This is a genomic window from Pseudomonas sp. TH39(2020), assembly GCF_016650715.1.
GTDB classification, from domain to species: Bacteria; Pseudomonadota; Gammaproteobacteria; order Pseudomonadales; family Pseudomonadaceae; genus Aquipseudomonas; species Aquipseudomonas mandelii_C.
The window spans coordinates 119,052-231,866 of record NZ_JAEKFF010000007.1; the positions used below are offsets into that span (position 1 = coordinate 119,052).

General features: G+C 60.0%; 110 protein-coding genes (2 of these 110 running past the window's edge). 62 read left to right on the forward strand and 48 right to left on the reverse strand.

Annotated elements, in window-relative coordinates:
- On the reverse strand, positions 1-311 hold the start of the coding sequence (gene exaC / locus JFU47_RS20905) for an acetaldehyde dehydrogenase ExaC (protein ID WP_201185400.1). 1,210 nt of this gene lie to the left of the window's left edge; the window shows 311 of its 1,521 coding nt (coding positions 1-311); its start codon is at positions 309-311; its stop codon lies off the left edge, out of view.
- Between the two features lie 382 nt (positions 312-693).
- On the opposite strand from exaC, the gene JFU47_RS20910 reads away from it, so the two are divergent.
- From JFU47_RS20910 to JFU47_RS20925, 4 genes are all read left to right on the forward strand, one after another.
- Entirely contained in the window at positions 694-2,607 is a 1,914-nt protein-coding gene (locus tag JFU47_RS20910; RefSeq protein ID WP_201185402.1) for a sigma-54-dependent Fis family transcriptional regulator, read from the forward strand.
- A gap of 268 nt (positions 2,608-2,875) precedes the next feature.
- Complete coding sequence (gene mpl, locus JFU47_RS20915) at positions 2,876-4,225, forward strand: UDP-N-acetylmuramate:L-alanyl-gamma-D-glutamyl-meso-diaminopimelate ligase (RefSeq protein ID WP_201185404.1); 1,350 nt, start codon at positions 2,876-2,878, stop codon at positions 4,223-4,225.
- On the forward strand, positions 4,222-4,854 hold the full coding sequence (gene ubiX, locus JFU47_RS20920; RefSeq protein ID WP_046048695.1) for a flavin prenyltransferase UbiX: 633 nt from the start codon (positions 4,222-4,224) through the stop codon (positions 4,852-4,854). The genes mpl and ubiX overlap by 4 nt, the downstream gene beginning before the upstream one ends.
- Positions 4,847-5,131, forward strand: coding sequence for a YceK/YidQ family lipoprotein (locus JFU47_RS20925; protein ID WP_046055560.1), 285 nt, complete (start codon positions 4,847-4,849; stop codon positions 5,129-5,131). Before ubiX ends, JFU47_RS20925 begins: the two co-directional genes overlap by 8 nt.
- Before the next feature lie 62 nt (positions 5,132-5,193).
- Here JFU47_RS20925 and JFU47_RS20930 read toward each other — a convergent pair whose 3' ends face one another.
- The 3 genes from JFU47_RS20930 to JFU47_RS20940 form a co-directional block, all read right to left on the reverse strand.
- A complete protein-coding gene (locus tag JFU47_RS20930; protein WP_123367683.1) occupies positions 5,194-5,835 on the reverse strand; it encodes an oxidoreductase in 642 nt (213 codons plus the stop codon).
- Between the two features lie 27 nt (positions 5,836-5,862).
- On the reverse strand, positions 5,863-7,581 hold the full coding sequence (locus tag JFU47_RS20935; protein WP_201185406.1) for a C13 family peptidase: 1,719 nt from the start codon (positions 7,579-7,581) through the stop codon (positions 5,863-5,865).
- 112 nt (positions 7,582-7,693) lie between these two features.
- A complete protein-coding gene (locus JFU47_RS20940) occupies positions 7,694-8,149 on the reverse strand; it encodes a MaoC family dehydratase (RefSeq protein WP_123367685.1) in 456 nt (151 codons plus the stop codon).
- Between the two features lie 195 nt (positions 8,150-8,344).
- Here JFU47_RS20940 and JFU47_RS20945 point away from each other — a divergent pair, with 195 nt between their 5' ends.
- Genes JFU47_RS20945 through JFU47_RS20955 form a run of 3 tightly spaced genes read left to right on the forward strand, consistent with a single transcriptional unit; the run spans position 8,345 to position 10,021 of the window.
- The gene (locus JFU47_RS20945) at positions 8,345-8,707 is read left to right on the forward strand and encodes a CidA/LrgA family protein (protein ID WP_201185408.1); all 363 of its coding nucleotides are present in this window, start codon (positions 8,345-8,347) and stop codon (positions 8,705-8,707) included.
- Positions 8,704-9,420: an LrgB family protein gene (locus JFU47_RS20950; RefSeq protein ID WP_201185410.1), complete on the forward strand. Its 717-nt coding sequence runs from the start codon at positions 8,704-8,706 to the stop codon at positions 9,418-9,420. The genes JFU47_RS20945 and JFU47_RS20950 overlap by 4 nt, the downstream gene beginning before the upstream one ends.
- Before the next feature lie 10 nt (positions 9,421-9,430).
- The gene (locus tag JFU47_RS20955) at positions 9,431-10,021 is read left to right on the forward strand and encodes an LON peptidase substrate-binding domain-containing protein (RefSeq protein ID WP_008152802.1); all 591 of its coding nucleotides are present in this window, start codon (positions 9,431-9,433) and stop codon (positions 10,019-10,021) included.
- Here JFU47_RS20955 and JFU47_RS20960 read toward each other — a convergent pair whose 3' ends face one another.
- Complete coding sequence (locus JFU47_RS20960) at positions 10,022-11,338, reverse strand: bifunctional DedA family/phosphatase PAP2 family protein (RefSeq protein ID WP_123367689.1); 1,317 nt, start codon at positions 11,336-11,338, stop codon at positions 10,022-10,024.
- A gap of 176 nt (positions 11,339-11,514) precedes the next feature.
- Positions 11,515-12,213, reverse strand: coding sequence for a DNA-3-methyladenine glycosylase (locus tag JFU47_RS20965; RefSeq protein ID WP_201185412.1), 699 nt, complete (start codon positions 12,211-12,213; stop codon positions 11,515-11,517).
- A 189-nt stretch (positions 12,214-12,402) separates the two neighbouring features.
- Here JFU47_RS20965 and JFU47_RS20970 point away from each other — a divergent pair, with 189 nt between their 5' ends.
- From JFU47_RS20970 to JFU47_RS21030, 13 genes are all read left to right on the forward strand, one after another.
- Positions 12,403-13,674 (forward strand): glutamate-5-semialdehyde dehydrogenase, encoded by a 1,272-nt coding sequence (locus JFU47_RS20970; RefSeq protein ID WP_123367691.1) that lies wholly within the window; start codon positions 12,403-12,405, stop codon positions 13,672-13,674.
- Between the two features lies 1 nt (position 13,675).
- The gene (nadD, locus tag JFU47_RS20975; RefSeq protein WP_274610001.1) at positions 13,676-14,365 is read left to right on the forward strand and encodes a nicotinate-nucleotide adenylyltransferase; all 690 of its coding nucleotides are present in this window, start codon (positions 13,676-13,678) and stop codon (positions 14,363-14,365) included.
- A 72-nt stretch (positions 14,366-14,437) separates the two neighbouring features.
- Positions 14,438-14,932, forward strand: a complete 495-nt coding sequence (rsfS, locus tag JFU47_RS20980) for a ribosome silencing factor (RefSeq protein WP_008152812.1) — start codon at positions 14,438-14,440, stop codon at positions 14,930-14,932.
- 9 nt (positions 14,933-14,941) lie between these two features.
- On the forward strand, positions 14,942-15,409 hold the full coding sequence (gene rlmH / locus JFU47_RS20985; RefSeq protein WP_007937439.1) for a 23S rRNA (pseudouridine(1915)-N(3))-methyltransferase RlmH: 468 nt from the start codon (positions 14,942-14,944) through the stop codon (positions 15,407-15,409).
- A 10-nt stretch (positions 15,410-15,419) separates the two neighbouring features.
- On the forward strand, positions 15,420-17,315 hold the full coding sequence (mrdA, locus tag JFU47_RS20990) for a penicillin-binding protein 2 (RefSeq protein ID WP_140680877.1): 1,896 nt from the start codon (positions 15,420-15,422) through the stop codon (positions 17,313-17,315).
- A gap of 31 nt (positions 17,316-17,346) precedes the next feature.
- Positions 17,347-18,450: a rod shape-determining protein RodA gene (gene rodA, locus JFU47_RS20995; RefSeq protein WP_161990844.1), complete on the forward strand. Its 1,104-nt coding sequence runs from the start codon at positions 17,347-17,349 to the stop codon at positions 18,448-18,450.
- Positions 18,451-18,467: 17 nt separating this feature from the next.
- Entirely contained in the window at positions 18,468-19,478 is a 1,011-nt protein-coding gene (mltB, locus tag JFU47_RS21000) for a lytic murein transglycosylase B (protein ID WP_140680879.1), read from the forward strand.
- Positions 19,478-20,488, forward strand: coding sequence for a septal ring lytic transglycosylase RlpA family protein (locus tag JFU47_RS21005; protein ID WP_140893729.1), 1,011 nt, complete (start codon positions 19,478-19,480; stop codon positions 20,486-20,488). Before mltB ends, JFU47_RS21005 begins: the two co-directional genes overlap by 1 nt.
- A gap of 183 nt (positions 20,489-20,671) precedes the next feature.
- The gene (locus JFU47_RS21010; RefSeq protein WP_140680883.1) at positions 20,672-21,829 is read left to right on the forward strand and encodes a D-alanyl-D-alanine carboxypeptidase family protein; all 1,158 of its coding nucleotides are present in this window, start codon (positions 20,672-20,674) and stop codon (positions 21,827-21,829) included.
- Between the two features lie 80 nt (positions 21,830-21,909).
- Positions 21,910-22,185, forward strand: a complete 276-nt coding sequence (locus JFU47_RS21015; protein ID WP_123367698.1) for a DUF493 domain-containing protein — start codon at positions 21,910-21,912, stop codon at positions 22,183-22,185.
- A complete protein-coding gene (gene lipB, locus JFU47_RS21020; protein WP_140680885.1) occupies positions 22,185-22,832 on the forward strand; it encodes a lipoyl(octanoyl) transferase LipB in 648 nt (215 codons plus the stop codon). The genes JFU47_RS21015 and lipB overlap by 1 nt, the downstream gene beginning before the upstream one ends.
- Position 22,833: 1 nt before the next feature.
- The gene (lipA, locus tag JFU47_RS21025) at positions 22,834-23,859 is read left to right on the forward strand and encodes a lipoyl synthase (RefSeq protein WP_010467371.1); all 1,026 of its coding nucleotides are present in this window, start codon (positions 22,834-22,836) and stop codon (positions 23,857-23,859) included.
- Positions 23,860-24,021: 162 nt separating this feature from the next.
- Positions 24,022-24,972, forward strand: a complete 951-nt coding sequence (locus JFU47_RS21030; RefSeq protein WP_201185414.1) for a S66 peptidase family protein — start codon at positions 24,022-24,024, stop codon at positions 24,970-24,972.
- 106 nt (positions 24,973-25,078) lie between these two features.
- Here JFU47_RS21030 and JFU47_RS21035 read toward each other — a convergent pair whose 3' ends face one another.
- From JFU47_RS21035 to leuS, 5 genes are all read right to left on the reverse strand, one after another.
- Complete coding sequence (locus JFU47_RS21035; protein WP_201185416.1) at positions 25,079-26,401, reverse strand: lytic murein transglycosylase; 1,323 nt, start codon at positions 26,399-26,401, stop codon at positions 25,079-25,081.
- Between the two features lie 62 nt (positions 26,402-26,463).
- Complete coding sequence (gene arfA, locus JFU47_RS21040; RefSeq protein ID WP_056744572.1) at positions 26,464-26,628, reverse strand: alternative ribosome rescue factor ArfA; 165 nt, start codon at positions 26,626-26,628, stop codon at positions 26,464-26,466.
- 258 nt (positions 26,629-26,886) lie between these two features.
- Positions 26,887-27,924 (reverse strand): DNA polymerase III subunit delta, encoded by a 1,038-nt coding sequence (gene holA, locus JFU47_RS21045; protein ID WP_201185417.1) that lies wholly within the window; start codon positions 27,922-27,924, stop codon positions 26,887-26,889.
- Between the two features lie 39 nt (positions 27,925-27,963).
- A complete protein-coding gene (locus JFU47_RS21050; RefSeq protein WP_201185419.1) occupies positions 27,964-28,569 on the reverse strand; it encodes an LPS-assembly lipoprotein LptE in 606 nt (201 codons plus the stop codon).
- A gap of 88 nt (positions 28,570-28,657) precedes the next feature.
- Entirely contained in the window at positions 28,658-31,264 is a 2,607-nt protein-coding gene (gene leuS / locus JFU47_RS21055; protein WP_201185424.1) for a leucine--tRNA ligase, read from the reverse strand.
- A 279-nt stretch (positions 31,265-31,543) separates the two neighbouring features.
- On the opposite strand from leuS, the gene JFU47_RS21060 reads away from it, so the two are divergent.
- Together JFU47_RS21060 and JFU47_RS21065 are read left to right on the forward strand one after the other, a co-directional pair.
- Positions 31,544-31,864, forward strand: a complete 321-nt coding sequence (locus tag JFU47_RS21060; protein ID WP_123367704.1) for a hypothetical protein — start codon at positions 31,544-31,546, stop codon at positions 31,862-31,864.
- A gap of 108 nt (positions 31,865-31,972) precedes the next feature.
- Positions 31,973-32,734, forward strand: coding sequence for a YdcF family protein (locus JFU47_RS21065; RefSeq protein WP_201185427.1), 762 nt, complete (start codon positions 31,973-31,975; stop codon positions 32,732-32,734).
- A gap of 124 nt (positions 32,735-32,858) precedes the next feature.
- Here JFU47_RS21065 and lnt read toward each other — a convergent pair whose 3' ends face one another.
- The 5 genes from lnt to miaB all read right to left on the reverse strand — a co-directional run bounded on the left by lnt (position 32,859) and on the right by miaB (position 38,531).
- Positions 32,859-34,382, reverse strand: a complete 1,524-nt coding sequence (gene lnt / locus JFU47_RS21070) for an apolipoprotein N-acyltransferase (protein ID WP_201187302.1) — start codon at positions 34,380-34,382, stop codon at positions 32,859-32,861.
- A gap of 276 nt (positions 34,383-34,658) precedes the next feature.
- Complete coding sequence (locus JFU47_RS21075; RefSeq protein ID WP_008152854.1) at positions 34,659-35,498, reverse strand: HlyC/CorC family transporter; 840 nt, start codon at positions 35,496-35,498, stop codon at positions 34,659-34,661.
- Between the two features lie 5 nt (positions 35,499-35,503).
- Complete coding sequence (gene ybeY, locus JFU47_RS21080) at positions 35,504-35,998, reverse strand: rRNA maturation RNase YbeY (RefSeq protein WP_201185428.1); 495 nt, start codon at positions 35,996-35,998, stop codon at positions 35,504-35,506.
- Positions 35,991-36,995, reverse strand: coding sequence for a PhoH family protein (locus tag JFU47_RS21085; protein ID WP_123367708.1), 1,005 nt, complete (start codon positions 36,993-36,995; stop codon positions 35,991-35,993). The genes ybeY and JFU47_RS21085 overlap by 8 nt, the downstream gene beginning before the upstream one ends.
- A gap of 201 nt (positions 36,996-37,196) precedes the next feature.
- The gene (miaB, locus tag JFU47_RS21090) at positions 37,197-38,531 is read right to left on the reverse strand and encodes a tRNA (N6-isopentenyl adenosine(37)-C2)-methylthiotransferase MiaB (protein WP_161990840.1); all 1,335 of its coding nucleotides are present in this window, start codon (positions 38,529-38,531) and stop codon (positions 37,197-37,199) included.
- 134 nt (positions 38,532-38,665) lie between these two features.
- Here miaB and JFU47_RS21095 point away from each other — a divergent pair, with 134 nt between their 5' ends.
- Entirely contained in the window at positions 38,666-38,995 is a 330-nt protein-coding gene (locus tag JFU47_RS21095) for a DUF1820 family protein (RefSeq protein ID WP_007894425.1), read from the forward strand.
- 137 nt (positions 38,996-39,132) lie between these two features.
- Here the strand turns inward: JFU47_RS21095 and JFU47_RS21100 are convergent, their stop codons facing one another.
- The 4 genes from JFU47_RS21100 to JFU47_RS21115 all read right to left on the reverse strand — a co-directional run bounded on the left by JFU47_RS21100 (position 39,133) and on the right by JFU47_RS21115 (position 42,664).
- Positions 39,133-39,687 carry a tetratricopeptide repeat protein gene (locus JFU47_RS21100; RefSeq protein ID WP_046048719.1) on the reverse strand — a complete coding sequence of 185 codons (555 nt, stop codon included), beginning with the start codon at positions 39,685-39,687 and terminating at the stop codon, positions 39,133-39,135.
- Positions 39,688-39,911: 224 nt separating this feature from the next.
- Positions 39,912-41,195 (reverse strand): glutamate-1-semialdehyde 2,1-aminomutase, encoded by a 1,284-nt coding sequence (hemL, locus tag JFU47_RS21105; RefSeq protein ID WP_123367710.1) that lies wholly within the window; start codon positions 41,193-41,195, stop codon positions 39,912-39,914.
- Positions 41,196-41,210: 15 nt separating this feature from the next.
- Complete coding sequence (gene thiE, locus JFU47_RS21110) at positions 41,211-41,834, reverse strand: thiamine phosphate synthase (RefSeq protein WP_140680905.1); 624 nt, start codon at positions 41,832-41,834, stop codon at positions 41,211-41,213.
- A 32-nt stretch (positions 41,835-41,866) separates the two neighbouring features.
- Positions 41,867-42,664, reverse strand: a complete 798-nt coding sequence (locus JFU47_RS21115; protein ID WP_008152868.1) for a hydroxymethylpyrimidine/phosphomethylpyrimidine kinase — start codon at positions 42,662-42,664, stop codon at positions 41,867-41,869.
- Between the two features lie 428 nt (positions 42,665-43,092).
- Between JFU47_RS21115 and JFU47_RS21120 the strand changes: the two genes are divergently transcribed.
- The 4 genes from JFU47_RS21120 to JFU47_RS21135 all read left to right on the forward strand — a co-directional run bounded on the left by JFU47_RS21120 (position 43,093) and on the right by JFU47_RS21135 (position 49,580).
- Complete coding sequence (locus JFU47_RS21120) at positions 43,093-45,477, forward strand: hybrid sensor histidine kinase/response regulator (protein ID WP_201185430.1); 2,385 nt, start codon at positions 43,093-43,095, stop codon at positions 45,475-45,477.
- 74 nt (positions 45,478-45,551) lie between these two features.
- The gene (locus JFU47_RS21125; protein WP_201185433.1) at positions 45,552-47,198 is read left to right on the forward strand and encodes an acyl-CoA dehydrogenase family protein; all 1,647 of its coding nucleotides are present in this window, start codon (positions 45,552-45,554) and stop codon (positions 47,196-47,198) included.
- A 169-nt stretch (positions 47,199-47,367) separates the two neighbouring features.
- A complete protein-coding gene (gene amn, locus JFU47_RS21130; protein WP_178082705.1) occupies positions 47,368-48,867 on the forward strand; it encodes an AMP nucleosidase in 1,500 nt (499 codons plus the stop codon).
- Positions 48,868-48,938: 71 nt separating this feature from the next.
- Positions 48,939-49,580 carry a pseudouridine synthase gene (locus tag JFU47_RS21135; protein WP_242485151.1) on the forward strand — a complete coding sequence of 214 codons (642 nt, stop codon included), beginning with the start codon at positions 48,939-48,941 and terminating at the stop codon, positions 49,578-49,580.
- Here JFU47_RS21135 and JFU47_RS21140 read toward each other — a convergent pair.
- Both JFU47_RS21140 and JFU47_RS21145 read right to left on the reverse strand, forming a co-directional pair.
- Positions 49,575-49,784 carry a DUF2788 domain-containing protein gene (locus JFU47_RS21140; protein WP_123367715.1) on the reverse strand — a complete coding sequence of 70 codons (210 nt, stop codon included), beginning with the start codon at positions 49,782-49,784 and terminating at the stop codon, positions 49,575-49,577. The two genes, JFU47_RS21135 and JFU47_RS21140, sit on opposite strands and share 6 nt — an antisense overlap.
- 197 nt (positions 49,785-49,981) lie before the next feature.
- Positions 49,982-50,461 carry an Lrp/AsnC family transcriptional regulator gene (locus tag JFU47_RS21145; protein WP_007937367.1) on the reverse strand — a complete coding sequence of 160 codons (480 nt, stop codon included), beginning with the start codon at positions 50,459-50,461 and terminating at the stop codon, positions 49,982-49,984.
- A 447-nt stretch (positions 50,462-50,908) separates the two neighbouring features.
- Here JFU47_RS21145 and JFU47_RS21150 point away from each other — a divergent pair, with 447 nt between their 5' ends.
- Complete coding sequence (locus JFU47_RS21150; protein ID WP_201185435.1) at positions 50,909-51,958, forward strand: DUF6515 family protein; 1,050 nt, start codon at positions 50,909-50,911, stop codon at positions 51,956-51,958.
- On the opposite strand, the gene JFU47_RS21155 is transcribed toward JFU47_RS21150, so the two are convergent.
- Together JFU47_RS21155 and JFU47_RS21160 are read right to left on the reverse strand one after the other, a co-directional pair.
- Positions 51,952-52,848 carry a cation diffusion facilitator family transporter gene (locus tag JFU47_RS21155; protein WP_140680917.1) on the reverse strand — a complete coding sequence of 299 codons (897 nt, stop codon included), beginning with the start codon at positions 52,846-52,848 and terminating at the stop codon, positions 51,952-51,954. The genes JFU47_RS21150 and JFU47_RS21155 overlap by 7 nt on opposite strands.
- Before the next feature lie 29 nt (positions 52,849-52,877).
- The gene (locus tag JFU47_RS21160; RefSeq protein ID WP_008152885.1) at positions 52,878-53,297 is read right to left on the reverse strand and encodes a hypothetical protein; all 420 of its coding nucleotides are present in this window, start codon (positions 53,295-53,297) and stop codon (positions 52,878-52,880) included.
- A gap of 109 nt (positions 53,298-53,406) precedes the next feature.
- Here JFU47_RS21160 and hrpB point away from each other — a divergent pair, with 109 nt between their 5' ends.
- A complete protein-coding gene (gene hrpB / locus JFU47_RS21165) occupies positions 53,407-55,926 on the forward strand; it encodes an ATP-dependent helicase HrpB (protein WP_201185437.1) in 2,520 nt (839 codons plus the stop codon).
- A 44-nt stretch (positions 55,927-55,970) separates the two neighbouring features.
- Here the strand turns inward: hrpB and JFU47_RS21170 are convergent, their stop codons facing one another.
- Positions 55,971-56,891 (reverse strand): LysR substrate-binding domain-containing protein, encoded by a 921-nt coding sequence (locus tag JFU47_RS21170; RefSeq protein WP_123367840.1) that lies wholly within the window; start codon positions 56,889-56,891, stop codon positions 55,971-55,973.
- A gap of 225 nt (positions 56,892-57,116) precedes the next feature.
- Between JFU47_RS21170 and JFU47_RS21175 the strand changes: the two genes are divergently transcribed.
- The 5 genes from JFU47_RS21175 to JFU47_RS21195 all read left to right on the forward strand — a co-directional run bounded on the left by JFU47_RS21175 (position 57,117) and on the right by JFU47_RS21195 (position 63,029).
- Positions 57,117-58,610, forward strand: a complete 1,494-nt coding sequence (locus JFU47_RS21175) for an aldehyde dehydrogenase family protein (RefSeq protein ID WP_201185446.1) — start codon at positions 57,117-57,119, stop codon at positions 58,608-58,610.
- Between the two features lie 31 nt (positions 58,611-58,641).
- Positions 58,642-60,012, forward strand: coding sequence for an aspartate aminotransferase family protein (locus JFU47_RS21180; protein ID WP_201185448.1), 1,371 nt, complete (start codon positions 58,642-58,644; stop codon positions 60,010-60,012).
- A 393-nt stretch (positions 60,013-60,405) separates the two neighbouring features.
- Positions 60,406-61,392 (forward strand): ABC transporter substrate-binding protein, encoded by a 987-nt coding sequence (locus JFU47_RS21185; protein WP_201185450.1) that lies wholly within the window; start codon positions 60,406-60,408, stop codon positions 61,390-61,392.
- A gap of 9 nt (positions 61,393-61,401) precedes the next feature.
- On the forward strand, positions 61,402-62,205 hold the full coding sequence (locus JFU47_RS21190; RefSeq protein WP_046056581.1) for an ABC transporter permease: 804 nt from the start codon (positions 61,402-61,404) through the stop codon (positions 62,203-62,205).
- Positions 62,193-63,029, forward strand: a complete 837-nt coding sequence (locus JFU47_RS21195) for an ABC transporter ATP-binding protein (protein WP_201185452.1) — start codon at positions 62,193-62,195, stop codon at positions 63,027-63,029. Before JFU47_RS21190 ends, JFU47_RS21195 begins: the two co-directional genes overlap by 13 nt.
- Before the next feature lie 128 nt (positions 63,030-63,157).
- Here the strand turns inward: JFU47_RS21195 and JFU47_RS21200 are convergent, their stop codons facing one another.
- The gene (locus tag JFU47_RS21200; protein ID WP_201185461.1) at positions 63,158-64,237 is read right to left on the reverse strand and encodes an endonuclease/exonuclease/phosphatase family protein; all 1,080 of its coding nucleotides are present in this window, start codon (positions 64,235-64,237) and stop codon (positions 63,158-63,160) included.
- Positions 64,238-64,312: 75 nt separating this feature from the next.
- Complete coding sequence (locus JFU47_RS21205) at positions 64,313-64,987, reverse strand: YciC family protein (RefSeq protein WP_201187306.1); 675 nt, start codon at positions 64,985-64,987, stop codon at positions 64,313-64,315.
- Positions 64,988-65,162: 175 nt separating this feature from the next.
- On the opposite strand from JFU47_RS21205, the gene JFU47_RS21210 reads away from it, so the two are divergent.
- The 4 genes from JFU47_RS21210 (at position 65,163) to JFU47_RS21225 (ending at position 68,018) form a co-directional block, all read left to right on the forward strand.
- On the forward strand, positions 65,163-65,921 hold the full coding sequence (locus tag JFU47_RS21210) for a DUF2076 domain-containing protein (protein WP_201185463.1): 759 nt from the start codon (positions 65,163-65,165) through the stop codon (positions 65,919-65,921).
- 130 nt (positions 65,922-66,051) lie between these two features.
- Positions 66,052-66,537: a LabA-like NYN domain-containing protein gene (locus JFU47_RS21215; RefSeq protein ID WP_201185465.1), complete on the forward strand. Its 486-nt coding sequence runs from the start codon at positions 66,052-66,054 to the stop codon at positions 66,535-66,537.
- Between the two features lie 22 nt (positions 66,538-66,559).
- Positions 66,560-67,171 (forward strand): 3'-5' exonuclease, encoded by a 612-nt coding sequence (locus JFU47_RS21220; RefSeq protein ID WP_201185467.1) that lies wholly within the window; start codon positions 66,560-66,562, stop codon positions 67,169-67,171.
- Positions 67,172-67,469: 298 nt separating this feature from the next.
- The gene (locus JFU47_RS21225) at positions 67,470-68,018 is read left to right on the forward strand and encodes a BRO-N domain-containing protein (protein ID WP_201185468.1); all 549 of its coding nucleotides are present in this window, start codon (positions 67,470-67,472) and stop codon (positions 68,016-68,018) included.
- A gap of 121 nt (positions 68,019-68,139) precedes the next feature.
- Here JFU47_RS21225 and JFU47_RS21230 read toward each other — a convergent pair whose 3' ends face one another.
- A complete protein-coding gene (locus tag JFU47_RS21230; RefSeq protein ID WP_102615750.1) occupies positions 68,140-68,595 on the reverse strand; it encodes an Lrp/AsnC family transcriptional regulator in 456 nt (151 codons plus the stop codon).
- Between the two features lie 163 nt (positions 68,596-68,758).
- Here JFU47_RS21230 and yedA point away from each other — a divergent pair, with 163 nt between their 5' ends.
- Together yedA and JFU47_RS21240 are read left to right on the forward strand one after the other, a co-directional pair.
- Complete coding sequence (gene yedA / locus JFU47_RS21235; protein WP_201185470.1) at positions 68,759-69,685, forward strand: drug/metabolite exporter YedA; 927 nt, start codon at positions 68,759-68,761, stop codon at positions 69,683-69,685.
- 78 nt (positions 69,686-69,763) lie between these two features.
- On the forward strand, positions 69,764-71,098 hold the full coding sequence (locus JFU47_RS21240) for a DEAD/DEAH box helicase (protein WP_140680943.1): 1,335 nt from the start codon (positions 69,764-69,766) through the stop codon (positions 71,096-71,098).
- 116 nt (positions 71,099-71,214) lie between these two features.
- On the opposite strand, the gene JFU47_RS21245 is transcribed toward JFU47_RS21240, so the two are convergent.
- Positions 71,215-72,456 carry a TIGR03862 family flavoprotein gene (locus JFU47_RS21245; protein WP_201185472.1) on the reverse strand — a complete coding sequence of 414 codons (1,242 nt, stop codon included), beginning with the start codon at positions 72,454-72,456 and terminating at the stop codon, positions 71,215-71,217.
- 281 nt (positions 72,457-72,737) lie between these two features.
- Positions 72,738-73,658 carry a histone deacetylase family protein gene (locus JFU47_RS21250; protein ID WP_056744622.1) on the reverse strand — a complete coding sequence of 307 codons (921 nt, stop codon included), beginning with the start codon at positions 73,656-73,658 and terminating at the stop codon, positions 72,738-72,740.
- A gap of 86 nt (positions 73,659-73,744) precedes the next feature.
- On the opposite strand from JFU47_RS21250, the gene JFU47_RS21255 reads away from it, so the two are divergent.
- The 3 genes from JFU47_RS21255 (at position 73,745) to JFU47_RS21265 (ending at position 75,877) form a co-directional block, all read left to right on the forward strand.
- On the forward strand, positions 73,745-74,314 hold the full coding sequence (locus tag JFU47_RS21255; protein ID WP_140680949.1) for a GNAT family N-acetyltransferase: 570 nt from the start codon (positions 73,745-73,747) through the stop codon (positions 74,312-74,314).
- Positions 74,315-74,417: 103 nt separating this feature from the next.
- Positions 74,418-75,287 (forward strand): acyl-CoA thioesterase II, encoded by an 870-nt coding sequence (gene tesB, locus JFU47_RS21260; protein WP_140680951.1) that lies wholly within the window; start codon positions 74,418-74,420, stop codon positions 75,285-75,287.
- Complete coding sequence (locus tag JFU47_RS21265) at positions 75,284-75,877, forward strand: HAD family hydrolase (RefSeq protein ID WP_046056569.1); 594 nt, start codon at positions 75,284-75,286, stop codon at positions 75,875-75,877. The genes tesB and JFU47_RS21265 overlap by 4 nt, the downstream gene beginning before the upstream one ends.
- A gap of 97 nt (positions 75,878-75,974) precedes the next feature.
- Here the strand turns inward: JFU47_RS21265 and JFU47_RS21270 are convergent, their stop codons facing one another.
- Complete coding sequence (locus JFU47_RS21270; protein WP_140680953.1) at positions 75,975-76,934, reverse strand: alpha/beta fold hydrolase; 960 nt, start codon at positions 76,932-76,934, stop codon at positions 75,975-75,977.
- Positions 76,935-77,828 (reverse strand): KPN_02809 family neutral zinc metallopeptidase, encoded by an 894-nt coding sequence (gene ypfJ / locus JFU47_RS21275; protein ID WP_140680955.1) that lies wholly within the window; start codon positions 77,826-77,828, stop codon positions 76,935-76,937.
- A gap of 287 nt (positions 77,829-78,115) precedes the next feature.
- Between ypfJ and JFU47_RS21280 the strand changes: the two genes are divergently transcribed.
- Positions 78,116-78,892, forward strand: a complete 777-nt coding sequence (locus JFU47_RS21280) for an IclR family transcriptional regulator (protein WP_201185474.1) — start codon at positions 78,116-78,118, stop codon at positions 78,890-78,892.
- A 148-nt stretch (positions 78,893-79,040) separates the two neighbouring features.
- Positions 79,041-79,919, forward strand: coding sequence for a DMT family transporter (locus JFU47_RS21285; protein ID WP_123367736.1), 879 nt, complete (start codon positions 79,041-79,043; stop codon positions 79,917-79,919).
- 45 nt (positions 79,920-79,964) lie between these two features.
- Here the strand turns inward: JFU47_RS21285 and JFU47_RS21290 are convergent, their stop codons facing one another.
- Positions 79,965-81,266, reverse strand: a complete 1,302-nt coding sequence (locus JFU47_RS21290; RefSeq protein ID WP_242485152.1) for an MFS transporter — start codon at positions 81,264-81,266, stop codon at positions 79,965-79,967.
- Between the two features lie 334 nt (positions 81,267-81,600).
- Between JFU47_RS21290 and quiC the strand changes: the two genes are divergently transcribed.
- Together quiC and JFU47_RS21300 are read left to right on the forward strand one after the other, a co-directional pair.
- On the forward strand, positions 81,601-83,502 hold the full coding sequence (gene quiC, locus JFU47_RS21295) for a 3-dehydroshikimate dehydratase QuiC (RefSeq protein ID WP_201185478.1): 1,902 nt from the start codon (positions 81,601-81,603) through the stop codon (positions 83,500-83,502).
- A 102-nt stretch (positions 83,503-83,604) separates the two neighbouring features.
- Entirely contained in the window at positions 83,605-84,282 is a 678-nt protein-coding gene (locus JFU47_RS21300; protein ID WP_201185481.1) for a TetR family transcriptional regulator, read from the forward strand.
- A gap of 36 nt (positions 84,283-84,318) precedes the next feature.
- Here JFU47_RS21300 and JFU47_RS21305 read toward each other — a convergent pair whose 3' ends face one another.
- The 3 genes from JFU47_RS21305 to JFU47_RS21315 all read right to left on the reverse strand — a co-directional run bounded on the left by JFU47_RS21305 (position 84,319) and on the right by JFU47_RS21315 (position 86,672).
- Complete coding sequence (locus JFU47_RS21305; RefSeq protein ID WP_140680967.1) at positions 84,319-85,173, reverse strand: shikimate dehydrogenase; 855 nt, start codon at positions 85,171-85,173, stop codon at positions 84,319-84,321.
- 5 nt (positions 85,174-85,178) lie between these two features.
- A complete protein-coding gene (gene aroQ, locus JFU47_RS21310) occupies positions 85,179-85,619 on the reverse strand; it encodes a type II 3-dehydroquinate dehydratase (RefSeq protein WP_129441025.1) in 441 nt (146 codons plus the stop codon).
- Positions 85,620-85,760: 141 nt separating this feature from the next.
- Complete coding sequence (locus tag JFU47_RS21315) at positions 85,761-86,672, reverse strand: LysR family transcriptional regulator (protein WP_095130673.1); 912 nt, start codon at positions 86,670-86,672, stop codon at positions 85,761-85,763.
- Between the two features lie 133 nt (positions 86,673-86,805).
- Here JFU47_RS21315 and JFU47_RS21320 point away from each other — a divergent pair, with 133 nt between their 5' ends.
- From JFU47_RS21320 to JFU47_RS21330, 3 genes are all read left to right on the forward strand, one after another.
- The gene (locus JFU47_RS21320) at positions 86,806-87,012 is read left to right on the forward strand and encodes a tautomerase family protein (RefSeq protein ID WP_123367741.1); all 207 of its coding nucleotides are present in this window, start codon (positions 86,806-86,808) and stop codon (positions 87,010-87,012) included.
- A gap of 213 nt (positions 87,013-87,225) precedes the next feature.
- Positions 87,226-87,654, forward strand: a complete 429-nt coding sequence (locus JFU47_RS21325) for a DUF4160 domain-containing protein (RefSeq protein WP_201185483.1) — start codon at positions 87,226-87,228, stop codon at positions 87,652-87,654.
- The gene (locus JFU47_RS21330; RefSeq protein WP_140680971.1) at positions 87,651-88,097 is read left to right on the forward strand and encodes a DUF2442 domain-containing protein; all 447 of its coding nucleotides are present in this window, start codon (positions 87,651-87,653) and stop codon (positions 88,095-88,097) included. The genes JFU47_RS21325 and JFU47_RS21330 overlap by 4 nt, the downstream gene beginning before the upstream one ends.
- Positions 88,098-88,151: 54 nt before the next feature.
- Here the strand turns inward: JFU47_RS21330 and trmA are convergent, their stop codons facing one another.
- Positions 88,152-89,231 carry a tRNA (uridine(54)-C5)-methyltransferase TrmA gene (gene trmA / locus JFU47_RS21335; protein WP_201185485.1) on the reverse strand — a complete coding sequence of 360 codons (1,080 nt, stop codon included), beginning with the start codon at positions 89,229-89,231 and terminating at the stop codon, positions 88,152-88,154.
- The gene (locus JFU47_RS21340; RefSeq protein ID WP_140893747.1) at positions 89,228-90,523 is read right to left on the reverse strand and encodes an NCS2 family permease; all 1,296 of its coding nucleotides are present in this window, start codon (positions 90,521-90,523) and stop codon (positions 89,228-89,230) included. Before JFU47_RS21340 ends, trmA begins: the two co-directional genes overlap by 4 nt.
- A gap of 225 nt (positions 90,524-90,748) precedes the next feature.
- Between JFU47_RS21340 and JFU47_RS21345 the strand changes: the two genes are divergently transcribed.
- The gene (locus tag JFU47_RS21345; protein WP_446739642.1) at positions 90,749-91,195 is read left to right on the forward strand and encodes a DUF4879 domain-containing protein; all 447 of its coding nucleotides are present in this window, start codon (positions 90,749-90,751) and stop codon (positions 91,193-91,195) included.
- Positions 91,196-91,261: 66 nt separating this feature from the next.
- Positions 91,262-91,813: a DJ-1 family glyoxalase III gene (locus JFU47_RS21350; RefSeq protein ID WP_140680977.1), complete on the forward strand. Its 552-nt coding sequence runs from the start codon at positions 91,262-91,264 to the stop codon at positions 91,811-91,813.
- A 22-nt stretch (positions 91,814-91,835) separates the two neighbouring features.
- On the opposite strand, the gene JFU47_RS21355 is transcribed toward JFU47_RS21350, so the two are convergent.
- Complete coding sequence (locus tag JFU47_RS21355) at positions 91,836-93,074, reverse strand: MFS transporter (protein ID WP_201185489.1); 1,239 nt, start codon at positions 93,072-93,074, stop codon at positions 91,836-91,838.
- 362 nt (positions 93,075-93,436) lie between these two features.
- On the opposite strand from JFU47_RS21355, the gene JFU47_RS21360 reads away from it, so the two are divergent.
- The 3 genes from JFU47_RS21360 to JFU47_RS21370 are packed head-to-tail and all read left to right on the forward strand — an operon-like array spanning position 93,437 to position 96,115.
- Positions 93,437-94,876, forward strand: coding sequence for a cytochrome ubiquinol oxidase subunit I (locus JFU47_RS21360; RefSeq protein ID WP_201185491.1), 1,440 nt, complete (start codon positions 93,437-93,439; stop codon positions 94,874-94,876).
- Positions 94,877-94,879: 3 nt separating this feature from the next.
- Entirely contained in the window at positions 94,880-95,887 is a 1,008-nt protein-coding gene (cydB, locus tag JFU47_RS21365; protein WP_123367752.1) for a cytochrome d ubiquinol oxidase subunit II, read from the forward strand.
- A 57-nt stretch (positions 95,888-95,944) separates the two neighbouring features.
- Positions 95,945-96,115 (forward strand): DUF2474 domain-containing protein, encoded by a 171-nt coding sequence (locus tag JFU47_RS21370; protein ID WP_201185494.1) that lies wholly within the window; start codon positions 95,945-95,947, stop codon positions 96,113-96,115.
- Positions 96,116-96,191: 76 nt separating this feature from the next.
- On the opposite strand, the gene JFU47_RS21375 is transcribed toward JFU47_RS21370, so the two are convergent.
- The gene (locus JFU47_RS21375) at positions 96,192-97,316 is read right to left on the reverse strand and encodes a methyltransferase (protein ID WP_140680985.1); all 1,125 of its coding nucleotides are present in this window, start codon (positions 97,314-97,316) and stop codon (positions 96,192-96,194) included.
- A gap of 176 nt (positions 97,317-97,492) precedes the next feature.
- Positions 97,493-98,224 carry an autoinducer binding domain-containing protein gene (locus JFU47_RS21380; protein WP_201185496.1) on the reverse strand — a complete coding sequence of 244 codons (732 nt, stop codon included), beginning with the start codon at positions 98,222-98,224 and terminating at the stop codon, positions 97,493-97,495.
- Between the two features lie 331 nt (positions 98,225-98,555).
- Here JFU47_RS21380 and JFU47_RS21385 point away from each other — a divergent pair, with 331 nt between their 5' ends.
- Complete coding sequence (locus JFU47_RS21385) at positions 98,556-99,332, forward strand: ferredoxin--NADP reductase (protein WP_201185498.1); 777 nt, start codon at positions 98,556-98,558, stop codon at positions 99,330-99,332.
- A 33-nt stretch (positions 99,333-99,365) separates the two neighbouring features.
- On the opposite strand, the gene mscL is transcribed toward JFU47_RS21385, so the two are convergent.
- Positions 99,366-99,791 (reverse strand): large-conductance mechanosensitive channel protein MscL, encoded by a 426-nt coding sequence (mscL, locus tag JFU47_RS21390; RefSeq protein WP_201185500.1) that lies wholly within the window; start codon positions 99,789-99,791, stop codon positions 99,366-99,368.
- Positions 99,792-100,077: 286 nt separating this feature from the next.
- Here mscL and JFU47_RS21395 point away from each other — a divergent pair, with 286 nt between their 5' ends.
- The 3 genes from JFU47_RS21395 to radA are packed head-to-tail and all read left to right on the forward strand — an operon-like array spanning position 100,078 to position 103,645.
- Positions 100,078-101,619 carry a catalase gene (locus tag JFU47_RS21395; protein ID WP_201185502.1) on the forward strand — a complete coding sequence of 514 codons (1,542 nt, stop codon included), beginning with the start codon at positions 100,078-100,080 and terminating at the stop codon, positions 101,617-101,619.
- 57 nt (positions 101,620-101,676) lie between these two features.
- Entirely contained in the window at positions 101,677-102,231 is a 555-nt protein-coding gene (locus tag JFU47_RS21400; protein WP_201185504.1) for an ankyrin repeat domain-containing protein, read from the forward strand.
- Between the two features lie 46 nt (positions 102,232-102,277).
- The gene (gene radA / locus JFU47_RS21405; RefSeq protein WP_008149143.1) at positions 102,278-103,645 is read left to right on the forward strand and encodes a DNA repair protein RadA; all 1,368 of its coding nucleotides are present in this window, start codon (positions 102,278-102,280) and stop codon (positions 103,643-103,645) included.
- A gap of 129 nt (positions 103,646-103,774) precedes the next feature.
- On the opposite strand, the gene JFU47_RS21410 is transcribed toward radA, so the two are convergent.
- Positions 103,775-104,143 carry a PilZ domain-containing protein gene (locus JFU47_RS21410; protein ID WP_140680997.1) on the reverse strand — a complete coding sequence of 123 codons (369 nt, stop codon included), beginning with the start codon at positions 104,141-104,143 and terminating at the stop codon, positions 103,775-103,777.
- 159 nt (positions 104,144-104,302) lie between these two features.
- Here JFU47_RS21410 and JFU47_RS21415 point away from each other — a divergent pair, with 159 nt between their 5' ends.
- From JFU47_RS21415 to yjiA, 3 genes are all read left to right on the forward strand, one after another.
- On the forward strand, positions 104,303-106,369 hold the full coding sequence (locus JFU47_RS21415) for a carbon starvation CstA family protein (RefSeq protein WP_201185506.1): 2,067 nt from the start codon (positions 104,303-104,305) through the stop codon (positions 106,367-106,369).
- A 14-nt stretch (positions 106,370-106,383) separates the two neighbouring features.
- Positions 106,384-106,581 carry a YbdD/YjiX family protein gene (locus tag JFU47_RS21420; RefSeq protein ID WP_007895266.1) on the forward strand — a complete coding sequence of 66 codons (198 nt, stop codon included), beginning with the start codon at positions 106,384-106,386 and terminating at the stop codon, positions 106,579-106,581.
- A 170-nt stretch (positions 106,582-106,751) separates the two neighbouring features.
- On the forward strand, positions 106,752-107,723 hold the full coding sequence (gene yjiA, locus JFU47_RS21425; RefSeq protein WP_140893754.1) for a GTPase: 972 nt from the start codon (positions 106,752-106,754) through the stop codon (positions 107,721-107,723).
- A gap of 103 nt (positions 107,724-107,826) precedes the next feature.
- On the opposite strand, the gene JFU47_RS21430 is transcribed toward yjiA, so the two are convergent.
- The 5 genes from JFU47_RS21430 to JFU47_RS21450 all read right to left on the reverse strand — a co-directional run.
- Positions 107,827-108,534 carry a GntR family transcriptional regulator gene (locus JFU47_RS21430; RefSeq protein WP_201185508.1) on the reverse strand — a complete coding sequence of 236 codons (708 nt, stop codon included), beginning with the start codon at positions 108,532-108,534 and terminating at the stop codon, positions 107,827-107,829.
- Positions 108,535-108,559: 25 nt separating this feature from the next.
- Complete coding sequence (locus tag JFU47_RS21435; RefSeq protein WP_123367761.1) at positions 108,560-109,264, reverse strand: FadR/GntR family transcriptional regulator; 705 nt, start codon at positions 109,262-109,264, stop codon at positions 108,560-108,562.
- Between the two features lie 67 nt (positions 109,265-109,331).
- A complete protein-coding gene (locus tag JFU47_RS21440; RefSeq protein WP_123367762.1) occupies positions 109,332-110,645 on the reverse strand; it encodes a C4-dicarboxylate transporter DctA in 1,314 nt (437 codons plus the stop codon).
- A gap of 275 nt (positions 110,646-110,920) precedes the next feature.
- Positions 110,921-112,174: a serine hydroxymethyltransferase gene (gene glyA, locus JFU47_RS21445; RefSeq protein WP_123367763.1), complete on the reverse strand. Its 1,254-nt coding sequence runs from the start codon at positions 112,172-112,174 to the stop codon at positions 110,921-110,923.
- Between the two features lie 249 nt (positions 112,175-112,423).
- A protein-coding gene (locus tag JFU47_RS21450) for a sensor domain-containing protein (RefSeq protein WP_201185510.1) crosses the window boundary here: on the reverse strand, positions 112,424-112,815 show its 3' end. Its footprint extends 3,457 nt past the window's final position; only the last 392 of its 3,849 coding nucleotides appear in the window; its start codon lies off the right edge, out of view; the stop codon is at positions 112,424-112,426.

A 112,815-nucleotide genomic window follows, 5' to 3' on the forward strand; every position in this document is an offset into this window, starting at 1 on the left:
CAGGATTCGGTGATCGCCAGGACTTCGAGGTTCTGTTCGATGCGGTCGGCGATTTTCAGCAGCACCAGCGAGCGAGCCTGGGCGGACGTGGCGCCCCAGGCATCGGCGGCCGCGTGGGCAGCGTCCAGGGCCTTTTCGATGTCTTCGGCCGTGGAGCGGGGGAATTCGGCAATCGGTTGGCCATTCACTGGCGAGGTATTGGTGAAGTACTGACCTTTAACAGGCGCGACGAACTCGCCGCCGATGTAGTTACCGTATTTGCTCTTGAACGAAACGATAGCGCCTTCAGTACCGGGGTGAGCGTAACGCATGGTGATTTCTCCTTGGCTTTTGTGCTTATAAGGGAGAGCGCATGTGCGCCTGCTATAAGCGTAGAGCAAAGGTCGGGCCACTGCCTTGCAGGTCAGGCAAATCAAGGCTTTACGCGGTTTTTGTCGGACCGGCGGACTCCATCTGTGACGGTTTCGGTACGGTCCCCGTGACACTTTGTACCGCTTCTGGCACAACGTGTGACGGGTCGGTCTCGCCAGCATTGCAAAGCATGGATGGCTGGAGGATGCTCGGTGCCTGTGATGGACCGTAGGAGCTGCCAAAGGCTGCGATCTTTTGATCTCGAACCATCAAAGTCAAAAGATCGCAGCCTTCGGCAGCTCCTACAGGGCCGTGTACACCTTTCGGGGAGAACAATAAGAAATGCACGACAACCATTTGAGTCGCCATGCCCAGCAGGTCCTGACCGTTACTCAGGGAAAATCCCACCTGCACGGCCCCGGCAGCGACCCGTCGATCGCCCGTTCCTGGCTGCGCTGTCTTGAGGACTATCACCTCGACCCGGCCCTGACCATGGCCCCGACGGTGCTGGAACATGGCCGCGTCCTGGAAAGCCGCGAGCGCTTGCAGCAGGTGCTGCACATCGCCGGCAGCGAAATGACCAGCCTTCATCAGCAACTCTCCGGCGCCGGCCACGCGGTCCTGCTGACCGACGCCCGCGGCGTGATCCTCAATTGCGTCACCGCGCCTGCCGAGCGGAAGATTTTCGAACGCGCCGGCCTCTGGCTCGGTGCTGACTGGAGCGAAGCCTGCGAAGGCACCAACGGCATTGGCACCTGTCTGGTGGAACGTCAGTCGCTGACCATCCACCAGGACGAGCACTTTCGCGGCCGTCACACCGGCCTGACCTGCTCGGCGAGCCCAGTGTTCGACCCGCATGGCGAACTGCTGGCGGTGCTCGACGTGTCCTCGGCGCGTCACGAGGTCTCGCGTCAGAGCCAATTCCACACCATGGCCCTGGTCAATCTTTCGGCGAAGATGATCGAAAGCTGCTATTTCCTGCGCTACTTCGACAATCAGTGGTTGCTGCGTTTTCATCTTCAGGCCGAATCCGTTGGGCTGTTCAGCGAAGGGTTGCTGGCGTTTGACGGGGAAGGGCGGATCAGCGCGGTCAACCAGAGTGCGCTGAACCTGCTGGGGCATATTCGCGGTGGGTTGCTGGGCAAGCCGGTGGAGGCGTTTTTCGATTGCTCGCTGGATGAATTGCTCGGCCGCGCCAGCGTCAATGCCAGCGCCAGTTGGCCGTTGCGCACGCGCGACGGACGGAGCCTGTTTGCGGTGTTGCGCGGGCAGCCACGCAGCATTCCGGTGCCGGTGATTCAAAGTGCGGTGATCGCCGAACCTTCGCGCTTATCGGGCATTTGTCTGGGCGACACGGGGTTGCAGGAAGACTTCCGCAAATCCTTGCGCGTGTTCGAGCGGGACGTACCGCTACTGATCAACGGCGAAACCGGATCCGGCAAAGAAGCGTTTGCCAAAGCCGTCCATCAGGCCAGCCAGCGAGCAGAAAAAGCCTTCGTCGCCCTCAACTGCGCAGCCATCCCCGAAAGCCTGATCGAGAGCGAACTGTTTGGCTATCGCGGCGGCAGCTTTACCGGTGCGCGTAAGGAAGGCATGCGCGGCAAGTTGCAGCAGGCCGATGGCGGGACTCTGTTCCTCGATGAAATCGGCGACATGCCCCTGGCTTTGCAGACCCGGCTATTAAGGGTGCTGGAGGATCGTCAGGTAGTGCCGATCGGCGGCGAGCCGGAGTCGGTCAACGTACGGATCATCAGCGCCACTCACCGCAATCTGCTGGAGCGGGTGCAGGATGGCAGCTTCCGCGAGGATTTGTATTACCGGCTCAACGGGCTGGAAGTTGCACTGCCGGCGCTGCGTGATCGCTGTGATAAGTCTCAGTTGCTCGACTTTTTACTGGCCGAAGAGGCGGGCGGGGAAACCGTATTGATCGACGGTCCGGCACGCCAGGCGTTGCTGGCCTTCGCCTGGCCGGGGAACGTGCGGCAGTTGCGCAATGTGCTGCGCACGTTAGCTGCGTTGTGTGACGGTGGGCGGATCGGGCTGGAAGATTTGCCGGTGATGATTCGTCAGGCTCGACCGGTTCCGCTTGTTGCCGTTGAAGAGCCGTCGGAGCATCCGCTGGATGACGCTGAGCGGTTGGCGTTGCTGAATGCGCTGGAACAGACGCGCTGGCATATGACTCACACGGCTGAACAGTTGGGTGTCAGTCGTAACACCCTTTATAGAAAATTGCGTAAACATGGAATTGAGCGGTAGACCGATAGATCCAGCCCTCACCCTAACCCTCCCGAAACGTCGGACCGCCCGTAGGGAGAGGGGACTGACCGAGGTGTTTGGTCGGGATACGGCGACCTGAAACTCCGAGTCGAGCTCAGGTTTTGAACATCACCAAGATCGGCTCCCTTTCCCCCTCTCCCCTCTGGGGAGAGGGTTGGGGTGAGGGGTGGATCTTAAGCCTTCACCTAAAGAGTGCGAATTTTCCCACCCTACGCTAACCTGCGGCCATGTTTTACGAGGTCGACTAATGCACATTCATATTCTTGGTATCTGCGGCACTTTCATGGGTTCGATGGCGGTTCTGGCCAAAGAGCTGGGCCATCATGTGACGGGCTCCGATGCCAACGTCTATCCGCCGATGAGCACTCAGCTTGAGGCTCAGGGCATTGAGTTGACCCAAGGCTATGACCCGGCGCAGCTCGATCCGGCACCGGATCTGGTGGTGATCGGCAATGCCATGTCCCGCGGCAACCCGGCTGTCGAATACGTGCTGAACAAAGGCCTGCCGTACGTCTCCGGCCCGCAATGGCTGGCGGATCACGTGCTGCAAGGTCGCTGGGTGCTGGCCGTCGCCGGTACCCACGGCAAAACCACCACCAGCAGCATGCTCGCCTGGGTGCTGGAACACGCGGGCATGAGCCCGGGTTTCCTGATCGGCGGCGTGCCGCAAAACTTCTCGGTGTCCGCCCGCTTGGGTGACACACCGTTCTTCGTGATCGAAGCCGACGAGTACGACAGCGCGTTCTTCGACAAGCGCTCCAAGTTCGTTCATTACCGCCCGCGCACGGCGATCCTGAACAATCTGGAATACGATCACGCCGACATCTTCCCCGATCTGCCAGCCATCGAGCGGCAATTCCACCATTTGGTGCGGACCATCCCGAGCGAAGGCCTGGTGATCCATCCAACCACCGAGCCTGCGTTGCTGCGTGTGATCGAGATGGGTTGCTGGACCCCGGTGCAAACCACCGGTGCCGGCGGTCAGTGGCAGGTCAAACTGCTCAGCGAAGACGGTTCGAAATTTGAAGTGATGTTCGAAGGTGTCGCTCAAGGTGTGGTCGAGTGGGACATGACCGGCCAACACAACGTCGCCAACGCGTTGGCCACGTTGGCTGCGGCGCGCCACGTCGGTGTTGTGCCGTCCATGGGCATCGCTGCGTTGAGCGCATTCAAAAGCGTCAAGCGCCGGATGGAGAAAGTCGCCGACGTTCGCGGCATCACCATCTATGACGACTTCGCTCACCACCCGACGGCAATTGCGACGACCCTCGACGGTCTGCGCAAGCGCATCGGCGATGCACCGTTGATTGCGATCATCGAGCCGCGCTCCAACTCCATGAAGCTCGGTGCTCACCGCGACGGCTTGCCGGAGAGCGTGGTCGATGCCGATCAGGTGATCTGGTACGCGCCGGCCAACCTCGGTTGGGATCTGGGGGCTACTGCTGCGTTGTGTACGGTGCCGTCGATCGTCAGTGATTCGCTGGAAGGCATCATCGAGCGCGTGAAGAGCCAGGCCCAGCCCGGTACTCACGTGGTAATCATGAGCAACGGCGGCTTCGGCGGCCTGCACGGGAAACTCGCCGAGGCGCTGCAATGAACAACGGCCCGGAACGCATCACGCTGGCGATGACCGGCGCTTCGGGCGCCCAATATGGTTTGCGCCTGCTTGACTGCCTGATTCGTGAAGACCGCGAGGTGCACTTCATGATCTCCAAGGCTGCGCAACTGGTGATGGCCACCGAGACTGATGTTACGTTGCCGCCGAAAACCCAGATGATGCAGGCTTTCCTGACCGAATACACCGGTGCTGCCGCCGGACAGATTCGGGTGTATGGCAAGGAAGACTGGATGTCGCCAGTGGCTTCGGGCTCAGGCGCGCCGGCAGCGATGGTGGTGGTGCCGTGTTCCACGGGGACCTTGTCGGCCATCGCGACGGGAGCCTGCAACAACCTGATCGAGCGTGCTGCCGACGTCACCTTGAAGGAGCGTCGTCAGCTGATTCTGGTGCCGCGTGAGGCGCCGTATTCGAGCATCCATCTGGAGAACATGCTCAAGTTGTCGAACATGGGCGTGACGATTTTGCCGGCGTCGCCCGGTTTTTATCATCAGCCGCAAACCATCGACGACTTGATCGATTTTGTCGTGGCGCGAATTCTCAATCTGCTGAACATTCCCCAGGACATGCTGCCGCGTTGGGGCGAACACCATCTGACCAGCGATGAATAAACTGCTGGCGATTGTGCTGGCGCTGCAATTGGCTGGTTGCGCCACGGCGCGAACGCTTGATGCCGCCAAGCCCGGGGCTCCGGTGGTGTATTCGGGGACACGTCTGGATTTGTATGCCATGAACGGCGGCTGCTGCGCCATGGACCGCTTCGGCGCCGAAGCCCCGAGCTACCCCGGCGTCGACCTGCCGGCCAGTGCGTTGCTTGACACGCTGCTGTTGCCGCTGTCGGTGCTTACGGTGATCGGGGTAAGTTTTCAGGCGACGGGCGGGTTGTAGCGTTCGGCATTAAATCGGTGTCGCGCCCTTCGCGAGCAGGCGTCACTTCAGGCGCCGCAGAATTATTTACCTAGCTTGCGCAACTCATCCGACTCAACAATCCGCACCCCATCCTGCTCTTCCAGCGCCAGTCGCCACATGGCGCGGGCCAGTTGGCAGGCTTCGATGCCGCGGTATTTGCCGGGGATCAAGCGGGACAACGGCCCGGCGAATTGCTCGGCCGGACGCGGCTCAAGGCGATCGCCCAGCAGCAGCGAAGGGCGGCAAATAGTCAGTTGCGGCCAGTCCTGCGCGCGCAATGCGTGTTCCATCTCACCTTTGACCTTGTTGTAGAAAATCGAGGATCTTCGATCGGCCCCCAGGGCACTGATCACGATCAGGTGCCGTGCGCCCATCTCTCGGGCACGTTTGGCGAACGCTACCACCATGTCCAGGTCCACCGCGCGAAACGCTTGTTCCGAGCCGGCCTGTTTGATGGTAGTGCCAAGGCAGCAGTAGGCGATGTCGACGCGGCCATTCAATTGCGGCAGAAACACCGCAGGGTCACCGACCGGGTTTTCCAGATGGGGATGCTCGGCCAATGGCCGGCGTGAGGGCGCCAATACTCGTGAGATCGTGGGTTCATTGAGCAGGCGATCAAGTAAATGTTCACCGGTCAACCCGGTAGCTCCGGCAAGCAGTACGTGCTGAGGCGTCAAGTACATAGTGTTTCCCCCTTGATACTATTCAGCTTAGTTGCTCTTTGCATCCTTGTTGCTGATAGAGACACTTTGTAGTGCTTTTCGTGCCTGCTGTTTGCGTAACAGCTGCCAGTGAGAGAGAACGGTTTTGGGCGCCCAGATCTGCGGTTCAGAGGCTTCGAAGCTGTCCGCCAGCTCGCGTTCGGCGACGGTGGCCTTGGCCAGTTTGAAGGCTTGCTCCAGGTCGTCGGTCTGGTTCAGTGCCTGGGCGAACAGCGCATCGCCGAAGTAGGTGAAGTTGGCTTCTTCCGAGCAACCGAAGGACACGCGGTCAGCGCGCGCGGCGGTCATGATCAGGGTGCGTTCATCCTTGAGCGCCGGAATGAAACCACCGGAGTAGCAGGACGAAATCACGATGATCTTGTCGCGGTTTTTCAGCGGAGAGAGAACCGCGGCGAGTTCGTCGGCCGGCAGATCGGACAGTTCCATGCGCGGCTGGTCGAGCACCAGTTCGTGTTCGCTGGTGCCGTGGCTGGTCATGTAGATGAAGATCAAGTCTTCCGGGCCACTGCGTTCGGCCAGGGTGGCGGCGGCGCGGCGCAGGTTTTCCCGGGTGGCCATCGGCCGGTCGACGAGGTGGTCGCGATGGTTCACCAGGCGGATCTGGCCAAACGCACCAAAGCGGCTGCTGAACATGTTGCTGACGTAATCGGATTCGCGCAGGAACACGCTTTGCTTGCCGTCACCGCCGAGTGTCAGGGTGTACAACTCGACCGCCGGGGTCGAAGCCGGCACGCTGGACAGTGCATCGTTGAGCAAACGGCCCTGGGCCAGCAAACCGAGTTCCAGGCTGTCCGGCAGCAGCTTGCCATCGGCATCGCGAACACGCTGGCCATTGATCCACGTACCGCTTTGCACCGTGCCGTCAGTCAGCACCAGGGTGCCGTGCCCCGAGTAACTGTCACTGTCGAATTGACCAATGTAGAAGCTGCCGTCGGACAGGTTCAATCGACCTTGGCCGGTGAAGCGCCAGTCACTGAACTGGCCGATGTAATGGCTGCCGTCGGCGCCGATCAACTCGCCCTTGCCGTTCAGCGATCCTTCCTTGAATTGGCCGAGCCAGACATCACCGTCGGCGTTCTCGTAGCGGCCCTTGCCGTGCAGTTGGTTGTTCTTGAAGCCGCCGACATAGATATCGCCCTCGGCGCTGTTGAAAGTCCCGTTGCCTTCAAGTTGACCGTCGACGAAGTGCCCGGTGAACTGATTGCCGCTGGCGTCGCCACGTTGGCCTTCGCCGTTGGGTTTGCCGTGGGCGAACTGGCCCTGATACGAGCTGCCGTCTTCGAGTTCGAGACGACCGAGCCCTGAATATTGATCGGCCTTGAATTCACCGCGGTAGGTCATACCGTTTTCTTTGAGGGTGCCTTCGCCGTCCCGTCGACCGGCTTTGAAACTGCCGGTGAAGCTGCTGCCGCTGGTGGTCAGTGTGCCCTTGCCGTCGAACAGCCCTAGATTGAATCCCCCGCGATAGACTTCGCCGTTACTGCCGTGCCATTCGCCCTGGCCATGCCATTGGCCCTTGTCGAAATCGCCGGCGTACCAGCTGCCGTTCGGGTAATCGATACGGCCCTGGCCTTGCAGCAATCCGTTGACCAGTTCACCGCGATAGCGTCCGCCGTCCGGCAACCGGGCGTCGGGGGGCAACAGCGATTCGCCGTCGCCGCAAGCGGTGAGCAATAGGGTCAGAGCGAGGAGTGCAAGTGGGCGCATAGCGGGATCCGGGCAATTAGGCGACCGAGTATGCCGCAGCTGTTTGACCTTATATAGCCAGGAAACAGAAGAGGGCGCGAAACAGCGCGAGCTGCTTCGCATCCGGGATGGGTTACACGAAGCAGAGGGACAGTGGCTCGGCGATGTAGGCCGGTTTATCCGAGCCTTCGATCTCAAGCGTGGCGGTGGCTTTGAGTAGCCATTGGCCGGGCTTTTTCTCGATGACTTCGTTCATGTCGACCTTGAGTCGTACCCTGGAATTGACCTTCACTGGCTGGATGAAACGCACGGTATCCAGGCCGTAGTTGACCACCATCTTCGCCCCTTCAGGGAGGATCAGGATGTCTTCCATCAGTTTGGGGATCAGCGACAGCGACAGGAAACCGTGTGCAATGGTGCTGCCAAATGGCGTTTGCGCGGCTTTGACCGGGTCGACGTGGATGAACTGATAATCCCCTGTGGCTTCGGCGAACAGGTTGATGCGCTCCTGATCGATGGTGAGCCATTCGGAACGTCCGAGTTCCTTGCCGACATAATCTTTGAGCTCTGCAACTGGAACATAGGGCATTGAGACTCTCCTTGGGTTCATCGGTTTTATAGTTTTGAGGTGGGGGGATTTGACCTCCCGGATTACCACTTTAGATCAACATGGCAAATGGCTCCGGTCAACTGACCATGATTTTGGCGAATGCCGGTCTATAGCGTTGGCGTGCTTATAATGCTCGGCCCGCTTGTGCGGGATGATATTGGCGGGAGAAGACGGATGTTGTTACGTGGCCTGACCTGGCTGGTGCTGTTCCAATTGCTGGGCACAGCCATCAACCATTTGTTTTTACCGATACTGCCGGGACCGATTGTTGGCCTGCTGTTACTGCTGGTGTTCCTGATCAGTCGTGGCCAGGTCGGCGAACCGCTGAACCTCGCGGCCAGCAGTCTGCTGCGTTACCTGCCGTTGTTGCTGGTGCCGCCCGCCGTGGGTGTGATGGTTTACGCCAAAGACATTGCCGCGGATTTCTGGGCCATCGTCGGCGCGCTGGTGTTGTCACTGTTGCTGTCCCTGGCCTTCGCCGGCGTGCTGATGCAGCGCATGGTCAAGCGTCACGCTCATCGTGAGGATGGCCAATGATCTTCGACTGGAACGGCGCCTGGGCGTCGGTGATTCATCATCCGTTGTTTGGCATCGGTATTACGCTGGGGGCTTATCAGCTGGTGCTGGCGGCGTTCGAGAAAACCCGCTGGATCTTTCTGCAGCCGGTGCTGGTCTCGATGCTGCTGGTGATCGGTGTACTGGTGGGTTGCGGCCTGACCTATGCCGAGTACCGCAAGAGCACCGAGATCCTCAGCATCCTGCTCGGGCCTGCGACCGTGGCGCTGGCTGTGCCGCTGTACCTCAATCTGCGACGCATTCGGCAGTTGTTCTGGCCGATATTTACTACGCTGGTGATAGGTGGCGTCGTCGCCACCGGCATGGGTGTATTGCTGGGCTGGTCGTTTGGTGCCGAACACATGATCCTGATGACCATGGCGCCGAAGTCGGTGACTTCGCCGATTGCCATGCTGGTGGCAGAGCAGATCGGTGGTGTTGCGGCGCTGGCGGCAGTGTTCGTGTTGATTACCGGGGTGATCGGGGCGATCTTCGGACCGAGTCTTTTGACCCGGCTGGGTGTACACAGCCCTGAGGCGCGCGGTATGGCACTGGGCATGACCGCCCATGCGGTCGGCACGGCGGTGGCAATGCAGGAAAATGAAGAATGTGGCGCCTTCGCGGCGCTGGCGATGAGTCTGATGGGCGTGGCCACGGCAGTTTTCCTGCCGTTGGCGGTGTCAATGGTGGTGTAAGGAAATGTCTATGAGCTTGCCGCTTTTTCCGCTGAATACGGTGTTGTTTCCGGGTTGCATTCTCGATTTGCAGATCTTCGAGGCACGCTACCTGGACATGATCAGTCGCTGCATGAAACAGGGCGGCGGCTTCGGCGTGGTGTGCATCCTCGACGGCGAAGAAGTCGGCATCGCCCCGGCGGGCTACGCGCTGGTCGGGTGCGAGGCGCTGATCACTGATTTCAAACAGCAGGACAATGGCTTGCTGGGGATTCGGGTGCAGGGCGGACGGCGTTTCCACGTGTTGCGCACCGAGATTCAGCGCGATCAACTGACCGTCGCCGAGGTCGAGTGGCTGGAAGACGAGCCTGAGCAACCGCTACAGGACGAGGACGCCGACCTGGTTGCGCTGCTCAAAGCCTTGGCCGAACACCCGATGGTCGAAGCATTGAACATGGGTACCGAAGCAACCGGGCAGCAGTCGTTGGCCAATCAGTTGGCGTACCTGTTGCCGTTTGCCGAAGTGGACAAGATCGACCTGCTGCAACTCGATGATCCGCAGCAGCGACTGGATGCGATTCAGGCGCTGCTGGATGAGTTGCAGGGTGAGTTGTTTGCCTGATCAGTAGGCATACCGCAACATCGCATGCGGTAAGTGCCGCAACGCAAAGAACCCGAACAGCGCTACCATCGCCGGCAGCACCAGCCACCAGACCTTCGGTGGCATGGCGTTTAGCGGCGCCGGGCGCTGATTCAGCCACAAGCTCGCCGCACACACGCACGCCGCCAGCATCGCGCCGGCCAGCACATCCGTTGGCCAGTGCGCGCCCAGGTACACCCGCGACAGGGCAATCGCCAGTGCGGGCAAGCAACCCAATAGCAGCCAGGTCAGGCGCATGCGCGGCGGTTGTCCGCGGCCGGCCAGCACGGCCAGTGTCAGAAACAGCGCAAAAGAGCCCGAGGCGTGGCCGCTGGGCATGCTGTAGCTGGTCAGAGGATCGCTCAACACTTCCGGTCGTACGCGGGCGAAAAAGTGTTTGGTCACGGTGTTGCCCAGCGCGGTGCACAGCAGGGTGCTACCGGCGAAAATCGCCTGGCGCCATTGCCGGGTGAGCAACAGCAAACCCGTCAGCAGGGCGCTGAACACCAGCATGTTGCGGAACTCGCCGATCAACGTGAACGTCACCGCCACCTCATCGAGCAGCGGGCTGCGGTGCTCCTGGACCAGGGTCATCACGCCCTGATCGAGGGCGGCCAGGTGCGGGTAGCCGATAAACAGACCGGCCAAAATCAGGAAGCTCATTCCAGTAATCAGCATCGTCGCTTTGCGATGACGGCGCATGCTGCTGGTGATGCTCAAGCCCACCATGAGGGCGATGCTGCCGGCGACGATGCCGGCCTCAGGCCAGAATCCCTCCGGTAACGGCAAGCGAATTGCCGCCCCCGTGGCCCAGCCGGGCAGCAGGTACGCGACGCTCCAACCAGCGGCGGCCAGCAGGCTGACGGCGGCGAAGCGCGGGAAGGGCATGTCGAACATCCCGGCGACCATCGGCAACATCGGTCGCAGCGGACCGATGAAGCGCCCGACCAGCAGGCTGGCGATGCCGTAACGCTGGAAATATGCTTCGGCCCCGGCGATCCATTCCGGATGATGGCGCAGCCCCGGCAGGCGCCGGATGTTCTGATGGAAATGTCGTCCGATGAAGTACGAAACGATGTCCCCCAGCACACCGGCGAGAAACCCCAGCAGCAGCGTTTCACCCAACGACAGCGCGCCACTGCCGGCCAGTACCGCCACGGCGAACAGCAGCACCGTGCCGGGTACGATCAACCCGGCAATCGCCAGGCATTCCACAAAGGCCACTATGAACACCGCCGCGGCCAGCCATTGCGGGTTGACCGTCAACCAGCCGGTCACGCTATCGAGCCATGGGCCCATAAAAACAACTCCCTCTGATATTCACTAGTCCCATGGGACGAACGCAATCTGTAAAACACAACAGAACCCTTGTGGGAGCGAGCCTGCTCGCGAAAGCGGAGTGTCAGGCGACATCTGCCTCGACTATCAGTCCGCTTTCGCGAGCAGGCTCGCTCCCACAGGGGGATTTTCATTGTTCAGGTCAGCAAAAAATAATCGCGACCTTCGATCTGCCCCCGCCGCAGCGGGTTGCGCGTGCAATACGGCGCGTAAGCCGCATCGATGAAACGGTACATTAAATGCTCATCGCGGCCGTGGGGAATGCCCAAACGCGTGGTTTGTATGATGTGAGCGGGCGCCGGGCCGACATCTTCCACCAGCAGCACTTCATGGTCGAAGCGCTTGGCGTCCCAGACCGGCACCTTCAGGCCCAACGCTTTGCAGAGCAAAGTCTGTCCGGCGCAAAGCTTTTGCGAGGGGCGAGGGCGACCCTGGGCGTCGGGATTGTTCAACAGCATCTGCGCCAGGCTCGCCGGCCCGCTCAAGTCGTCGACCCACGGATAGGCGGATTTGATCAGCACCGCATTGCCCGGCCCCTGAGCGCTGAAGTTCAGGGAGTCGCCGCCACGGGCGTAGTACATATAGATGTGGCCGCCATCCAGAAACAAAGCCTTACGTTTTTCTGTGTAGCCGAGGGAGGCGTGGCTGCCTTTTTCTTCGCAGTAATAGGCTTCGGTCTCGATGATCCGGGCGCTGAGCCACAGGTCGCCGACCCGGTGACGGATGACTTTGCCGAGTAATTCCCGGGCCAGCGTTTGGGCATCTCTGTCGAAAAATTCATCCGCGAGCCCCTTGGGCAGGCTCGTCGCGGATGTGCGAACAGTCAGGTTGGTCATGATGAACGGCGTTTATCAAGGCTGATTGAGTCGCGATGATAACAATTTGCAGCTTAATCACGGCTGAACGTCGGCAAATTGCCCTCGATTTCGACCATCCGCCCGTCACCGCTGTTAGTCCCGGGACGCGACAGCTATAATCTGCCGCTTTACTCTTTACCAAGACCTTAGCAAAGACCACTCCAGACCATGACTGAGTCCGTTCTTGACTACATGACCCGATTGGGTCGCGCTGCCCGCGAAGCTTCTCGCGTCATCGGCCGTGCCAGCACCGCGCAGAAAAACCGCGCCTTGCAGGCTGCTGCCAATGCGTTGGACGCCGCACGCGCCGAGCTGACGGCTGCCAATGAACTGGATTTGGCCGCTGGCCGCGCCAATGGTCTTGAGCCTGCATTGCTTGAGCGTCTGGCGCTGACCCCGGAACGCATCGACGGCATGATCGTCGGTTTGCGTCAGGTGGCGGCTCTACCGGACCCGGTCGGCGCGATCCGCGACATGAGCTTTCGGCCGTCAGGCATTCAGGTCGGCAAGATGCGCGTGCCGTTGGGCGTGATCGGGATCATCTACGAATCCCGGCCGAACGTGACCATCGATGCCGCCAGCCTGTGCCTGAAGTCTGGCAACGCAACCATCCTGCGTGGCGGCTCCGAAGCGATTCATTCCAATCGTGCCATTGCCGCCTGCATCCAGCGCGGTCTGGCCGAAGCCGATTTGCCTGCCGCCGTGGTGCAAGTGGTCGAAACCACTGACCGTGCCGCCGTTGGCGCACTGATCACCATGCCTGAATACGTCGACGTTATCGTGCCCCGTGGCGGTCGTGGCCTGATCGAGCGCGTGAGTCGTGACGCCCGCGTGCCGGTCATCAAGCATCTGGATGGCATCTGTCACGTTTACGTGAGTGCTCACGCCGACCTGCCGAAAGCCCAGCGCATCGCGTTCAACGCCAAGACTTACCGCTATGGTATCTGCGGCGCCATGGAAACCCTGCTGGTGGACCAATCGGTCGCCAAGGATTTCCTGCCGTCGATGGCTGCACAGTTCCGCGAAAAAGGCGTCGAGCTGCGCGGCTGCGAACGCACCCGGGCGATCATCGAGGCTGTTGCCGCCAGCGAAGAAGACTGGAACACCGAGTACCTGGCGCCGATTCTTTCGATCCGCGTGGTCGACGGGCTGGACCAGGCCATCGAACACATTAATAAGTACGGCTCCCATCACACCGATTCGATTGTCAGCGAAAACCTTGCTGACACCCGGCGTTTCGTCGCGGAAGTCGATTCATCGTCGGTAATGATCAACACCCCGACGTGCTTCGCCGATGGCTTCGAATACGGATTGGGTGCCGAGATTGGCATTTCTACTGATAAGCTGCACGCCCGCGGCCCGGTGGGCCTCGAAGGTCTGACCTGCGAGAAGTACATCGTGGTCGGTGATGGCCAGTTGCGCGGCCAGGCGTCGGTCTGACTTGGGCGACCTCGACCTGTCAGCCCCGGTAACCGCCAGCGAGCCAGCGCCTCGACGCATTGGCATGCTGGGCGGAACCTTCGACCCGGTGCACATCGGCCATTTGCGCAGTGCGCTGGAAGTCGCCGAATCGCTGGCGCTCGATGAGCTGCGTCTGACACCCAGTGCCAGACCGCCTCATCGCGGTACGCCGCAGGTATCGGCGAAAGACCGTCTGGCGATGGTCGAGTGCGCGGTGGCCGGTGTGGCGCCGCTGGTGGTGGACGCCCGCGAATTGCAGCGGGACAAACCGTCCTACACCATTGACACCCTGGAACTGATGCGTGCCGAACTGGCCGCTGAAGACCAGGTTTTTCTACTTTTGGGCTGGGACGCATTTTGCGGCCTGCCCACTTGGCACCGCTGGGAAGAGTTGCTCCAGCATTGCCACATCCTGGTGCTGCAACGCCCGGATGCCGACAGCGAACCGCCGGATGCCTTGCGCAATCTGTTGGCGGCACGCTCGGTGAGTGACCCGCTGGCCCTCATAGGGCCGAGCGGACAGATTGCATTCGTCTGGCAGACACCGCTCGCGGTATCCGCCACCCAGATCCGTCAACTGCTGGCCAGCGGTAAGTCGGTACGTTTCCTGGTGCCCGACGCGGTCCTGGCCTACATCGATGCGCACGGTCTCTACCGTGCGTCGAACTGAAAAAGGGAGCGCTTCAAAACACGTGAACGCGTGTACCGAAGCGCCCGAACATACGAGCAAAACGAGTTTTATATGACTGACAAAGACGTAACTAAAGTAAAGCGCAAAGGCACGTTCAAGAGCGCCCCGCTGCCAGTAGAAGTTCCAACCGGCCCTGAGCTGCGCGGCGAAGAGCTGGTCAAGGTTGCCGTAGCGGCCCTGGAAGACGTCAAGGGCCAGGACATTCAGGTGATCGACGTTCGTGAAAAGCAGAGCATCACTGACTTCATGATCATCGCTACCGGTACGTCCAACCGCCAGATCGGCGCGATGCTGGATAAGGTCCGCGAGGCGGTCAAAGCCCAGGGCGTCAAGCCGCTGGGTGAAGAAGGCAAGGGCGACAGCGACTGGGTCCTGCTGGATATGGATGATGTCATCGTGCACATGATGACCGCTTCGGCTCGTCAGTTTTACGACCTGGAGCGCCTGTGGTCCGGTGCGGAACAGAGCCGTGCTCTGAACGCGGCTCACCACAGCCCGGAAAACACCCATGAGCACTTCGTCAAGCTCAACAAAGACCAGCAATAAGGGACCGCTGTGCGACTGCGACTGATCGCCGTCGGTTCACGCATGCCCAAGTGGGTGGAAGAAGGCTGGCATGAATATGCCAAGCGTCTTCCGTCCGAGCTGGCGCTGGAACTGGTGGAAATACCGCTCAACACCCGTGGCAAGAACGCCGACGTGGCGCGCTTCATCCGTCAGGAAGGCGAAGCCATGCTGGCCAAGGTCGGGCCGAACGAGCGCGTTGTGACCCTCGAAGTCCACGGCAAGCCTTGGAGCACCGAGCAACTGGCGGTCGAGCTCGATCGCTGGCGGCTGGACTCGCGCACGGTGAATTTCATGGTCGGCGGCCCCGAAGGGCTGGCGCCGGAAGTCTGTGCCCGAGCCGATCAGCGCTGGTCGCTCTCGCCATTGACGTTGCCGCACCCGCTGGTGCGAATCCTGATCGGCGAACAGCTGTATCGTGCCTGGACAGTCTTGTCCGGCCACCCTTACCACAAGTAGTTCTGCCCTCATGCCCCAGCCGATCCGCATCAAGGACCACGAAAAAGACGCCCGTCTGGTGCGTGGCCGCGTCGTGTTCGGGGCAATTGCGGTCGTGACGCTGATCGGTGTGCTGATCGCGCGGCTGTATTTCCTTCAGGTGATCCAGTACGAGTACCACTCGACCCTGTCGGAAAACAACCGCGTCCATGTTCAGCCGATTCCGCCGACTCGGGGCTTGATCTTCGATCGCAATGGCGTGGTGGTGGCGGATAACCGGCCCAGCTTCAGCCTGAGCATGACCCGCGAACGCTCCGGCGACTGGCAGCAAGTGCTCGACGTCATTGTCGAAGTGCTGGAGCTGACGCCCGAGGATCGGGTGATCTTCGAGAAACGCATGCGTCAGGGGCGTCGGCCGTTTGAGCCGGTGCCGATCCTGTTTGAGCTGACCGAAGAACAGATCGCCCGCATCGCGGTGAACCAGTTCCGTCTGCCGGGCGTGGAAGTGGTCGCGCAGCTGGTTCGTCACTATCCGCAGGGCGCGCACTTTGCGCACTCGGTGGGCTACATGGGGCGGATCAACGAGAAAGAGCTCAAGTCTCTGGACCCGGTGAGTTATAGCGGCACCCATCAAATTGGCAAAACCGGCATCGAGCGCTTCTACGAGCCGGAATTGCACGGTCAGGTCGGTTACGAAGAAGTCGAGACCAACGCCCGTGGCCGCGTACTGCGGGTGCTCAAACGTACCGAACCGATTTCCGGCAAGGACATCGTCCTGAGCCTGGACATCAAACTGCAGGAAGCCGCCGAAGCTGCACTCGGCGGTCGCCGTGGCGCCGTGGTGGCGCTGGACCCGAAAACCGGCGAAGTCCTGGCGATGGTCAGTCAGCCGAGTTTTGACCCGAACCTGTTCGTCACCGGCATCAGTTTCAAGGCCTATTCCGAGCTGCGCGATTCCATCGACCGGCCACTGTTCAACCGCGTGCTGCGCGGCCTGTACCCGCCGGGCTCGACCATCAAACCTGCCGTGGCAATTGCCGGCCTGGATTCTGGCGTTGTGAACGCGTCGAGTCGGGTGTATGACCCCGGCTATTACCAGTTGCCCAACTACGATCACAAATACCGTAACTGGAACCGTACCGGTGACGGCTACGTCGATCTGGACACGGCGATCATGCGGTCCAACGACACCTACTTCTACGACCTGGCCCACAAACTGGGAATCGATCGCTTGTCGGCGTACATGAGCAAGTTCGGCATCGGCCAGAAGGTTTCGCTGGACATGTTCGAAGAGTCGCCGGGGCTGATGCCTACACGTGAATGGAAACGTGCAACCCGGCGTCAGGCCTGGTTCCCGGGCGAAACGCTGATTCTCGGGATTGGTCAGGGCTACATGCAATCAACGCCCTTGCAACTGGCCCAGGCCACCGCGCTGGTCGCGAACAAGGGTGTCTGGAACCGTCCGCACCTGGCCAAGACTGTCGAAGGCGAGCGGCCGAAGGATGAAAACCCGATGCCGGACATCATCCTGCGTGACCCGTCCGACTGGACCAAGGTCAACCACGGCATGCAACAGGTGATGCACGGTGCCCGGGGTACGGCACGCAAAGCGGCGATCGGTTCGCAATACCGCATCGCGGGCAAAAGTGGTACGGCTCAGGTAGTCGCGATCAAGCAGGGTGAGAAGTACGACCGCTCCAAGGTTCAGGAGCGCCATCGCGACCACGCCTTGTTCGTCGGCTTCGCACCCGCCGACAACCCGCAAATCGTGGTGTCGGTGATGGTCGAGAACGGCGAGTCCGGTTCCGGCGTTGCAGCGCCCGTGGTGCGTCAAATCATGGACGCCTGGCTTCTGGACCAGGACGGTCGGTTGAAGGCCGAATACGCCAGCCCTATCAGTGCGGAGGCTACGGCCCGTGAAGAGTAATTTTGATCGCATCCTCTCCAGCGAGGATGTGATGCGTCGCCGCGCAACGCTGTTGCAACGCATGCACATTGATGGCCCGTTGCTGATCCTGCTGCTGACCCTCGCTGCCGGCAGCCTGTTCGTGCTGTATTCGGCCAGCGGCAAAAGCTGGGATCTGCTGGCCAAGCAAGCCACTTCGTTCGGCATCGGCCTGGTATCGATGATCGTCATTGCGCAGTTCGAACCGCGGTTCATGGCCCGTTGGGTGCCAGTCGGCTATGTGATCGGTGTGCTGTTGCTGGTGGTGGTGGACGTCATGGGCCACAACGCCATGGGCGCCACGCGCTGGATCAACATTCCCGGGGTGATCCGCTTCCAGCCCTCGGAATTCATGAAGATTCTGATGCCCGCGACCATCGCCTGGTACTTGTCCAAGCGCACCTTGCCGCCGCAACTCAAGCATGTGGGCGTCAGTCTGTTTCTGATCGGCTTGCCGTTTATCCTGATCGTGCGCCAGCCTGACCTCGGCACTTCGCTGCTGATCCTCGCCGGTGGCGCGTTCGTTCTGTTCATGGGCGGCCTGCGCTGGCGCTGGATTCTCAGCGTGATAGCCGCGGCTGTGCCGGTGGCGGTCGGCATGTGGTACTTCATCATGCACGACTACCAGAAGCAGCGAATCCTGACCTTCCTCGATCCCGAAAGCGATCCGTTGGGCACTGGCTGGAACATCATTCAATCGAAAGCCGCCATCGGTTCCGGCGGTGTGTTCGGCAAGGGCTGGTTGCTCGGCACCCAGTCGCACCTGGACTTCCTGCCGGAAAGCCACACCGACTTCATTATTGCGGTCATGGGCGAAGAATTCGGCCTGGTGGGTATCTGCGCACTGCTGCTGATTTACCTGCTGTTGATCGGCCGCGGACTGGTGATTACCGCTCAGGCCCAGACATTGTTCGGCAAATTGCTCGCGGGCAGCCTGACCATGACGTTTTTTGTTTACGTTTTCGTCAACATCGGTATGGTCAGTGGCCTGTTGCCGGTTGTGGGGGTGCCGTTGCCGTTCATTAGCTACGGAGGAACTTCGCTGGTGACGCTGCTGTCAGCGTTTGGGGTTTTGATGTCGATCCATACCCATCGTAAGTGGATCGCTCAGGTTTGAATAAGGTGAAGATTTCAATGCAAGTAATGCGTGGCTGGGCGACTCGATATGCGCCATGGGTCGGCCTGGTAAGCATCCTTGGCACAGCGCAGGAAGCGTTGGCCGGCGATTACGAAGGTTCACCCCAGGTGGCCGAATTCGTCGGTGAAATGACCCGCGACTACGGTTTTGCCGGTGAACAGCTAATGGGCGTGTTCCGCGAAGCCGAGCGCAAGCAGTCGATTCTGGACGCGATCTCGAAACCGGCCGAACGGGTCAAGCAGTGGAGCGAGTATCGCCCGATGTTCATCACCGACGCGCGCATCGCCCGTGGTGTGGACTTCTGGCGTCAGCACGAGGCGGTACTGGCCCGTGCCGAGCAGGAATACGGTGTGCCGGCGCAGGTTATTGTTTCGATCATCGGCGTTGAGACCTTTTTTGGTCGTAATACCGGCAATTTTCGGGTAATCGACGCCTTGTCGACCCTGGGTTTCGACTATCCTCCCCGTGCCGAATTTTTCCGCAAGGAATTGCGTGAGTTCCTGTTGCTGGCCCGGGAAGAGCAGGTCGATCCGTTGACCCTCAAGGGCTCGTATGCCGGGGCCATGGGCTTGCCGCAGTTCATGCCGAGCAGTTTTCGCGCCTATGCGGTGGACTTCGACGGTGACGGCCACATTAATATCTGGACCAATCCGGACGATGCCATTGGCAGCGTCGCCAGTTATTTCAAGCGTCACGGCTGGGTAGCCGGCGAACCGGTGGTCAGCCGCGCCGATGTGCGTGGCGATCAGGTGGACGAAGGTTTGACCACGGGCATCGAACCGACTAAAACCGTCGGGGAGTTGCGGGCGCTGGGGTGGTCAAGTCATGATGCGCTGCGCGATGATATGCCGGTCACGGCTTTCCGCCTGGAAGGTGACAATGGCCCCGAATACTGGATGGGCCTGAACAATTTTTACGCGATCACGCGTTATAACCGCAGCGTGATGTACGCCATGGCCGTACATCAACTGTCTGAACAGCTGGTCCAAGCACGGGGCGTCAAGTAATGCGGGCATTGCCTATGAATAAACCCCTGAAGCTGATGGCATTCGCCGCGTTGGCGGTGCTGCTCGCCAGTTGTTCGACCAGCCGTTCGCCGACCCCAAAGTCTTCTACCGCCGTGCGCGCAACGCCAGGCCTGGACATCAATCGCGCGCACAAAGATGGCGCGCCGTGGTGGGACGTGGATGTTTCGCGTATCCCGGATGCCACGCCGACCCTGCACAGCGGTCCTTATAAAGCCAACCCGTACACCGTGCTGGGCAAGACCTACTTCCCGCTGCAAGACTCCAAGACCTACGTCGCCTCGGGCACGGCGTCTTGGTACGGCACCAAGTTCCACGGCCAGAACACCGCCAACGGCGAAGTCTATGACCTGTACGGCATGAGTGCCGCGCATAAGACCTTACCGCTGCCAAGTTACGTTCGGGTGACCAACCTGGACAACAACAAGAGCGTGGTTTTGCGAGTCAACGACCGTGGGCCGTTCTACTCGGACCGCATCATCGACTTGTCCTATGCCGCCGCCAAGAAACTGGGCTACGCCGAAATCGGCACCGCGCGGGTCAAGGTTGAAGGTATCGATCCACAACAGTGGTGGGCCGCGAAAGGCCGTCCGGCGCCTTTGATGCTCAATGAGCCTCAAGTAGCGCAAAATGCCGCGCCGACGATTACCGCTTCGGCGGGGACGGTCGAGCAATGGACGCCACCGCCGCAGCAACACGCTTCGGACACCGTGCCTGTGCCGATCAGTGCAAAAAAAAACGCTTCTGTACCAGCCTCTGGCCAGTATCTGCAGGTGGGCGCGTTCGCCAACCCGGACGCTGCAGAACTCCTGAGATCGAAGCTCAGCGGGATGGTGAGCGCTCCGGTGTTCATCAGTTCGATCGTGCGCAATCAACAGACGCTGCATCGGGTGCGCCTGGGGCCGATCGGCTCGCCGGGTGAAATCCAGCAAGTGCAGAACAGTGTGCGCCTGGCCAATCTCGGTTCGCCGAGCCTGGTCACTGCCGAGTAATACGTAGTACTTGATTGACGGTTCGCTTGCGGTTTGGGGGGTGGACCTGGTTGTTGGCTCGTTAAAGAACAAAAGCCCGGCAAGGGTTCTGAGTGAACAGCTGAACACGCGACAGCTCGTTAGAAAGCTGTCTGATTAGTTTTGCCCCTTAGGGCAGTTTCCATTAGCGATTTCGAGAGACGGATGAACATCACCACCTTTGCCAAACGCCTGTGTCTGCTAGTCCCGCTGCTCCTCTCGCCTGCCGCTTTCGCGGTCGAGATGATGCCGTCGCCACCGCAACTGGCCGCCAAAGCCTATGTCCTCATGGACGCCAGCAGCGGCAACGTGCTGGTGGAGAACAACGGTGACCAGCGTCTGCCTCCGGCCAGCCTGACCAAGCTGATGACCGCGTACATCGCGACCCTGGAAATCCGTCGTGGCCAGATCGGCGAAAACGACCCGGTGACCGTCAGCGAAAACGCCTGGCGTACCGGCGGTTCGCGGATGTTCATCAAGGTCGGCTCGCAAGTCACTGTCAGCGATCTGCTGCACGGCATCATCATTCAGTCGGGTAACGACGCCAGCGTTGCGCTCTCCGAGCACATCGCCGGCAGCGAAGATGCCTTCGCTGACATGATGAACAAAACCGTGGCCGATCTGGGCATGACCAACAGCCACTTCATGAACCCGACCGGTCTGCCGAACCCTGAGCACTACTCGTCGGCTCACGACATGGCGGTGCTGGCTCGCGCGATCATCCACGAAGACCCGGCTCACTACGCGATCTACTCGCAGAAAGAGTTTTTCTGGAACGGCATCAAGCAACCTAACCGTAACCTGCTGCTGTGGCGCGACAAGACGGTCGATGGCCTGAAAACCGGCCACACCGACGAAGCCGGCTACTGCATGGTGTCTTCGGCAGTACGTGATGGCATGCGCCTGATCGCTGTGGTGTTCGGCACCAACAGTGAAGTGGCTCGCGCCTCCGAAACCCAGAAGCTGTTGACCTACGGTTTCCGCTTCTTCGAAACCCAGACGTTCTATCAGAAAGGCGCCGAACTGGCTCAGGCTCCTGTCTGGAAAGGCACCACCAATCAAGTCAAGGCCGGCCTGGCTGAAGACCTGACCATGACCCTGCCAAAAGGCCAGCTGAAAAAGCTCGCCGCCAGCATGACCATGAACCCGCAACTGGTTGCGCCAATCGCCAAGGGCGACGTAATCGGTAAAGTCGACGTGAAGCTGGACGACAAAGTCGTGCATAGCGCTGATCTGATCGCTCTGGACGCGGTCGACGAGGGTGGTATCTTCCGCCGCATGTGGGATAGCATCCGTCTATTCTTCTACGGCTTGTTCAACTGAATTAGTGTGGACTTGCATGGCCCTGTTCCAATCCGGAACGGGGCCATGTCCGTTGCCACGGCTTACGAGGCCGTTACGCCATGACAGACAACGATGTAAAGGCGCCAAAAATCGAATTCCCCTGCGCGGATTACCCTATCAAGGTGATCGGCGATACCGGCGTGGGCTTCAAGGACAAGATCATCGCGATCCTTGAGAAACACGCGACCGTTGATCACAAGACCCTGGCCGAGCGTCAGAGCACCAACGGCAAGTACACGACCATCCAGCTGCACATCATCGCCACCGGTCAAGAACAGCTGTACGACATCAACAGCGAGTTGCGGGCTACCGGTTTCGTGCACATGGTGCTGTGATGTCTGGCACGGTGGGCTTTCGCGAGCTCGGCCAGATGGCTTACGAGCCGGTCTGGCATGCCATGCAACGCTTCACCAACGAACGCGGCAGCGATGCAGCGGACGAGATCTGGTTGGTGGAGCACCCACCGGTGTTCACCCAGGGGCAGGCCGGCAAGGCTGAGCACGTGTTACTCCCGGGAGATATTCCGGTAGTAAAGGTTGATCGCGGTGGTCAAGTGACTTATCACGGTCCCGGCCAGTTGGTGGCCTACCTGTTGCTCGATGTGCGCAAGCTGGGTTTCGGCGTGCGTGACCTGGTCAGCCGCATGGAACAATGCCTGATCGAGTTGCTGGCCAGCTACGGCGTTACTGCCGTGGCCAAGCCCGATGCGCCGGGTGTCTACGTCAATGGGGCGAAAATCGCTTCTCTGGGTCTGCGGATCCGCCACGGTTGCTCCTTTCATGGCCTGGCCCTGAATGTGGACATGAACCTGGAACCGTTTCGACGGATTAATCCCTGCGGCTACGCCGGGCTGGCGATGACCCAGCTGAGCGATCACGCAGGATCGATTGAATTTGCCGAGGTAAGTGCCCGGCTGCGCGCGCAGCTCGTCAAACACCTCGACTATGCTGAGCAGACGACCCTAACGGGCGGAATCGACTGATATGACTACTGATGCAGTGCAAACCATGATCCCGACGCTGGATGTCACCGAGCGTCCGGCCCCGCGTGCCAAGGTTGAAGCCGGCGTGAAGCTGCGCGGCGCCGAGAAGGTTGCACGTATCCCGGTGAAGATCATTCCGACCACCGAACTGCCGAAGAAACCTGACTGGATTCGCGTGCGTATCCCGGTTTCCCCGGAAGTCGACCGCATCAAGGCCCTGCTGCGCAAACACAAGCTGCACAGTGTCTGCGAAGAGGCGTCCTGCCCGAACCTGGGCGAATGTTTCTCCGGCGGCACCGCGACCTTCATGATCATGGGTGACATCTGCACCCGTCGCTGCCCGTTCTGCGACGTTGGTCACGGTCGTCCGAAGCCACTGGACGTCAACGAGCCGGAAAGCCTGGCCATCGCCATCGCTGACCTGAAACTCAAGTACGTGGTGATCACCTCGGTTGACCGCGACGACCTGCGTGATGGCGGTGCCCAGCACTTTGCCGACTGCATCCGCGAGATCCGCAAGCTGTCGCCGAACGTGCAGCTCGAAACCCTGGTCCCGGACTACCGTGGCCGCATGGACGTCGCGCTGGAAATCACCGCTGCCGAGCCGCCGGATGTGTTCAACCACAACCTGGAAACCGTGCCGCGCCTGTACAAGGCCGCGCGTCCAGGGTCGGATTACCAGTGGTCGCTGACCCTGCTGCAACGCTTCAAGCAGATGATGCCGCACATCCCGACCAAGTCCGGCTTGATGCTGGGCCTGGGCGAGACCGACGAAGAAGTCATCGAAGTCATGAAGCGCATGCGCGAGCACGACATCGACATGCTGACCCTGGGCCAGTACCTGCAACCGTCGCGCAGTCACTTGCCGGTGGAGCGTTTTGTGCATCCGGATACCTTCGCCTGGTTCGCCGAGGAAGGTTACAAAATGGGCTTCAAGAACGTCGCTTCCGGCCCGCTGGTACGTTCCTCGTACCACGCCGACGAGCAGGCGAAACTGGTTAAAGCTGAATTGATGTCGTCCTTGTAACAAAGTGCCCGCAAGGCTTTTCAGCCTTGCGGGCGTTTTTGTTGGCCGTGTCTACGGCCACTACAGTCTTTTCCTGCAACCTGCGGGGCGACTGACCCTCTTCTGTTTGTCCCCGTTCCTGACTACTGTGTGCTTGACGCATTCACGCAGGGAGATTCATGGATGACCGTTCGACCGACTCACACCCTTTGTCCTCATGCACCCGTTCCGGCCTTGCCCTCGCAAGGGTTGATCGGCGTTATTGCGCCCGCCGGTCCCGCAGCGCTGGACACCGATAAAGCCATCGGCTGGATGCGCGCTCGCGGATATTCACTGCGGATTTTCCCCGGCGTGCATGAGAAAGCCGATTACCTGGCCGGCAGTGATGATGTACGCCTCAATGATCTGCACGCAGCGTTCGCCGACAGTGAGGTCGACGCCGTCATTTGCTTGCGTGGGGGGTACGGTACGCCACGGTTGCTCGATCGCATCGACTTTGAACTGCTGCGCAACAATGCCAAGCCGTTCATCGGCTACAGCGACATCACCGCGCTGCACTCGGCGATCAGCCGTTATGCGGGCTTCGTGACCTTCCATGGCCCGATGCTCAACGCCGACCTGCTAGGTGACAAGCAAAAACCTACTGAGTCTTCATTCTTCAACATGCTCAGAGGACAGGTGAAGGCGGGCAGCGTGCTGCCGCACCCGGTCGCCTACCCGTTGACGACGATTGAGCCGGGTGTCGCTCACGGGCGCTTGCTGGGGGGCAATCTGTCGATGATCGCCGCGACGATGGGTACGCCGTATGAGATAGATGCCGAGGGTGTCATCCTGTTCATCGAGGACATCAACGAGCCGTTGTATCGAATCGACCGGCTGCTGACCCATCTACGTCTTGCCGGTACGCTGCACAAGCTGCGCGGGGTTTTGGTGGGGGATGTGGCGGGGGTTGATTCGGTTGCGTTGGAGCGCTTACTCAAGCAGACCTTCGAGCCGTTGCGGATACCGGTGTTGTCCGGTTGGCGCAGCGGGCATTGCGATCCGAACCTGACGTTGCCGATGGGCGCGCTGGTGAGGCTGGATGCGGGGAACAAGGAGTTGGTGTTGGAGCAGGATGTGGTGATCAAGTCGTAGAGCTTGGTCGTCTGATAGTCAGTCTTCGCGAGCAGGCTCGCTCCCACATTTGATCTGTGTTGTTCACAAATCTCCTGCGGGAGCGAGCCTGCTCGCGAAAGCTTTTTCAGCGGTTACGAAGGCCTTCCAGCAACTTGTGCGTCGGATACCCATCCGCCGGCCAGCCAAACGACTGCTGGGCGCTGCGGATCGCCTTGCGGGTGTTGGCGCCGATAATGCCATCGGCGGTGCCCGCGTCGTAGTTCTGAGCACTCAACAGGCTTTGCAGTTCGATCCGCTCGGTACGGCTCAGCGGCAAATCATCTTTGGGCCACATGCCGTTGATCAGGCCGGCACCGTTAAAACGCTCGGACAACAGGCTAACGGCCAAGGCGTAAGACGACGAGTTGTTGTACTTGAGGATCGCGCGGAAGTTGTCGAGGACCAGGAACGCCGGGCCACGGTAACCGGCCGGCAGCAGCAGGGCGGCTGACAGCTGTTCGGAGCCTGGCGGAACCTGGCCGCCATTGGGCAGGGTGACGCCCAGTTGCAGCCATTCAGCGACGCTCTTGCGAATCGTGCCATCGGCCAGGATGTAATTGAAACTGCCCGGTAGCTGTACTTCAAAGCCCCACGGCTGGCCTTTCTGCCAGCCCGAGCTTTGCAGGTAGTGCGCCGTCGAGGCCAGCGCGTCGGCCGGGCTGCCCCAGATATCGCGGCGACCATCGCCATCGAAGTCCACAGCATGGGTGTTGTAGGTGGTTGGGATGAACTGGGTCTGGCCCATGGCGCCGGCCCAGGAGCCAAGCATTTTCTCAGGCTCGATATCACCCTGTTGCAGGATCTGCAGGGCGGCGATCAGTTGTGCGTGGGCAAATCCGGGACGCCGACCTTCATAGGCCAGGGTCGCCAGGGAATTAATCACTGACTTGTTGCCCTGAAACTGCCCGAAGTTACTTTCCATGCCCCACACCGAGACCAGTGCCTGACGATCGACGCCGTAGCGCTGTTCGATGCTTTGCAGGATGTCGGCGTACTGGTTGACCAGTGCCTGACCATTGCGTACCCGCAGCGGCGAAAGGGCGCCGTCGAGGTATTCCCACACCGGGCGGGAGAATTCCGGCTGGCTGCGGTCGGCGCGGATCACGCTGGTGTCGAGGCTGACATTGGCGAAGGCGCGGTCGAACAGGTCGGCGCGGATACCGGCGGCCAGAGCGTCCTTGCGGAAACCCGCCTGCCATTCGGCGAAGGTCTGGGTGGGCTGGATGTCGAGGTTTTCACCGGTCGGAACCACGGGCGGAATGACCGCAGGGGCTGTCGCGACGGGGAGGGTCTGAAGCGGCTTGGCGTCGGCTGCGGTGGGTTTTTCCGCGCAGGCAACAAGCAAAATGAGGCTGGAGGCAGCGATCAGTTGGCGCAGGGGCCAACGACGGGAAATACAAAGGGGCATGCACGGGTCCAGGGAGTACGAATCAGGTGCAGACCTTAACATGTTGCGTGAACGCTTGCCTTTCAGGCCGCCAGAAAGTAAGAAGCCTCCCAGCTATTAGACTGGAAGGCTTCGCGGCGGTAGCTGCCTTTGCCCTTGCCGGCTGGTTCCTGACGGCTGCGGAACAGAGGCTGGGCGATGATGGATTTGGCCTTGTTGGGGCCATGTTTCGATGGCTTTTTGCTCATGATGATTTCTCGCAAGTGAGTGGGTTTTGCGGGACAAATCATCGGCCGAAGTCGGGGTTCTGTCTATAGGACAAATGGATGTGAGTAGTGTAGGAAACCTCTGTAGCAGCTGGCGAAGCCTGCGTCCGACTGCGCAGCAGTCGTAAACCCTGATTTCCGGATCATCCTGACACACCGTGCTGTCTGATTTTACGACTGCTTCGTCCGAACGCGGCCCGAACCGAACGCAGGCTTCGCCAGCTGCTACAGAGGGCGTGTTTACTCGGCAGGCAAGGTCAGGCGTTGGCCGGCCATCAACAACGACAACCGACTCAAACTCATCCACGGAGATCCGGCGGCCTGGCCTTTGATCTGTGCGTCGATGCGCTGTGCTTCCAGCAATAGCTGCGCCCAGCGTTGCGCCGAGTAGCGTTGCAGGGCTTTGCTCATCAGTGGTTTGCGTTTGTCCCAGACCGGCGGTCGGGCAGAGCTGAAGGCTTTGTCCAGTGGCACGCCCTGGCTGTACTGCAGCGACAGGTTGGCCAACAGCCGCAGCTCCCGGGCCAGCGCCCAGAGAATCACTGGCGGTTCGACGCCTTCGCCGCGCAGCCCTTCGAGCATGCGCAGGGCATGAGCCGCTTCGCCGTTGAGAATCGCATCGGTCAGGCCAAAGACATCGAAGCGCGCACTGTCAGCGACGGCCGCTTGCACGGTTTCGACAGTGATCTGACCACTTTCGGCCATCAGTTTGAGCTTTTCGATTTCCTGGGCTGCCGCCAGCAGGTTGCCCTCGACCCGTGCGGCGATCAGTTCGACGGCGTCCTGACTGGCGGAAAGCCCGGCCTGGGACAACCGTTGACGGATCCAGCTCGGCAACTGGTTGGCCTCTATCGGCCAGATTTGCACGAACTGGGTCTGCTGACCTTCGACCAGCGCCTTGCCCCACTTGGTTTTCTGCGCACTGCCATCAAGTTTCGGCAGGCTGATCAGCAACACCGTGTCTTCGGCGGGCCGTGAACAGTATTCGATAAACGCGGCAGCGCCTTTGTCACCGGGTTTGCCGGACGGCAGACGCAGTTCCAGCAGGCGCTTTTCGGCGAACAGCGACATGCTCGCGCCGGCTTGCAGCAACGTTCCCCAGTCGAAACTGGCGTCGGCGGCGAAGACCTGGCGTTCGTCGAATCCCTGTTGGCGGGCGGCGGCACGAATGGCGTCGGCGGCTTCCTGACACAGCAGTGGGTCATCGCCACTGATGATATAGACCGGCGCGAGGGCACCTTGCAGGTGTTTGGCGAGTTGGGCGGGGGCGAGTTTCATAGAAGAGGTCGAACGGGGCGCCTGAGCGCCCCGTAAGTCTTACTGCTGCGGCAGTTCGATTGGCGACTGGCGCGGAGTTTGCGCTTCAGCCTTCTGCGCCGCTTCCAGTGCATCGGCCTCAGCCTTGGCTCTGGCTTCGGCGGTTTGTTGCAGCTGATCCAGCTGAGCCGGCGTGAGCTGTTGCAGGCGCAGCATCATCCGTTGAACCAGTTCACGACGGGTTTCCTTACGGGCGTCGTTGCCTTCCTGGTCGGAACCCACCAGGTTGTTGCCGTCGTGCATGAAGACCTTCTGCACTTCGAGCTTGTCACTCAGCAGCGACAGGTCGCGCGCACCACGGATATCGTAGTTCAGCACCGTAGTCACCTGATACTCGCCAGTACGACCGGCACCTGCGTAGCTGAGGATGCGCTGGCTTTCCTGCTCATCGGTCAGCACCAGCTTGTAAGGTGCACCGCTGTAGACCTTGACGCCGCTGCTTTCCAGCACCTGACGCAGTTGCGTCACGACTTCGCCGTAGGCGTTGCGGGCACTCAGGTCGAGTTCCTTGATCGCCAGTTCATTGGTGCCGGTGCCGCGCAGCTGGAAACCGCAGGCGCTCAACAGGACCGCAAGGCCCATCACCAGCAAATTGCGTTTGATCATCTTGTTGCTCCCCTTGAAACCATGTGGGCCGATCTTGCGGCCCGAAAGGTTTTACTCGGCGCCAGGCATGACCTGGCGCCTGATCCAATTAGCTGGCGACGATATTGACCAGTTTCCCGGGCACTACGATCACTTTACGAATGGTCAGACCGTCGACAAAGCGCAGCACGTTCTCGTTGGCCCGTGCGGCGGCTTCGACTTCTTCGCGGCTGGCGCTGGCGGGCATTTCGATGTGGCCGCGCAGCTTGCCGTTGACCTGAATCACCAATTGCAGGCTGTCTTGCACCAGAGCGTTCTCGTCCAGCACCGGCCAAGCGGCGTCGATCACCGGATCGGCGTGACCCAGGCGATGCCACAGTTCATGGCTGATGTGCGGAGTGATCGGCGCCAGAAGCAGAACCACGGTTTCCAGGCCTTCGTGAATCAGTGCGCGATCCTGTTCGGTGCCTTGCGCGGCTTTTTCCAGCACGTTCATCAGCGTCATCACCTGGGCGATGGCGGTGTTGAATTTGTGGTTCTGGCCGACGTCGTGGCTGGCCTGCTTGATGGCCTGGTGGATCGAACGGCGAATGGCTTTCTGCTCGTCATTCAGGCCGGCGACGTCCAGTTTGCCCGGCAGGCCCTGAGTGACGTGGGCTTGAGCCAGGCGCCAGACGCGCTTGAGGAAGCGGTGCGAACCTTCTACTCCGGAGTCGGACCATTCCGCGCTCATGTCGGGTGGCGAGGCGAACATCATGAACAGGCGGCAGGTGTCTGCGCCGAACTGGTCAATCATCGACTGTGGGTCAACGCCGTTGTTCTTCGACTTGGCCATCTTCTCGGTGCCACCGATTTCCACCGGCAGGCCGTCTGCGATCAACTTGGCGCTAACTACCTTGGCCTTGCTGTCGCGCTCGAGTTCGACGTCCGCCGGGTTGAACCAGGTGTAAGCACCATTGGCTTCGCGACGATAGTAAGTCTCGGCGATCACCATGCCCTGGGTCAGCAGGTTCTTGAACGGCTCGTTGGAGCTCACCAGGCCTTCGTCGCGCATCAGCTTGTGGAAGAAACGCGCGTAGAGCAGGTGAAGAATCGCGTGTTCGATACCGCCGATGTACTGATCAACCGGCAACCAATGGTCGGCCGCCGCTTTTTCCACCAGACCGCCTTCATAGTGCGGGGAGGCGTAACGGGCGTAGTACCACGAGGACTCGACGAAGGTGTCCATGGTGTCGGTTTCACGCTTGGCCGGTGCGCCGCATTTCGGGCAGCTGCACTCGTAGAACTCAGGCATGCGTGCCAGTGGCGAACCAGCGCCGTCCGGTACGACATCTTCCGGCAGCACGACTGGCAACTGATCTTCCGGGACCGGCACATCACCGCAGGTGTTGCAGTGGATGATCGGGATCGGGCAGCCCCAGTAGCGCTGACGGCTGATGCCCCAGTCGCGCAGACGGAACTGAGTGCGCGAGGCACCGAGATTTTTCTTGATCAGCGCGACTTCAATGGCGTCGAAAGCGCCTTCGAAGTCGAGGCCGTCGAATTCTCCGGAGTTGATCAGCGTGCCGTGTTCGCCGTAAGCGTCCTGCCATGGAGCCGGGTTGGTGTCACCGGAACTGGTGCGCACCACGGACTTGATCGGCAGGTTGTACTTGGTGGCGAACTCGAAATCGCGTTCGTCGTGAGCCGGTACAGCCATGACCGCGCCGTCGCCGTAGTGCATCAGCACGTAGTTGGCGACCCATACCGGGAGTTTTTCACCGGTCAGCGGGTGCTCGACGAACAGCGAGGTCGGCAGGCCTTTTTTCTCTTGGGTGGCGACGTCGGCTTCGGCGACGCTGCCGCCCTTGCATTCAGCGATGAACGCTTGCAGCTCGGGGTTGTTCTGCGCGGCCAGTGCGGCCAAATGGTGTTCGGCGGCTACGGCAACGTAGGTCGCGCCCATCAGCGTGTCTGGACGGGTGGTGAAGACTTTCAGCGCGCCAGTTTCGCCGATGGAATCGACGTTGTACGGGAACTGGACTTCCATGCCGCGGGACTTGCCGATCCAGTTGCGCTGCATGGTCTTGACCTGTTCAGGCCAGCCCGGCAGATCGTCGAGGCTCGACAGCAACTCATCCGCGTAAGCGGTGATCTTGAAGTAGTACATCGGAATTTCGCGCTTTTCGATCAGCGCGCCGGAACGCCAGCCGCGACCGTCGATCACCTGTTCGTTGGCCAGAACGGTCTGATCGACCGGGTCCCAGTTCACGGTGCCGCTTTTTTTGTAAATCACGCCTTTTTCGAACAGGCGAGTGAACAGCCATTGTTCCCAGCGGTAGTAATCAGGCTTGCAGGTGGTGACTTCGCGGGACCAGTCCACGGCGAGGCCCAGGCTGCGCAGCTGGGTTTTCATGTAAGCGATGTTTTCGTAGGTCCACTTGGCGGGCGCTACGTTGTTCTTCATCGCGGCGTTTTCCGCCGGCATGCCGAAGGCGTCCCAACCCATGGGTTGCAGGACGTTCTTGCCTTGCATGCGCTGGTAGCGGGAGATCACGTCGCCGATGGTGTAGTTGCGCACGTGCCCCATGTGTAGCTTGCCGCTGGGGTAAGGGAACATCGACAGGCAGTAGAAAGTCTCCTTGCCTGGCTGTTCACTGACTTCAAAGGACTTTTGCTCGTCCCAGAACGACTGGGCGGCGGCTTCGATTTCACGGGGCTGATATTGTTCGTGCATGGCTACTTTTGAACTGAATAGGGGTGGCCTAATCCTCTTCAATGCAACGCTGGACGGTGATCACGCCAAATCGGCGTTTCGGTGCCCAGGCGAGCTGGAAGTGGAGTTACAGGAAGCGCCGTAGCATACATGACCGCACTCTACCGAGGGAAACCCTGATTACTGCTGCGGGTCGCCCAAAACCCGCTGCGAGGGCCGTTGGTCGCAGCACTCAGCCGGTTTGTTCATGGAAGCTAAGCTCTAAATGGGGAGTGAGTCTTATCTTCAATGAGGTGATGGATGGTTGAGTCACGGCGAAAAGTTACAAAACCGGAGCTGTACGAAAGACTGATCGATCGTCTGGGAATGGCCCTGGACGCGGCAAAAACTGCTGACCGGTTACGCGATGAACGTCCACTGGAACTGGAATTGCGTGGCTTGAGCCCCGCAGAGTTTGCACTGGTCAAGGCGTATCTCGATCGCAGTGAACGTGAGACACACGGATGCTTGTCAGAAGCAGTGAAGCAACTCGACGCACCACGTTCGGCCAAGATCATCTGGCTCAAGGACAAGGTTCCCGGCAAGGACGCGGTAAAGGTCCGGTCTTTGCAATTCAAGTAAGGACACTGGAAGTAATGTCTGATGTATTTGTGAAGCATAGTCCTTTCGTATTTGTTGTCGCATTGCGTCAACGCACTTAGGCTTCGGGCATCTTTTTGGAGATGCTCGATGCCTTTTCGATATTTTGTTAAACAACTCCTGTTGCCGCCCGGCATTCTTTTGCTGCTGTTGGTGCTTGCCTGGTGGTTGCGTCGCTCAAGACCGCGTCTTGCCGGGCTGTGCTTTGCGCTGGGCGTGGGCGGCTTCTGGCTGATGAGCCTGCCGGTGGTGGTGCAGTGGGGCGCCAAGGCGCTGGAGCGTGAAACGCCGCTGGCCCGCGACGATTGGGCAACGCTGAGTCAGCGCGCCGATGCGATCGTGGTGCTCGGTTCGGGGCGTGAGCGGGGCGATCTGGCATGGGGTGCTGACCAGCCAACGGGCGTAGGCCTGGAACGCGAGCGCTATGCGGCGCGCCTGGCCAAGGCCTCCGGTTTGCCGATTCTGACCAGCGGAGGCCTGCATTACGGCACCCCGCCGACCGAAGCGAAGTTGATGGCGGACTCGTTGCGCGATGATTTCGGCATGGCAGTGCGCTGGCAAGAAGGGCGCAGCCGCACGACCTGGGAGAACGCGCAGTTCAGCGCCGAGGTATTGTTGCCGGAAGGGATCAAACGCGTGGTCGTCGTGACTCAGGCCTGGCACATGCCGCGAGCGGTCTGGAGTTTCAAAAAGGCAGGATTTGAAGTGGTGTCAGCACCGGTGGGGTTTTTAGGCGTGGACAACGCCCGGCCACTGGGCGGCTGGATGCCGGAATTCAAGTCAATCTGGCAGAGCGGGCAGTTGTTGAATGAGGCGGTGGGGCAGATCGGGTATTCGATGTTTTACCGCTGAAGATCAAAAAATCGCAGCCTCGTTTCACTCGACAGCTCCTACAGGGGATTGCGTACTCTGTAGGAGCTGTGTAGGAGCTGTCGAGTGAAACGAGGCTGCGATCTTTTTACTGGCGCCGCAATACCTAAACGGTCTTGGCCATCCGGCTAGCCACCAACGCCCAGCCAAACAACAGCACGCAAACAATGATCAGCGGCCACGAACGCCATTGCAGATAAGGCGTCAGGTTGTGCATGGGCACCACTTCACCGTACAAAATGCCACGTTCAAACTGAGGGATCTGTACGGTGATCTGACCGAACGGGTTGATCAAACCGGTCACGCCGTTGTTGGTGGCTCGGATCATCCAGCGACCAGCCTCCAGCGCGCGCATCTGCGCCATTTGCAAGTGTTGCAGCGGGCCGATGGACGTGCCGAACCAGGTGTCATTGCTGATGGTCAGCAGCAGATCGCTACGCGCCGCAAGGCTGGCGGCGAATTCCGGGTAAACCACTTCGTAGCAGATGAACGGCGCAATTTGATAACCCTTGGCCTGCAGCATCGGCTGATCAGCCGGGCCACGGGCAAAGTCCGACATCGGCAGGTCGAAGAAGGCGATCAGCCCGCGCAGCACGTCCTGCAACGGAACATATTCGCCAAACGGCACCAGCTTCTGTTTGAGGTAAGTGCCATCGCCTTCGCCCACGACGGTGATGCCGTTGTAGAAACGCTTCTGGTGATGGACTTCCTCGCGAATCGGTACACCGGTAATCAGTGCGGACTTACGCTCTGCTGCGAAGCTTCCCATCATGTTCAGGTAGCCCTCGGCGGACTCCTTGAGCACCGGGATGGCCGTTTCCGGCCAGATCAGCAAGTCGACCCGTTTCGAGTTGAAACTCATGTCGCGGTACAGCGCCAATTGCGCGTTGAGCTGCGCCGGGTCCCACTTCATGCTCTGTTCGATGTTGCCCTGAATCGCCGCGACACTCAGCGGCGCACCCGCCGGGGTTGTCCAGGCGTGTTCCTTGAGCGCCATGCCGGCCACCCAAGGGCCGACCAGCAGCAACACACCCGCGACGATGAAACCTTTGCGGCCGGTGCGCACCAGACGCAACGCGTTGTAGATCAGCGCGGCCGTCAGGGCCAGAGTGAAGGAAATCAGCCACATCCCGCCGAGCGGTGCGAGCCCGGCCAACGGGCCGTCGAGCTGACTGTAGCCGGAATAAAGCCAGGGAAAACCAGTCAGGAACCAGCCGCGAAAGGCTTCCTGCCCGACCCACAACGCCGCAAACGCCAGGGCGTCGGCCAGCGGCGCTTCGTTACGGCGCAGCCAGCGCGCCCAGATCCAGGCGGGCAGGGCGAAGAACCAGGCAATTGCCGCCGTGAAGATCAGCATCAGGAAACCGGCCAGCAGCACCGAAGCGCCGCCGAAGTGGTGAATGCTGTAGTAGATCCAGCTGGTGCCAGCGCCAAACAGGCCGAAACCGAAACACCAGCCACGGCCCAGGGCCTGACGGGGGTTCAGCTCGCGTAAGCCGGCATAGAAGAAACCGACCGCCAGCAGTGCCAATGGCCAGATATCGTACGGCGCCAACGCCAGGGTGGTGATTGCACCGGCCACCACGGCCAGCAGGTTACCGGGCCAGCCGGGGCGGGTCAGACGATGCAAGGGGTGTGTCATCAGCTATTTCCTGTATCGCGCCGGGTCTGCTGTTACGCAGGGCAAGGCGCGAGGAGTGTGGTTTGGTTTTTCAAATGAGCGACGAGTAACGCAGCCCTGCGTAACAGCAGGCCCGGCCCTTCGGGTTGCGCCTGAAAGCGGGCCATTCTGCGTTGCAGTCCTTGGAAAGGGAATGCCATTCCCTACGGACTGCGCCTTGCCTGGCCCGCTTTCAGGCGCAACGCGATACAGGAAATAGCTGATGACACACCCCAATCCTTAGAATTACCGGGCAATGGGTGTCAGGCGCAGCAGGTGAATCCGACGGCTGTCAGCGTTCAAAATGCGGAAGCGATAAGGGCCGATTTCAGTGATTTCGTTGCGTTTTGGCAGGTGCCCGAACGCGCTCATCACCAGACCGCCGACAGTGTCGAATTCGTCATCGGAGAATTGGCTGTCGAAGAATTCGTTGAAGTTCTCGATCGGCGTCAGGGCCTTGATCAGGAAGTCACCGCTGGGCAGCGGCTTGATGTAGCTGTCTTCTTCGACGTCATGCTCGTCTTCGATGTCGCCGACGATCTGTTCCAGCACGTCTTCGATGGTCACCAGGCCCGCCACACCGCCGTATTCGTCAATGACGATGGCCATGTGGTTGTGGTTGGCGCGAAACTCGCGCAGCAGCACATTCAGGCGCTTGGACTCGGGAACGAAGGTGGCCGGGCGCAGCAAGTCCTTGATGTTGAAGCTGTCGCCGTTCTCCTTGAGGATCAACGGCAGCAAGTCCTTGGCCAGCAACACGCCCATCACGTCATCGTGGCTTTCGCCGATCACCGGGTAGCGGGAGTGGGCCGAGTCGACCACGGCAGGCAGGAACTCGCGGGGTGTCTGGGTCGCCTTGATGCTGATCATCTGCGAGCGCGGGACCATGATGTCCCGTACTTGCAGGTCAGCAACCTGGATGGCGCCTTCGACGATGGCCAGTGCTTCGCTGTCCAGCAACTTGTTTTGGTGCGCATCGCGCAGCAGCTCCAGCAGCTCCTGGCGGTTCTTCGGCTCGTGGGCAAAAGCCTGGGTGAGCTTACCCAGCCATGACTTTTGCCCGTTGCTCGATCGATCTTCGCTCATAGCGATTACTCTGAATCCTTTGTTGTAACGATAGGGGATGTTTCGGTTTCGTCGTCCGCGTAAGGGTCGGGATAGCCCAACTCTGCAAGCAACGTTCGTTCCAGTGCTTCCATTTCTTCGGCTTCATCGTCATCTATATGGTCGTAACCAAGCAGATGCAAGCAGCCGTGAATGACCAGATGCGCCCAATGGGCATTAAGAGTTTTGCCTTGTTCGGCGGCTTCGCGCTCGACCACCGCCACGCAGATCACCAGATCGCCCAGCAGCGGGATGTCGAGAAACTCGTCGGGCACATCGGCAGGAAACGACAAGACGTTAGTGGCGTAATCCTTTTGCCGCCAGGTGTGGTTCAGCTCGCGACCTTCCTCTTCATCGACCAAACGGATGGTCATTTCAGAGTCGGCTGTGCGCTGGCGCAGCGCCAGTTCGCACCATTGGCGGAACTCGGCTTCGCTTGGGGCAGGCGTTTTGGTAGCCAGTTGCAGATCAAGCTCAAGCATCGTGGCGTTTGTCCTTTGGCGCTTCGTCGGCGACCCGGTTTTCGAAGCGCTCGTAGGCTTCGACGATACGTTGCACCAGCGGATGGCGCACGACGTCCTTGGGCTTGAAGTGGGTGAAGCTGATGCCTGGCACGTCTTTGAGCACTTCGATCACATGGTGCAGCCCGGACTTGGTGCCTTTCGGCAGGTCGACCTGGGTGATGTCACCAGTGATGACTGCAGTAGAACCGAAGCCGATCCGGGTCAGGAACATCTTCATCTGCTCGACGGTGGTGTTCTGGCTTTCGTCGAGGATGATGAAACTGTTGTTCAAGGTGCGACCGCGCATGTAGGCCAACGGCGCAACTTCGATCACCTGACGCTCGATCAGCTTGGCGACGTGTTCGAAGCCGAGCATTTCGTAGAGTGCGTCGTAGAGCGGGCGCAGGTACGGGTCGATCTTCTGCGACAAGTCACCGGGCAGGAAGCCGAGCTTTTCGCCCGCTTCAACCGCCGGACGCACCAGCAGGATGCGGCGAATCTGCTCGCGTTCCAGCGCGTCTACCGCGCAGGCAACGGCCAGATAGGTCTTGCCGGTACCGGCCGGGCCGATGCCGAAGTTGATGTCGTTACCCAGGATTTCCTTCACGTAGCGCAACTGATTCAAGCCGCGAGGGCGAATCATGCCTTTTTTGGTGCGCAGGGCGACGGAGGGTTCGGAGGGGGAGACGTTGTCCAGCTCTTCGACGGCCGATTCCTGCAGGAACAGGTGAACCATGTCCGGCGACAGCTCGGTACCCTTGGTTTCCCGGTACAGGCGGCGCAGGAGGTTTTCCGCGGAGGTGGTGTGCTTGGGCTCGCCGATCAGTTCGAACTGGTTTCCGCGGTTGCGGATCTCGATGGTCAGGCGCTGTTCGATCAAGCGCAGATGCTCGTCAAATTGCCCGCACAGATTGGCGAAGCGGCGAGCTTCAAAGGGCTCGAGGATAAAACGATGTGGTTCTATGGGTGCGTTCAAGGTCGTATTTAGCCGCCCTGGGGTAATTAAGATGAAATCAAGGATAACGCCAGTGGCCTGGGTGCGAAAGGTCTTAAATAATCCAGCACCAAACACCGTCCCTTGTGGGAGCGAGCCTGCTCGCGAAGAGGGCATGTCAGTCGACATTAATGCAGCTGACACGCCGCCTTCGCGAGCAGGCTCGCTCCCACAGGGGGATATTTAGTATTGCGTAATGAGCGAGCCCCGCAGCGAGTGCGGTTGTGCGGCGTCGATATGCACATCGGCGAACTGACCAATCAACGTCGGATTGTCGCAGCGGAAATTGACGATGCGGTTATTCTCGGTCCGGCCTTGCAGTTCGCCAGGGTCTTTTTTCGAATAATCGGTCACCAGGATCCGCTGGATCGAACCTACCATTTGTCGGCTGATCTCGAAACCTTGCTGATTCAGGCGATGTTGCAGGGCGTTCAGGCGTTCTTTTTTCAGCGCTTCCGGCGTTTCGTCGGCCAGATCGGCGGCTGGAGTGCCCGGGCGCTGGCTATAGACGAACGAGTAGGAGAAGTCGAAACCGACGTCTTCGATCAGCTTCATGGTCTGTTCAAAGTCTTTTTCGGTCTCGCCCGGGAAGCCGACGATGAAGTCCGAACTGATGCAGATCCCCGGCACGGCGGCACGCAGCTTGCGCAGTTTGGATTTGTATTCCAGCGCGGTGTGGTTGCGCTTCATCGCCGCCAGGATTCGGTCCGAGCCCGACTGCACCGGCAAGTGCAGGTGTTTGACCAGTTCCGGCACGTCGGCGTGGGCCTGGATCAGGCTGTCGGAGAACTCCAGTGGGTGTGAGGTGGTGTAACGGATGCGGTCGATGCCATCGACGGCGGCCACCACCCGGATCAGCTCTGCCAGGTCAGCCAAACGACCATCATGAGTGGTCCCGCGATAGCCATTGACGTTCTGCCCCAGCAGGGTCACTTCGCGCACGCCGTTTTCGGCCAGGTGCATGATCTCGGCGATCACGTCATCGAAGGGTCGGCTGACTTCTTCGCCACGGGTGTAAGGCACCACGCAGAAGGTGCAGTACTTGCTGCAGCCTTCCATGACCGACACGTAGGCGCTTGGGCCATCGATGCGCGGCTCGGGCAAGTGGTCGAATTTTTCGATTTCCGGAAACGAGACGTCGACTTGCGGCAGCTTGGTAGCGCGGGCGGCGTCGATCATTTCCGGCAGGCGGTGCAGGGTCTGCGGACCGAAGACCACGTCCACGTAAGGGGCGCGGTCGCGAATGGCAGCGCCTTCCTGGCTGGCCACGCAACCGCCGACGGCGATGACCATGTCCGGGTTGGCCAGTTTCAGTTCGCGCCAGCGGCCCAGTTGGGAGTACACACGGTCCTGGGCGCGTTCGCGGATCGAACAGGTATTGAGCAGGATCACGTCGGCATCTTCAGCGCGAGCGGTGACTTCCAGGGCTTGATGTTCACCCAGCAGATCAACCATGCGCGAGCTGTCGTACTCGTTCATCTGGCAACCGTGGGTTTCGATGTAAAGCTTCTTGGCCATGGACAGAGTCATCACGTGATTCAAAGAACCGCGCATTATAGGGAACATGACCCAAGGTTCCTACCGCTGTGCGTCCGGTGGCTATGCTATAGTTCGCGCCCTCATTTTTATCCCCGATGTGTTGCTCGCCCACCATGACCAAACGTGAAGCTCCAATCTACAAGGTGATTTTCCTCAACCAGGGCCAGGTGTACGAAATGTATGCCAAGCAGATCTATCAAAGTGATCTGTGGGGCTTCCTGGAAGTGGAAGAGTTCGTCTTTGGCGAGCGCACGCAAGTGGTCGTCGATCCGAGCGAAGAGAAGCTCAAGGCTCAGTTCGAAGGCGTTGTGCGCAGCTTTGTGCCGATGCATTCGATCGTGCGGATCGACGAGGTCGAGCGCCTTGGTACGCCGAAAATCAGCGAAGCCCGCGGCGCGGTCGGCAATGTCATGCCGTTTCCGATGCCGATGCCTGAGAAGTAAGCCTCAAGACCGAGTCGCCCCCTTCGCGAGCAGGCTCGCTCCCACAGTGAATCTCTGGCGTTCACAAATATTGTGTTCACAAGATCAATGTGGGAGCGAGCCTGCTCGCGAAGGGGCCAGTCAGATTGACGCAGGATTCAGGGCAGGGGCGAGAACGGCGTACGCCCATCGGCGCTCTGCAATTCCATCAGATATTTACGGAAGATTTGCCCCAACACCTGGGTAGCTACTTCCAGTTCTTCGCGGGGCATTTTCTCGGCGACTTCGTCGGCGGTGTCCAATGCTTCTTCAGCGCCGTTGACCGCAGCCATTTTCAGCACGATATACGCCTGAACGTTATTGGCCGGTACGCCTTCGCCGTGGAAGAACATGGTGCCGAGTTTGAACTGCGCCTGGGCGTGGCCTTGCAGCGAGGCCTTTTCGAAGTAGGCCAAGGCTTTTTTGAGGTCGCGCGGCGTATTTTTGCCGTCGTAGTAGAACTCACCCAACTCGTATTGCGCTTGCGCATCCCCTTCATCCGACGCTTTCTGGCAGGCGGCGAGAGCCTGTGCCAGGTCTTGCGGCTGAGTATTGAGGGTGCAACGACCCATCGCTGGGATTAACAACGAGTTGCCGCCTGCTTGTGCGAGCGCGAGCAGGGGCTGAAGGAGCAACAGGCAGCCCAAGGCAAGGGCGCGGCCGGTGCGGTTCATGGGAATCGACTTACCTCTGAAGGGCGCGCGGACCCATCGAGGGATCCAATAAGCGCGCATTATGAAATAAGCAGGGCCAACCTTACAAAGTCTTTACTCGTTTTTCTGCTGCGCGGGGAATATATCGCCCACTTTGCTGGGGATTTTGAGCAGAAGCGCAGGAATAAGGGCTGGAATGCAGGTAAAAGCTGACGCTGGCAACCGCCAACGTCAGCGGCACAGTGTTATTTCAATGCAGCAAATGCGCGCTCGGCGGCATCCAGCGTCAGTTTCAGTTCGGTTTCGCCGTGGGCGATCGAGGTGAAGCCGGCTTCGAAGGCGCTCGGCGCCAGGTACACGCCGCCTTCGAGCATCAGGTGGAAGAAGCGCCCGAACAGGGCGGCGTCGCTGGCCATTACGTCATCGAAGGTCACGATGTCGTCGGCACCGCTGAAGTACAGACCGAACATGCCGCCGGCCTGTGTGGTCACGAACGGAATGCCAGCGGCATCTGCGCGTTGTTGCAGGCCATCGAGCAGGCGACTGGTGTAGTCAGTCAACTCTGCGTGGAAGCCCGGGCGGCTGATCAGGCGCAGGGTCGTCAGGCCGGCCGCCATGGCCAACGGGTTACCCGACAAGGTACCCGCCTGATAGACCGGGCCCAATGGCGCGATGCACTCCATGATCTTGCGTTTACCGCCGAAGCAGCCAACCGGCATGCCGCCACCGATGATTTTGCCGAAGGTGGTCAGGTCTGGCGTCACGCCGTAGTGGGCTTGTGCACCGCCAAGGGCGACACGGAAACCGGTCATCACTTCGTCGAAAATCAGCACCACGCCATGCTTGTCGCACAGAGTGCGCAGGCCTTCGAGGAAACCTGGCGCTGGCGGTACGCAGTTCATGTTGCCGGCCACTGGCTCGACGATGATGCACGCCACGTCCTGGCCGACTTCGGCGAGCATGGTTGCTACGGCGTCGATGTCGTTGAACGGCAGGGTCAGGGTGTGCTTGGCGAAGGCCGCCGGCACACCGGCCGAGCTCGGCACGCCTTGGGTCAGTGCGCCGGAGCCGGCCTTGACCAGCAGACTGTCGGAGTGGCCGTGGTAGCAGCCTTCGAACTTGATGATGCTGTCGCGGCCGGTGAAACCACGGGCCAGACGGATAGCACTCATGGTTGCTTCGGTGCCGGAGCTGACCATGCGCACCATTTCCATCGACGGCACGATCGAGCAGACCAGATCAGCCATCTGGGTTTCCATCTCGGTCGGCGCGCCGTAGGACAATCCGTGCTCAAGCTGTTTGCGCACGGCGTCCAGCACGTCCGGGTGGCTGTGGCCGAGAATCATCGGCCCCCAGGAACCGACGTAATCCACATAACGCTTGTTGTCTTCGTCCGTGACGTAGGCGCCTTCAGCGTGTTTGAAGAACAACGGCGTGCCGCCCACGCTTTTGAATGCGCGAACAGGAGAGTTCACGCCACCGGGAATGTGTTTCTGGGCATTGGCAAACAGCGTTTCGGAACGAGACATGATCGGGCTCTCAAATCAGATTTTTAGTAATTCGTTGAATGCGCGGGCGCGGCGTGTCACTTCAGCCGTGCTCTCGGCGCCAAACAGGCCATGGACCACCGCCAGCAGATCGACCCCGTGGGCCACCAGTGGCGCAGCGTTTTCCAGGGTGATGCCGCCAATCGCGCAGATCGGCAGGTGCAGTTTGCTGCGGGCCTGGTCGAGCAGTTCGAGGCTGCAAGTCGGTGCGCCGGGTTTGGTGTTGGAGTTGAAGAAACGACCGAAAGCGACGTAACTGGCGCCTTCCTTGGCCGCTTGCTCGGCAAGTTCGAGTTGCGCGTGGCAGGTCGAGCCGATGATCGCCTGGCGACCGAGCAGTGCCCGAACCGGCATCAGCGGGCCATCGGTCTGGCCCAGGTGCACGCCGACGTTCAGGCGTGCAGCGAGTTCGGCATCGTCGTTGATGATCAACTGGGTCTTGTAGCGTTCACACAGATCGCGCAAGGCTTCGGCCTCGCGCAAACGGCGGGCCTCGTCGCTGCTCTTGTCGCGGTATTGCAGCAGGGTGACGCCGCCTTCCAGCGCCGCCTCCACGTACGAAAGAAATTTACCTGCCAGCAGCTGGCTATCGGTGATGGCGTACAGGCCACGTAGCTTCATCGGGCAATCCTTTTTGCTTTACGCATGGACAGTTACGAACAGAAATCCAGCGGCAGGCGGCGCGGCACGAACTGGCCTTTGCCCAACTGCTCCGCATCACGCAGGGTGCGCCACGTGTAGTTAAGCGCGGTCTGCACGGCACTGGCGAGATTTTCGCCGAGGGCCAGACGACCGGCGAGGGCACTGGCCAGCGTGCAACCCGAGCCGTGATAACTGCCGGGCAAGCGCTGGCAGGTGAAGGTTTCGCGGTGACCGTCGCGGCTGTACAGGCGATTGTGGATTTCGTGTTCATCGCCATGGCCGCCGGTGATCAGCAGGTGTTTGACGAATGGCAGGAGTTTTTCAGCGCACTCGTCCGCGGTGCCTTCGGGCAGTTCGGCGAGGATGCGGGCTTCGGGAAGGTTTGGGGTGGCGATGATCGACAGAGGCAGCAGGCGCTCGCGCATGGCGTAGCCGACTTCGTCCTTGCCCAGGCGTCCGCCACCACCGGCGCGCAGCACCGGGTCGCAGACCACCGGCAAATGCGGGTGCGCCGACAACAGTTCGACCACGGTATCGACCATTTCCAGGGAACCGAGCATGCCCAGTTTCACCGCCGCGACCGTCGAGTCGTTGAGCACGGCATTGGCCTGAGCCAACACCCACTCACGGTCGAGGACGCGGAAGTCAGTGACGTTGACCGTGTCTTGCACGGTCAGGGCGGTGACGGCCGGGGCCGCATGACAACCCTGAGCGAGCAGGGCTTCGATATCTGCCTGCAAGCCGGCGCCACCACTTGGGTCGTGGCCGGAGAGACAGAGGACAACGGGGCGAGAGCTGTAGATATTCATGGTGCGCGAGCTTACCACCAAACATCGTTTTTCGGGTGCCCCCAGCGAGTCATGACGCGGGCCCATGTAGCAGCTGCCGAAGGCTGCGTTCGGCTGCGCAGCAGTCGTAAAAACTGAACACTCGGTCTGCCTGATACACCACAGCGACTGACTTCACGACTGCTACGCAGCCGAACGCAGGCTTCGCCAGCTGCTACAGGGAATAGGGCGTTGTCACAATTTGACTGGGTAAACAGCTCTAGCCCAAAGCGTGGAGCTGGAACGCCCGTGCTAGAGCCTTTGTAGGAAAAATTTCAATGGTGTTCAATGGCCACCAACGGCTATGCTAGAGTGGATCCAAACCAATAACAGGTAATACCGGTTTTACGTCTACTCAAAAGGAATGAGGGGCTTCCTGAGATAACCGGACAGGCCACGCTGGGGCTTAAATGCGCTATTTGCTGATGTTGCTGTTGTGCTTGCCCCTCATGGCGAGTGCAGTCGAATTCGACGAATTCACTCAAAGCCTTCCCCTGGGCCGAACCTTGCAAGTGTTCGAAGACGTGGGCGGTCAGGCGACCATTGCCGATGTCCGTGCACAGGCCGCGGCCGGAAACTTCAAACCCCACGACAAAGCCACCCTCAACGCCGGTTACTCGCGTTCAGTGTTCTGGCTAAAAATCGACCTGCGTTACCGCCCGAACAACCCCGCGGTGCAACGCACCTGGTTACTGGAACTGGCCTATCCGCCCCTTGATCACATTGATCTCTATTTGCCCGATGCGGCCGGTGGCTATCAACTGGCACGCCAGACCGGCGATGCCTTGCCGTTCGACAGTCGCGAAATCCGCCAAAACAACTATTTGTTCGATCTGAACTTCACCCCTGATCAAGCGCAAACCCTGTACCTGCGCCTGCAGAGTGAAGGGTCGATCCAGGCGCCGGTCACCTTGTGGTCGAGCACTGCCTACCTGGAAGATCAGCCAGCCCGACTGTATGTGCTGGGGCTGATCTACGGCGTATTGCTGGGAATGCTGGTGTACAACCTGTTCATCTATCTCAGCGTGCGCGATACCAGCTACCTCTATTACATCTTCTATATCGCTTCGTTCGGCTTGTATCAGTTGTCAGTGAACGGCGCGGCCGTGGAGTATTTCTGGCCGAACAATCCCTGGTGGGCCAACGCCGCGACACCGTTTTTCATCGGTTGCGCAGGCCTGTTCGGCAGCCAGTTCGCGCGCAGCTTCTTGCAGACGGCGACCCACAGTCGTTGGCTCGACCGCTTGCTGCTGGCGTTGATTGCGTTTAGCGCAGTGGTTGTCGGGTTGTCGTTGATGACCAGTTACGCTCTGGCCCTGCGCCTGGCGACGGCGCTGGCACTGATCTTCACCGTAGTGATTTTTGCCGCAGGGATTTTCGCCTGGCTGCGTGGCTTGCGAGTGGCGCGTTATTTCATTATTGCCTGGTCGGCGTTTTTACTCGGCGGCATCGTCAACACCCTGATGGTGCTGGGTTACCTGCCAAACGTGTTCCTGACCATGTATTCCAGCCAGATCGGTTCGGCGATTGAAGTGGCGCTGCTGTCCCTGGCACTGGCCGATCGCATTAACGCCATGCGCGAGCAACAGGCACAGACCCTGTTCGATGCCGGTCAAACGCTTGAAGTGCTGAACCAGCAACTGGCTCGCAGTAACAAGCTCAAGGACGAATTCCTCGCCACCCTGACCCACGAACTGCGTACGCCCATGAACGGAGTGATCGGTTCGCTTGAGCTGATGCAGACCGTCGAGATGGACCCGGAGCTGGAGCAATATCAGCAAACGGCCGCCGGTTCCGCGCGAGACATGATGCGCATGGTCAACGGCATCCTCACCCTGACGGAGTTGCAGGCCGGCAAGCTCAAGACCTATCCGGCCGTTTTCAGTTTGCGCGGCGTGGTCGAGGCTTTGCGCCTGCAGTTCGAGGGCAACGCGTTGAGCAAGTCGCTGGACTTCAAAGTCGAGGTCACGCCGGGACTGGCGGATCGCTTGCACGGCGACAGCGCCAAGTTGGCGCAATGCCTGGAATGCCTGCTGGATAACGCGATCAAGTTCACTCGGATTGGGGGACTGGCGCTGCGGGTGACGGGTAAACCCGTGGCGCCCGACCGACTGGCGCTGTCCTTTGCGGTGATCGACACCGGCATCGGCTTCACCGATCTGGGGGAGGCGACACTGTATCAGCGGTTCTTCCAGCTCGATGGCTCGATGACCCGTGAATACGGCGGTCTGGGCGTCGGCCTGGCGATCTGTCGGCAACTGGTCGAACTGCTCGGTGGAAAACTGACCCACCGCTCCGAGCCGGGTCGTGGCAGCCGCTTCCAGCTCGACGTCGAGTTCGAACTGCCCGTGGTGGAGCGGCCGCCAGTGCCCCTGATGAACCGGGAGTTTCCTCGCCTGCGACTGCCTCAGGACTGCACCGTACTGCTGGTTGATGACAACAGCATCAATCAGTTGGTGATGCGCGGCATGTTGCTCAAGCTGGGGTTCCGGGTGCGTTCCGTCGACAACGGGGCTACCGCGCTCGATCACTTGCAGCGCGAAACCTTCGATGCGGTATTGCTCGACTGGCAGCTTCCATCGCTGGATGGCACGTCCCTCTGTTGCCAGATCCGCGCGTTGCCGGGCTGCGCCGAACTACCGGTATTCGTGATTGCCTTGAGCATTGATCGGGAACGCTGCCCGACCGGTGCCTTGATCGATTATCTGAACAAACCGGTGAAATTCGAGGACCTGCAGGCAGCGCTCTATCGCCGGGTGCTGTGCCCAAGGCAAGGCGAAAGCGCCGACAGTTAGGCGGATATGACACTTTGTTCGGCCGGGGGGCGGTGCTTAACTGAAGTTCCTTGGCTGACCAAAGGAGCCCCGTCATGAACCTGCATCAGTTCGCCGAAACCCACGAAGTCACCAACCAGCCACCGTCGCTGGACGGCGCCAACCTGTATCGCATCGACCTGCCGTTGCAGGAGTGGTCGCGGCGTTTCGGGGCCGGGTGGGCCGAGTCGCGGATCGACGCTTACGGCGCACTGGCCGGCGGGCCGCTGATGGAAGCGGGGTTCCTGGCCAATCAGAACAAGCCGGTTTTCAGCAGCCATGACCGTTACGGCCATCGCATCGACCTGGTGGAGTTTCACCCGGCTTATCACGAACTGATGCGCACGGCGGTCGAGCACGGCCTGACCTCATTGCCTTGGGCGCATCCGCAGCCCGGCGCCCACGTCGCCCGCGCTTCCATGACCTACCTGCACAGCCAGGCCGAGGCCGGTAGTGGTTGCCCGCTGACCATGACCTTCGCCAGCGTCCCGGCGATGCGCCTGCAAGCGGATCTGGCGGAGCAGTGGCTGCCGAAAATCCTCTCTACCGAATACGACCCGCGCAACGTCGGCATGGCCCACAAGGCCGGGGTCACCATCGGTATGGCCATGACCGAGAAACAGGGCGGCACCGACGTGCGGGCCAACACCACCAAGGCTTATCCGGTCGGCGCCAGTGGTCCGGGCCAGGCGTATGAACTGGTGGGCCACAAGTGGTTCTGTTCCGCGCCGATGTGTGATGCGTTCCTGACCCTGGCCCAGACTGACAAGGGGTTGACCTGTTTCCTGCTGCCGCGCCATCGCCCGGACGACACGCGCAATCAGTTCTACATACAGCGCCTGAAGAACAAACTCGGCAATTGCTCCAACGCGTCCAGCGAAGTGGAGTTCCGTGGTGCGCTGGCGTGGATGGTCGGCGAGGAGGGACGGGGCGTTCCGACCATCATCGAAATGGTCGCCATGACCCGCTTCGATTGCATGGTCGGCTCCAGTTCGCTGATGCGCCAGGCCTTGACCCAGGCCAGCCATCACTGCGCTCACCGCAAGGTCGGCGGCAAATTGCTCAGCGAACAACCCTTGATGCAGAACGTACTGGCCGACCTGGCCCTGGAAAGCGAAGCCGCCCTGGCCTTGAGCCTGCGCATGGGCCAGGCGCTGGATCATCTGGATGACGTCCATGAAGCCAAATTCGCGCGGCTGGTCACGGCGGTAGGCAAGTACTGGATCTGCAAACGCGCGCCCGGGATGATCAACGAGGCCGCCGAATGCATGGGCGGCGCCGGTTATGTTGAAGACAGCATCCTGCCGCGGTTGTACCGTGAGGCACCGGTCAATTCGACGTGGGAAGGTTCCGGCAACGTGCAATGCCTCGACGTGTTGCGAGCGTTGTCGAAGGAGCCGGGTGTGCTCGACGTACTGTTCAGTGAATTGGGCGATGGTCATGGCGACAAGCGCTTGGCCGCACACATCACTCAATTGCAGGCGGCCTTTAAAGATACCAGCGACATTCAATACCGCGCCCGCCAGCTCACCGAAGACATCGCCTTGGGCCTTCAGGCCAAGCTGTTGCTGGAGGCGGGCAACGCGGCCGTCAGTGATGCTTTCATCGCCAGCCGCCTCGGTTCCGCTGGTCGGGTGTATGGCGCGTTGCCACGTGGGCTGGAGGTGGAGGCGATTGTTGCGAGGTCTACGCCACTTCTATGATCGACACCGATCCACTGTGGGAGCTTGCTCGCGATGACTGTTCAACATTCAACAGTTATGTCGACTGTCATACCGCTATCGCGAGCAGGCTCGCTCCCACATTGGATCTAGGGTGGACTTGGCATTTGTGTAGCAACCGCTGTTCCCGTGAAGCGACGATACAGGCAAGATGAAGGCCTGCAAGTCAGAACACAGGATGCTGATCGTGACCGAAGCTTTTATTGTCGTTCAAACCGCCGAGCAAGCCGTGGACCGGCTTGCGCTCTTGCACAATCGTGCAACCACCGCGCTGAACCAGGCGCTCAAGCGTTACCTCAAGGATCGAGTCGAACCGGACGCCGAACAGCGTGCGATGTTTCGTTATCCCGAACTGCGTCTGACCTACCTCTGCCAGGGCGAAGTCCCACAGACTACTCGCGCCTACGCCAAGGTTCAGTTGCCAGGGACCTACAGCGTCACCGTCACTCATCCGGCGGCCTTCCGTAAATACTTGCTGGAACAACTGGTGCCGTTGATGCACGACTTCACCGTCACGGTGGAAGTCGGCATCAGCCAGCAAAACATTCCTTATCCGTACGTGGTCGAGCAGGGCGATGAGCTGGCCGGTTCCGGCGTCACCGCTGCCACGCTGGCGCGGGTGTTCCCGAGCACCGACCTGTCCGCTGCCACCGACGGGATCGCCGATGGTTTGTATGACTGGGAAAACACCGATCCGTTGCCGCTGGCGTTGTTCGACGCGGCCCGGGTGGATTTCTCCCTGCGTCGTCTGGTGCATTACACCGGCAGCGACTGGCGTCATGTGCAGCCATGGATTCTGCTGACCAACTACCACCGCTACGTTGATCAGTTCATCGTCCATGGCCTGGAACAGTTGCGTAGCGATCCGCGTTTCGTGCGCATGGTCTTGCCGGGCAACGTGATCATCGAAAAGAGCATGGACCACGGCGAAGCCTCGGCGATTGCCGCCGGTGTGGTTTGGCACCGCTATCAAATGCCGGCCTATCACCTGATCGCCACCGACGGCCACGGCGTGACCCTGGTGAACATCGGCGTCGGCCCGTCCAACGCCAAGAACATCACCGACCACCTGGCGGTGCTGCGTCCGCATTGCTGGCTGATGATCGGCCACTGTGGCGGCTTGCGTCAGTCGCAGACGATTGGCGATTACGTGCTGGCGCACGCCTACATGCGCCGCGACGGGATTCTCGATCGGGTTGTGCCGCCGAATATTCCAATTCCGGCCCTGGCCGAAGTGCAAATGGCGTTGCAGCAAGCGGCGGCCAATATCACCGGTGAGAAGGGCGACGAACTGAAAAAACGCCTGCGCACCGGCACCGTACTGACCTACGACGACCGTAACTGGGAATTGCGCTGGGCTCAGGAGCGTCCGCTGATCAACCTGTCTCGCGCCGTGGCGGTGGACATGGAAAGCGGCACTATCGCGGCGCAAGGTTATCGCTTGCGGGTTCCGTACGGCACGTTGCTTTGTGTGTCGGACAAACCGTTGCACAGCGAAATCAAACTGCCGGGTTCGGCCAACGCCTTCTATGAGCGTGCGGTCAGCCAGCATTTGAAGATCGGTATCGAGGCGGTGGATCTGTTGCGCACCGAACTCAACTCGTTGCACTCGCGCAAACTGCGCAGCTTCGACGAGCCGCCGTTCCGGTAATAGTTGTCATGGTCATTTAGCGGTCAGGGCACTAGCATTAGCAGCCCTGACCGTTAGATGTTCCTTTTCCCATGTCTCGTCCTCAACGTCCCGTTTCCCGCCGCCCTGGCGTGAAACCTGCGCCATCGTCCTCAGCCCCGCGCCGTGTCGCCAAACCGCCGCCGGCCGAGCCAAAGCTGATTCTGTTCAACAAGCCGTTCGATGTGCTGACGCAATTCAGCGATGGCGAAGGGCGGGCGACGCTCAAGGATTACATCGAGATTCCCGGGATTTATCCGGCAGGACGGCTGGACCGCGACAGTGAAGGTTTGCTGCTGCTGACCAACGATGGCCAGCTTCAGGCGCGGATCGCCGACCCGAAACACAAACTGGCGAAGACCTATTGGGTGCAGGTGGAAGGCGAGCCGAGTGCCGAGCAATTGCAGCGTTTGCGCGATGGCGTGGAGCTGAACGATGGCATGACCTTGCCCGCCGAGGCGCGGCAACTGGATGAGCCGCAGTTGTGGCCGCGCAATCCGCCGGTGCGTTTTCGCAAAAGCGTGCCGACCAGTTGGCTGGAATTGGTGATTCGCGAAGGGCGAAACCGTCAGGTGCGGCGCATGACCGCGGCGGTTGGCTTGCCGACGTTGCGTCTGGTGCGGGTCAGAATCGGCGACTGGACGATCGAAGGGCTCGATCAGGGCCAGTGGAAGGAAGTGCCTGCGCGTTTATAACGTGCCGGATTCGATCAGGCCGATGACCACGCTTTTGATCACGAACGCGGCCACGCCCAGACCGAGTACAAAGAACAGGATGAACGAGCCAAAGCGGCCGGCGTTGGACTTCTTCGCCAGATCCCAGACGATGAAACCCATGAAAATGATCAGAATGCTGACCAGTCCGGTCATCATCCACTCTTCGAATACGGCAGGATCCATCGAACATCTCCAGCGCGGGCGGGGCTAAAAGGCGCTGGAGTATACGCCACGGGGAATTGGCGGAGTATTGACCTGCGTCGGTGTGTCGCAGTCATTCGTCGCCTGGGCTGGCCCCTTCGCGAGCAGGCTCGCTCCCACAAGGGATCTTCAGTGCCTGTGAGATCACTGTGGGAGCGAGCCTGCTCGCGAAGGCGTCCTCAGCTACGCAAATGAGTCAGTGGCAGCTCAGTACTGTTCAATACCTGGTTCAACACAAAACTCGACCGCACACTCGTCACCCCTTCAATCCGGGTGAGGTGTCCCAGCAGCAATTTTTGATAATGGTCCATGTCCGGCACAACGACCTTGAGCTGATAGTCGGCATCCATCCCGGTCACCAAACTGCATTCCAGCACCTGCGGCAACGTACGAATCGCCGCTTCGAAGTTTTCGAAACGCTCCGGGGTATGGCGGTCCATGCCGATCAACACGTAAGCCGTCAGGCTCAAGCCGAGCATCTTGCGGTCCAGCAGAGCCACCTGGCGGGAGATATAACCGTCATCTTCCAGCTGCTTGACCCGCCGCGAGCATGGCGAAGGGGACAGGCCGATGCGTTCGGCCAGCTCCTGGTTGGAGATGCGCGCGTCACGCTGCAATTCCGCCAAAATGCTCAGGTCGTATCGGTCGAGTTTGCTCATCAATCAGGCCTTTGTCATAACTATTGCGGTGGATTATCTATCCAGGGTTAAAAATTGCGCAAGTGATGTTTATTTGAGCAATCTTCGCAATCCTCTGCCGGCGCCGCGAGCCTATTCTTATCACCAGAATCACTGCTCGGACAAACAGTCCAGTGCGGCTCGCCCAATCAGGCCAGCTGCGGTCGCCACCCCCACCGGGGATGAGCCGGCCCCCGAGCTACACACTGTCCAGAAGACGGCGTGAGGTGAGCCGACGTCAAAAGCGTCGAGCACGGACGAAGTTCTCAAAGGGAGGCCGACGGGTCTCCCTTTTCTTTTGCCCGCGATTTTTCATGCCTTTGGAAAGTGTCCCTCAATAAATAAGTTGCGCGACTGATAACCTGTTGCAGAACCGGCCTGTGCTTTCCCAGTCTTACGTACAGGCCCTAACCCGCAGTGAGGAAAAGCATGAAGTCGCGCATCTGGCGTTTGGCCGGTGTTGGTTTGCTGTGTGTAAGTGTCACTGCGCAATCGCTGGCAGATGAGCCGCAAAACCGTGGCCCCGATGGCGGGCAACGCGGCTCGGATGGCCATCAGGGAAACAATCAGGGCCACGGCGGCAATAACCAGCCGCGCCCGCAGAACAATCCGCAGCAGAACCAGCCGCGTGCGCAGAATAACGACATCATTCGTGGCGACAACAGTCGCCAGTTCGAGCACAACGGCCAGAATCAGAACGACGGACAACGGCAGAACCGTGCGCAGCACGACTACAACAATCCGGTTCGACCACCGCCGCCACCGCCGCAACTACCGGCCAATGACCTGCCGATTCAGGGCCGGCCCGACACCGTGCGCCAGACCCAGCAGCCGCAGCGTGGCTACTATCAGGACGTGCCGCGACGCAACGATAACAACCCGCATTGGCAGAACAACGGTCCGCGTCCCGATGACCATCGCTGGGCCGGTCGCCCGGATGGGCATGGTAATGGCTGGGGACCTGGCCCGCAGTACCGTCCCGGTCATGTAATCGATCGCTTCCCCGACCGTGACTACCGTGTGCCGTACCGTGGTCAGGATTACTTCTACTCCGGCGGCTACTGGTATCGCCCACAAGGCCCGCGCTACGTGGTGGTTGAGCCACCACGCGGGATTCGCGTCAGCTACTTGCCCGATTACGCGCGTGAAGTGTGGATCGGTGGTGCGCTGTTGTTCCTGGCGGCCGGTGCTTATTACGCCTATCAGGAAAGCACTCAGGATTACGTCGTGGTCGAGCCGCCCGTACAACCGCAGCCGCAACCGGTCAGCAATGGTTATGACGTGGTGGCGTATCCGGCCAACGGTCAGTCGCCGGAGCAGGTCAGCCAGGACGGTTACGAGTGCTATCAATACGCGGTGCAGCAGAGTGGCTTCGATCCGCGCACGGCCACCTACCAGCCGGACCCGTCGGTGGTGCAAGCCTACCGTCAGGCCCAGGGCAACTGCCTGAGCAGTCGCGGTTATCAGGTTTCTTACTGAGTCCTGTCTGCCAGCACCACTTCCTGCGGGTCGGCGTGCACCAGCACTTCGGCTCGCGGATAAGCCGCGTGAATCGCATCGGCGGCTTGGTCGCTGATGCCGTGAGCGACTGACAGGGTCAAATTCCCCGGCAATTCCAGGTGCAACTGCACGAACCACTGGTTGCCGGAAACCCGCGTACGCAGGTCGTGCGCCCCCAACACTCCCGGTACGCTGCAGGCCAGTTCGAGCATGTGCTGGCTGACGTCCGACGGCAGCTCTTCATCCATCAGCACCGTAAAACCTTCCCGGGCGATCTGAATCGCGCTCCAGAGAATGTAGGCGGCGATCCCCAATCCGAACCAAGGGTCGACCTGATGCCAGCCAAACCCGGCGAGTATCAGCGCCACCAGAATGCTGCCGTTGAGCAGCAGGTCCGAGCGGTAATGCAGGGAGTCGGCGCGCACCGCGTTGGAACCGGTGGCCTTGACGACCCGATGTTGCAACATCAGCAGGGCGACGGTCAGCACCAGGGAAAACACAATCACCCCGATACTGATCCACGGCGCCCCCACCGGTTCCGGGTGTTTCAGTCGATCAATCGCCTGCAAGGCAATCAGCACTGCACTGCCGCCAATGAACAGCGCCTGAGCCATGCCCGCCAGCGACTCGGCCTTGCCGTGCCCGTAACGGTGATCATCGTCGGCCGGACGCAAGGCGTAATGCACCGCGAGCAGGTTGAGCAGCGAGGTGATGCCGTCGAGCGCGGAGTCGGTCAACCCGGCGAGCATGCTCACCGAACCGCTCAACCACCAGGCGATCGCTTTGGCGACGATCAGCGTGCACGCCACTGCCACCGAGGCACGGGTCGCCAGCCGCAGCAGGCGGGCATGTTCGGAGCTGGAGATCATAAGTGCGGCTATTCCTTTAAGTGCATGGATTACGCGGCAGGTTGCAGGCCGAACATGGCCAGTTGCTGCGCACTTCCCTTGTGCTGGATCAAGCGCGGGTCATCCAGTGGGAAACTGCGGCCCAGTTCGGTTTCGAGAATAGTCTGCAACTTGTGGTTATCGACCTTGCCGTCGGCGCCGATGGCTTCCTTGAGTTTTTCCGGGGCCACCTGAGCGGTCTCGCCCGGCGCGTAGTAAATCGCGCCAGTGGCGAAGTCCACGGCAAACGCGATCAGGCCAGGGATGATGTAGAACAGCAGGCCCACGGCATCGAGCGCGGCGATGGCCGGGTCGATCTTGCCGTCAATCTGACCACGACGGTCAGGATAGAAAATCGATCCGCAAGCGGTCACCTGGGTCAGCAACGTCGCGACCAGTACACCGCCAATCAAGCGAAAGGGAACACGCATATGAAATCTCCTGGGTAATTTCAAAACGAAAGGACGCCTGTATGAATTAGGACCGTCATTAACGCCGAGCAGTTCGCCGTTATACTCGCCGCTCTGTTTTGGAGCCAGCATGATTTCTTTGCCGATTGATGAAGTTTTACCCGCCCTGCGTGAAGCCTTGGCTACACGCCACGAAGCCGTGCTCGAAGCACCGCCCGGCGCCGGTAAAACCACGCGCGTGCCACTGGCCTTGCTCAACGAGCCCTGGTTGGCCGGGCAGACCATTCTGATGCTTGAACCGCGCCGTTTGGCTGCGCGGGCGGCGGCGGAGCGTCTGGCCAGTGAGCTGGGCGAGAAAGTCGGCGAAACCGTCGGCTATCGCATTCGTCTCGACAGCAAAGTCGGCCCCAACACCCGCATCGAAGTGGTCACCGAAGGGATTCTGACTCGACGCTTGCAGGACGACCCGGCGCTCGAAGGCGTTGGCCTGCTGATCTTCGACGAATTCCACGAGCGCAGCCTCGACGCCGATCTGGCGTTGGCCCTGAGCCTGAATGGTCGCGAGCTGTTTCGTGACGATCAACCGCTGAAAATCCTGTTGATGTCGGCAACCCTGGAAGGCGAACGCCTGGCCGGGTTGCTCGATGACGCGCCGATCCTGCGCAGCGAAGGCCGCATGTACCCGGTGGCGATGCGCTGGGGCCGACCGTTCCAGCCCGGTGAATTCATCGAGCCGCGTCTGGTGCAGACCATTCTCGAAGCCTTGAACGATGAAACCGGCAGCGTGTTGGTGTTCCTGCCGGGGCAAGCGGAAATCCGTCGCGTGCATCAGCAACTCGCCGATGCACTGGGCGATAGCACACAGGTTTTGCTCTGCCCGTTGCACGGTGAACTGGACCTCGCCGCCCAACGCGCAGCGATCGATCCGGCCCCCGCCGGCAAACGCAAAGTGGTGTTGGCGACCAACATCGCCGAGACCAGCCTGACCATTAATGGCGTGCGCGTGGTAATCGATGCCGGGCTGGCGCGGGTGCCACGTTTCGACCCCGGCAGCGGCATGGCCCGCCTCGATACTCAGCGTATTTCCAAAGCCAGTGCCACTCAGCGCGCGGGCCGGGCAGGGCGGTTGGAACCGGGTGTGTGTTATCGGTTGTGGTCGCAGGATCAGCATGAACAATTGGCGGCCTACGCCAGCGCGGAAATCCTCTCGGCGGATCTTGCCGGATTAGCGTTACAGCTCGGCCGCTGGGGCGTGACACCGGGGCAATTGGTGTGGCTCGACGTACCGCCCGCGGCCGCTTATGCACAGGCTCAGGACCTGCTTGATCGCCTGGGCGCATTGGACGGCGAAGCGCTGACCCGTCACGGTCAGGCCATGGCCGAACTGCCGGCGCATCCACGTATCGCGCATTTGCTGTTGCGCGGTCAGGCGCTCGGCTTGGCCAACATGGCCTGCGACGTCGCGGCCTTGCTCGGCGAGCGAGATATTTTGCGGGGCGCCGGGGCGGATCTGCACAGCCGATTGGTGCTGTTGTCCGGCGAAGAACGCGCCACACGCGGCGCTCAGGGCGGCGTGCAACGTGCCCGGCAATTGGCGCGGCAGTATCGCGGTTACCTGCGGGGTAAAGCGTCGGAACCGGTCAGCGATCCGGATCATCCGCGCTGGCTCGGCGCGCTGTTGGCGTTGGCCTATCCCGACCGCGTTGCCCAGCAGCGCCGGGCCGGTGGCGCGGAGTATCGTTTGGCCAATGGCCGTGCGGCGTTGTTTGCCGAGGCCGACAGTTTGATGAAGCAACCGTGGCTGGTGATCGCCGATCTCGGCAGCCGTCAGGGCCAGCGTGAAGAACGCATTTATCTGGCGGCTGATTTCGATCCGGCGCTGTTCGATTCAGTGCTGGCCGAACAGGTGCGCTGCGTCGATCAACTGGATTGGGACGAGCGCGAAGGCGTGTTGCGCGCCGAGCGGCAGCGCAAGGTCGGTGAGTTGATCCTCAGCCGCGAACCCTTGACCGGCCTTGATGAAAGCGCCCGGACTCAGGCGCTGGTCAATCTGGTGCGACGCAAGGGTCTGGAGCTGCTGCCGTGGACCCCGGAGCTGCGTCAATGGCAGGCGCGGGTGGCGTTGTTGCGGCAGTTGGATCTCGGTAGCAAGGGTGAGAGCGAATGGCCAGATGTCAGCGACGCCGCCCTGCTAAAAAGCCTCGAACATTGGCTGATGCCGTATCTGGGCAAAGTCTCGCGGCTCAGTCACTTCGCCAATCTGGACCTGTCGAGCATCGTCCATAACCTGTTGCCGTGGCCGCTGCCGCAGCGGCTCGATGAGCTGGCGCCGCATCATTTGAGCGTGCCGTCCGGTTCGTCGATTCGTCTGGACTACAGCGAGCAGCCACCGATTCTGGCGGTGCGGTTGCAGGAGTTGTTCGGCCTGGCCGAGACCCCGCGGATTGCCGGCGGCCGGCAGGTGGTCAAACTGCATTTGCTGTCGCCCGCGCGGCGGCCGGTGCAGGTGACACAGGATTTGGCGAACTTCTGGCGTAGCACGTATGCCGAGGTGAAGAAGGATTTGAAAGGGCGGTATCCGAAGCACTACTGGCCGGATGATCCGCTGGTGGCCGAGGCAACCGCGCGGATCAAACCCCGTAAAAGCTGAAGCGCTGATCGTTCCCACGCTCTGCGTGGGAACGATCATAAGCGCTAGGTTCTGGTCCCGGCCTTGGCGGTGAGCTGCTCCCGACAGTAATCGGCAAACAGCTGCGCCGGTTTGGTCAACTGCCCGCGCTTCAACCACGCCGCCACCAGCCCTGAGCCGGTGACGTCTTCGACGATGTCCACGCACACCACTTTCTGGCCGTCATAGGTGCATTCCGAGTGCGGCCGGGTGACCAGGATCGAGAAGCCGAACCCTTGCCCGACCATGCCCCGGACCATCTCGATCGACGGTGAGCTGAAGGCAATATTCGGCGTCAGCCCCAACTCTTCGAACAGGCTGACGAAGTAGGTCCGGCTCGGTTGCACGTCCAGCAAAATCATTGGCTCCAGGCACAGATCACGCAGCGACACTTGCTTGAGCTGAGCAAAGCGATGATCCGCCGGCAGCAACGCATAAGGCCGCTGCGCCGGCATCAGGGGTTCGGTCTGGATGGTGGCGTCGAGGTCGTGTTCATACAGGATCGCCAGGTCGAAGGTGCCCGAGGTCAGGCCTTGCACCAGCTCTTGCTGTTCGCCGTCGCGGATACGGATTTTCACCCCCGGATACAGCGCCGAGAACCCGGCAATCAACTGCGGCAGGTACAGCGGCGCGACCGTTTCGAAGCAACCGATATCGATTTGCCCGGCCACCACGTCGTTGTCGGCGAGGGCGTTCTGTTCGAACTCCTTGGCCATGCGCAGCAGTTCCTGGGCCTTGCGGTAGAAGCGTGCGCCGCTGGGGGTCAAGGACACGCCTTGGGCGTGATGCCGGATCAGCAGTTGCACGCCGAAGCTGTCTTCCAGGCCTTTGATCGCCGTGGAAATCGCCGGTTGGGCGATGTATAGCTTGCGCGACGCCTCGGCGACGCTGCCGCATTCGACGGTGGTGATGAAGTACTTCAATTGACGCAGGTTATAGGCAGCCACGGCAAACCTCGGGGTGGATGATGTCGACATCCAGGCAATTTTCGCGCCGACTGCATCCGTTCTGACGACGGTGTTGTTGTGCCTGAACAATAACCACATACCGCGCCACCGGGGAGATCGGCTGCCCAGTTTTTTCATGGTCTGCGAAGACATTTTTACTATTTTTCCTCGACACAGGCCTGGGCCACCATCCAATCCACAAGAAAGCCCATGGAGCATCTGAACGTGTTCGAGCTTACATTCTGGCAAAACAAAGCCGCTGCGCTGCGGTTTCCCGATCAGGCCGTAATCGACGGCAGACCCTGTGCGGCGCAGTCGGGGCAGACCTTCGCCGCGATCAATCCCGCCACCGGCCAGTGCCTGGCCAACGTGGCCGCGTGCGGCGATGAAGACGTGGACGCCGCGGTGCGCAATGCGCGGCAAGTGTTCGAGGCCGGAACCTGGTCGGCGCGTTCGCCGAATGAGCGCAAGCAAGTGCTGTTGCGCCTGGCCGATCTGATCATGACCCACCGCGAAGAACTGGCGCTGCTCGATTCGCTGAACATGGGCAAACCGGTGATGGACGCCTACAACATCGACGTGCCGGGCGCCGCCGGGGTGTTTCGCTGGTACGCCGAAAGCCTCGACAAACTCTATGACCAGATCGCCCCTAGCGCACAGAACGTGCTGGCGACCATTACCCGCGAAGCGCTGGGCGTGGTTGCTGCCGTGGTGCCCTGGAATTTCCCGCTGGACATGGCCGCGTGGAAACTCGCACCGGCGTTGGCAGCGGGCAATTCGGTGATCCTCAAACCCGCCGAGCAGTCACCGTTTTCCGCCCTGCGTCTGGCCGAGCTGGCGCTGGAAGCCGGGCTGCCGGCAGGCGTGTTGAACGTGTTGCCGGGGCTGGGCGAGCAGACCGGCAAAGCCCTCGGTCTGCATCCGGACGTCGATTGCCTGGTGTTCACCGGCTCCACCGAAGTCGGCAAATATTTCATGCAGTACTCCGCGCAATCGAACCTCAAACAGGTGTGGCTGGAGTGCGGCGGCAAGAGCGCCAATCTGGTGTTTGCTGATTGTCAGGACCTCGACCTCGCTGCAGAGAAAGCTGCGTTCGGGATCTTCTTCAATCAGGGCGAAGTCTGCTCGGCCAACTCGCGGTTGCTGGTGGAACGGTCGATTCATGACGAGTTCGTCGAGCGCCTTAAAGTGCAGGCCGAACGTTGGCAACCGGGTGATCCGCTGGACCCGTCGAGCCGCGCCGGGGCGATTGTCGACAGCCGCCAGACGGCACGCATCATGAAGTTCATCCAGCAGGCCGAACGCCAAGGCGCAACGAAGCTCTGCGGCGGTCGACAGTCGATATTCAACGGCTCCGACAACTTCATTCAGCCGACGATTTTCACCGGCGTGAGCCCGGATATGCCGCTGTTTCGCGATGAAGTGTTCGGCCCGGTGCTGGCGGTCACGGCGTTCGATGACGAAGCACACGCCTTGCAACTGGCTAACGACAGCGTCTACGGTTTGGCCGCGTCGCTGTGGACCGACGACCTCAACCGCGCCCACCGCGTGGCGCGGCTATTGCGGGCGGGCACGGTGTCGGTCAACAGCGTCGATGCGCTGGATGTGACTGTGCCTTTCGGTGGCGGTAAACAATCCGGTTTCGGCCGCGACCTGTCGCTGCATTCATTCGATAAATACACCCAGTTGAAGACCACCTGGTTTCAGCTGCGCTCATAACAGCCGCTCATAACAAAACGGAGAACTGGCGATGACCACACCACGTGAAACCCGCGACTACCAGGCCGCCGATGCTGCGCACCACATCCACGCATTCGTCGATCAAAAAGCGCTCAACGATGAAGGGCCTCGGGTGATGGTCCGTGGTGAGCGTCTGCACCTGTGGGACAACGATGGTCGGCGTTACCTCGACGGCATGTCCGGGCTGTGGTGCACCAACCTCGGTTACGGGCGCAAGGACCTGGCCGCCGCCGCGACCCGGCAGCTGGAGCAATTGCCGTACTACAACATGTTTTTCCACACCACCCACCCGCAGGTGATCGAGCTGTCGGAGTTGCTGTTCAGCCTGTTGCCGGGGCACTACAGCCACGCGATCTACACCAACTCCGGCTCCGAAGCCAACGAGGTGCTGATCCGCACTGTGCGGCGTTACTGGACGATCCTCGGCAAGCCCGAGAAGAAAATCATGATCGGTCGCTGGAACGGTTACCACGGTTCCACCCTGGCGGCGACGGCGCTCGGTGGCATGAAGTTCATGCACGAAATGGGCGGCATGATTCCCGACATCGAACACATCGACGAGCCGTACTTTTTCGCCCACGAGGGCAACCTGACCCCAGCTGAATTTGGCCTGCGGGCGGCGCAGCAGCTGGAAGCGAAGATTCTCGAACTCGGCGCGGACAAGGTCGCCGGGTTTATCGCCGAACCGTTCCAGGGCGCTGGCGGGATGATCTTTCCACCCGAGAGTTACTGGCCGGAAATTCAGCGGATTTGCCGCAAGTACGATGTGCTGTTGTGCGCCGATGAAGTGATCGGTGGCTTCGGTCGTACCGGTGAATGGTTCGCCCACGAGCACTTCGGTTTCGAGCCGGACACGCTGTCGATTGCCAAGGGGTTGACCTCCGGTTACATCCCCATGGGCGGTCTGATTCTGTCGAAGAAAATGGCTCAGGTACTGGTGGAGCAGGGCGGGGTGTTTGCCCACGGCTTGACCTACTCCGGGCACCCGGTGGCCGCGGCGGTGGCCATCGCCAACCTCACGGCATTGCGCGATGAAGGGGTGGTGGCGCGGGTCAAGGATGACATCGGGCCGTACCTGCAACAGTGCTTGCGCGAGGTGTTCGGCAATCACCCGTTGGTGGGCGATATTCAGGGTGTCGGCATGGTGGCAGCGCTGCAATTGGCGGAGGACAAAACCAGTCGCAAGCGCTTTGCCAACGAGAATGACATTGCCTGGCGTTGCCGCACGATTGGCTTTGAAGAGGGGGTGATCATTCGCTCGACGCTCGGGCGGATGATCATGGCGCCGGCGTTGATTGCCAGTCGGGAAGAGGTTGATGAACTGGTGGGCAAAACCCTGAAAGCCGTTGATCGTACGGCACAGGAATACGACCGGCTTTAAGATTGCCGGAAGGTCCTTCGGACCTTTTCGTCGGAACGCCGCCCGGAGCCGGCTCGCTCCCACAGTGGAATTGTGTTCGACACAGATCCCCTGTGGGAGTGAGCCTGCTCGCGATTGCTATGGCACATTCAACACACCTCTCACCTTTTGCACCCGCCTCGGGCATCCCCGCCCACACCGCCCTTTTCCAGTGCACGCTACCCAGTTTTTTCATCGCTCGCCTCGACATATTTCCTAATTTTCCTAATCCCGGCCTTGGGCCAACATCGACTTCGCCAGTCAGCCAAACGCTGCCCACCGAAAGGTCCATCAGAGATCTCAGGTGACAGCCGATTTCCATGGCCGCTGGCCGTACTGCCCATGACAAAAAATCAACAGCTTTGGGAGTGCTCCATGATCAAGTCCTTGCTTACCCGCTTCACACATCCACTGGCGGTCACCGCCATCGCCGCGACGGTCGCCACCAGCGCCCAGGCCGGCACCCTCTCTATCGGCCACACCACATGGGTCGGCTACGGCACGCTCTACCTGGCTCAGGACCTGGGCTACTTCAAGGAAAACGGTTTGACCGTTGAATTACCCGTCGTCGAAGAAGCGTCGATGTACATGGCCGCGCAGGCCTCGGGCGAATTGTCGGGCTCGGCGTCGACCATCGACGAGGTGCTCAAGTACCGCCCGCAATTCTGCTTCAAAGCGGTGGCCGCACTGGACGACAGCCATGGTGGCGACGGTGTACTCGTGGGCAAGGACGTCAAGAGTCTGCAGGAGCTGAAAGGCAAAGCCGTGGCGGTGAACGAAGGTTCGACCTCGCAGTTCTGGTTGTCTTACCTGCTGAAAAAGCACGGCATGACCATGAGCGACATCACCGTGCAGAACATGACGGCTGACGACGCCGCCACCGCGTTCATCGCCGGTCGCGTGCCAGCTGCCGTGACGTGGGAACCGCACCTGTCGATGGTTCGCAGCAAGCAACAAGGCAAGGTGCTGATCGACAGCAGCAGCACGCCGGGGGTGATTGTCGACGTGGTCGCGCTCAACTGCACGGTCATCGAGAAGCAGCCGGAAGACGTCAAGGCGTTGGTGGCCGGTCTGTACAAAGCGGTGCAGTACACCAAGGACCATCCGCAGGAAGCTTACAAAATCATGGCCAAAGGTGTCGGCGGTTACCTCGCCGACCCGAAGGAACTGGCCGCTGCCGCGCAGGGCGTGCGCTTCTACGATCAGGCCATGAGCGAAAAACTCCTTGGCTCGCCGGGCAAGCCGGGCGACAGCGAACCGCTGATCAAACTGGCCAACGAGACCGCCAGTGAATTGCAGGGCAAACCCTACAACGTCAGCAATGACGACCTGATCGACAACCGCTTCGTCAGCCCGCTCTAGGAGGTTTGCATGTTCAAGCGCAATTCATGGCTGAGCCGCTGCATCACGCCCAAGACCGGCCTGCCGGTGTCGGTGATCTGGAGCGCGAGCGGTCTGGCCTGGGTGTTGTTGGTCGGCCTGTGGGCCGGGTTGTCTTACGGCGGCGTGGTGCCGGGCATGTTCCTGCCGACACCGGGCGCGGTGGTCGAGGCCGCCGTGCGCCTGGGCCGCGACGGCACACTCGGCCAGCATGTGTGGGCCAGCGTCGAAGTGGTGATGGTCGGCTTCATCGTGTCGTCGTTGGTGGCGGTGCCGCTGGGGTTGCTGATGGGCAGCTTCCGTATCGTTCAGGCGTTCCTTGAGCCGATGGTCAATTTCATCCGCTACCTGCCGGTCACTTCGTTCGTACCGTTGTTCATTCTGTGGATTGGTATCGGTCTGGAGCAGCGGGTGTCGGTGATCATCTTCGGCGTGTTCTTCCAGCAACTGGTGATGATCGCAGACGTGTCCAAAGGCATTTCCAAGGACCTGATCAACGCGTCTTACACCTTGGGTTCCAACCGCCGCGATGCGGTGCTGCATGTGATCGCTCCGGCGTCATTACCGGGTGTGCTCGACACCTTGCGCGTGACCATGGGCTGGGCCTGGACTTACCTGGTGGTCGCTGAGCTGGTCGCGGCCTCCAGCGGTCTGGGCTACTTGAGCCTTAAAGCCATGCGCGGCTTTCAGGTGGATGTGATTTTCCTGGCAATCGCGATCATCGGCCTGCTGGGCCTGGTCACCGATCAACTGTTCCGTTTTCTCCGTCTGAGGATCGCCGCATGGGCTCAGTAAGCGCCGTCAACCCTCGTTTCGTCACGTCACAGGCCGCCCCGGTGCACGCCGCACCACGGCTGCAAGTGGACAAGGTCAGCCTTCGCTATCAAAAGCCCGGCGGTGGCGTGTTCACCGCGCTGGACAAGGTGTCGTTCGAAGTGCCGGATCAGCAATTCGCCGTACTGGTGGGGCCTTCGGGCTGCGGCAAGTCGAGTCTGTTGTACCTCACCGCCGGATTGAATGAGCCCACGGAAGGCGAGATCTACGTCGGCGGCCAGCAAGTGCAGGGGCCGGGTGCGGATCGCGGCATGGTGTTCCAGAGCTATACGCTGTTCCCGTGGTTGACCGTGCGGCAGAACGTCGAGTTCGGCCTCAAGCGTCGCGGTATGGCGGCCGCCCAGCGCAAGGAGATCGTCGACTACTACGTCAACGAAGTCGGCCTGACCGGGTTTGCCGACAACTACGCCAAGCAGCTGTCCGGCGGCATGATGCAGCGCGTCGCCATTGCTCGGGCGCTGGCCAACGATCCGCAAATCCTGCTGATGGACGAACCCTTCGGCGCGCTCGACAGCCAGACGCGCCTGCAAATGCAGCAGCTGTTGTTGCGGGTCTGGGGCAACAGCAAGAAGACCGTGTTGTTCGTGACCCACGATATCGATGAGGCGATTCTGTTGGGCGACCGGGTCTACGTGATGGGCGCTCGGCCGGGGCGGATCAAACAGATTCTGGACGTGCCGATCGAACGCCCGCGGACGCTGGACATGGTGATGGAGCGCTCGTTTATCGACATGAAGCGCAAGATCTTCGGGCTGCTACATGATGAGCTTGAAGAGGAACATTGACCGTGCGCTATCTATCCCTGTGGGAGCGAGCCTGCTCGCGAAGGCGGCAGTACCTTCAACGTTGATGTTGCCTGGCGCACCGCTTTCGCGAGCAGGCTCGCTCCCACAGGTTTTGCATAGGGCGGAGGTTAGGGCGCCGCTGGCAAGAGGAAACGGGCGATCACTGGCAGGTGATCGGAGATCCGCAAGGTGTCGTCCTGCCTCACCGTCGCCTCGACCCGGTTGATCCGCGGACTGTAGAACAGGTAGTCGACAGTCCGGTCCGGGCCGTTCAAGCCCGGATCATTCGGGTAATGGGTCAACCACCGCGCCCGATCGATGCCGCTGGCTTCGTTGTTGGTCGGGATCATCGGGTATTTGTCCCACAGCATATGCAGCGCGCTGTCGGCGGAGTAGGGCGTGCGTTGCTCGGCAGGCAGGCGTCGAAATTGCCCCAGCGGCAACAGGTTGAAGTCCCCTCCGATCAACCACGGCGTGCCGCGGCTTTCGAACTTGTCGAGGACTTTGACCGTGGCCGTCACCTGAGACTGCAGCGTTTCGTCGGGCGGGATGATGCGGTCCAGATGGGTGTTGAGCACCGCTATCTGACCGCCGTCGCTCAACGGCAGATAGGTGACCAGCAAAGCGTTTTTCGGTTTGAACTGGCGGGTGATGAAGTTAGCCGGCGCAATCGGTAATTGCAGGCGTTCGGCGTGTTCGATCTGGTAGCGGCTGAGGGTGGCCAGCTGCCGGCCGACGCTGCCGAAAATGTGCGGCTCAGGCACGAAGTCGGCTTTCCAGTCGAAGGCGTGAGTGCTGCACGGATACAGGTCCGCGACTCGCTCCTGAAGCAGCTTGAACTGGTCTTGGTAATCGCTGGCCTTGGCGCCTTCATCGAGCTCCTGCAACAGCACGACGTCCGGTTGCTCGTCGCGGATCACCCGCGCCACTTCATCGAGGCTGAAAGCCATGTCTTCAGGCGTGGGTTTTTCGTCATTGCCGGCCGCCAGGTCATTCCAGAACACGTAGCGTTTTCCCGCCAGGTACTGGACGTTCCAGGTCATCACCTTCAGCGCCTGACCGGGCACCAGCGTCGGTGCCTGGGCGTTGCAACTGACCGGCAAGGCTTCCTTGGCTTCGGGGCGCCAGGTCAGGTTGTAGATCAGCAAGGCAATCAGGCCGGTTACGATCAACAGGCCCAGCAGGGTGTAGCGCAGTAGACGGGTCATGGCTCGGCTTATAGCGTTACAAAAGTTGACCCCGAGCATAACCGACAGACGGGCTTAAGCCCACGGGTAGAGCGGTCAGAGCGGCCCGTCAATTTTCTCGGGTACGTCGCCTATCAGCATGAACAAGCGGAACAGCACCACGCTGACGAACAGTTGCAGGAAGCTGTGAGCGCTGTCGATCAGCAGGGAAATCACCGGGTTCTGCGGCTCCGGGTAAACCGCCAGGGTCGCGCCCTTGAGCACCCACAACGGGCCCATTACACAGAGAATGCACACCAGAATGCGCAGGAAGTGGCCGCGGGTCAGGCGCAGGCTTTCCTTCATCGCCGCCAGCGGTGCCATGCCGCGCAGCACCAGCAAATACTCGCCAAACGCGAGGGTCACCATCAGCCAGATGCCCGGCAGGAAATACAGCGACAGGCCGATCAGGATCAGCAGGGTATTGAGCGCCGTCAGCACGGCAAAACGCGGCCATAAGTAGGCGGACCTCGACAGCAGGTCACGGTTGCGCGGCGATTCGCCACGACTGCGGGCATCGAGAAACAGGATCAGCGCGGCGGTGTACAGCGGATAAACCAGCAAGCCGACTATCACGCTGATACCGGGAAAGCTGTCCGGCTCGGTGGAGTGATCGACCACTTGTTGCAGCAGCGCCTCGAGGATCACCAGCGGCAGGCACAGCCGCACGATCTGGCCCAGATTGCGCTTGAAGAAATACAGAGAGTCACGCAGTACATCGAACGAATTCATCAGTCGGTATCGCAGGTTGAAAGCAGTGGCCCACTTTAACCGATGAAGCGCTTTGGGGCGCAAACGTAAACGTTCGGTAAAGATCATTGAAACATCCTGCATCAACCTCCATTACGGGGTTGTACCTTGTCCACACTGGATAGGGCAGATATTCCCGGCAATCTACGAGGTCGCCATGAACAGCGAAGAACAAACCCTGATCGATGGACTGTTTTCCCGGCTGCAACAGGCCGAAACGGACTCAGCCCCGCGCGACGCCCAGGCCGAGGCGCGGATCAAGGAACACCTGACTCGCCAGCCCGCGGCAGGCTATTTCATGACCCAGGCGATTCTGGTGCAAGAGGCCGCCCTCAAAAGCCTCGACGAACAAAACAAACAGCTCGCCCAGCAAGTCCAGCAATTGCAGGCCGAACTGCAATCGGCCAAGGCTCAGCCAGCTGCTCCGGCGCCGAGCAGCGGTGGCTTCCTGTCGAGCATTTTCGGTGGCGGTTCCCGTGATCCGCAGCCAGCGTCCACCCAAAGCCCACCCGCCTCGAGTGGTGGCGGCTGGCGTGAACCGGGGCGGCCGTCGTTCAATTCGCAGTCGCCACAACAGAACTTCGGTGCGGCGCCGCCTCAGCAGAACTACGCCCCGCAACAGCCTGTCGGCAGCGGTTTCCTCGGTGGTGCGCTGAAAACCGCCGCCGGTGTGGCCGGTGGCGTGATGCTGGCGCAAGGCATCAGCAGCCTGTTCCATAACAATCAGCAGCCGGAAGTGGTTGAAGTGATCAAGGAAGAACCGGCTCAGGTCAACGACCAGAGCGGTGACAACGGCTCGGGCGATGATCAGCGTGTGGCTGACAACTCCAGTGATCAGGGCGGCTTTACCGACGCCGATTACAGCGATGACAGCTCATCGTTCTTCGGCGGCGACGACGACGATTCCTTCGTCTGATACGCCATTCGTCCGGAGCGCTATGGCGCTCCGGGCCGATTATTCGCGGAACAATCCTTCAGGCTGGCATACTGGGCAACTTTTCGGGCCTGGTGCCTGATCCTGCCTGCGCTGCGGCGCGCCAACGAGGATGACCGGTGAAAAAATCGCAGTGTTCGCCGATGTCCAGAACCTCTATTACACCGTGCGTCAGGCCTATGGTTGCCATTTCAACTATGCGGCGCTGTGGGCTGATATCAGCAAACAGGGCGAGATCGTCGAGGCCTATGCCTACGCCATCGATCGTGGCGACAGCAAACAACAGCAATTCCAGCAGATCCTGCGCAACCTCGGCTTCGTCGTGAAGCTCAAGCCCTACATCCAGCGCAGCGATGGTTCGGCCAAAGGCGACTGGGACGTGGGCATCACCCTCGACATCATGGACGCCGCCGATCATGTCGACGAAGTGGTGCTGGCCTCCGGTGACGGTGATTTCGATATGCTGCTGGAGCGCATCATCACCAAGCACGGGGTGCAAGCCGTGGCCTACGGCGTGCCGGGCCTGACGGCCAACTCGCTGATCCGCGCCGCCAGCCGCTACGTGCCGATCGAAGGCGCGTTGCTGCTCAAGAATTGATTTTTACGGAGTTGAAACAGGTTTGGAACGCATAGCAGTCATCGACTTTGAAACCACCGGGATCTCCCCGAGCAGCAGCTGCCGGGCCACGGAAATTGCCGTGGTGATCCTTGAACAGGGGCGCATCGTCGAGCGTTACCAAAGCCTGATGAATGCCGGCGTGCGCGTGCCGGCCTTCATCGAACAACTCACCGGCATCAGCAACGCCATGCTGCGCACCGCGCCATCGGCGGAGCAGGTGATGAACGAAGTCAACGAATTCGTCGGCATCACCCCGCTGCTGGCGCACAACGCCGCGTTCGACCAGAAGTTCTGGGACTTTGAGCTGGGGCGTATCAAACGCACACGCTTGCAGAACTTTGCCTGCTCGCTGCTGCTGGCTCGTCGGTTGATGCCGGCGGCGCCGAATCACAAGCTTGGCACGCTCACCACGTTCGCCAACCTGCCCCACACCGGCAAGGCTCACCGGGCCATGGCCGATGCCGAGATGGCGGCCAACCTGACGGCGCATTTGGCCCAGGAGTTGCGGCAGAAGCACGGGTTGCGCGAGCTGTCCCATGATCTGTTGGTGAGCTTGCAGAAAGTGCCGGCGGCGAAAGTAGGCGAACATCTCAAACGCTATCGTGGGTTCTAGCCGCAACGCCATTCCCCTGTGGGAGCGAGCCTGCTCGCGATAGCGGTTCATCTTCAACAGTGATGTTGACTGACACTCCGCCATCGCGAGCAGGCTCGCTCCCACAGGGTCGGTGTCTGATGTTTTTCTTGTGTTTAATCACGCCTCAAATTCGACGATCGATCCTACCGAACTTTAGGGATTGTCCGTCTTGCCCCTCATCTGGGGCATCGATAACCTTTTGTCTGTCGCTGCCAATGCAGCGACCGGGACTGCAAGCCCGAATCGTTGGAGGCATATTTGGTTCGGAGATTCGCCCATGGTCAAAGCTACCCTCAATATCCCTGATAGCAGTGCTGACTCAGATCAGTCCGAAATAGTGCAACCAGCTTCGAGAGAAGCTCACTTCGTCCCCCAAACATTCATCCGTCATCACATCCAGCTAAAAGCACTGTTACTGCATGCCGAGGCGTGGTTTTGCGCCCGAGATATCGGCCGGTTAATGGGCGTGGATATAAACGGCCGGTACGCGCTCAAGCTTGATGCGGACCAGCGTCGGATGGTGTGTTTGTCCGGAAGCGACGCCCCCCAGGAAACATTGATGCTGAGCGAATCCGGCGTGTACGCGATGCTGGTCTATCACTACTGCCCGGAGAACCGGCATTTGCGACGTTGGCTCACCCATCACGTGGTGCCGATGCTGCGGGACGGTGGCGGGGTTGCTTCGAATCAAACGCCAAGTTTGCGCTTGATGGAGTGGGCGGGGGGAACGTTAAGCCTGCTGCATTGGCGGACAGAGCCTTGGGTTCGTTTGAAAGATATGCCGTGTTTGTTGGGCGTGGGATACAGCGGTGTTCGCGGAATCTGATCACACCGTAAATCCCCTGTGGGAGCGAGCCTGCTCGCGAAAGCGATTTACCATTCAACATTGCTGTCGACTGACACTCCGCTTTCGCGAGCAGGCTCGCTCCCACAGGGGCTGCGCCGTTTCAGATTCTGCCATTGCCTTCCAACTGCCCCAACGGCACGCGCTTCTCTATCGCGCTCGACAGCACAATCGACGTCTTGCTGAACCCGAACTTGGCGATCCGGTTGATCAACTCTTCCAGCTCCGGCATCGAACCCACCGCCGCTTGCATGATCACGCACGGATCACCCGTCACCCGGTGGCATTCGGTCAGTTGCGGGATTTTGATCAGGTCGTCGTAGGCCTTCTGGTTGCCGTGCTGGTTCAGCCGCAGTTCGATCACGCACTGGATCGGCAGGCCAAGCTTGGCCATGTCGACTTTCGCCTGGTAACCCGTGATGACCCCGCAGGCTTCCAGTTTGGCGACACGCTCGGCCACGGCCGGAGCGGACAGGTTGACCTTGCGCGCCAGGTCGGCGTAGGACGCACGACCGTTTTCCAACAGGGCGCTAAGGAGCATGCGGTCGTATTTGTCCATCGTCGGACTCCTGAAAAATGACTGACTTTCGAAAACACGGTTTATAGCGATGATCTCCGTGTTTTGAAAAGTGTACTGGCGCTATAAACAGGTTTTGTAACTTATTTTACGCCGCTGGCCTTTCTAGAATAGCTGTTCACTTGTCTTGCCTACGAGCTGCCCCATGCCCGGCTTACGTCGTTTTCCCCTACCGTTGATCGCTGCCTTTTTCGCGTTGTACGTGATTTGGGGCTCGACTTACCTGGTGATTCGCATCGGCGTGGCGTACTGGCCGCCGCTGCTGCTCGCCGGTATCCGCTTCGTGATCGCCGGGACGTTGATGTACGCGTTCCTGCGTTGGCGCGGGGCGCCGGCACCGACCTGGGCGCAGTGGAAAGCCGCCGGGATCATCGGGATTTTGCTGCTGGCGTGCGGTAACGGCGGGGTGAGCGTGGCCGAACACATGGGCGTCGCCTCGGGTGTGGCTGCATTGGCGGTGGCGACGGTGCCGCTGTTTACCTTGCTCTGCGGATATTTCTGGGGCGCGCGTAATACCCGTCTCGAATGGGCCGGGATTGCGCTCGGGCTGATCGGCATTGCCATGCTCAACCTCGGTTCGAACCTGCAATCGAGCCCGTTGGGTGCCGCGTTGCTGATATTCGCGGCAGCTTCCTGGGCCTTCGGTTCGGTGTGGAGCAAACACTTGCCGCTGCCCCAAGGCGCGATGGCGAGTGCCGTGGAAATGTTGGTGGGCGGTGTAGCGCTGCTGATCGGCAGTGCGCTGAGTGGTGAGCATCTGGAAGCCATGCCGCCGATCGAAGGCTGGGCGGCCTTGGCCTACCTGACCTTTTTCGGTTCGATCATCGCTTTCAACGCTTATATGTATCTGTTGAAAAACGTGCGGCCGGCGGCGGCCACCAGTTATGCCTACGTCAACCCGGCGGTGGCGGTGTTGCTGGGGATTGTGTTTGTCGGCGAGACCATCGGGATCGAAGAAGCGCTGGCCATGTTGGTGATCATCAGCGCCGTGGTGTTGATCGGTTTGCCGCAGTGGCGCCGGGCGCCGGAACGACCTGCTGCCGTGGTGCAGACAGAATCCCGTGTGAATTAGGGTAAACTGCGCGCCATTGCATCTTGTTTTGCACACTTGTTTTGAAAAACCCGCGCTGAATTTTCCTACGGTAATCCCATGACTTTCGCCTCCCTTGGCCTGATCGAACCCTTGCTGCGCTCTCTCGAGACGCTCGGCTACCAGACCCCGACGCCGGTTCAGGCGCAAGCCATTCCGGCGGTGCTGGCCGGTCGCGACCTGATGGCCGCCGCCCAGACCGGGACTGGCAAGACCGCCGGCTTCGCGCTGCCGCTCCTGCAATTGCTGGCCATGGAAGGGCCGAAAGTGGCGTCTAACTCGGTGCGCGCACTGATCCTGGTGCCGACCCGCGAATTGGCCGAACAGGTTCACGAAGCCGTGCGTCAGTACGCCGAGAATCTGCCGTTGAGCACTTACGCGGTGTATGGCGGCGTCAGCATCAACCCGCAAATGATGAAGCTGCGCAAGGGTGTAGACGTGCTGGTGGCGACGCCGGGTCGTTTGCTCGACCTGTATCGCCAGAAGGCTCTCAAGTTCAATCAGCTGCAAACCCTGATTCTGGACGAAGCCGATCGCATGCTCGATCTGGGTTTCTCCGAGGAACTGGGGAATATCTACCGCGTGCTGCCCAAGCAACGTCAGACGCTGCTGTTCTCCGCGACCTTCTCCGACGCGATCCGCTTGCTGGCCGGACAAATGCTCAACGATCCGCTGAGCATCGAAGTCAGCCCGCGCAACGTCGCTGCCAGCACCGTCAAGCAATGGGTGGTGGTGGTGGACAAGAAGCGCAAGCCTGAATTGTTCGTTCACTTGATGCGCAAGGGCAAGTGGAAGCAGGTGCTGGTGTTCGCCAAGACCCGCAATGGTGTGGACGCGCTGGTGGAAAAACTCCAGGGCCTGGGCATCAATGCCGACGGCATCCACGGCGACAAACCTCAAGCAACCCGTCAGCGTGCACTGGACCGTTTCAAGGCCAGTGAAGTGCAGATTCTTGTGGCCACTGACGTTGCGGCCCGTGGTCTGGATATCGAAGATTTGCCATTGGTGGTCAACTTCGACCTGCCGATCGTGGCTGAGGACTACATCCACCGGATCGGCCGTACCGGTCGCGCGGGTGCAACCGGGCAGGCGATTTCGCTGGTCTGCGCTGATGAAGTGAATCTGCTGTCGGCCATCGAGACGCTGACCCGTCAGACATTGCCTCGCCAGATGGAACATGACTTCGAGCCTGAGCACCGGGTGCCGGATACCGATGCCAGCGGTCAGGTCGTCAAGAAGCCGAAAAAACCGAAGAAGCCGAAGACCTCCAGTGGCGGTAAACGCAATCTGGGTAAGTGGGTTGAGAGCGGTGATGCGTCGGCGCCGGAGCCTTCGATCAAACCTGTGCGCAAGGTGCCGGTGTTTAACACAGGACCGCGCAAGAAGAAGCCTTGAATACACGCGGCGTCTGTTAGGCCGCCTTCGCGAGCAGGCTCGCTCCCACAGGGGATTTGTGGACGACACAGATCCAGTGTGGGAGCGAGCCTGCTCGCGAAGGGTTCAACTCGGTTTCAAGCCTTGTGCTTCAACCACTTCACCATCCCCAACCCTGCCGCTCGCCCACTGGCGAAACACGCGGTCAGCAGATAGCCCCCCGTCGGCGCTTCCCAATCCAGCATTTCCCCCGCGCAGAACACGCCGGGCAGTTGCTTGAGCATCAAACGTTCATCCATAGACTCGAACATCACACCACCGGCGCTACTGATGGCCTCGTCCAGTGGGCGGGTTTTCACCAGTGTCAGTGGAAGCGCCTTGATCGCTTTGGCCAGCAGCGCCGGATCAGCGAAGCTTTCGGCCGGCGTCAGTTCGCGCAGCAGAGCCGCTTTCACACCATCGATCCCGAGCTGACTGTGCAGGTGCTTCGACATTGAGCGTGAACCGCGTGGTTTTCTCAGCGCAGCCTGAACCTTATCCACAGGCTTGCCCGGCAACAGGTCCAGGTGAATGGTTGCCGAGGCGTGCTGATTGATGGCTTCGCGGATCGGTGCCGACAAGGCGTAGATCAAACTGCCTTCAATCCCGGTCGCCGTGATCACACATTCTCCGAGCCGTGGCACGTCGTCATTGAGGCCAATGGCGATGTTTTTCAGCGGGGCGCCGGCGAATTTGCTGACCATCAACTCGCTCCAGGCCTGCACCTCGAAGCCGCAATTACTCGGTTGCAGCGGCGCGAGTCCTACGCTGTGTTGTTCCAGTGGCAGCATCCAGGCGCCGTCCGAGCCGAGCCGCGACCAGCTGCCGCCGCCGAGGGCCAGCAAGGTTGCGTCAGGTTGGACGGTTTTTTCGCCTTCGGGGCTGTCGATGCGCAATCCTCCGCTGTTAGCCCAGCCGAGCCAGCGGTGACGGGTGTGGATAACAACGCCGCTGTCACGCAGACGTTTGAGCCATGCACGCAACAGGGGGGCGGCTTTCATGTCTGTAGGAAAGACTCGGCCGGAACTGCCGACAAAGGTTTCGATGCCCAGGTCATGAATCCATTGGCACAGCGCATCGGCGCCGAAGCCACGCAGCAGCGGCGCAATCTGCGGCGCGCGTTCGGCGTAGCGCGAGAGAAATGCCGGGTAGGCTTCGGAATGGGTGATGTTCATGCCACCCACGCCGGCCAGCAGGAATTTTCGCCCCACCGAAGGCATGCCGTCGTACAGATCAACCTTGATCCCGGCCTGGCTCAGCACTTCAGCCGCCATCAAGCCGGCGGGGCCGCCGCCGATGATGGCAACGTGAGAAGAGGAGGAGGGCGAGGGTTGGGTCATGGGATGCGCTGCGGGATGGCGGAATGAAGCCGGGCATTCTATCAGCACAGATCAATGTGGGAGCGAGCCTGCTCGCGAAAGCGGTGGGTCAGTCGACACCAATGGTGAATGTTAAATCGCCTTCGCGAGCAGGCTCGCTCCCACAGGGGTCGTGTGTGGATTCGAAAGCTGGTTAAAAAACAACCACCTCTCTGTACCCTATATGCGGTCTGGTCTGTAGGACCTTTCACTCAGGTTATCCACAGGCAGTTCCACAGGCATTGTGGGTAAAGACCCACACCTCAATGACAACCTGATGACTGCCAGACTCGTTGCGCACTGTGATGCAGGATTCCATGACGGCGCGCCAACGCCTTGCGGTCCTTGCTGTAGCCGCCGCCGATCACCCCGACCACCGGGATATCCCGGCCCAGGCAATGGCGCATGACACTTTCATCGCGAGCGGCGACGCCTTCGTCTGTCAGCTTCAGGTAGCCGAGCGCGTCATCTTTATGCACATCGACGCCGGCGTCGTACAACACCAGGTCAGGTTGGTAGAGCGGCAGTAAATAATTGAGCGCATCGTCCACCACCTTCAGGTAATCGGCATCGCCCATGCCCTTGGGCAGTGGAATGTCCCAGTCGCTTTCGGCTTTGCGTGCAGGAAAGTTCTTCTCGCAGTGCAGGGAAACGGTCACCGCTTCCGGGGTGTTGTGCAGGATCCGTGCAGTCCCGTCGCCCTGATGCACATCGCAGTCGAAGATCAGCACCCGATTCACACGGCCGCTTTCCAGCAAGAAATGGCTGATCACCGCCAGGTCATTGAAGATGCAGAACCCGGCAGGATGGTCGTAATGCGCGTGGTGGGTGCCGCCGGCCAAGTGACAGGCCAAACCATGTTCCAGCGCCTGCTCGGCCGCCAGCAGCGAGCCGCCAACCGCACGCACCGTGCGCCGGGCCAGGGCTTCGCTCCACGGCAGGCCGAGGCGCCGCTGGTCTTCGCGGGACAACTCGCCGCCCATGTAGCGTTCGATATACGCAGGGTCATGAGCGAGCGCGAGAATCTCTGGCGGGCAGAGCTCGGGGCGCAACAGGTCAGCGTCCCGGGTCAGTCCGCTGTCCACCAGGTGATCGCGCAGCAGGCGAAACTTGTCCATGGGGAAGCGGTGATCCGCCGGGAACTCGGGACTGTAGTCTTCGTGGTAGATCAGGGGCAGGGGCATGGCTGATTTATACAGGACGGTAGGTAGGAATGAGTGAAGGATCCTACCAGCGATGTAGACTTGCGGCATGGGAACGGGGGAGCACGATGGAACCGATACTGGAACTCGAGAGCGCGCGACTGCTGTTGCGGCAGTGGCGCGATGAGGATTTGCCGGAGTTTGCGGCGATGTGCGCCGATCCACAGGTCATGCGATATTTTCCGGCGCCTTTGAGTCGTCTGGAAAGTGCCTCGCTGATCGGACGGATTCGTGGCCATTTTGTCGAACATGGCTTCGGTCTCTGGGCGCTGGAGCGCAAGGACACCGGGGCATTTATCGGTTTTACCGGGCTCGCAGAGGTCGGCTTCGACGCGCGCTTTACCCCGGCCACCGAAATCGGCTGGCGCTTGGCCCGCGAACACTGGGGCCTTGGCTACGCCAGTGAAGCGGCGTGGACCGCTCTGCGCTGCGGGTTTGACCGGTTGGCGCTGAAAGAAGTGGTGTCCTTCACCACCGAAACCAACATGCCATCGCAGAAAGTCATGCAGGCCATCGGCATGCACCATGATTCAGCCGATGATTTCGACCACCCGATGCTCGCGGCCGATCATCCCCTGCGTCACCATGCGCTGTACCGCATCACCCGTGAACAATGGCTGCAAACCTTGCATGGATAAGCGGTCACGGACGTTTACAATGGCTCCCACGGGCCCTGGCCAGAAATTGAATCGACCGTCGCAGCCAAGACTGCGCGGCATGCGTTGTGTGAGGAGAGTCTGAATGAGCCAAGTGTTGGATGATCTGGTTGACCTGCTGACCCTGGAACCGATTGAAGAAAACCTGTTCCGTGGCCGCAGCCAGGACCTGGGTTTTCGTCAGCTGTTCGGTGGTCAGGTGATCGGTCAGTCCCTGTCGGCGGCCAGTCAGACGGTCGAAGAAGCGCGCCATGTGCATTCGATGCACGGCTATTTCCTGCGTCCGGGCGATTCCGCGTTGCCTGTGGTTTATCAGGTTGATCGGGTACGCGACGGCGGCAGTTTCAGCACCCGTCGGGTGACGGCGATCCAGAAGGGCAACCCGATTTTCACCTGCAGTGCGTCGTTCCAGTACGACGAAAAAGGCTTCGAGCACCAGGCCGAGATGCCGACCGTGGTTGGCCCGGAGAACCTGCCGTCGGAGCTGGAACTCACTCAGCAGCGCGCGCACCTGATCCCCGAGCACATGCGCGAAAAATTTCTGTGCCCGAAACCGATCGAGTTCCGACCGATCACCGAGAAAGATCCCTACAACCCGCAGCCGTCCGATCCGATCAAATACGTCTGGTTTCGCGCCGACGGAGCGTTGGCCGATTCTCCGGCACTGCATAAATACTTGCTGGCCTACGCCTCGGACTTCGGTCTGCTGACCACCTCGATGCAGCCCCATGGCAAATCGGTTTGGCAGAAAGACATGCAGGTCGCCAGCCTCGATCACGCGCTGTGGTTCCATCAGGATCTACGTGCCGATGACTGGTTGCTGTACGCGATGGACAGCCCGTGGGCCGGCAACTCGCGCGGTTTCTCCCGTGGCAGCGTGTTCAACCGCGCCGGGCAACTGGTGGCGTCGGTCACTCAGGAAGGCCTGATTCGCCACCGCAAGGATTGGGCATGAGCCTGGCCGAGGTGCGGCACTGGGTGTTCGACATGGACGGCACCCTGACGGTGGCCGTGCATGACTTCGCGGCGATCCGCGTGGCGTTGGCGATTCCTGCCGAAGACGACATCCTGACCCACCTCGCCGCGCTGCCGGCCGATGAGGCTGCAGCCAAACATGCGTGGTTGCTGGAACACGAACGGGACCTGGCGCTCGGTTCGAAAGCGGCTCCGGGTGCGGTAGAACTGGTGCGCGAGCTGGCCGGGCGCGGTTATCGCTTGGGCATTCTCACGCGCAATGCGCGCGAACTGGCACATGTCACGCTAGAGGCGATCGGCTTGGCCGACTGCTTTGCGGTGGAGGATGTACTGGGCCGTGATGAAGCACCGCCAAAACCGCATCCCGGTGGTTTGCTGAAGTTGGCCCAGGCCTGGAATGTCCCGGCCAGTGAGATGGTGATGGTGGGTGATTACCGCTTTGATCTGGATTGCGGTCGGGCGGCAGGGGCGCGAACGGTGTTGGTGAACCTGCCGGATAATCCCTGGCCGGAATTGACGGATTGGCATGCCGCCGATTGCGTAGCGTTGCGGGAAATGTTGTCGGCTTGAGGGCCCCTTCGCGAGCAGGCTCGCTCCCACATTGGAATGCGGTCATAAGTGGGAGCGAGCCTGCTCGCGATGGCGTCAGATCAGCCACCACAAAAACTCACTGACCGAACAACGCCTTCTGCCCCTGCGGCGAGTTAAACATCCCATCCCCGTCATGCCCGACCCCGGGCACTTCAATCAGTTGCTGATTCAAACCCTGAGGATGCAGCCGCTTCAGATAAGCAAAATAATTGCGCCCGCGAGCCAATCGATTGGCTCCCTGAGCTTGGGCCTCACAGCTTTTATCCAGCGCCGGCTGCTTCGGGTCGCTGTCCTGCTGCCCGAGTAGATAAACGACATCGCGTTTGACGTAGTTTTCCTCCAGCTGCTTGGCGGTTAGCCCTTGGGCATAGGCGGGTAAATCCGCCAGCCCATATTTCCAGCGATTGAAATTCGGGCAACCGGCGTGTTTGAACGCCACCGGCCGTCGTTCATCGAAGTACGCATAAGACGACGGGTTGGCAATGACGTAACGCACCTGTATGTCGGCCGCCTTGAGCGCTGGCTGATCGTGGCCCAGCAACGCATATCGCTGCACCACCTGAGCGCCGCCGGAGTGACCGGCGATGACAATTTGCTTCACGTCCGGAAACTGTTTCCGGTCGCCGATTCGGGCGATGATTTCGTCGAGCGCCGCGTAGGAGCTCAGGGAAAACGGCGCGGTGGATAAACCGCCCGCCATCCAGTCATTGCCCTGCCAGCGCAATACGCTGTCAGCCACGGGATGGGCCGCGACGTCGGTTTCATTGAGAAATTGCGGGGCGAGCACCAAGGTGCTCGCGGTTTGCCCGGCCTGTTCGGCCGCGTGCACGGCGCTCTGGCGATAGGTATCGGCATTGCGCAATCGACCATGGATGATGATCAGCACACGTTCGATTTTCGTCGGCGCCGGGCCGATGCCCACCGAGATTTCACCGGCAGTCAGCAGCAGGCGTCCGGAGCTGACCTCTTTGACCGCATGCTCGGCAGCCTGGGCGCTTGCGCAGGTGATCAGTAGAGCTAACAGCCACTTATTCATTTATAGGTTTTTCGCTGCAAAGGTATCGCACTGGCCGACCTGGCCTTGCGCGAATCCGGTTTTGAACCAGCGCACCCTTTGCGCCGACGTACCATGAGTAAATGAATCCGGGACCACGCGCCCCTGACCTTGTTGCTGCAAACGGTCATCGCCGATGGCATTGGCGGCGTTCAAGGCTTCTTCGATGTCACCGGGTTCCAGCCAGTTCAGCCGTTTCTGCGCATTATTGGCCCAGACTCCGGCCAGGCAATCGGCCTGCAGTTCCTGGCGTACCAGCAAACCACCGTCGCCTTCCATCTGCCGACCCTGTTGGCGGGCGGTCTGAATCTTCGCTGAAACACCGAGCAAGGTCTGCACATGGTGTCCGATTTCGTGAGCGATCACGTAGGCCTGAGCGAAGTCGCCAGCGGCGGAAAAGCGTTGGGACATTTCCTGGAAGAAACTCATGTCCAGGTAGACCTTCTGGTCCGCCGGGCAATAGAACGGACCGGTCGCCGAACTGGCCAGACCGCAGGCCGAGTTGACGCGGCCGCTGAACAGCACCAGGGTCGGGTCCTTATATTGACGACCGGCCTGCTGGAAAATCTGACCCCAGGTGTCTTCGGTATCGCCGAGGATCGAGCGCACGAACTCGGCTCCTTCATCAGTGGCCGGTGGCGCCTTGCGGGTTTGAGTCGGGGCCGGTGCCGATTGCTCGCTCATCTGCCCGGTCAGTTGCCCGAGGATTTGCATCGGGTCCTGGCCGGTGATCCAGCCGATCCCGACGATCAAGATAATCGCCGTCAGGCTCAGGCCCTTGGCGCCACCAAAACGCATCCCGCCACCACCGCCGCCGACATCATCTCCACGGGCATCGACGACGTTGTCGCTGCGTCGGCCTTTTCTCCATAGCATGTGGGAACCCTCTGATTGTCCGTGGGATGAGTGTTGCTGCTGAGTGGGAGCGGCGCCAGTCCGGTCGTCCATCTTTTGTCGCGCACAGCAGCCTTCCCGGCAACCTGTGGTGGGTGGCCGGAAGTCTTCCAGACTCGTATTGAACACGGACAACCCATCTAATTCCTTCAGGCGATGGGTTTTTATCGAGCAGGCGACCGCCTGCTTCGTTCTCGGACAGTGGGTTCCAGATTTCGCATTCGGTCGGTTGTCTTCTAGAATCGGATAAATTTTGTGTGGAACCTCCCATGGCCGGCAGTCAGATCGAACGTGTTTTCAGCGTGCTTGAAAGCCTCACCAGCGACCCTCGCGGCTTGCCGATGCAGACGCTGGCTGAGCAACTGGATATTCCTAAAAGCGCGACTCACCGGTTGCTCGCCGAGCTGATTCGGCTGGGTTACGTGCGACAGAATCCGGAGAACCTGCGGTATCACCTGTCGACCAAACTGGTGGCCATGGGTTTCCGTTACCTCTCGGGCAGCGGCGCCGATATTGTGCAGCCGGTGCTTGATCGCCTCGCCCAGGAAACCGGCGAGCTGGTGCGTCTTGGGGTGATTGAAGGTGAGCGGCAGATCTGGATCGCCAAATCCCAGGGCGCCCGTTCCGGCCTGCGCTACGACCCGGACATGGGCCGCGATGCGCCTTTGTTTTACACCGCGTCGGGGCATGCGTGGCTGGCATGTATGAGCGATGCAGAAGCCTTGTCGCTGGTGGAGCGCCAGGGTGGCGAGCGGCCGAAGGACCTTGGGCCGAATGCTCCGCGTTCCAACATCGAATTGCTGGAACGCCTGCGTATGGCGCGGGAGCAGGGTTATGCCTGGGTCGAGGAGAGTTCGGCGGTGGGCACCTCGGCGATTGCTGCGGTGGTGCGACATCCGAGTGATGGTCGAGTCATCGGTGTGCTGAGCATCGCCGGGCCCAGTGCGCGGATGCCGGGGGCGCGACTGCATGAGTTGGCGCCGTTGTTGTTGAAGTTTACCGAGGAGCTGTCGGCGGCCAGTCTGGCGTCGGAGCTGTTCAACTGATCGCTTCCCCTACAGAAGCCGTGCGCTGTTCGCACACTTTTTCGGTTTACTTGTGTAGGAATCTGGAACAAGGTTCTAAATTATTCGGGTTCGTCTTTCCTGTAAGGGATGCTTTTAAATAGTTGATGCAAAACACAAGGGATACCGAATGACCGTCAGCACTCCGCTCTCCGGCGTAAACCAACCCTTCAAAGGGATTCTGCTGATCGTCGTTGCGACTTTCCTGTTTTCCAGTCACGACGCCTTTTCGAAATACCTCTCGGGCTTCTACCCGATCGTCATGGTGGTGTGGGCCCGTTATCTGGTTCACACCTTACTGATGGCCGGGATTTTCCTGCCGCAATCCGGGCTGGGTGTCCTACGAACCAAACGGCCGTTACTTCAGCTGTTGCGGGCGTTGTGCCTGCTGGGCACCAGTCTGTTTTTCACCACCGGCTTGCAGTACATCCCTTTGGCCGAAGCCACGGCGGTCAACTTTCTTGCGCCGGTTCTGGTGACCGCGCTGTCGGTGCCACTGCTGCGCGAGCACGTCACGCGTGGCCAGTGGATTGCGGTGATTTGCGGCTTCATCGGCGTGTTGATCATCGTCCATCCCGGTGGAGAACTCTTTACCCCGGCGGTGTTGCTGCCGCTCTGCTCGGCGCTGTTTTTCTGCTTCTATCAGTTGCTCACCCGCAAGCTCAGCAACATCGATAGTCCGACCACCAGCAACTTCTTCGCCGGGCTGTGCAACACCCTGGTGATGAGCGCGCTGGTCCCTTTCTTCTGGCAAGTCCCCAGCCTGGGCCATGGATTCATGATGGTGGCGCTGGGCGCCTGCGGGATGACGGCTCACCTGTTTCTGACGCAAGCCTTCCGCCACGCGGCCCCGGCGTTGTTGGCGCCGTTTGGTTATTGCCAGATTGTCTTTGCCGGTTTGCTGGGCTGGTTGCTGTTTTCTCACACGCCGACCCTGACCACGGTGGTCGGAATCGCGGTGATTTGTTGCAGCGGGTTGGCAGCAGCCTGGCAGCAGAGTCGTCGGTGAGAGAAGCAGGGCAGGCCTGGAATCAGGCCTGCCGGGGGAGGGGTTTTACGGGGTGACGGTCGGAATCTTGCGCGGTGCCATGAAGTACATCCAGATCAGCGCGATGAAGTACATCGCCGGAATCATGGTGAACAGCACGGTGTAGTTGTTGTTGGTGATCGTCAGAATGTGGCCGACCAACTGGGTCATGAACATCCCGCCGATGGCCGCGCACATGCCACCGAAGCCGAACACCGTACTCATCATGTGTTTAGGCGTGTAGTCCATCACCAGGCTCCAGATGTTCGCGGTCCAGGCCTGGTGCGCACCGATGGCCAGGGAGATGGCGAACACGGCGACCCACAGACTGCTCGAACCCGCCGCCATAATCACGCCGACGATGCAGCAGGCGAACAGGAACATGGACATCAGCCGCGCCTTGATCGGGTTGACGCCGCGGCCGATCAGGAACGAGGACAGGATCCCGCCGCCGACGCTGCCGAAATCGGCAGTGAGGTAGATGATGATCAGCGGGATACCCATCTGGGTCACGTTGATCCCCAGGTTGTATTGCTGATTGAGGAACGGCGGCAGCCAGTAGAGGTAGAACCAGAACACCGGCGCGGTGATCGCGTAAGCCAGGGCGAAGGCCCAGGTGCCACGCATGCGCAGGATTTTCGAGAACGGTACGCGGGATTGTTCCGGTTCGACTTCCTTCTGGATGTAGTCCAGTTCCGATTGTTTAACGCTCGGGTGATCTTCCGGGTTGAAGTACTTCAAGCCCCAGAACAGCAACCAGATCCCGCCCAGTGCCGACATGCACAGGAACGCGGCCTGCCAGCCCCACACGTGCAGGATCAGCGGCAACAACATGGGGGTGAACATCGCACCGACGTTGGTCCCGGCGTTGAAGATGCCGGTGGCCACGGCGCGTTCGCCGGCCGGGAACCACAACCGGGTGGTCTTCACGCACGCCGGGTAGTTGGCGGCTTCCGTCAGACCCAGAATGAATCGGCAGACCATGAAGCCAACGGCCGAAGTGGCCAGGCCATGGGCACCGGTCGCCAGGCTCCAGAGCAGCACGGCGAAGAAGAACACGCGCTTGACGCCGACCCGATCGATCAACCGGCCTTGCAGCACGAAACCGATGGCGTAGCCGACCTGGAACCAGAAGTTGATGTTGGCGTAGTCCATCGCCGTCCAGCTCATTTCCTTGGCGAGAATAGGCTGCATGACGCCCAGTGCGGCGCGGTCAATGTAGTTCAGGGTGGTGGCGAAGAACACCAGCGCCAGCATGCCCCAACGGGTTTTGCCGACCGCCATCGCGCCACGGATCTTGTCGCCGATGCCGCCAGTGGCAGGAGTCATGGAGGAACGCTCCACGGAAGAGCTTTGAGAAGGAGTCATGTAGGCCACCGATTATTTTTATGTGGTGTTCTGGGTCTTTGGTAACCGGGTCCTGTTGTTTACGGCCGGACCCAATGTGGCGTTGATGTTGCGCAGTGGACGAAAAATCGTCAATTCACCGAGGGCCATTGTGTTCGATAATCGAACACAAAACTAACCGGGTAGTACACTTTGAATTGCTGTGCAGATTCCCCCGGCCAATAATTCGCTCACAGATAAACGCGATCCCTGATCCGTAAAAGCGAAAGCGTGCGATGTCGATAACAAGATTGTCTCCACCACCGGGAGTCGAAATATGCAGCGTTCCATTGCCACCGTGTCCTTGAGCGGTACCCTGCCGGAAAAACTTGAAGCCATCGCCGCTGCCGGTTTCGACGGGGTGGAGATTTTCGAGAATGACCTTCTCTACTACGACGGCAGTCCGCGGGAAATTAAACAGATGTGCGCCGATCTCGGGATCGCGATCACGCTGTTTCAACCCTTCCGGGATTTCGAGGGCTGCCGCCGCGACCGCCTGCCGCGCAACCTGGAGCGGGCCGAGCGCAAGTTCGACCTGATGCAGGAATTGGGCACTGACCTGGTGCTGGTGTGCAGCAACGCCTCGGCCGACGCCCTCGGTGATGAACAGATTTTAGTCGACGACTTGCGCCTGCTGGCCGAACACGCCGGTGCTCGTGGTTTGCGGATCGGCTATGAAGCGCTGGCCTGGGGCCGCCATGTGAACACCTATCAACAGGTGTGGAACATCGTCCGTCAGGCCAATCACCCAAACCTCGGCGTATTGCTGGACAGCTTCCATACGCTGTCACTCAAGGGCGATCCGAGCGCGATTGCCGAGATTCCCGGCGACAAGATTTTCTTCGTGCAAATGGCCGACGCGCCGATCCTGGCCATGGACGTGCTGGAGTGGAGCCGGCATTTCCGCTGCTTCCCGGGCCAGGGTGAATTCGATCTGCCGGGTTTCCTCGCACCGATCATTAAGAGCGGTTACACCGGGCCGTTGTCGCTGGAGATCTTCAATGACGGCTTCCGCGCCGCGCCGCCACGGGCCAATGCCGCCGATGGTTTGCGCTCGTTGCTGTACCTGGAGGAGAAAACCCGCGAGCGCCTGGCGCAGGAAGTCACGCCACCGGCCACTCTCGACATTCTGTTCGAGACGCCCAAGGCCAGCGAGTACAACGGCATCGAGTTTCTTGAATTCGCCGTGGACGAAAGCCTTGGCGCCAAGCTGTCCCATTGGCTGGAACGGCTGGGTTTCGTCAAAGCCGGCCAGCATCGTTCCAAGAGCGTGAGCCTGCTGCGTCAGGGTGATATCAACCTGATCCTCAACTCCGAGCCTTACTCCTTCGCCCACAGTTTTTTCGAAGCTCACGGCCCATCGCTGTGCGCCACCGCCGTGCGGGTCAAGGACAGTGCCAGTGCGCTGGCTCGGGCCGTGGCTTACAAAGGTCAGCCGTATCGCGGGCTGGTTGGCCCCAATGAACTGGAACTCGCCGCAGTGCGCGCGCCGGATGGCAGCCTGATTTATCTGGTGGACCAGGACGCCGATGTCTACGGCACCGACTTCAATCTGCAACCCGCCGCCGTGGCCAGTGGCGGCCTCAAGCGCATCGACCACATGGCCATGGCGCTGCCGGCCGACAGCCTCGACAGTTGGGTGCTTTTCTATAAAAGCCTGCTGGATTTCGAAGCCGACGATGAAGTGGTACTGCCTGACCCGTACGGTCTGGTAAAGAGTCGGGCGCTGCGCAGCCGGGACAGTTCGATCCGCTTGCCGCTGAACATTTCCGAGAACCGCAACACCGCGATCTCACACGCGCTATCGAGTTATCGCGGCTCCGGTGTGCATCACATCGCCTTCGATTGCGACGACATTTTTGCCGAAGTTAGCCGGGCCAAGGAGGCGGGCGTACCGCTGCTGGATATCCCGCTCAATTACTACGATGACCTTGCTGCGCGGTTCGATTTCGACGATGAGTTCCTCAGCGAACTGGCTTATTACAACGTGCTCTACGACCGCGATGCTCAAGGTGGCGAGCTGTTCCATGTGTATACCGAACCGTTCGAAGGTCGCTTCTTCTTCGAGATCATCCAGCGCAAGAACGGTTACGCAGGTTACGGCGCAGCCAACGTCGCGGTGCGACTGGCGGCTATGGCCAAGTCTCGAAGCGGAGCCGTACGTCAGGCAAAGTTGTAGGAAAATCGTAAACACGGGTACAAACCGCTGCCGCGCGGCTTCCTTCACTGTGCGGCGCGGCCCATAATCGCCAACCTGTGCAGTGATGGCCGTGAGCCCGCAATGACGATAACTTCAGAACTCCCCGCCGTGCCCGACGAGCCGATTGTCGAGCCGCGCAAGAGTCGCAAGAACAACCCGGAAAAGACCCGCGAGAATATCCTTCAAGAGGCGATTGTCGAGTTCGTCCAGCAGGGACTTTCCGGTGCTCGCGTCGACGCGATCGCCGAGCGCATCCACACCTCGAAACGCATGATCTATTACTACTTCGGCAGTAAGGAACAGCTCTACGTCGAGGTGCTGGAGAAACTCTACGGCGATATCCGCAGCACCGAAAACCGTCTGCACCTGGCCGAACTGGCGCCGGTGGAAGCGATTCGGCGGCTGGTGGAATTCACTTTCGACCACCATGATCGCAACGTCGACTTTGTGCGGATTGTCAGCATCGAGAACATTCACAACGCTGAATACGTGAAGCGCTCCGATGCGATCAAGGCGATGAACAACACCATTCTCGATTCACTGGGCGAGATTTTGCGTCGCGGTGCTGAGGAAGGTGTATTCCGCTCGGGGCTCGAGCCGTTGGATGTGCATCTGCTGATCAGCTCGTTCTGCTTCTATCGCGTGTCGAACCGCCATACTTTTGGTGAGATCTTTCAGATCGACTTGCCGGACGAAAGCATCAAGCAGCGTCATCGAGAGATGATTTGCGAGTCGGTTTTGCGGTATCTGCAGGCCTGATGTGGGGTGAGGGGATTGCCCCCTCGCCACCTCCGTTCAGCCATTCATGCTCTGAAAATGCTCGAGCATTCGCTGCGCATCCGGCACCACGCCACTGAACAACTCAAACGCCTTCACCGCCTGAAACACGGCCATGTTGCCGCCATCCAGCGTGCGACAACCCAACGCGCGGGCGTTGCGCAGCAGTTCGGTTTCCAGCGGGAAGTAAACGATCTCCGCCACCCATAACTCACCTCGAAGCAGCTCCACCGGCACTGGCATGCCCGGCAGTTTTTTCATGCCCATGGGGGTGGTGTTCACCAGCCCGTCAGCCTGGGCCAGGGTGCTCGGCAAGTCATGGCCCGCCACAGCCCGACCGACGCCGAAATGTTGATTGAGATTGTCCGCCAGGCTCTGGGCACGGCTGATCTCCACGTCGAAAATGGTCAGCAGCTGTACGCCTTCACTCAAGAGTGCATGGGCCACTGCCGCGCCAGCGCCACCGGCACCCATTTGCACGACGCGCTCAAGGGCAACGCCCTTCAAGCCACGACGGAAACCCTCGGCGAAGCCCAGGCAATCGGTGTTGTGGCCGATGCGTTTGCCGTCCTTCAGCACAACCGTGTTCACCGCCCCAATGCCGCGGGCTTCCGCAGACAATTCGTCGAGCAGCGGGATGATCGTCTGCTTGCACGGAAAGGTGATGTTCAGGCCGGTGAAGTTCATCCGCTCGGCGGCTAACAGCAGGTCGGGCAGGGCGCCGCTGTCGAGTTTCAACGGGTCCAGATCGATCAGGCGATAGAGGTAACGCAAACCCTGGGCATCGCCTTCATGCTCGTGCAGCGCCGGGGTGCGAGAAGCCTGGATGCCGGCGCCGATCAGTCCGGCCAGTACAGCGTTGGTCTGAGTCACTGCCTTCACCCCTTCAAACGTTGGCTGAAATGCTCCAGCGCCAGGCGATAGCCATGGCTGCCGAAACCGGCCATCACCGCCGTGGCAATGGCCGACACAAAAGAGTGGTGGCGGAAGGGTTCGCGGGCATGAACGTTGGACAGGTGGACTTCGATCACCGGCAATTCGCTGGCGACCAGGGCATCGCGGATCGCGACCGAGGTGTGGGTCCAGGCGGCCGGGTTGATGACGATCCCGGCGCAACGGCCGCGCGCGGCGTGAATCCAGTCGAGCAGTTCGCCTTCATGATTGGTCTGGCGAAACTCCACCGCCAGGCCGAACTCTTCGGCAGCACGACCGCACATCGCTGAGATGTCGGCCAGTGTTTCGTGGCCGTAAGTCGCCGGTTCACGGGTGCCGAGCAGGTTCAGATTCGGGCCGTTGAGCACCAGAACGATAGGGGGCATCGGGGTCTCTCCACTTATTATTTTTGGCATTGGCCGAGGGTTTCAGCTTGTGGAGATAAATTGTACTAGCTGGTTAATTTGGTCAATTGAAGAGGCGGTTTGCAGGGTTAATGTGTGCGGTGATCGGACGGTTTCGGCTTTTCAGCGGGGCAGATGCTCAACCAGAAAATCGATGAACGCCCTTAAACGCAACGGCATATGGCGAGTTTGCGGGTAGAGCAGGGTGAACGGCCGCGAGCGTCCGCCATAGGGCTTGAGCACTTCCACCAGCGAGCCATCGGCCAATTCGTTTTCGACGATGAAACGATAGGTCTGGAACAATCCAGCCCCGTGTTTGGCCAGGGTCACCCCACCCAGTACGTCGTCGGAACAACTGAGATTGCCCTCGGCCAGAATCTCCCGGTGCACGCCATTGTCGTTGAACAGCCAGGCAATCCGCCGACCGCTGCTGGGCAATTCGTACTGGATGCACTCGTGCTGTTTAAGATCATCCAGCGTTTGTGGAATGCCCGCGTGCTTGAGGTAGTCAGGACTGGCAATCATCACCAGCGCGGCGTCTTCCAACTGTCGGGCGATCAGGCCGGAATCCGGAATCGCCCGCACGCGGATCGCCATGTCATAGCCTTCACCGACGAAATCGATGTTGCGATTGCTGATGTGCGACTCGACCTTCACCGCTGGAAAGCGTGCCCGAAAAGCCGGCAACAACGGCAGAATCCGGTGATGGGCATAGGTGGTGGGAATGCTGATGCGCAAGGTGCCGGAAGGCTGTTGCTGCTGACCCATGACCTCACGCTGGGCTTCGACCAGTTGCGCCAGCGCCTGGCGACATTCCTCATAGTACCGTCGACCACTGTCGGTCAGTTTGACGCTGCGGGTGGTGCGGGCGAACAACCGCACGCCCAGACGTTCCTCCATGCGCGATACCGAGCGGCTCACGGCTGCCGGCGTCACGCCCGCCACCAGCGCGGCGGCGGTAAAACTGCCGGCTTCGGCGGCCAGGCAAAACAGCTCGATGCTGCCCAGTTGAAGATCGTCGAATTGTCGCTGCATGATTGATTACACCGAGGATCAAATAAAGTGTGTGAGTCAGTATTTATCAGATGCCTGCACACAGATACAGTGAGTTCGTGATGAGCAGCGGCAAGCAGTAAGCCTTTCTTAACCAGCAAGCAGGAGAACCAGCATGCCTTTCGTCAGCGTACGTATTACCCGCGATGGTGTGACCCGGGAGCAGAAAGCCCAGGTCATTGCCGAAATCACCGACACCTTGAAGCGCGTCCTTGGCAAGCCTCCGGAGCTGACCCACATTGTGATTGAGGAAGTCGACACGGATAACTGGGGGTATGCGGGCATCACCACCACCGAGTATCGAAAAAACCAGTCGGGTTGATTTCCTGACAAGCCAAGACAGCCGTCCTCGGGACGGCTTTTTTGTAGGCGCGAGGAAAGGATTACTTACCATTTTGCGGTGTTATCCACCGGCCCGAGCCGAGCCTTGGCGCTAGTCTCAAAAGTCGCAGTGATGATTCAACACGGCGCCAGTTATCGGATTTTCCAGGGAATGTCGGGTCTTCGGGCTCATTAACCTAACGGATGGGTTAGAATGAGATTATTCAGCTACAAAGGGTTTTCAATGGTGATCATGTTGCGCGATGAGCACTGCCCGCCGCATGCACATGTGGATGCCGGAACATGGAGTGCGCGCTTCAAATTCAGCTTCTGGCACAACAGTGTCGAGCTGTGGGACGTGGTTCCTCATTCTCGCAGGCCACCTGTGGCGGTGCTGGAAGGGTTGCGTCACGCGCTCGGACAACCCGCTCATTTGCGCCGCGCTCGGTGTTTCTGGTGGGACAAACTGCACACGGTCTGCCTCGATCATCAGATATGGGACTGGCAAACCAGCGAAGTGGTGGTGGTAAAAAGGGTCGCCAGTACGACCTGCATGATTGGCTCGGCTTGCTATGAGCCCGAGACGAACAAGACCCTACTGGCGCTGATGGGCGTTCCGGAGGGCGTGGAGATCGAACTATGAAAACGATAACAGCAAAAATGTTGGTGGATCGGCCCGTAACCGAAGCCGTGCTGGATGAAGCCATCCAGCGTGGGCAAGTGCGCCACAAAGGCGGTCTGCAGGCGACTTCGGTGACCTTTGTGGAACCGTGCCTGGCGGTCGGTTTCATTGATGGCAGTGGCGTGCTGTTGCCCGTGCAGCACTATCCGGAATTCGATGATTTCGACGTCGAGGATTTCGCAGACCTGAAAGTCGGCTTTTCCGGGACAGCCCTTTGCCACGAGGGCAAGGATCTGCAGGTCTCCATCGCCGGGATGGTTTCGGCCAGCAAGCCGCTGATGGATATGGCCGCGTCGGTCATTGCCTCGCGTAATGGTCGCCAAAGCAGTGCCGCCAAAGCAGAGGCTGCGCGGGCGAATGGCCGTAAGGGCGGGCGTCCGCGCAAGACAGATACCACCCTTTAAGCACGCACAAAAAAGCCGTCGTGATGACGGCTGATTTGTATCTGGCGCCAGCAATTACCGGCGGGTCAACAACACCCCGGATTCCATGTGATGGGTCCACGGGAACTGGTCGAACATTGCGCATCGGGTGATGCGATGGGTGTCGTGCAACTGGGCGATGTTGGCCGCCAGGGTTTCCGGGTTGCAGGAGATGTAGAGGATGTTGTCGAAGCGACGGGTCAGCTCGCAGGTGTCCGGATCCATGCCTGCGCGAGGTGGGTCGACGAAGACGCTACCGAACTCGTAGCCCTTCAGATCGATACCGTGCAGACGACGGAACGGACGAACTTCGTTCAGGGCTTCGGTCAGCTCCTCGGCGGACAAGCGCACCAAGGTGACGTTATCCACAGCGTTTTCGCTGAGATTGCTCAACGCGGCGTTGACCGACGCCTTGCTGATTTCGGTGGCCAGCACTTTGCGCACGCGGGTCGCGAGCGGCAAGGTGAAGTTGCCGTTGCCGCAATACAGCTCCAGCAAATCGTCGGTGCGATCGCCGAGTGAGTCGTAAGCCCAGTTGAGCATCTTCTGGTTCACGGTGCCGTTGGGCTGGGTGAACGCGCCTTCCGGCTGACGATAGCTGAAGGTGCGGCCGCCGACGTCCATCTGCTCGATCACGTAATCGTGACCGATCACTTCGCGTTTGCCCTTGGAACGGCCGATGATGCTGACGTTCAGGTCAGCTGCCAGTTTCGACGCTGCCGCGTGCCAGTGCTCGTCCAGCGGGCGGTGATAGCACAGCGTGATCATCGCATCGCCGGCCAGGGTGGTCAGGAACTCCACCTGAAACAGCTTGTGGCTGAGGGCCGCACTGGCTTGCCACGCTGCCTTCAGCCGCGGCATCAACTCGTTGATGCGCAGGCTGGCGATCGGGAATTCTTCGATCAGGATCGGTGTGCGCTTGTCTTCCTGGGAAAACATCGCGTAGTGACGCTCACCGGCTTCGCGCCACAGGCGGAATTCTGCGCGCAGGCGGAAGTTTTTCAGCGGCGAGTCGAACACCGCAGGTTCTGGTGCACCGAACGGGGCCAACAGGTCACGCAGGCGCGTGACCTTCTCTTCGAGCTGAACGGCGTAAGCCTGGGAATCAAAAGTCATGCGTTGAACCAACCCAACTTGATCACGAACAGAATCGACAGAATCACCAGTGCCGGGTTCAGCTCACGGCCGCGGCCGGACAGCAACTTGATCGCGGTCCAGGAGATGAAACCGAAGGCGATGCCGTTGGCGATGGAATAAGTGAACGGCATGGCCAGAGCAGTGACCACGACCGGTGCGGCGACGGTGATGTCGTCCCAGTCTATTTCGGCCAGGCCGGATGTCATCAATACCGCGACGAACAGCAGTGCAGGCGCGGTAGCAAAGGCTGGAATGCTGGCCGCCAATGGCGAGAAGAACAGCGCCAACAGGAACAGAATCGCCACGACAACGGCAGTCAGTCCAGTGCGGCCACCGGCACTCACGCCGGCTGCGGATTCGATGTAGCTGGTGGTGGTCGAGGTGCCCAGCAAGGAACCTGCCATGGCTGCGGTGCTGTCGGCGATCAGGGCGCGCCCCATTTTCGGCATGTGGCCGTCCTTGCCCATCAGGCCGGCGCGTTTGGCGACGCCGATCAGGGTGCCGGAGTTGTCGAACAGGTCGACGAACAGGAAAGCGAAGATCACGCTGACCAACCCGATGTCCAGGGCGCCCTTGATGTCCAGTTGCAGGAAGGTCGGGGCCAGGGACGGCGGCATCGACATCACACCGCCGAACGGGGTGAAACCCATCACGATCGAAACGATGGTCACGGCCAGAATGCCGATCAGTACCGCACCGCGCACTTTCAGTGCTTCAAGCGCCACGATCAGGGCAAAGCCGAGGGTCGCGAGGATCGGGGCCGGTTGTTTCAAATCGCCGAGGCCGACCATGGTTGCCGGGTTGCTCACCACGATGCCCGCGTTATGCAGGGCGATCAGGGCCAGGAACAGGCCGATACCGGCGGCAATCGCCGAACGCAGCGGCAACGGGATGCTGTTGATGATCCATTCGCGGATGCGGAAGATCGACAGCAGGAAGAACAGCACTGCCGAAATGAACACCGCCCCCAGCGCCACTTGCCAGGTGTGGCCCATGTGCAGGACCACGGTGTAGGTAAAGAAGGCGTTCAAGCCCATGCCCGGCGCGAGAGCGATCGGGTAGTTGGCGATCAGGCCCATCACCGTGGAGCCGATGGCGGCTGCCAGACACGTGGCGACGAACACCGCGCCCTTGTCCATGCCGGTCTCACCGAGGATGCTCGGGTTGACGAACAGAATGTAGGCCATGGCCAAAAAGGTCGTGACGCCCGCCAGAATCTCGGTCCGCACGTTGGTGTTGTGTGCCTTGAGTTGAAACAGCCTTTCCAGCATGTCTGCTCCCCGTGGCGCGCCAGGCGCCGTGAATGTATCGACCTCAACAGCAAAGCACAGACCGCTGCTGGCGCCTGGTAATTTTCTGTGGGTCGGAAAAAGCCGCGCATCATACCAGCAGCGTGGGGCTATGGCTGCTTATGGCTGCGATCGTCGTCGATGTTTTGCGGTAAAGCCAAGTGCGCCATACTGCGCGCTGATTTTGGGGGGGGACTTATGGATCGCATGAATAAACGTCTGATGGCCGTATTCGCAATGGCGATCGCCATGTTCCTGGGGGCACACACCGCCTCGGCTGCATCGGCGGCGCCGTTGAGTCAGGTGAAGGTACTCAAGGTCGAGTCGCCGAGCTGTGGTTTTGAAGACATTACGCAGGGGCAAGAGCAAACCCGCTGCAATCACAGCGGACCGAACATCAAGGTCTACGTGCTGGAAGTCGGTTACGGTCGTAGCGCGCATGTCGGGCTGGACGGTTTTGAAGTGAACGGCACCCGGACCCCGGTCTGTGCTTTTGATAATGGCAACCTGACTGAGTGCACCGTCGGGAAAAAAACCGTCGGCTATCTGTACGTCTTCGATCTGGCGGGTAAACAGGAAGGCACGTTCACCTTCAGCAACACGTCGATCAACGCGCCAGGCAATACGCTGTCGACGCAGCTTTACATCAAGTGACGGCGGGCTCGAACAAGGGGCAGGAAAGCTGACTACGCTTTAAAGATCATCCAGTGGACTGCGCCCATGACCTTTAGAGCTCTGATTACCCTCGCCGAGGGCATCGATGACCTGCAATCAGTGACCCTGATCGATGTGCTGCGCCGTGCCAAGGTTGAAGTGGTGGTGTCCAGCATCGAAGGGCGGCGCATGCTCACCTGCGCACGCGGCACCCGAGTGACGTCCGATGCGATGCTGGTGGACGTGCTGGCACAGCCGTTCGATCTGATCGTCCTGCCCGGCGGTGCCGTAGGGGCGCAACATCTGGCGGCGCATCAGCCCCTGCAACAATTGATCAAGGATCAGGCGGCGGCCGGGCGTCTGTTCGCCGGCATCGCCGAGGCCCCGGCGGTGGCGCTGCAAGCCTTTGGCGTACTGCGTCAGCGGCGCATGACTTGCCTGCCATCGGCCAGCCATCAACTGTTGGGGTGCAACTTCGTCGATCAACCGGTGGTGGTCGATGGCAACTGCATCACCGCGCAGGGTTCAGGGGCGGCGTTGCAATTCGCCCTGACACTGGTGGAACAACTCTGCGGTAAGGCCAGGCGAGCGGCGGTTGCGGGGGAGTTGGTGGTCTAGAGAGTGCCCCGGACAAACTGCTTCAAACCTTCACTTCTTCCACCGGCACATGCATGCGGTCGCGGCTAGCCAGGGTCGGGAACAGCTTGATCCACGCCCCGGTCACCACCAATGTGCCAACACCGCCCATGACCACCGCTGGCACGGTGCCGAACCAGTGGGCGGTCAGGCCGGATTCAAACTCGCCCAACTGGTTCGAAGCGCCGATGAACAAACCGTTCACGGCACTGACACGGCCGCGCATTTCATCCGGGGTTTCCAGTTGCACGAAGGAAGCGCGGATCACCATGCTGATCATGTCCGCCGCGCCCAACACCACCAACACCGCCAGGGACAACCAGAACGAGGTCGACAGGCCGAACGCAATGGTCGCGACGCCGAATACACCCACTGCGGTAAACATGACCCGTCCGACTTTGCGCTCCACGGCGAATCTCGCCAGGTACAGCGACATCAGCAGCGCACCGACTGCCGGCGCTGAACGCAGCAGGCCCAAGCCCCAAGGGCCGGTCAGCAGAATGTCCTTGGCGAACACCGGCAGCAACGCCGTCGCGCCACCGAGCAGGACGGCAAACAGATCCAGAGAAATCGCCCCGAGAATGTCGGGCCGACTGCGAATGAAGCGGATGCCCGCCAGCAGCGAATCCAGAGTTGCCTTGCCCTTGTTCAGCGGGGTCTGCCGTGCAGGCAGGTTGAGCATCAGCATGCAGGCGATGATGTAGAGGATCACCGTCGGGCCATAGACCCAGACGCTGCCGAAGGCGTAAAGCAACCCACCGAGGGCCGGGGCAACGATCGTCGCCGATTGCTGTGCTGATTGTGCGGCGGCGACCGCGCGGGGGAACAGCGCGCTGGGCACGATGCTCGGTAACAGGGCCTGAGTGGTCGGCATTTCGAAGGAGCGGGCGGCACCGAGCAGGAACGCGAGGATGAAGATCATCTCCCGGGTGACATTGTCGGTCGCGCTACCGATGGCCAGCGACAGGGCGATCAACGCTTGCAGGGACTGACAAATTGCCGCGACCTTGCGCCGGTCATAACGGTCCGCGACATGCCCGGTGTGCAGCATGAACAGCACTCGCGGGGCGAATTCCACCAGACCGACCAGGCCCAGGTCGAGCACATTACCGGTCAGTTGGTAGAGGTTCCAGCCAATGGCCACCGTGAGCATCTGGAAACCGCTAGCGGTAAACACCCGAGCCAGCCAAAACGCGATAAATGGGCGGTGATGACGTAACAGCAAGGGCGCTTGGCTGGGCATCTGAGGGCCGGTCTTGAGCGAGGGGAGGGTCGAGATTATCACCAAGCTGTAACCAAAAGTTGCAGGGCTGGGAAATTTCGTTAGCTAGACACCGATATGCCTGGCTCGCATCGGTGAGGCAACCTGTCACGCGGCAAAAGACCACACCGTCCATCGTCAAAAATGGGACTACTCTTTTAACGTTGCTTGATCCAGATCAAGACCGCTCGTGGAATTGATCCGGCGGCCAGATGGCCAGACTCCCTACGTTGTGATGTTTGTAAAAAAAGAACGAATTCGAATTCGCCACACTCCATATCCGTGGGGGCAGTGGGTGCAGGGCCTCCACCCCGCAGCCGGTATTACCTGACAGAGGAAGACTTATGTTCGGTTTGGAGGCACTTGATCTCGCCCGGATGCAGTTTGCGTTCACCATTTCGTTTCACATTCTATTTCCCGCCATCACCATTGGCCTGGCGAGTTACCTGGCGGTGCTCGAAGGCTTGTGGCTGAAAACCCATAACGATACGTACCGCGATCTGTACCACTTCTGGTCGAAGATCTTTGCGGTCAACTTCGGCATGGGCGTGGTCTCCGGGCTGGTCATGGCCTATCAGTTCGGCACCAACTGGAGCCGCTTCTCGGACTTCGCCGGCTCCGTGACCGGGCCACTACTGACGTACGAAGTACTCACCGCTTTCTTCCTCGAAGCCGGTTTCCTCGGTGTCATGCTGTTCGGCTGGAACAAGGTCGGGCGCAATCTTCACTTCTTCGCCACGGTCATGGTCGCCATCGGCACACTGATCTCAACCTTCTGGATTCTCGCTTCCAACAGCTGGATGCAGACCCCGCAAGGCTACGAAATCGTCAATGGCCAGGTCATTCCGGTGGACTGGCTGGCGGTGATCTTCAACCCGTCCTTCCCGTACCGTCTGTTACACATGTCGACGGCAGCGTTCGTCGCGACCGCCTTCTTCGTTGGCTCCTCGGCGGCCTGGCATTTACTGCGCGGCAAGGACAACCCGGCAATCCGCACCATGCTCTCGATGGCCATGTGGATGGCCTTGATCGTGGCGCCGATTCAGGCCGTCATCGGTGACTTCCACGGGTTGAATACGCTTGAACATCAGCCGGCGAAAATCGCCGCGATTGAAGGCCACTGGGAAAACGTCGGTGATGAACCGACACCGCTGATCCTGTTCGGCTGGCCGGACATGAAAGCCGAGAAGACCAAATTCGCGGTAGAGATTCCGTACCTGGGCAGCCTGATCCTCACGCACTCGCTGGACAAACAGGTGCCTGCACTCAAGGAATTCCCGCCGGAAGACCGACCGAATTCGACCATCGTGTTCTGGTCGTTCCGGATCATGGTCGGCCTGGGTTTCCTGATGATCTTCACCGGTTTGTGGAGCCTGTGGCTGCGTAAACGCGACAAGCTTTATACCTCGCGTCCGTTCCTGTACCTGGCGTTGTGGATGGGGCCGTCCGGCCTGATCGCGATCCTCGCCGGTTGGTTCACCACTGAGATCGGCCGTCAGCCGTGGGTCGTCTATGGCCTGATGCGCACGGCAGACGCGTCCTCCAATCACAGCTTCATGCAGATGAGCATCACGTTGATCATGTTCGTCGTGGTCTATTTCGCGCTGTTCGGCGCCGGTCTGGGCTACATGATGCGCCTGGTGCGCAAAGGGCCGAAGATCGACGAAGGCAAGGAAACCAATGAAGGTGGTCCCGGCCGGAAACGCACACCGGCCCGTCCGATGTCCGCCGCCGATGACAACGGTGACGGCGACCACAGCCCCAGCCTGACCAAGGAGATTTGACTCATGGGTATTGATCTTCCGCTGATCTGGGCCGTGATCATCATCTTCGGCATCATGATGTACGTGGTCATGGACGGTTTCGATTTAGGGATCGGGATTCTCTTCCCGTTCATTCCGGGCAAGACCGATCGTGACGTGATGATGAACACCGTCGCGCCGGTCTGGGACGGCAACGAAACCTGGCTGGTACTGGGCGGCGCGGCGTTGTTCGGTGCCTTCCCGCTGGCCTATTCGGTGGTGCTCTCGGCGCTGTACCTGCCGCTGATTTTTATGCTGATCGGGCTGATTTTCCGCGGTGTGGCCTTCGAGTTCCGCTTCAAGGCCAAGGACGACAAGCGCCATCTCTGGGACAAGGCGTTCATCGGTGGCTCGGTCGCCGCCACCTTTTTTCAGGGCGTTGCGTTGGGTGCGTTCATTGATGGGTTGCCGGTGGTCAATCGCCAATTTGCCGGTGGCTCACTGGACTGGTTGACGCCGTTCACCCTGTTCTGTGGCGTGGCACTGGTAGTGGCTTATGCGCTGCTCGGTTGCACCTGGCTGATCATGAAGACCGAAGGCAAATTGCAGGAACAGATGCATGACCTGGCTCGGCCATTGGCTTTCGTGGTACTGGCGGTGATTGGGATCGTCAGCATCTGGACCCCGCTGGCCCACGCCGAGATTGCCGCTCGCTGGTTCACCCTGCCGAACCTGTTCTGGTTCCTGCCGGTGCCGATTCTGGTGCTGGTGACCATGTACGGTCTGATCCGTGCGGTGGCTCGCAATGCGCACTACACGCCATTTCTGCTGACCCTGGTGCTGATCTTCCTCGGCTATAGCGGTTTGGGCATCAGCCTGTGGCCGAACATCGTGCCGCCGTCGATCTCGATTTGGGACGCCGCCGCACCGCCGCAAAGTCAGGGCTTCATGCTGGTCGGTACGCTGTTCATCATCCCGTTCATCCTGGGTTACACCTTCTGGAGCTACTACGTGTTCCGCGGCAAGGTCACCCACGAAGATGGCTACCACTAGAGCACGCGACAGTGGCGCAGGGCTGATACCTGCGCTATTTCTTCAGAGGAGATTGCGATGAAGGCCGGTAAACATTCCTTGCAGGACATCGAAGCCGCAGAGAAAAAGCCGCTCTGGCAGCGACTCGGCTGGCTGGCGATGATCTGGACGGGCAGCGTTGTGGCGCTGTTCATCGTGGCCAGCCTGATGCGCATGTTCATGAATGCCGCAGGCCTGACGACCCACTGATTTTTTGCACCCGATCCCATCCCGTTGCCTTGCGGCACGGATTTACGACCCTCCTGACGGAGGGTTTTTTTGCCCGTTATTTTCGGGCTTTAAGGATCACGAACTTGGGTGTGGCCGCCACTTGCTCGACGCCGCGGAACAACCGCGCGAGCTTGCTGTGATACCCCAGATGACGGTTGCCGACGATGTACAACGCGCCGCCCACCACCAGAGCCTCTCGGGCCTGCTGGAACATGCGCCAGGCCAGGAAGTCGCCGACGACTTGTTGTTGGTGAAACGGAGGGTTGCACAATACGACGTCCAGAGACTGAGGTTCCTGCCCCGCCAAACCATCACCGGCACGTACGACCACTTCCCGGTCACCCAGCGCCGCGCGCCAGTTTTCGGCTGCCGATTGCACGGCCATGAACGACTCGTCCACGAGCGTGTAGTGGGCCTCGGGGTTTTGCAGGGCGCTGGCGATGGCCAAAACCCCGTTGCCACATCCCAAGTCGGCAACCCGCGCTGAGCCGAGGTTCTTTGGCAGGTGCGGCAAAAACGCTCGCGTGCCGATATCCAGCCCTTCGCGGCAGAACACATTGGCGTGATTCAGCAGTTCGATCTCAGGGGCGTCGAGTCGATAGCGGGTCGGGTAGGGGGACACGACGGGTGCTTTGACCTCCGCGGTCGCGATCAATAGCCGAGCCTTCTTCACCGCCAACGAGGCTTGCACCGGGCCAATGTAGCGTTCCAGCAGATCGCCCGCAGCGCGAGGCAAATGCTTGATCATCGCCGCAGCAATCACCTGAGCCCCCGGCGCCAGTTGACCCTGCAGGCGAATCAATTGTTCTTCCAGCAAGGCGAGGGTTTTCGGGACCCGGATCAGTACCCGGTCGAAAGGGCCTGAAAAGGCTTCACTGGCAGGTACGCTTGGCACCACATCAAACGCCTGGCCATTACGGATCAGATTTTTTTCCAGTCCCTGAAAAGCAAGGAACGAGTCACCGCTGCTGGTCACTTGAACCTTGCCCGCCAGGCTGGCAGCCAATGCGCCAAAGCTGTCGTTGAGCACCAAAACCCGAGTGTCGGCCGAGGGCTGTTGGTCAGCCAGATGGGTGAGCAGGTATTCGTCTGCGGCATCAAACGCCTGCAGCGGTTCGTTCTGCTGTTCGGGTTGGCGGATCAGGTCGAGTCGGGCGAAGGGTGTTTCGAGCAAGGGCATGAGGCGGGGCTCTGGGTAATCAACAGGGGTCATCAACTGGTGTCCCGCGGCCCAGGGGCGTTGTAGCGGGCGAGACCGTCCGAGTGTACTGCGTCGCGAAGGTTCCCACGTCATCACTCAAGAAGGACCGCAAATGGTACGTTTTTTTCTTTTGGATTACTTGCAGGTTTTTTGGGTCAGCGTATCGCGCTGCTGTTGAGAATACCGTCCTTGGTCGCGGCGATGACTGCCGAAATCTTGTTATTGACCCCGAGCTTCAGAATCGCGCTTTGCACATGGAAATTGACCGTGCGTGCGCTGAGATTGAGGATTCTGGCGCTCTCATACGCCGTCTTGCCATCAGCCGCCAGTTTCAATACATCGATCTCGCGGGGGGACAAATGCGGCACGGGTGGCTTGGTCGATTTCCTGGGCAGTGACTGTGCGATCAGCGCATGCAGATGGCGCCCGATGAACACTGAAAAACCGAGATTTTCATACAGCTCAAACGCAGTGATCGGGCAATGGCTTCTGGCAAGGCTCAGAATACTGCAAACACCACTGTCCTCATCATGGACCGATTGCGACCAGCCGTGCTGCAATCCTTGTTTCTCAAGCGCGTCCCACAACCACGGGGTCTTGGAAAAAAGTTCTTCGCTCCAAAGGACAGGCAATCTGGAGTGATTGCAATGAGCTACTACCGGATCTATTACGCTGAAATTTTTTTGTTCATATTCAATGTTCCAGTCCGTAGGGTAGTTGTTGAGCTGGACTGTATTAAAGTGGTCAGTTTTTGTTTGGTATGTTGTTGAAAAGGCGAAAAATTTAAAACCTATATTTTTCGCGAAACCCAGTGAAATCCGGTAGGCAATATCAATCTCCGTTGCCCGCGATAACTGGTTGAGTTGTGACTCCTTCCACCTCTCCATTGTTACTCTCCATGTGTGACGTTACTTGGGGGTGCCTTTTGGATCCAAGATCGGGCACGAGCCGAGTGTAGGATGTTTCCTATGTTCGCGTGAGACTTTTTGGCTTTGTTTGCGATTTTTAATCAAGTATCTGGTTCTAACGTTAGGGGGCGTAGACAAAGAAAGCCGGCTCACTATCGTCAGACTTTGATGTATGTGTTAACCGAGTGGTGTGTTAAGTCGTGCTATGAAGTTAATGCGAATGAGGCCCTGGCTAAAGCCATTACAAATCACCGGTGTTTAAGCCCTCCGCTTTGCGGGACACTGGGCTATCTGTTGAATGGAGCACCCCATGACCGCCAGTGCAGAAAAATTCACTCGCCAGACCTTGCTCGACGTCCAGTCGCTGACCCCCAGTCTGTTCACCCTGCGGACCACCCGGGATCCGGGTTTTCGTTTTCGTGCAGGGCAATTCGCCCGGCTGGGCGTTACCAAGGCTGACGGCAGCACCGTATGGCGGGCCTATTCCATGGTGTCGTCGCCCTATGACGAGTTCCTCGAATTCTTTTCCATTGTGGTGCCAGGGGGGGAGTTCACCAGTGAGCTGAGTCGGCTGGGAGTCGGCGATACGCTGCTGGTCGAGCGTCAGGCCTTTGGTTACTTGACACTGGATCGCTTTGTCGACGGCCGTGATCTCTGGCTTTTATCCACAGGCACCGGCCTGGCGCCGTTTCTGTCGATCCTGCAGGACTTCGAGGTCTGGGAGAAATTCGAACGGATCATCCTGGTCTACAGTGTGCGCGAGGCCCGGGAACTGGCTTATCAGGACCTCGTCAGCGGGTTGGCCCAGCGCGACTATTTAGCGGAGTTTGCGCACAAGCTGCAATTCATCACCACCGTCACCCGGGAGCAGCATCCTGGCGCTCTGAGCGGCCGGATCACGGCGCTTATCGAAAATGGCGAGCTGGAGCAGGCGGCAGGGCTGGCGCTGACGGCCGAGCACTCAAGGGTCATGCTCTGCGGCAATCCGCAGATGATTGATGACACGCGCAAATTGCTCAAACAGCGCCACATGCACTTGAGCCTCAGTCGCCGACCCGGGCAAGTGGCAGTGGAAAACTACTGGTAAAAAAACGGCGCCTCAAGGGCGCCGTTGCTTGTTTTACTGATCTGTTGAGGGCCGATTGTTCTGAGCCTTGAGCAGATCGCGGATCTCTTCCAGCAGCTCTTCTTCCTTGGTCGGAACCGGCGGTAGCGTTGGCGCAACGGCCTCTTCGCGTTTCAGGCGGTTGATGGCTTTGACGCCCATGAAGATCGCGAAGGCGACGATGATGAAGTCAATCAGGCTCTGGATGAATTTGCCGTACGCCAGCACCACCGCCGGGATATCGCCGTTGGCTGCTTTGAGCGTGACGGCCAGGTCACTGAAGTCCACCCCCCCGATCAGCAGGCCAATGGGGGGCATGACCACGTCGCCGACAAACGATGAAACGATTTTGCCGAAGGCGGCGCCGATGATGATACCGACGGCCATGTCGACCACGTTACCTTTGACCGCGAAGGCCTTGAACTCACTTATCACGCCCATAGGTTATTTCCTTGTTACAGATGAGGTTGGTGACCGCAGTGTAAATCAGCAGAACGGGTCTTGCTCGAAACACCTCTTTACAATGCTCGGTGTTATCGACACATTTGCCAGTAATTAGTTTGCAAAGTGCCATCATTCGCGCGCGGAATACACGTTAACCAGCTGATTATCCACACAAAATTCTGAATCATCGCATTACGTTCTTTCTATTTATGTTCTGCGACTTCGACCTCTAGCCTCTGATAAGCGCACTTGGATTGCGCCTTAAAAAACAGAGGAACCTGAAATGAATTCGACCATTGGCCTCGGGACTTTTTCCCATCGGCGCACCCTTGGCGTTTTGACCGCCAGTCTGCTGTCTTTCTCCGTCAACGCAGCAACCCTGACCCGCGATAACGGTGCCGCGGTGGGCGACAACCAGAACTCGCAAACCGCCGGCGCGACCGGCCCGGTGTTGCTGCAAGACGTGCAATTGATCCAGAAGCTCCAGCGCTTTGACCGTGAACGCATTCCTGAGCGAGTGGTGCATGCCCGCGGTGCGGGTGCCCATGGCATCTTCAGCGTGACTGACGACCTGACTGATCTGACCAAGGCCAAGGTATTCGCCGCTGGCCAGAACACTCCCGTGTTTGTACGCTTTTCGGCGGTGGTCCACGGCAACCATTCACCGGAAACCCTGCGTGACCCTCGCGGTTTTGCCACCAAGTTCTACACCGCGGACGGCAATTGGGACCTGGTCGGCAACAATTTCCCGACCTTCTTCATTCGTGACGCCATCAAGTTTCCGGACATGGTCCATGCCTTCAAGCCTGACCCGCGTACCAACCTCGACGATGACGCCCGTCGTTTCGATTTCTTCTCTCATGTTCCAGAAGCCACTCGCACCCTGACCGAGTTGTACTCTAACTCTGGTACTCCTGCCAGTTATCGGGAAATGGATGGTAATGGTGTTCACGCCTATAAGTTAATTAACGCCAAAGGTGAAGTTCACTACGTGAAGTTTCACTGGAAAAGTTTGCAAGGGATTAACAATCTCGATCCGAAAGCCGTGACGAAAGTTCAAGGTAAAGACTACAGTCATATGACTAATGACTTGGTTACACATATTGATAAAGGCGATTTTCCGAAATGGGACTTGTACGTTCAAATTTTAAATCCTCAAGACTTGTACAAGTTTGATTTCGATCCTTTGGATGCAACCAAGATTTGGCCCGGCGTTCCAGAGCGAAAAGTTGGACAGATGGTCTTGAATCGTAATCCTGCGAATGTCTTCCAGGAAACGGAACAAGTTGCTATGGCGCCGGCCAATCTTGTTCCCGGTATCGAACCTTCGGAAGACCGATTGTTGCAGGGGCGAGTGTTTTCTTATGCCGATACGCAACTGTATCGTCTGGGGGCCAATGCGATGCAGTTGCCGATCAATGCTCCAAAGATTGCGGTAAACAACGGCAATCAGGACGGCGCAATGAATATCGGCCACAGCAGCACTGGGGTGAATTACCAACCAAGCCGTTTGCTGCCTCGTGAAGAGCTGCAAACCGCGGGCTACAGCCAATCGGCGCTGTCGGGCAGCACGCAGCAGGCGAAGATTCAGCGTGAACAAAACTTCAAGCAGGCCGGTGATCTTTATCGCTCCTTCAGCAAGAAAGAACGCAAGGACCTGATCGAGAGCTTCGGTGGTTCGCTGGTCACCACCGATGATGAGAGCAAACACATCATGCTGTCCTTCCTCTATAAGGCCGACCCGGAGTACGGGACCGGGGTGACCGAGGTTGCCAAGGGGGATCTGAGCCGGGTCAAGGCTCTGGCCGCCAAACTGGTTGACTGATTTTTCAGCCTGAAGCGGGGCCTCATGCGAGGTCCCGTCTGGCCAAGGAGCCTTGTCATGCGTTTTTATCTGTTTTTTTTTCTGGCGTGTTTGCCGTTCGGCGTGTTCGCCGGGCCGGCCACGCAAGTCACGAAAGATCCTGCTGCACTGAAAGCCCAATTGCAGGACTACTACTTCGATGCTGCCCGTCGCGGCGATGTGCCGATGCTCGAGACCTTCATCGAGGCTGGATACTCCCTGGATACTCGCGATAACAAGGGCTACACCGCACTGATTCTGGCTGCTTATCACGGGCAGAGTGCAGCGGTGGACCGATTGCTCGCTGCCGGGGCAGACGCTTGTGCTCAGGACACTCGTGGCAACACGGCGCTGATGGGCGCGATTTTCAAGGGCGAAGTACAGATTGCTCGAACCCTGCTGGCGACCAATTGCAGCCCCGATCAACGCAATGGTGCCGGGCAGACCGCAGCGATGTACGCCGGATTGTTCAAGCGCGTCGAGTTGCTCGACGCGCTCAAAGCCAAGGGGGCGGACCTTTACGCCGAGGATCCGATGGGCAATAGCGCCGCGCGTCTGGCCAGCGGTGAAATCCGCACCGTGGCGCCGCGCTGATCCGCTCCAGCTGAGCTATCATCGCGGTTTTTTGCCGGGAGTTCAGATGGCCAAGGCCAAGCGCATGTACGGCTGCACCGAGTGCGGCTCAACCTTCCCCAAGTGGGCTGGCCAGTGCGGTGAGTGCGGGGCCTGGAACACCCTGACCGAAACCATGGTGGAGAGCGGTGGTGCCGCAGCCCCCAGCGGTCGCACCGGCTGGACCGGTCAACAGGCACAGATCAAGACCCTGGCCGAAGTCAGCGTCGAAGAAATCCCGCGGTTTTCCACAGCGTCCAGCGAGCTCGATCGGGTGCTGGGCGGTGGTCTGGTAGATGGTTCGGTGGTGCTGATCGGCGGTGATCCGGGCATCGGCAAATCGACCATTCTGCTGCAAACCTTGTGCAACCTCGCCAAAGTCATGCCGGCACTGTACGTCACCGGCGAAGAATCCCAGCAGCAAGTGGCCATGCGCGCCCGCCGTCTCGGCTTGCCTCAGGATCAACTGCGGGTGATGACCGAAACCTGCATCGAGACCATCATCGCCACCGCCCGGCAGGAAAAACCCAAGGTGATGGTGATCGACTCGATCCAGACGATCTTCACCGAGCAACTGCAATCGGCACCGGGCGGCGTGTCCCAGGTCAGGGAAAGCGCGGCGTTGCTGGTGCGCTATGCCAAGCAGAGCGGCACCGCCATTTTCCTGGTCGGTCACGTGACGAAAGAAGGTGCATTGGCCGGGCCGCGAGTGTTGGAGCACATGGTCGACACGGTGCTGTATTTCGAAGGCGAATCCGATGGGCGCTTGCGTTTGCTGCGGGCGGTGAAGAACCGTTTCGGCGCCGTCAACGAACTGGGCGTGTTCGGTATGACCGACAAGGGGCTGAAAGAAGTCTCCAATCCTTCGGCGATTTTTCTTACCCGTGCGCAGGAGGAAGTGCCGGGCAGTGTGGTCATGGCGACGTGGGAAGGGACGCGGCCGATGCTGGTGGAAGTCCAGGCGCTGGTGGACGACAGTCACCTGGCCAATCCACGTCGGGTAACGCTGGGGCTGGATCAGAATCGACTGGCGATGTTGTTGGCGGTGCTGCACCGTCACGGTGGCATTCCGACCCATGATCAGGATGTGTTTCTCAACGTGGTTGGCGGGGTGAAGGTGCTGGAAACGGCCTCCGATCTGGCGCTGATGGCGGCGGTCATGTCCAGTTTGCGCAACCGGCCACTGCCCCACGATCTGCTGGTGTTCGGCGAGGTCGGGCTTTCCGGCGAAGTACGTCCGGTGCCGAGCGGCCAGGAACGCTTGAAAGAAGCGGCCAAACACGGCTTCAAACGCGCCATCGTGCCTAAGGGCAATGCGCCTAAAGAAGCGCCGCCGGGGTTGCAGATTATTGCTGTAACGCGTCTGGAACAGGCGTTGGACGCCCTCTTCGAATAACGTTCAGGTCGATACAAAACCTGTGGGAGCGAGCCTGCTCGCGGTAGCAGTATGTCAGTCGACTTAAATGTTGAATGTCAGACCGTATTCGCGAGCAGGCTCGCTCCCACATGGGTATGGGATTGGCCTTCAAACTTCGATCAGCGCCCCCAACTCCCGTTCGAGCTCCTGCGAGTCGCCAAGGTTGAGTTCAACCAGTCGCCGCAGGCGTTCGATGGATTCCAGGCTGATGTGTTTGCAGACGAACCCGAGCTGGCCATGGTCATCGTGGGTCAACATCACATCCATCTTGATCTCGACGTCCTCGTTGAGATGAATATCGACCAGGAAATGCCACTCCCGATTCCCCAACCACGGTTCGGGCTTTTCGATCAACAGTCCCTTCAGTGACAGGTCGATCAACTTCACCGGCCAGATGAATTCCCCCTGACTCAGCTCGGTTCGGGCATCGAACGCAATACGTTTGAAGCGGCGGCGATCGGCAGGTTGCTCGCTCATGGCGCAATCCTCGTAAATGTTCGCTGACTATAGACCCGCATCGTCAAAGGCTGCCAGCACAGTGATGGCTCAACCCATGTCGGGGGGATGGCCTTTGCGGCCGTTAGCGCTAAACTCGAGATGGCTGTCTTTCTTGTCCACCCTGGCTGGAATCATAAAATGAAAAATAATAATAGCCTGCTACGCCACCTACCCTGGCTGCTGCTGGCAATCCTGGGAGCGTGCGCCCTAGGTGTAGTGGCATTGCGCCGAGGCGAGGCGATCAACGCCTTGTGGATTGTGGTCGCCGCCGTGGCCATCTATCTGGTTGCGTATCGTTACTACAGTCTGTTCATCGCTAACAATGTGATGCAACTCGACCCGCGACGGGCCACCCCCGCCGTGCTCAACAATGACGGTCTGGACTACGTCCCCACCAACAAACACATCCTCTTCGGTCACCACTTTGCAGCCATCGCTGGCGCAGGGCCGCTGGTCGGTCCGGTCCTGGCGGCGCAGATGGGCTACCTGCCCGGTACGCTGTGGCTGATTGCCGGCGTGGTGCTGGCCGGTGCCGTTCAGGACTTCATGGTCCTGTTCATGTCCACCCGCCGCAACGGCCGTTCCCTGGGCGACATGGTCCGTGAAGAAATGGGCCGCATCCCCGGGACCATCGCGCTGTTTGGCTGCTTCCTGATCATGATCATCATCCTGGCGGTGCTGGCGCTGATCGTTGTAAAAGCCCTGGCCGAAAGCCCGTGGGGTATTTTCACGGTGATGGCGACCATCCCGATCGCGATGTTCATGGGCATTTACATGCGCTACATCCGCCCGGGCCGCATCGGTGAAATCTCCGTGGTCGGCGTGCTGTTGCTGCTCGGTTCGATCTGGCTCGGCGGGCAGATTGCCGCTGATCCGTTCTGGGCCAAGGCGTTCAGCTTCACTGGCGTGCAGATTACGTGGATGCTGGTCGGTTACGGTTTCGTGGCCGCCTCGTTACCGGTCTGGCTGATTCTGGCGCCGCGTGATTACCTGTCGACGTTCCTGAAAATCGGCACCATCGTGGCCTTGGCGATCGGCATCCTGATCACCATGCCTGAGCTGAAAATGCCGGCGCTGACCCAGTTCATCGACGGTACTGGCCCTGTGTGGAAGGGCGGTCTGTTCCCGTTCCTGTTCATCACCATCGCCTGTGGCGCGGTCTCCGGTTTCCACGCGCTGATTGCTTCCGGCACCACGCCGAAACTGCTGGATAACGAAGTCAACGCCCGTTACATCGGGTACGGCGCTATGCTGATGGAATCCTTCGTCGCCATCATGGCCATGGTTGCCGCGTCAGTGATCGAGCCAGGCGTGTATTTCGCCATGAACAGCCCGGCGGCAGTCGTCGGCGGTGACGTGGTGGCCGTGGCACAAACCGTCAGCAGCTGGGGTTTCGCGATTACGCCAGAAGCCCTGCTAGCGGTGGCCAAGGACATCGGTGAAACCACCGTCCTGGCCCGTGCCGGCGGTGCGCCGACCCTGGCGGTCGGTATCGCACAGATTCTGCACAGTGTCCTGCCGGGTGAAAACACCATGGCGTTCTGGTACCACTTCGCGATTCTGTTCGAAGCGCTGTTCATCCTGACCGCCGTCGACGCCGGTACCCGTGCCGGCCGTTTCATGCTGCAAGACTTGCTCGGTTCCTTCGTGCCAGCGCTGAAACGCACCGAATCCTGGACCGCCAACCTGATCGCAACCGCCGGTTGCGTGGCGATGTGGGGATGGTTGCTGTACCAGGGCGTGATCGATCCGCTGGGTGGCATCAACACCTTGTGGCCGCTGTTCGGTATCTCCAACCAGATGCTCGCCGGTATCGCGCTGATGCTCGGCACCGTCGTGCTGATCAAAATGAAACGCCAGCGCTACGTCTGGGTCACCATGCTGCCCGCCGTGTGGTTGCTGGTCTGCACCACCACCGCCGGCTTCATCAAGCTGTTCGACGCCAACCCGGCGATCGGCTTCCTGTCGCTGGCCAAGAAGTACAGCGATGCGCTGGCCAACGGTCAGATCCTCGCCCCGGCCAAGGACATTACGCAGATGCAGCACGTGATCTTCAACGCCTACACCAACGCAACGCTGACCGCGCTGTTCCTGTTCGTGGTATTCAGTATCCTGTTCTATGCGCTCAAGGTCGGTATTTCCGCCTGGGGCAGCAAAGAACGTACGGATAAAGAAGCGCCATTCCAGGCTCTGCCGGATGCGTAATCGAGGATTGCAGCATGTTCAATGACCTGAGTCGCCTCGGTAAATACCTCGGTCAGGCCGCGCGCCTGATGGTCGGGATGCCCGACTACGACAATTACGTCGAGCATATGCAAACCAAACACCCGGACAAACCGGTGATGAGCTACGAAATGTTCTTCCGGGAACGCCAAGAGGCTCGTTACGGTGGCAAGGGTGGGCCGAAGTGCTGTTGATCTGCTGAGTCAGATCATGATGTGAAGCAAAAAACTGTGGGAGCGAGCCTGCTCGCGAAGGCAATCGGTCATTCGACACTGATGTTGACTGACACACCGCTTTCGCGAGCAGGCTCGCTCCCACATTCGTTTTGTGTTGTTTTTTAACTTTGTGAAACAGGAGAACCCGTTTGTCCTCTCCCATCCCGGTAACGATCCTCAGTGGCTTTCTCGGCGCGGGCAAAACCACGCTGTTGCGCCACCTGCTCAAAGCTGAACACGGCCTGAAAATCGCCGTGATCGAGAACGAATTCAGCGACGCCGGTATCGACACCCAGCTGTTGGGCGACGAACCGGTGCAAGTGATGACGCTGTCCAACGGCTGCGTCTGCTGCACCATCCACACCGATCTGACCAAAGCCTTGTACTTGTTGCTCGAGCGCCTGGACAGCGGCGAAATCGCCTTCGACCGTCTGGTGATCGAATGCACCGGCCTGGCCGACCCGGCACCTGTGGCCCAAACCTTTTTCATCGATGAAGAGCTGCGCGAGCGCTACATCCTCGACGGCATCATTACTCTGGTCGATGCGGCGCACGCCGACACTCACCTGACGCAAACCATCGCCCAGGCGCAGATCGGTTTCGCCGACCGCTTACTGGTGAGCAAGCGCGATCTGGTGGACGAGGCGACCTTTACCGCGCTGAGCGAGCGCCTGACCCGCATCAACCGTCGCGCACCGATCCGCGTGGTCGACCACGGCAAAATTGACCTGGCCGAATTGCTCGACGTGCGCGGTTTCAATCTCAATGCCGACCTTGGCGGCGGCGTCAGCCTGCGTCCGGTGAGCAAAGCGCCGTCCATCGACCGCATTTCCAGCCTGGTGCTGCGCACTGATAAACCGCTGGATATCGACAAACTCAGTGAGTTCATGAACGAACTGCTGGAGGACCATGGCAAGCAATTGCTGCGCTACAAAGGCGTGTTGAACATCCTTGGCGAGCCGCGGCGCATGGTGTTTCAGGGTGTGTTGAAGTTATACGGATTCGATTGGGACACCGAGTGGGCCGACGATGAAACGCGCGAAAGCGTGATCGTGTTCATTGCCGATGATTTGCCGGAAGAGAAAATCCGTGAGGGGTTTGCGCGGGTAGCGGCGGAATAAAGTCCGACATTTTTAGCGAGTTTGATGCCGCTTTCGCGAGCAGGCTCGCTCCCACAGGGGAATGTATTTCAAATGTGGGAGCGAGCCTGCTCGCGATAGCGGCCTAACCGACAACACGATTCTGACTGAGTGTCGGTCCGGCGTTGAGTAACATCGCTTCCAAATGATCCAGATGCTGGCCCAGCAAGTTCTCAGCCTTCACTGCTTCGCCGCGTTCCACGGCTTCCAGAATCGCCTGGTGCATATGCCAAACGCAATAACCCTCCAACCCTACCTCAAACTGCGCAATCGCCAGCGAAGTCAACGGCACCAAGCTACCAAGAAAATGCGTCAACGGTGCATTCCCAGCCATTTCCGCCAACTGCAAATGAAACTCCCCCGATAAGCGAATCGCCGGACCACGGGCGGTGCATTGACGCTCGCTATCGATCAAGGCTCGCAGTGGTTTCAAGTCTTGCGTGCGGGATTGCTGGCAGACCAGGTGCACCAAGGTGATTTCGGTCAATCGCCGTGCATGCAACATTTGCCGGGTTTGCTCGCTGTCGAGCGCGGCGACGCGGGGCCGATGACTGGTCCGCAGGACGATGATCTGCTGATGGGACAGTTGCGTCAGCACACCACGAATGTCGCTGCGCCTGGCGCCGAACATCTGCGCCAGGCTTTCTTCCGTAAAGCGACTGGCCGCATGAATGCGCTGTTCGAGAATGGCATCGAATACCCGTGAGTAGAGATCATCCGCCGATGGCTTCCCGGTGTTCGTTCGGGGGAAGGGCAGGGCAGTGAGGGTTTGCGGTGAGGCGAAGCTGTTCATGGCTTGTCTCCAGTTCGAAGCGGACTCAACTGACGAGGTTGTCGTCCGGAATATTCAATTCGATGCCCATCCGCTGGCCTTCCCGAAGGATGTGCCGACGCATTTCGGCGCTGGCCTGGGCGCTGTTTTTACTGCGAATAGCGCGCACCACGGCTTCGTTCTCCTCGAGGCGCTCAGCCAAATGCTCCGGGGAGTTGCGCAGCACGTCGGCGCTTTGCTTGAGGGCGTTGCTGGTCTGTTGCACCACACTCTGGAAGATCGGATTCGAGGTCAGCGTGAACAGCTCTTCGTGGAACGCGATGTAGGCGTTCACGCCGGCTTCACTGTCGTTGGCTTCCAGCGCTTCGCGCATGTCCATCAGGGTCAGGCGCAGTTGTCCGACTTCCTTGCTGCTGATCGACTGCGCCACCAGGCCGACAATGAACGGCTCGAGGGTGTAGCGCAGTTGCAGCACGTCTTCCAGGCTCGCACCGGCGACCGCGCTGTCGTGGCTTTGGCTGTCGCTGAGATTGGCCTCCAGCACCACCACGCCTTTACCCGGCATGGAGCGCACCAGCCCGAGGGTTTCCAGCACGATGACGGCTTCACGCAGGCTCGGGCGGCTGATGCCCAGTTGTTCGGCCAACTCACGCTGTCCTGGCAGCATCTCGCCGGAGCGCCACTGACCACGGGCCAAAGCGGCCCGGAGTTTTTCTACGACTGAATTGACGACGGTTGATGTGGTGATCACTGTTCGCTCCATGAGCATCCAAAACGCTTGATGACCGTGTCTGCCCGTGGGCAGACACGGCGATTATTCAGAATTCCTGCTGATGTGCCGGGCCGACAGGCTTTCTCGGCTGGAAGGTATAACCCACCTGACCAGAAAGTACTTTGTTCGCCCGTTGGATATCGATGTCCTTTTCCCAGCGTGCGATGGCCACGGTGGCGACACAGTTGCCGATCAGGTTGGTCAGCGCCCGGCCGATGCCCATGAACCAGTCCACTGCCAATACCAGCACCAGGCCGACCACCGGAATCGCCGGGATCGCCGTCAGTGTCGCCGCGAGAATCACCAGTGCCGAGCCGGGAATCCCGTGAGCGCCTTTGGAGGTGATCAGCGACACCAGCAGAATCGTCAGCAAGTCGGTCATGGCCAGCGGCGTGCCGGTGGCATTGGCGATGAACACGATGGCGAGGGTCAGGTAGATCGAGAAACCGTCGAGGTTGAACGAGTAACCGGTAGGAATGACCAGCCCGACCGTCGAACTGCCGATGCCCAGATGCTCAAGCTTGCGCATGATTTGTGGCAGCACTGCGTCGGAAGATGCGGTGCCCATTACGATCAGCAGTTCTTCGCGCAGGTACTTGAGCAATGGCCACATCCGCAGGCCGGACAGGCGCATCACCAGGCCGAGAATCAATGACACAAACGCGAAACAGGTCAGGTAAAACAGGCCGACCAGGCTGCCCAGGTGTTGCAACGAGTCCAGGCCATATTTGCTGGTGGTGAAGGCAATCGCGCCGAACACACCAATCGGCGCCAGGCGCACGATCATGCCCATGATGCGGAAGATCACGTGGCTGAGTTCGTTGATCAACCGGGAAATACCGGAGGCCGCTTCACCCACCAGGTTCAGGGCGCTGCCGAATAGCACCGAAAACAGCAGGACTTGCAGGATGTTGTTGTCGGCAAAGGCACCGATCACCGAGGTCGGGATCAGGTCCATCAGGAACTGCGTGGTGGTGTGCATGTGCTGACCGCGCTGGGCGATGTCGCCCATGTCGGCAGCGGAGAGCTGATCCAGATGTATGTTCGCGCCGCTGCCGATGCCGGTGCTGAAGGCGAACACCAGACCAATCACCAGGGCGATGGTGGTCAGGACTTCGAAGTAGATCACCGATTTCAGGCCGATGCGTCCGACCTTCTTCAGGTCGCCGGCACCGCTGATGCCGCTGACCACCACGCAGAACACGATCAGACCGATGAGCATCTTGATCAGTTTGATGAAGCCATCGCCGAGCGGTTTGAGCTGGGCGGAGTATTCAGGAAGGGTCAGCCCGCAGACGATGCCGAGCACCAGTCCGAGAACCACTTGGAGGAAGATTGAACGCGAGCACCATCTGAGCATGGGAGGAATCCTGGTCGGTGTCCTGGCTGCCGACGCTTAAGCGCATCAGATTCAGGACTTAATTATTGTGGTCTTACCGGTATGTCCAGTGCAGGCGCAGTCTACGCTGGGTTTTTTCAGGATTACAAGTGGAAATAGAAAAATTGGCATGACCGGTCTGACCGGTTGAGCTGATCCCGTTGAAAATCAAAAGATCTCAATGGCCTTATATGGCAGGCGAAAAAAAACCGGCCATCACTGGCCGGTTTTTTCATTGCTGCGGTTCTGCGGGCTGATTAGGCGCCGTATACCGGCAGCTTCTTGCAGATGGCCTTGACCTTCTCACGAACGGCGTCGATCACCGCTTCGTTGTTCAGGTCCGCCAGGATGTCGCAGATCCAGCCGGCCAGCTCTTTGCACTCTGCTTCCTTGAAGCCGCGAGTGGTCACAGCCGGAGTACCGAAACGCAGACCGGAGGTGACGAACGGGGAGCGTGGATCGTTTGGCACGGAGTTCTTGTTCACGGTGATGAACGCTTTGCCCAGAGCGGCGTCGGCGTCTTTACCGGAGATTTCCTGCTTGATCAGCGACAGCAGGAACAAGTGGTTTTCAGTACCGCCCGAAACCACGTCGAAACCGCGCTCGATGAACACGCCGGCCATGGCCTTGGCGTTCTTCACCACTTGTTGCTGGTAAGTCTTGAACTCAGGCTGCAGCGCTTCCTTGAAGCAGATCGCCTTGGCAGCGATCACGTGCTCCAGCGGGCCGCCCTGGGCGCCCGGGAAAACTGCGGAGTTCAGCTTCTTCTCGATGTCGGCGTTGGCGCGAGCCAGGATCAGGCCGCCACGTGGACCGCGCAGGGTCTTGTGCGTGGTGGTGGTCACGACGTCAGCGAAAGGCACCGGGTTCGGGTAGACGCCAGCGGCGACCAGACCGGCCACGTGGGCCATGTCGACGAACAGGTAGGCGCCAACCTTGTCAGCGATTTCGCGGAAGCGCGGGAAGTCCAGAATCTGCGAGTAGGCAGAGAAACCGGCCACGATCATTTTCGGCTTGTGCTCAACCGCCAGGCGCTCGACTTCGTCGTAGTCGATCAGGCCGTTGCCGTCGATACCGTACTGAACGGCGTTGTACAGCTTGCCGGAGGAGGAAACGCTGGCACCGTGGGTCAAGTGACCACCGTGCGCCAGGCTCATGCCCAGGATGGTGTCGCCCGCTTGCAGCAGAGCCAGGTAAACGGCGCTGTTGGCTTGCGAACCGGCGTGTGGCTGAACGTTGGCGTAATCAGCGCCGAACAGTTCTTTTGCACGGTCGATGGCCAGTTGCTCGACCACGTCGACGAACTCGCAACCACCGTAGTAGCGCTTGCCCGGGTAGCCTTCGGCGTACTTGTTGGTCAGTACCGAGCCTTGAGCTTCCATGACCGCAGGGCTGGTGTAGTTTTCCGAAGCGATCAGCTCGATGTGTTCTTCCTGGCGCTGAGCTTCTTGCTCCATGGCGGCAAAGAGATCGGCGTCGTACTTGGCAATAGTCAAATCACGGCTGAACATGGCGGTCCTCAAGGATCGGGGCAGAAAAGGGGGGCATTCTAACCCAATGGGTTTTAGATGGCATATGAAAGGACATCATGTCGCAGACAAGTGGGCTTCATGACGGGATCAGCGGTGATCGTGCCGGCCTCTTCGCGAGCAGGCTCGCTCCCACAGTGGATCTTCAGTGATCACAAATCTTGTGTACACCCAAAAAACCTGTGGGAGCGAGCCTGCTCGCGAAGGGGGCATCAGCCCCGCCGCAAAGCTTCAGTCGAACATGAACAACGCATCATTGCTGAACTGCGCTTCAAACCGGTTCGCCGGCATCGGCCGCCCGAACAGATACCCCTGAACCTCGTCGCAACCATGCTCACGCAGGAAGTCGAGTTGCTCGTGGGTTTCCACGCCCTCGGCGATAACCGCCAGATTGAGGCTGTGGGCCATGGCGATGATCGCGCGGGCAATCTGCGCATCCTGCTCACCCGACGGCAGGCCGTCGACGAAGGTGCGGTCGATTTTCAGAACGTCGATGGGGAACTGCTTGAGGTAGTTGAGTGATGAGTAACCGGTGCCGAAGTCGTCGACTGCAATGCTCAGACCGAGATTTTTCAGCCCGGCGAGTATCTGCATCGCTTCGCTGACTTCGCGCATCAGGATAC

Bases quoted from the DNA above. Each gene is read 5' to 3' on its own strand.
- trmA (WP_201185485.1), bottom strand. From the start codon at position 89,231: ATGACTTTTGATTCCCAGGCTTACGCCGTTCAGCTCGAAGAGAAGGTC.
- JFU47_RS20965 (WP_201185412.1), bottom strand. From the start codon at position 12,213: ATGACCAACCTGACTGTTCGCACATCCGCGACGAGCCTGCCCAAGGGG.
- JFU47_RS20970 (WP_123367691.1), top strand. From the start codon at position 12,403: ATGACTGAGTCCGTTCTTGACTACATGACCCGATTGGGTCGCGCTGCC.
- JFU47_RS21155 (WP_140680917.1), bottom strand. From the start codon at position 52,848: ATGATCTCCAGCTCCGAACATGCCCGCCTGCTGCGGCTGGCGACCCGT.
- JFU47_RS21075 (WP_008152854.1), bottom strand. From the start codon at position 35,498: ATGAGCGAAGATCGATCGAGCAACGGGCAAAAGTCATGGCTGGGTAAG.
- tesB (WP_140680951.1), top strand. From the start codon at position 74,418: ATGAGCCAAGTGTTGGATGATCTGGTTGACCTGCTGACCCTGGAACCG.
- JFU47_RS21285 (WP_123367736.1), top strand. From the start codon at position 79,041: ATGACCGTCAGCACTCCGCTCTCCGGCGTAAACCAACCCTTCAAAGGG.
- JFU47_RS21370 (WP_201185494.1), top strand. From the start codon at position 95,945: ATGAAGGCCGGTAAACATTCCTTGCAGGACATCGAAGCCGCAGAGAAA.
- lipB (WP_140680885.1), top strand. From the start codon at position 22,185: ATGTCTGGCACGGTGGGCTTTCGCGAGCTCGGCCAGATGGCTTACGAG.
- JFU47_RS21050 (WP_201185419.1), bottom strand. From the start codon at position 28,569: ATGATCAAACGCAATTTGCTGGTGATGGGCCTTGCGGTCCTGTTGAGC.
- JFU47_RS21095 (WP_007894425.1), top strand. From the start codon at position 38,666: ATGACCAAACGTGAAGCTCCAATCTACAAGGTGATTTTCCTCAACCAG.
- JFU47_RS21395 (WP_201185502.1), top strand. From the start codon at position 100,078: ATGAATTCGACCATTGGCCTCGGGACTTTTTCCCATCGGCGCACCCTT.
- JFU47_RS21210 (WP_201185463.1), top strand. From the start codon at position 65,163: ATGAACAGCGAAGAACAAACCCTGATCGATGGACTGTTTTCCCGGCTG.
- JFU47_RS20930 (WP_123367683.1), bottom strand. From the start codon at position 5,835: ATGTACTTGACGCCTCAGCACGTACTGCTTGCCGGAGCTACCGGGTTG.
- JFU47_RS21190 (WP_046056581.1), top strand. From the start codon at position 61,402: ATGTTCAAGCGCAATTCATGGCTGAGCCGCTGCATCACGCCCAAGACC.
- JFU47_RS21360 (WP_201185491.1), top strand. From the start codon at position 93,437: ATGTTCGGTTTGGAGGCACTTGATCTCGCCCGGATGCAGTTTGCGTTC.
- JFU47_RS20955 (WP_008152802.1), top strand. From the start codon at position 9,431: ATGAGCTTGCCGCTTTTTCCGCTGAATACGGTGTTGTTTCCGGGTTGC.
- glyA (WP_123367763.1), bottom strand. From the start codon at position 112,174: ATGTTCAGCCGTGATTTGACTATTGCCAAGTACGACGCCGATCTCTTT.
- JFU47_RS21265 (WP_046056569.1), top strand. From the start codon at position 75,284: ATGAGCCTGGCCGAGGTGCGGCACTGGGTGTTCGACATGGACGGCACC.
- JFU47_RS21415 (WP_201185506.1), top strand. From the start codon at position 104,303: ATGAAAAATAATAATAGCCTGCTACGCCACCTACCCTGGCTGCTGCTG.
- JFU47_RS21375 (WP_140680985.1), bottom strand. From the start codon at position 97,316: ATGCCCTTGCTCGAAACACCCTTCGCCCGACTCGACCTGATCCGCCAA.
- JFU47_RS21270 (WP_140680953.1), bottom strand. From the start codon at position 76,934: ATGAATAAGTGGCTGTTAGCTCTACTGATCACCTGCGCAAGCGCCCAG.
- ybeY (WP_201185428.1), bottom strand. From the start codon at position 35,998: ATGCTTGAGCTTGATCTGCAACTGGCTACCAAAACGCCTGCCCCAAGC.
- JFU47_RS21255 (WP_140680949.1), top strand. From the start codon at position 73,745: ATGGAACCGATACTGGAACTCGAGAGCGCGCGACTGCTGTTGCGGCAG.
- JFU47_RS21420 (WP_007895266.1), top strand. From the start codon at position 106,384: ATGTTCAATGACCTGAGTCGCCTCGGTAAATACCTCGGTCAGGCCGCG.
- radA (WP_008149143.1), top strand. From the start codon at position 102,278: ATGGCCAAGGCCAAGCGCATGTACGGCTGCACCGAGTGCGGCTCAACC.
- aroQ (WP_129441025.1), bottom strand. From the start codon at position 85,619: ATGCCCCCTATCGTTCTGGTGCTCAACGGCCCGAATCTGAACCTGCTC.
- JFU47_RS21380 (WP_201185496.1), bottom strand. From the start codon at position 98,224: ATGGAGAGGTGGAAGGAGTCACAACTCAACCAGTTATCGCGGGCAACG.
- JFU47_RS21120 (WP_201185430.1), top strand. From the start codon at position 43,093: ATGCGCTATTTGCTGATGTTGCTGTTGTGCTTGCCCCTCATGGCGAGT.
- hrpB (WP_201185437.1), top strand. From the start codon at position 53,407: ATGATTTCTTTGCCGATTGATGAAGTTTTACCCGCCCTGCGTGAAGCC.
- JFU47_RS21320 (WP_123367741.1), top strand. From the start codon at position 86,806: ATGCCTTTCGTCAGCGTACGTATTACCCGCGATGGTGTGACCCGGGAG.
- mrdA (WP_140680877.1), top strand. From the start codon at position 15,420: ATGCCCCAGCCGATCCGCATCAAGGACCACGAAAAAGACGCCCGTCTG.
- ubiX (WP_046048695.1), top strand. From the start codon at position 4,222: ATGAACAACGGCCCGGAACGCATCACGCTGGCGATGACCGGCGCTTCG.
- JFU47_RS20925 (WP_046055560.1), top strand. From the start codon at position 4,847: ATGAATAAACTGCTGGCGATTGTGCTGGCGCTGCAATTGGCTGGTTGC.
- JFU47_RS21290 (WP_242485152.1), bottom strand. From the start codon at position 81,266: ATGACTCCTGCCACTGGCGGCATCGGCGACAAGATCCGTGGCGCGATG.
- JFU47_RS21245 (WP_201185472.1), bottom strand. From the start codon at position 72,456: ATGACCCAACCCTCGCCCTCCTCCTCTTCTCACGTTGCCATCATCGGC.
- JFU47_RS21065 (WP_201185427.1), top strand. From the start codon at position 31,973: ATGCCTTTTCGATATTTTGTTAAACAACTCCTGTTGCCGCCCGGCATT.
- JFU47_RS20950 (WP_201185410.1), top strand. From the start codon at position 8,704: ATGATCTTCGACTGGAACGGCGCCTGGGCGTCGGTGATTCATCATCCG.
- mltB (WP_140680879.1), top strand. From the start codon at position 18,468: ATGCAAGTAATGCGTGGCTGGGCGACTCGATATGCGCCATGGGTCGGC.
- JFU47_RS21230 (WP_102615750.1), bottom strand. From the start codon at position 68,595: ATGGACAAATACGACCGCATGCTCCTTAGCGCCCTGTTGGAAAACGGT.
- quiC (WP_201185478.1), top strand. From the start codon at position 81,601: ATGCAGCGTTCCATTGCCACCGTGTCCTTGAGCGGTACCCTGCCGGAA.
- JFU47_RS21215 (WP_201185465.1), top strand. From the start codon at position 66,052: ATGACCGGTGAAAAAATCGCAGTGTTCGCCGATGTCCAGAACCTCTAT.
- JFU47_RS21240 (WP_140680943.1), top strand. From the start codon at position 69,764: ATGACTTTCGCCTCCCTTGGCCTGATCGAACCCTTGCTGCGCTCTCTC.
- JFU47_RS20960 (WP_123367689.1), bottom strand. From the start codon at position 11,338: ATGGGCCCATGGCTCGATAGCGTGACCGGCTGGTTGACGGTCAACCCG.
- JFU47_RS21345 (WP_446739642.1), top strand. From the start codon at position 90,749: ATGAATAAACGTCTGATGGCCGTATTCGCAATGGCGATCGCCATGTTC.
- thiE (WP_140680905.1), bottom strand. From the start codon at position 41,834: ATGAAGCTACGTGGCCTGTACGCCATCACCGATAGCCAGCTGCTGGCA.
- JFU47_RS21330 (WP_140680971.1), top strand. From the start codon at position 87,651: ATGAAAACGATAACAGCAAAAATGTTGGTGGATCGGCCCGTAACCGAA.
- JFU47_RS21200 (WP_201185461.1), bottom strand. From the start codon at position 64,237: ATGACCCGTCTACTGCGCTACACCCTGCTGGGCCTGTTGATCGTAACC.
- JFU47_RS21315 (WP_095130673.1), bottom strand. From the start codon at position 86,672: ATGCAGCGACAATTCGACGATCTTCAACTGGGCAGCATCGAGCTGTTT.
- JFU47_RS21185 (WP_201185450.1), top strand. From the start codon at position 60,406: ATGATCAAGTCCTTGCTTACCCGCTTCACACATCCACTGGCGGTCACC.
- JFU47_RS21280 (WP_201185474.1), top strand. From the start codon at position 78,116: ATGGCCGGCAGTCAGATCGAACGTGTTTTCAGCGTGCTTGAAAGCCTC.
- JFU47_RS21060 (WP_123367704.1), top strand. From the start codon at position 31,544: ATGGTTGAGTCACGGCGAAAAGTTACAAAACCGGAGCTGTACGAAAGA.
- JFU47_RS20940 (WP_123367685.1), bottom strand. From the start codon at position 8,149: ATGCCCTATGTTCCAGTTGCAGAGCTCAAAGATTATGTCGGCAAGGAA.
- JFU47_RS21035 (WP_201185416.1), bottom strand. From the start codon at position 26,401: ATGCCCCTTTGTATTTCCCGTCGTTGGCCCCTGCGCCAACTGATCGCT.
- JFU47_RS21430 (WP_201185508.1), bottom strand. From the start codon at position 108,534: ATGAACAGCTTCGCCTCACCGCAAACCCTCACTGCCCTGCCCTTCCCC.
- hemL (WP_123367710.1), bottom strand. From the start codon at position 41,195: ATGTCTCGTTCCGAAACGCTGTTTGCCAATGCCCAGAAACACATTCCC.
- JFU47_RS21145 (WP_007937367.1), bottom strand. From the start codon at position 50,461: ATGAGCAAACTCGACCGATACGACCTGAGCATTTTGGCGGAATTGCAG.
- leuS (WP_201185424.1), bottom strand. From the start codon at position 31,264: ATGCACGAACAATATCAGCCCCGTGAAATCGAAGCCGCCGCCCAGTCG.
- JFU47_RS21205 (WP_201187306.1), bottom strand. From the start codon at position 64,987: ATGAATTCGTTCGATGTACTGCGTGACTCTCTGTATTTCTTCAAGCGC.
- JFU47_RS21115 (WP_008152868.1), bottom strand. From the start codon at position 42,664: ATGAATATCTACAGCTCTCGCCCCGTTGTCCTCTGTCTCTCCGGCCAC.
- JFU47_RS21410 (WP_140680997.1), bottom strand. From the start codon at position 104,143: ATGAGCGAGCAACCTGCCGATCGCCGCCGCTTCAAACGTATTGCGTTC.
- amn (WP_178082705.1), top strand. From the start codon at position 47,368: ATGAAGGCCTGCAAGTCAGAACACAGGATGCTGATCGTGACCGAAGCT.
- miaB (WP_161990840.1), bottom strand. From the start codon at position 38,531: ATGGCCAAGAAGCTTTACATCGAAACCCACGGTTGCCAGATGAACGAG.
- JFU47_RS21150 (WP_201185435.1), top strand. From the start codon at position 50,909: ATGAAGTCGCGCATCTGGCGTTTGGCCGGTGTTGGTTTGCTGTGTGTA.
- JFU47_RS21160 (WP_008152885.1), bottom strand. From the start codon at position 53,297: ATGCGTGTTCCCTTTCGCTTGATTGGCGGTGTACTGGTCGCGACGTTG.
- JFU47_RS21385 (WP_201185498.1), top strand. From the start codon at position 98,556: ATGACCGCCAGTGCAGAAAAATTCACTCGCCAGACCTTGCTCGACGTC.
- yedA (WP_201185470.1), top strand. From the start codon at position 68,759: ATGCCCGGCTTACGTCGTTTTCCCCTACCGTTGATCGCTGCCTTTTTC.
- JFU47_RS21340 (WP_140893747.1), bottom strand. From the start codon at position 90,523: ATGCTGGAAAGGCTGTTTCAACTCAAGGCACACAACACCAACGTGCGG.
- JFU47_RS21010 (WP_140680883.1), top strand. From the start codon at position 20,672: ATGAACATCACCACCTTTGCCAAACGCCTGTGTCTGCTAGTCCCGCTG.
- JFU47_RS21355 (WP_201185489.1), bottom strand. From the start codon at position 93,074: ATGCCCAGCCAAGCGCCCTTGCTGTTACGTCATCACCGCCCATTTATC.
- JFU47_RS21195 (WP_201185452.1), top strand. From the start codon at position 62,193: ATGGGCTCAGTAAGCGCCGTCAACCCTCGTTTCGTCACGTCACAGGCC.
- JFU47_RS20935 (WP_201185406.1), bottom strand. From the start codon at position 7,581: ATGCGCCCACTTGCACTCCTCGCTCTGACCCTATTGCTCACCGCTTGC.
- JFU47_RS21350 (WP_140680977.1), top strand. From the start codon at position 91,262: ATGACCTTTAGAGCTCTGATTACCCTCGCCGAGGGCATCGATGACCTG.
- rsfS (WP_008152812.1), top strand. From the start codon at position 14,438: ATGACTGACAAAGACGTAACTAAAGTAAAGCGCAAAGGCACGTTCAAG.
- lipA (WP_010467371.1), top strand. From the start codon at position 22,834: ATGACTACTGATGCAGTGCAAACCATGATCCCGACGCTGGATGTCACC.
- JFU47_RS21225 (WP_201185468.1), top strand. From the start codon at position 67,470: ATGGTCAAAGCTACCCTCAATATCCCTGATAGCAGTGCTGACTCAGAT.
- JFU47_RS21400 (WP_201185504.1), top strand. From the start codon at position 101,677: ATGCGTTTTTATCTGTTTTTTTTTCTGGCGTGTTTGCCGTTCGGCGTG.
- cydB (WP_123367752.1), top strand. From the start codon at position 94,880: ATGGGTATTGATCTTCCGCTGATCTGGGCCGTGATCATCATCTTCGGC.
- JFU47_RS21135 (WP_242485151.1), top strand. From the start codon at position 48,939: ATGTCTCGTCCTCAACGTCCCGTTTCCCGCCGCCCTGGCGTGAAACCT.
- JFU47_RS21300 (WP_201185481.1), top strand. From the start codon at position 83,605: ATGACGATAACTTCAGAACTCCCCGCCGTGCCCGACGAGCCGATTGTC.
- arfA (WP_056744572.1), bottom strand. From the start codon at position 26,628: ATGAGCAAAAAGCCATCGAAACATGGCCCCAACAAGGCCAAATCCATC.
- JFU47_RS21440 (WP_123367762.1), bottom strand. From the start codon at position 110,645: ATGCTCAGATGGTGCTCGCGTTCAATCTTCCTCCAAGTGGTTCTCGGA.
- JFU47_RS21325 (WP_201185483.1), top strand. From the start codon at position 87,226: ATGAGATTATTCAGCTACAAAGGGTTTTCAATGGTGATCATGTTGCGC.
- JFU47_RS21100 (WP_046048719.1), bottom strand. From the start codon at position 39,687: ATGAACCGCACCGGCCGCGCCCTTGCCTTGGGCTGCCTGTTGCTCCTT.
- mpl (WP_201185404.1), top strand. From the start codon at position 2,876: ATGCACATTCATATTCTTGGTATCTGCGGCACTTTCATGGGTTCGATG.
- JFU47_RS21030 (WP_201185414.1), top strand. From the start codon at position 24,022: ATGACCGTTCGACCGACTCACACCCTTTGTCCTCATGCACCCGTTCCG.
- ypfJ (WP_140680955.1), bottom strand. From the start codon at position 77,828: ATGCTATGGAGAAAAGGCCGACGCAGCGACAACGTCGTCGATGCCCGT.
- JFU47_RS21180 (WP_201185448.1), top strand. From the start codon at position 58,642: ATGACCACACCACGTGAAACCCGCGACTACCAGGCCGCCGATGCTGCG.
- JFU47_RS21250 (WP_056744622.1), bottom strand. From the start codon at position 73,658: ATGCCCCTGCCCCTGATCTACCACGAAGACTACAGTCCCGAGTTCCCG.
- JFU47_RS21015 (WP_123367698.1), top strand. From the start codon at position 21,910: ATGACAGACAACGATGTAAAGGCGCCAAAAATCGAATTCCCCTGCGCG.
- JFU47_RS21125 (WP_201185433.1), top strand. From the start codon at position 45,552: ATGAACCTGCATCAGTTCGCCGAAACCCACGAAGTCACCAACCAGCCA.
- rodA (WP_161990844.1), top strand. From the start codon at position 17,347: ATGCGTCGCCGCGCAACGCTGTTGCAACGCATGCACATTGATGGCCCG.
- JFU47_RS21005 (WP_140893729.1), top strand. From the start codon at position 19,478: ATGCGGGCATTGCCTATGAATAAACCCCTGAAGCTGATGGCATTCGCC.
- JFU47_RS20910 (WP_201185402.1), top strand. From the start codon at position 694: ATGCACGACAACCATTTGAGTCGCCATGCCCAGCAGGTCCTGACCGTT.
- JFU47_RS21140 (WP_123367715.1), bottom strand. From the start codon at position 49,784: ATGGATCCTGCCGTATTCGAAGAGTGGATGATGACCGGACTGGTCAGC.
- JFU47_RS20945 (WP_201185408.1), top strand. From the start codon at position 8,345: ATGTTGTTACGTGGCCTGACCTGGCTGGTGCTGTTCCAATTGCTGGGC.
- holA (WP_201185417.1), bottom strand. From the start codon at position 27,924: ATGAAACTCGCCCCCGCCCAACTCGCCAAACACCTGCAAGGTGCCCTC.
- mscL (WP_201185500.1), bottom strand. From the start codon at position 99,791: ATGGGCGTGATAAGTGAGTTCAAGGCCTTCGCGGTCAAAGGTAACGTG.